Annotated in this window: 85 protein-coding genes and 2 tRNA genes (2 of these 87 cut by a window edge); 38 read left to right on the top strand and 49 right to left on the bottom strand. The window is 72.1% G+C overall.

The genetic code is table 11. From position 1 onward, the window contains the following. The 5 genes from WMF26_RS27360 to WMF26_RS27340 form a co-directional block, all read right to left on the bottom strand. A protein-coding gene (locus WMF26_RS27360) for a c-type cytochrome (protein ID WP_437995064.1) crosses the window boundary here: on the bottom strand, positions 1–434 show its 5' portion. The gene continues 199 nt to the left of window position 1, outside the view; 434 of the gene's 633 nt are visible here — the first part of the coding sequence; the start codon lies at positions 432–434; the stop codon falls past the left edge of the window. Further along, entirely contained in the window at positions 431–964 is a 534-nt protein-coding gene (locus WMF26_RS27355; RefSeq protein WP_437995063.1) for a DUF3341 domain-containing protein, read from the bottom strand. Before WMF26_RS27355 ends, WMF26_RS27360 begins: the two co-directional genes overlap by 4 nt. Then, positions 964–2,307, bottom strand: a complete 1,344-nt coding sequence (gene nrfD, locus WMF26_RS27350) for an NrfD/PsrC family molybdoenzyme membrane anchor subunit (RefSeq protein ID WP_437331375.1) — start codon at positions 2,305–2,307, stop codon at positions 964–966. The genes WMF26_RS27355 and nrfD overlap by 1 nt, the downstream gene beginning before the upstream one ends. Next, a complete protein-coding gene (locus tag WMF26_RS27345) occupies positions 2,304–5,330 on the bottom strand; it encodes a TAT-variant-translocated molybdopterin oxidoreductase (protein ID WP_437995062.1) in 3,027 nt (1,008 codons plus the stop codon). Before WMF26_RS27345 ends, nrfD begins: the two co-directional genes overlap by 4 nt. A 98-nt stretch (positions 5,331–5,428) precedes the next feature. After that, entirely contained in the window at positions 5,429–6,079 is a 651-nt protein-coding gene (locus tag WMF26_RS27340; protein ID WP_061628056.1) for a cytochrome c3 family protein, read from the bottom strand. A gap of 258 nt (positions 6,080–6,337) precedes the next feature. Here WMF26_RS27340 and WMF26_RS27335 point away from each other — a divergent pair, with 258 nt between their 5' ends. Next, positions 6,338–7,768, top strand: a complete 1,431-nt coding sequence (locus WMF26_RS27335) for a PQQ-dependent sugar dehydrogenase (RefSeq protein ID WP_437995061.1) — start codon at positions 6,338–6,340, stop codon at positions 7,766–7,768. Positions 7,769–7,774: 6 nt separating this feature from the next. Here WMF26_RS27335 and WMF26_RS27330 read toward each other — a convergent pair whose 3' ends face one another. Together WMF26_RS27330 and WMF26_RS27325 are read right to left on the bottom strand one after the other, a co-directional pair. Further along, positions 7,775–8,857 (bottom strand): hypothetical protein, encoded by a 1,083-nt coding sequence (locus tag WMF26_RS27330; RefSeq protein ID WP_437995060.1) that lies wholly within the window; start codon positions 8,855–8,857, stop codon positions 7,775–7,777. 10 nt (positions 8,858–8,867) lie between these two features. Continuing rightward, positions 8,868–10,391, bottom strand: coding sequence for a serine/threonine-protein kinase (locus tag WMF26_RS27325; protein WP_437995059.1), 1,524 nt, complete (start codon positions 10,389–10,391; stop codon positions 8,868–8,870). A gap of 320 nt (positions 10,392–10,711) precedes the next feature. Between WMF26_RS27325 and WMF26_RS27320 the strand changes: the two genes are divergently transcribed. From WMF26_RS27320 to WMF26_RS27310, 3 genes are all read left to right on the top strand, one after another. Next, a complete protein-coding gene (locus tag WMF26_RS27320) occupies positions 10,712–11,335 on the top strand; it encodes a TetR/AcrR family transcriptional regulator (RefSeq protein WP_437995058.1) in 624 nt (207 codons plus the stop codon). Between the two features lie 434 nt (positions 11,336–11,769). Beyond that, positions 11,770–17,070: a trifunctional serine/threonine-protein kinase/ATP-binding protein/sensor histidine kinase gene (locus WMF26_RS27315; protein WP_437995057.1), complete on the top strand. Its 5,301-nt coding sequence runs from the start codon at positions 11,770–11,772 to the stop codon at positions 17,068–17,070. Between the two features lie 91 nt (positions 17,071–17,161). Further along, positions 17,162–18,163, top strand: coding sequence for a response regulator (locus tag WMF26_RS27310; RefSeq protein ID WP_437995056.1), 1,002 nt, complete (start codon positions 17,162–17,164; stop codon positions 18,161–18,163). Positions 18,164–18,258: 95 nt separating this feature from the next. Here WMF26_RS27310 and WMF26_RS27305 read toward each other — a convergent pair whose 3' ends face one another. Continuing rightward, a complete protein-coding gene (locus tag WMF26_RS27305; RefSeq protein ID WP_437995055.1) occupies positions 18,259–19,260 on the bottom strand; it encodes a hypothetical protein in 1,002 nt (333 codons plus the stop codon). Positions 19,261–20,101: 841 nt separating this feature from the next. On the opposite strand from WMF26_RS27305, the gene WMF26_RS27300 reads away from it, so the two are divergent. Further along, entirely contained in the window at positions 20,102–21,316 is a 1,215-nt protein-coding gene (locus tag WMF26_RS27300) for a S1 family peptidase (RefSeq protein WP_437995054.1), read from the top strand. 169 nt (positions 21,317–21,485) lie between these two features. Here WMF26_RS27300 and WMF26_RS27295 read toward each other — a convergent pair whose 3' ends face one another. Then, on the bottom strand, positions 21,486–22,013 hold the full coding sequence (locus tag WMF26_RS27295; RefSeq protein WP_437995053.1) for a hypothetical protein: 528 nt from the start codon (positions 22,011–22,013) through the stop codon (positions 21,486–21,488). A 493-nt stretch (positions 22,014–22,506) separates the two neighbouring features. Here WMF26_RS27295 and WMF26_RS27290 point away from each other — a divergent pair, with 493 nt between their 5' ends. The 4 genes from WMF26_RS27290 (at position 22,507) to lon (ending at position 28,482) form a co-directional block, all read left to right on the top strand. Further along, complete coding sequence (locus tag WMF26_RS27290) at positions 22,507–23,109, top strand: RNA polymerase sigma factor (RefSeq protein ID WP_061623474.1); 603 nt, start codon at positions 22,507–22,509, stop codon at positions 23,107–23,109. After that, the gene (locus WMF26_RS27285) at positions 23,106–23,984 is read left to right on the top strand and encodes a tetratricopeptide repeat protein (RefSeq protein ID WP_437995052.1); all 879 of its coding nucleotides are present in this window, start codon (positions 23,106–23,108) and stop codon (positions 23,982–23,984) included. Before WMF26_RS27290 ends, WMF26_RS27285 begins: the two co-directional genes overlap by 4 nt. Before the next feature lie 54 nt (positions 23,985–24,038). Then, on the top strand, positions 24,039–25,847 hold the full coding sequence (locus WMF26_RS27280; protein ID WP_437995051.1) for an LA_2272 family surface repeat-containing protein: 1,809 nt from the start codon (positions 24,039–24,041) through the stop codon (positions 25,845–25,847). Positions 25,848–26,082: 235 nt separating this feature from the next. Next, complete coding sequence (gene lon / locus WMF26_RS27275) at positions 26,083–28,482, top strand: endopeptidase La (protein WP_437995050.1); 2,400 nt, start codon at positions 26,083–26,085, stop codon at positions 28,480–28,482. Between the two features lie 345 nt (positions 28,483–28,827). Here the strand turns inward: lon and WMF26_RS27270 are convergent, their stop codons facing one another. The 5 genes from WMF26_RS27270 to WMF26_RS27250 all read right to left on the bottom strand — a co-directional run bounded on the left by WMF26_RS27270 (position 28,828) and on the right by WMF26_RS27250 (position 34,353). Then, positions 28,828–31,557 (bottom strand): PAS domain S-box protein, encoded by a 2,730-nt coding sequence (locus WMF26_RS27270; RefSeq protein ID WP_437995049.1) that lies wholly within the window; start codon positions 31,555–31,557, stop codon positions 28,828–28,830. 294 nt (positions 31,558–31,851) lie between these two features. Next, entirely contained in the window at positions 31,852–32,019 is a 168-nt protein-coding gene (locus tag WMF26_RS27265; RefSeq protein WP_438002450.1) for a hypothetical protein, read from the bottom strand. A gap of 159 nt (positions 32,020–32,178) precedes the next feature. Further along, a complete protein-coding gene (locus WMF26_RS27260) occupies positions 32,179–32,412 on the bottom strand; it encodes a hypothetical protein (protein WP_020737398.1) in 234 nt (77 codons plus the stop codon). Beyond that, complete coding sequence (locus WMF26_RS27255) at positions 32,409–32,609, bottom strand: hypothetical protein (RefSeq protein ID WP_437604752.1); 201 nt, start codon at positions 32,607–32,609, stop codon at positions 32,409–32,411. The genes WMF26_RS27260 and WMF26_RS27255 overlap by 4 nt, the downstream gene beginning before the upstream one ends. Before the next feature lie 163 nt (positions 32,610–32,772). Beyond that, a complete protein-coding gene (locus WMF26_RS27250; protein WP_437995048.1) occupies positions 32,773–34,353 on the bottom strand; it encodes an aldehyde dehydrogenase family protein in 1,581 nt (526 codons plus the stop codon). A 372-nt stretch (positions 34,354–34,725) separates the two neighbouring features. Between WMF26_RS27250 and glgB the strand changes: the two genes are divergently transcribed. Together glgB and WMF26_RS27240 are read left to right on the top strand one after the other, a co-directional pair. Then, on the top strand, positions 34,726–36,966 hold the full coding sequence (glgB, locus tag WMF26_RS27245; protein WP_437995047.1) for a 1,4-alpha-glucan branching protein GlgB: 2,241 nt from the start codon (positions 34,726–34,728) through the stop codon (positions 36,964–36,966). 598 nt (positions 36,967–37,564) lie between these two features. After that, a complete protein-coding gene (locus tag WMF26_RS27240) occupies positions 37,565–38,176 on the top strand; it encodes a response regulator transcription factor (RefSeq protein ID WP_061622626.1) in 612 nt (203 codons plus the stop codon). 654 nt (positions 38,177–38,830) lie between these two features. Here the strand turns inward: WMF26_RS27240 and WMF26_RS27235 are convergent. The 6 genes from WMF26_RS27235 to WMF26_RS27210 form a co-directional block, all read right to left on the bottom strand. Next, positions 38,831–39,454: a hypothetical protein gene (locus WMF26_RS27235; RefSeq protein WP_437995046.1), complete on the bottom strand. Its 624-nt coding sequence runs from the start codon at positions 39,452–39,454 to the stop codon at positions 38,831–38,833. Then, the gene (locus tag WMF26_RS27230; RefSeq protein WP_437995045.1) at positions 39,451–40,014 is read right to left on the bottom strand and encodes an FMN-binding protein; all 564 of its coding nucleotides are present in this window, start codon (positions 40,012–40,014) and stop codon (positions 39,451–39,453) included. The genes WMF26_RS27235 and WMF26_RS27230 overlap by 4 nt, the downstream gene beginning before the upstream one ends. An 87-nt stretch (positions 40,015–40,101) precedes the next feature. Further along, positions 40,102–41,475 (bottom strand): protoporphyrinogen/coproporphyrinogen oxidase, encoded by a 1,374-nt coding sequence (locus WMF26_RS27225; protein ID WP_437995044.1) that lies wholly within the window; start codon positions 41,473–41,475, stop codon positions 40,102–40,104. 23 nt (positions 41,476–41,498) lie between these two features. Then, the gene (locus WMF26_RS27220) at positions 41,499–42,962 is read right to left on the bottom strand and encodes a hypothetical protein (protein WP_437995043.1); all 1,464 of its coding nucleotides are present in this window, start codon (positions 42,960–42,962) and stop codon (positions 41,499–41,501) included. Positions 42,963–43,041: 79 nt separating this feature from the next. After that, the gene (locus WMF26_RS27215; protein WP_437995042.1) at positions 43,042–44,649 is read right to left on the bottom strand and encodes a hypothetical protein; all 1,608 of its coding nucleotides are present in this window, start codon (positions 44,647–44,649) and stop codon (positions 43,042–43,044) included. Continuing rightward, a complete protein-coding gene (locus tag WMF26_RS27210; protein WP_437995041.1) occupies positions 44,646–44,918 on the bottom strand; it encodes a hypothetical protein in 273 nt (90 codons plus the stop codon). The genes WMF26_RS27215 and WMF26_RS27210 overlap by 4 nt, the downstream gene beginning before the upstream one ends. Positions 44,919–45,045: 127 nt before the next feature. Between WMF26_RS27210 and WMF26_RS27205 the strand changes: the two genes are divergently transcribed. Then, positions 45,046–45,732, top strand: coding sequence for an SMI1/KNR4 family protein (locus WMF26_RS27205; RefSeq protein ID WP_437331346.1), 687 nt, complete (start codon positions 45,046–45,048; stop codon positions 45,730–45,732). A 172-nt stretch (positions 45,733–45,904) separates the two neighbouring features. Further along, positions 45,905–47,452: a serine/threonine protein kinase gene (locus tag WMF26_RS27200; RefSeq protein WP_437995040.1), complete on the top strand. Its 1,548-nt coding sequence runs from the start codon at positions 45,905–45,907 to the stop codon at positions 47,450–47,452. A gap of 174 nt (positions 47,453–47,626) precedes the next feature. Here WMF26_RS27200 and infC read toward each other — a convergent pair whose 3' ends face one another. The 3 genes from infC to WMF26_RS27185 all read right to left on the bottom strand — a co-directional run bounded on the left by infC (position 47,627) and on the right by WMF26_RS27185 (position 50,765). Further along, positions 47,627–48,349, bottom strand: a complete 723-nt coding sequence (gene infC, locus WMF26_RS27195; RefSeq protein WP_437949080.1) for a translation initiation factor IF-3 — start codon at positions 48,347–48,349, stop codon at positions 47,627–47,629. Between the two features lie 244 nt (positions 48,350–48,593). Next, complete coding sequence (thrS, locus tag WMF26_RS27190; RefSeq protein WP_437995039.1) at positions 48,594–50,660, bottom strand: threonine--tRNA ligase; 2,067 nt, start codon at positions 50,658–50,660, stop codon at positions 48,594–48,596. Between the two features lie 33 nt (positions 50,661–50,693). Continuing rightward, positions 50,694–50,765: transfer RNA gene (locus WMF26_RS27185), tRNA-Val, on the bottom strand. A gap of 619 nt (positions 50,766–51,384) precedes the next feature. Here WMF26_RS27185 and WMF26_RS27180 point away from each other — a divergent pair. The 9 genes from WMF26_RS27180 (at position 51,385) to WMF26_RS27140 (ending at position 62,380) form a co-directional block, all read left to right on the top strand. After that, positions 51,385–52,527 (top strand): transketolase, encoded by a 1,143-nt coding sequence (locus WMF26_RS27180; RefSeq protein ID WP_437995038.1) that lies wholly within the window; start codon positions 51,385–51,387, stop codon positions 52,525–52,527. Between the two features lie 218 nt (positions 52,528–52,745). Next, positions 52,746–53,180, top strand: a complete 435-nt coding sequence (gene yajC / locus WMF26_RS27175; RefSeq protein ID WP_020737383.1) for a preprotein translocase subunit YajC — start codon at positions 52,746–52,748, stop codon at positions 53,178–53,180. A gap of 55 nt (positions 53,181–53,235) precedes the next feature. Continuing rightward, positions 53,236–55,389, top strand: coding sequence for a protein translocase subunit SecD (gene secD / locus WMF26_RS27170; protein WP_437995037.1), 2,154 nt, complete (start codon positions 53,236–53,238; stop codon positions 55,387–55,389). A 77-nt stretch (positions 55,390–55,466) separates the two neighbouring features. Next, positions 55,467–56,708: a protein translocase subunit SecF gene (gene secF / locus WMF26_RS27165; protein WP_437995036.1), complete on the top strand. Its 1,242-nt coding sequence runs from the start codon at positions 55,467–55,469 to the stop codon at positions 56,706–56,708. An 85-nt stretch (positions 56,709–56,793) separates the two neighbouring features. Beyond that, positions 56,794–58,566: a single-stranded-DNA-specific exonuclease RecJ gene (recJ, locus tag WMF26_RS27160; RefSeq protein WP_437995035.1), complete on the top strand. Its 1,773-nt coding sequence runs from the start codon at positions 56,794–56,796 to the stop codon at positions 58,564–58,566. Positions 58,567–58,606: 40 nt separating this feature from the next. Next, entirely contained in the window at positions 58,607–59,386 is a 780-nt protein-coding gene (locus WMF26_RS27155) for an ABC transporter ATP-binding protein (RefSeq protein ID WP_437995034.1), read from the top strand. A 35-nt stretch (positions 59,387–59,421) separates the two neighbouring features. Further along, positions 59,422–60,537, top strand: a complete 1,116-nt coding sequence (locus WMF26_RS27150; RefSeq protein WP_437331339.1) for an MlaD family protein — start codon at positions 59,422–59,424, stop codon at positions 60,535–60,537. Positions 60,538–60,831: 294 nt separating this feature from the next. Beyond that, a complete protein-coding gene (locus WMF26_RS27145; RefSeq protein ID WP_437995033.1) occupies positions 60,832–61,974 on the top strand; it encodes a pyridoxal phosphate-dependent aminotransferase in 1,143 nt (380 codons plus the stop codon). Between the two features lie 334 nt (positions 61,975–62,308). Beyond that, positions 62,309–62,380: transfer RNA gene (locus WMF26_RS27140), tRNA-Val, on the top strand. Between the two features lie 272 nt (positions 62,381–62,652). Here the strand turns inward: WMF26_RS27140 and WMF26_RS27135 are convergent. Further along, positions 62,653–63,612, bottom strand: a complete 960-nt coding sequence (locus WMF26_RS27135; RefSeq protein WP_437995032.1) for a hypothetical protein — start codon at positions 63,610–63,612, stop codon at positions 62,653–62,655. Positions 63,613–63,651: 39 nt separating this feature from the next. Further along, complete coding sequence (locus WMF26_RS27130; protein ID WP_437995031.1) at positions 63,652–65,247, bottom strand: TIGR02266 family protein; 1,596 nt, start codon at positions 65,245–65,247, stop codon at positions 63,652–63,654. Between the two features lie 254 nt (positions 65,248–65,501). On the opposite strand from WMF26_RS27130, the gene WMF26_RS27125 reads away from it, so the two are divergent. Then, positions 65,502–65,867: a PilZ domain-containing protein gene (locus WMF26_RS27125; RefSeq protein ID WP_061627742.1), complete on the top strand. Its 366-nt coding sequence runs from the start codon at positions 65,502–65,504 to the stop codon at positions 65,865–65,867. Positions 65,868–66,382: 515 nt separating this feature from the next. On the opposite strand, the gene WMF26_RS27120 is transcribed toward WMF26_RS27125, so the two are convergent. The 6 genes from WMF26_RS27120 to pilB form a co-directional block, all read right to left on the bottom strand. Then, positions 66,383–68,128, bottom strand: coding sequence for a tetratricopeptide repeat protein (locus WMF26_RS27120; protein WP_437995030.1), 1,746 nt, complete (start codon positions 68,126–68,128; stop codon positions 66,383–66,385). 132 nt (positions 68,129–68,260) lie between these two features. Continuing rightward, on the bottom strand, positions 68,261–69,424 hold the full coding sequence (locus WMF26_RS27115) for an OmpA family protein (protein ID WP_061627744.1): 1,164 nt from the start codon (positions 69,422–69,424) through the stop codon (positions 68,261–68,263). Then, the gene (locus tag WMF26_RS27110) at positions 69,421–69,747 is read right to left on the bottom strand and encodes a DUF4398 domain-containing protein (RefSeq protein WP_437995029.1); all 327 of its coding nucleotides are present in this window, start codon (positions 69,745–69,747) and stop codon (positions 69,421–69,423) included. Before WMF26_RS27110 ends, WMF26_RS27115 begins: the two co-directional genes overlap by 4 nt. Before the next feature lie 127 nt (positions 69,748–69,874). Next, a complete protein-coding gene (gene lexA / locus WMF26_RS27105; protein ID WP_061627745.1) occupies positions 69,875–70,567 on the bottom strand; it encodes a transcriptional repressor LexA in 693 nt (230 codons plus the stop codon). A 205-nt stretch (positions 70,568–70,772) separates the two neighbouring features. Next, positions 70,773–71,912: a type IV pilus twitching motility protein PilT gene (locus WMF26_RS27100; RefSeq protein ID WP_437995028.1), complete on the bottom strand. Its 1,140-nt coding sequence runs from the start codon at positions 71,910–71,912 to the stop codon at positions 70,773–70,775. A 4-nt stretch (positions 71,913–71,916) separates the two neighbouring features. Then, entirely contained in the window at positions 71,917–73,617 is a 1,701-nt protein-coding gene (gene pilB / locus WMF26_RS27095; protein WP_437331332.1) for a type IV-A pilus assembly ATPase PilB, read from the bottom strand. A gap of 105 nt (positions 73,618–73,722) precedes the next feature. Between pilB and WMF26_RS27090 the strand changes: the two genes are divergently transcribed. Together WMF26_RS27090 and WMF26_RS27085 are read left to right on the top strand one after the other, a co-directional pair. Then, positions 73,723–74,949, top strand: a complete 1,227-nt coding sequence (locus WMF26_RS27090; RefSeq protein WP_437949066.1) for an FHA domain-containing protein — start codon at positions 73,723–73,725, stop codon at positions 74,947–74,949. Next, positions 74,946–76,295, top strand: coding sequence for a serine/threonine-protein kinase (locus WMF26_RS27085; RefSeq protein ID WP_437995027.1), 1,350 nt, complete (start codon positions 74,946–74,948; stop codon positions 76,293–76,295). Before WMF26_RS27090 ends, WMF26_RS27085 begins: the two co-directional genes overlap by 4 nt. Before the next feature lie 13 nt (positions 76,296–76,308). On the opposite strand, the gene WMF26_RS27080 is transcribed toward WMF26_RS27085, so the two are convergent. After that, the gene (locus WMF26_RS27080; protein ID WP_061623652.1) at positions 76,309–76,605 is read right to left on the bottom strand and encodes a hypothetical protein; all 297 of its coding nucleotides are present in this window, start codon (positions 76,603–76,605) and stop codon (positions 76,309–76,311) included. Between the two features lie 149 nt (positions 76,606–76,754). Between WMF26_RS27080 and WMF26_RS27075 the strand changes: the two genes are divergently transcribed. After that, positions 76,755–79,547, top strand: a complete 2,793-nt coding sequence (locus WMF26_RS27075) for a tetratricopeptide repeat protein (protein WP_437995026.1) — start codon at positions 76,755–76,757, stop codon at positions 79,545–79,547. A 54-nt stretch (positions 79,548–79,601) separates the two neighbouring features. Here WMF26_RS27075 and WMF26_RS27070 read toward each other — a convergent pair whose 3' ends face one another. Together WMF26_RS27070 and WMF26_RS27065 are read right to left on the bottom strand one after the other, a co-directional pair. Continuing rightward, positions 79,602–81,749 carry a M3 family metallopeptidase gene (locus tag WMF26_RS27070; RefSeq protein WP_437995025.1) on the bottom strand — a complete coding sequence of 716 codons (2,148 nt, stop codon included), beginning with the start codon at positions 81,747–81,749 and terminating at the stop codon, positions 79,602–79,604. A gap of 99 nt (positions 81,750–81,848) precedes the next feature. Continuing rightward, the gene (locus WMF26_RS27065) at positions 81,849–83,366 is read right to left on the bottom strand and encodes a hypothetical protein (protein WP_437995024.1); all 1,518 of its coding nucleotides are present in this window, start codon (positions 83,364–83,366) and stop codon (positions 81,849–81,851) included. Positions 83,367–83,621: 255 nt separating this feature from the next. On the opposite strand from WMF26_RS27065, the gene WMF26_RS27060 reads away from it, so the two are divergent. Beyond that, positions 83,622–83,900, top strand: coding sequence for a hypothetical protein (locus WMF26_RS27060; RefSeq protein WP_437331325.1), 279 nt, complete (start codon positions 83,622–83,624; stop codon positions 83,898–83,900). A gap of 33 nt (positions 83,901–83,933) precedes the next feature. On the opposite strand, the gene pruA is transcribed toward WMF26_RS27060, so the two are convergent. After that, complete coding sequence (gene pruA / locus WMF26_RS27055) at positions 83,934–85,574, bottom strand: L-glutamate gamma-semialdehyde dehydrogenase (RefSeq protein ID WP_437995023.1); 1,641 nt, start codon at positions 85,572–85,574, stop codon at positions 83,934–83,936. A 170-nt stretch (positions 85,575–85,744) separates the two neighbouring features. Here pruA and WMF26_RS27050 point away from each other — a divergent pair, with 170 nt between their 5' ends. Continuing rightward, entirely contained in the window at positions 85,745–86,740 is a 996-nt protein-coding gene (locus WMF26_RS27050; protein WP_437995022.1) for a DUF2804 domain-containing protein, read from the top strand. Between the two features lie 19 nt (positions 86,741–86,759). Here WMF26_RS27050 and ligA read toward each other — a convergent pair whose 3' ends face one another. Beyond that, on the bottom strand, positions 86,760–88,784 hold the full coding sequence (gene ligA, locus WMF26_RS27045) for an NAD-dependent DNA ligase LigA (protein WP_437995021.1): 2,025 nt from the start codon (positions 88,782–88,784) through the stop codon (positions 86,760–86,762). A gap of 13 nt (positions 88,785–88,797) precedes the next feature. Next, positions 88,798–89,283, bottom strand: coding sequence for an NUDIX hydrolase (locus tag WMF26_RS27040; protein ID WP_437949057.1), 486 nt, complete (start codon positions 89,281–89,283; stop codon positions 88,798–88,800). Positions 89,284–89,434: 151 nt separating this feature from the next. Between WMF26_RS27040 and WMF26_RS27035 the strand changes: the two genes are divergently transcribed. Then, entirely contained in the window at positions 89,435–90,193 is a 759-nt protein-coding gene (locus tag WMF26_RS27035) for a hypothetical protein (protein ID WP_437995020.1), read from the top strand. A 59-nt stretch (positions 90,194–90,252) separates the two neighbouring features. Further along, the gene (locus tag WMF26_RS27030; RefSeq protein WP_061625149.1) at positions 90,253–91,071 is read left to right on the top strand and encodes a carbon-nitrogen hydrolase family protein; all 819 of its coding nucleotides are present in this window, start codon (positions 90,253–90,255) and stop codon (positions 91,069–91,071) included. Between the two features lie 85 nt (positions 91,072–91,156). Here the strand turns inward: WMF26_RS27030 and WMF26_RS27025 are convergent, their stop codons facing one another. The 3 genes from WMF26_RS27025 to WMF26_RS27015 form a co-directional block, all read right to left on the bottom strand. Beyond that, positions 91,157–91,738 (bottom strand): helix-turn-helix domain-containing protein, encoded by a 582-nt coding sequence (locus WMF26_RS27025; protein ID WP_437995019.1) that lies wholly within the window; start codon positions 91,736–91,738, stop codon positions 91,157–91,159. A gap of 405 nt (positions 91,739–92,143) precedes the next feature. Next, complete coding sequence (locus WMF26_RS27020; protein ID WP_437995018.1) at positions 92,144–94,081, bottom strand: DNA gyrase/topoisomerase IV subunit B; 1,938 nt, start codon at positions 94,079–94,081, stop codon at positions 92,144–92,146. 2 nt (positions 94,082–94,083) lie between these two features. After that, a complete protein-coding gene (locus WMF26_RS27015) occupies positions 94,084–96,486 on the bottom strand; it encodes a DNA gyrase/topoisomerase IV subunit A (protein ID WP_437995017.1) in 2,403 nt (800 codons plus the stop codon). Positions 96,487–96,796: 310 nt separating this feature from the next. Here WMF26_RS27015 and bamA point away from each other — a divergent pair, with 310 nt between their 5' ends. After that, the gene (gene bamA / locus WMF26_RS27010; protein WP_437995016.1) at positions 96,797–99,460 is read left to right on the top strand and encodes an outer membrane protein assembly factor BamA; all 2,664 of its coding nucleotides are present in this window, start codon (positions 96,797–96,799) and stop codon (positions 99,458–99,460) included. Between the two features lie 295 nt (positions 99,461–99,755). Further along, the gene (locus tag WMF26_RS27005) at positions 99,756–100,517 is read left to right on the top strand and encodes a rhomboid family intramembrane serine protease (RefSeq protein WP_020737351.1); all 762 of its coding nucleotides are present in this window, start codon (positions 99,756–99,758) and stop codon (positions 100,515–100,517) included. Positions 100,518–100,590: 73 nt separating this feature from the next. Here WMF26_RS27005 and WMF26_RS27000 read toward each other — a convergent pair whose 3' ends face one another. The 9 genes from WMF26_RS27000 to WMF26_RS26960 form a co-directional block, all read right to left on the bottom strand. Continuing rightward, positions 100,591–100,893 (bottom strand): hypothetical protein, encoded by a 303-nt coding sequence (locus WMF26_RS27000; RefSeq protein WP_061625145.1) that lies wholly within the window; start codon positions 100,891–100,893, stop codon positions 100,591–100,593. Between the two features lie 135 nt (positions 100,894–101,028). After that, positions 101,029–102,948, bottom strand: a complete 1,920-nt coding sequence (gene rpoD / locus WMF26_RS26995; protein ID WP_020737349.1) for an RNA polymerase sigma factor RpoD — start codon at positions 102,946–102,948, stop codon at positions 101,029–101,031. 120 nt (positions 102,949–103,068) lie between these two features. Further along, positions 103,069–105,018: a DNA primase gene (gene dnaG / locus WMF26_RS26990; RefSeq protein ID WP_437995015.1), complete on the bottom strand. Its 1,950-nt coding sequence runs from the start codon at positions 105,016–105,018 to the stop codon at positions 103,069–103,071. Positions 105,019–105,217: 199 nt separating this feature from the next. Beyond that, positions 105,218–105,775: an ATP synthase F1 subunit epsilon gene (gene atpC / locus WMF26_RS26985; RefSeq protein ID WP_437331313.1), complete on the bottom strand. Its 558-nt coding sequence runs from the start codon at positions 105,773–105,775 to the stop codon at positions 105,218–105,220. A 7-nt stretch (positions 105,776–105,782) separates the two neighbouring features. Continuing rightward, the gene (gene atpD, locus WMF26_RS26980) at positions 105,783–107,207 is read right to left on the bottom strand and encodes a F0F1 ATP synthase subunit beta (RefSeq protein ID WP_437331312.1); all 1,425 of its coding nucleotides are present in this window, start codon (positions 107,205–107,207) and stop codon (positions 105,783–105,785) included. Between the two features lie 227 nt (positions 107,208–107,434). Then, positions 107,435–108,265, bottom strand: a complete 831-nt coding sequence (rsmA, locus tag WMF26_RS26975) for a 16S rRNA (adenine(1518)-N(6)/adenine(1519)-N(6))-dimethyltransferase RsmA (protein ID WP_061625143.1) — start codon at positions 108,263–108,265, stop codon at positions 107,435–107,437. 9 nt (positions 108,266–108,274) lie between these two features. Continuing rightward, positions 108,275–109,951, bottom strand: coding sequence for a DUF58 domain-containing protein (locus WMF26_RS26970; protein WP_437995014.1), 1,677 nt, complete (start codon positions 109,949–109,951; stop codon positions 108,275–108,277). 6 nt (positions 109,952–109,957) lie between these two features. Continuing rightward, positions 109,958–110,935, bottom strand: coding sequence for an AAA family ATPase (locus WMF26_RS26965; RefSeq protein ID WP_129577008.1), 978 nt, complete (start codon positions 110,933–110,935; stop codon positions 109,958–109,960). Further along, complete coding sequence (locus WMF26_RS26960) at positions 110,932–112,395, bottom strand: DUF4350 domain-containing protein (RefSeq protein WP_437995013.1); 1,464 nt, start codon at positions 112,393–112,395, stop codon at positions 110,932–110,934. Before WMF26_RS26960 ends, WMF26_RS26965 begins: the two co-directional genes overlap by 4 nt. A gap of 219 nt (positions 112,396–112,614) precedes the next feature. Between WMF26_RS26960 and WMF26_RS26955 the strand changes: the two genes are divergently transcribed. The 6 genes from WMF26_RS26955 to WMF26_RS26930 form a co-directional block, all read left to right on the top strand. After that, entirely contained in the window at positions 112,615–112,797 is a 183-nt protein-coding gene (locus WMF26_RS26955) for a hypothetical protein (protein WP_080682315.1), read from the top strand. Between the two features lie 458 nt (positions 112,798–113,255). Further along, positions 113,256–113,522 (top strand): 30S ribosomal protein S16, encoded by a 267-nt coding sequence (gene rpsP, locus WMF26_RS26950; RefSeq protein WP_012237071.1) that lies wholly within the window; start codon positions 113,256–113,258, stop codon positions 113,520–113,522. Position 113,523: 1 nt separating this feature from the next. Beyond that, the gene (locus WMF26_RS26945) at positions 113,524–113,775 is read left to right on the top strand and encodes a KH domain-containing protein (RefSeq protein ID WP_012237070.1); all 252 of its coding nucleotides are present in this window, start codon (positions 113,524–113,526) and stop codon (positions 113,773–113,775) included. 12 nt (positions 113,776–113,787) lie between these two features. Then, positions 113,788–114,300 (top strand): ribosome maturation factor RimM, encoded by a 513-nt coding sequence (rimM, locus tag WMF26_RS26940; protein ID WP_061625140.1) that lies wholly within the window; start codon positions 113,788–113,790, stop codon positions 114,298–114,300. 40 nt (positions 114,301–114,340) lie between these two features. Continuing rightward, a complete protein-coding gene (gene trmD, locus WMF26_RS26935; RefSeq protein ID WP_437995012.1) occupies positions 114,341–115,144 on the top strand; it encodes a tRNA (guanosine(37)-N1)-methyltransferase TrmD in 804 nt (267 codons plus the stop codon). Further along, positions 115,141–115,343: the beginning of an RNA methyltransferase gene (locus tag WMF26_RS26930; protein WP_437995011.1), read on the top strand. The gene runs 373 nt beyond the window's last position; only the first 203 of its 576 coding nucleotides appear in the window; the start codon lies at positions 115,141–115,143; its stop codon lies beyond the right edge, outside the window. Before trmD ends, WMF26_RS26930 begins: the two co-directional genes overlap by 4 nt.

Below are 115,343 nucleotides of genomic sequence, written 5' to 3'. Positions count from 1 at the left end.
ACGCGCGCGTCGACGAGCGACGGCGGGCGGCGCTGGGTCATGTTGCGCGCGACCTCCGACGCGCCGTCTCCCGCGATCCCGTGGCAGGTGGCGCAGAAGATCTCGAAGCGTTCCTTGCCGTGCCGGAGCAGATCGAGCGTCACCGGGACCGGGATGCGCGTGACGTACGCGCCGCCGGCGATCCCGCGGGTCAGCCCGGGATCGCCGGTCACGCGGTCGTTCGGCACGGTGCCCTCGGGCGGGCGGCGCATGACCGCGCCGTCGAGGAAGAGGTCCGATGGCCGGTAGGGGGCGTAGCGCGCCTGGCGGAGCATGCGCTCGAGGTCCAGCGCGTCGGCATCCCCGGGCTCGGGATCGGCCGGGGTCGACGGGGTGCACGAGAGGCAGAGCGCCGCGGCCAGGCAGGCGAGCGGGAGGGGGCGGCCGCGCTTCATGTGCGCTCCTTCCCGGCCCAGGCGACGGCGAGCGCGCCGAGATCGGTGAGATCGCGCTCGGCGAGGGGGCTGATGAGCGCCGGGTCGCGGGCGTCGATGCCTATCCAGAATCGATCGATGGTGGCGCGCTCGAACCCCGGGACGTCGAAGATCGGGCTCCAGAGCTCGGGCAGCCGCGTGAGGACGAGCATCACGACGAACCCCGCCAGGGCGGCGGCGAGCACCGTCATCTCGAAGGTGATCGGCACGAACGCCGGGGGTGCGTGCCCCGGCCGCCCGCCCACGTTGAGGGGATAGTCGTACGCGTTGTTGTGCCACTGGACGAGGTAGCCCCCCGCGGCGCCCGCCAGCGCGAACGGCAGGACGATCCAGTTGAGCGGCGAGCGGCGCAGGCCGAGCGCCTCGTCGAGGCCGTGCACCGGGTACGGCGTGAACGCGTCGAGGCGCCGGTAACCGCGGCTCCTGAGCTCCGCGATCGCCCGGAGCATCGCCTCCGGCGTCTCGAACTCGGCGAGCAGACCTCTCCGCATCAGTGCTCCTCCTTGCCGAGCTCGCGGTTCAGCTCCTTGACCTCGGCCACCGGGATGAACGGCAACAGGCGCAGGAAGATGAGGAAGAGGAACAGGAAGAAGCAGAACGTCCCCGCGAACATCGAGATATCGACCCACGTCGGGCCGTAGGCGTGCCACCCGGACGGGATGAACTCGCGCTGGAGCCCCATGACGATGATCACGAACCGCTCCGACCACATCCCGACGTTCACGAGAATCGAGATGATCCAGAGCAGGATCAGGTTGCTGCGGACGCGCGTGGACCAGAGCAGCTGCGGGACGACGACGTTGCAGAACATCTGCGCCCAGAAGACGGCGGCGTTCGGCCCGCTGGGGCGCGCGACGAAGAACTGATACATCTCGTACTCCGAGCCGCTGTACCAGGCCGCGAAGAGCTCGATGATGTACGAGTAGATGACGATCCAGCCCGTGACGAGCGTCAGCTTGCTGAGGTTGTCGAGGTGCCGCTGGGTGACGACGCGCTCCAGGTGGAAGATCCGGCGCGCCGGGATGAGGAGCGTGAGCACCATCGCGAAGCCGGAGAAGATGGCGCCCGCCACGAAGAACGGGGGGAAGATGGTCGAGTGCCACCCCGGGACGAGCGATATCGCGAAGTCGCTGCTCACGATCGAGTGCACCGAGAGGACGAGCGGCGTCGCGAGGCCGGCGAGCAGGCCGTAGAGGAGGCGGTAATGGCGGTAGTCTTGCGCGGAGCCGCGCCAGCCGAGCGACAGGATGCCGTAGATCACCCGGCGGCGGCGATCGGGCGCCCGATCGCGCAGGGACGCGAAGTCGGGGACGAGCCCGAGGTACCAGAACACGAGAGAGACCGTGAAGTACGTGAAGATCGCCGCCGCGTCCCAGGGCAGCGCGCTCTTGAACTGAGGCCACACCCTCAGCGTGGAAGGGTAGGGGATGAGCCAGTACGCGAACCACGGCCGGCCGAGGTGCAGGAGCGGGTAGAGGCCCGCCTGGACGACGGCGAAGAGGGTCATCGCCTCGGCGAACCGGTTGATGCTCGTGCGCCAGCGCTGCTCGAGCAGGAGCAGGATCGCCGAGATGAACGTCCCGGCGTGCCCGATGCCGATCCAGAACACGAAGTTGATGATCCCGAACGCCCAGCCCACCGGGATGTTGTTGCCCCAGACGCCGATGCCGCTCACGATGGTGTAGGCGACGAGCGTCAAGAGCACGATCGTCCCTGCGCCGGTGAGCGCGAGCGCCGCCCACCAGAGCCGCGACCGCGGCTTCCAGACGACCGACAGCAGCTCTTCCGAGAGGGCCTCGTCGGTGGGCCTCCCGAGGATGAGGGGTTGTGTCACGGCTCGCCGAGCTCCGGGTTCTCGTTGTCGACGCGCGCGAGGTACATCGTCCTCGGCCGGGTCCCCTGGTCGTGCAGCACCGCGTAGCTCCGCGGCTCGTTCCGCCACGCGACCATCGGCGTCTCTGCGTGCTCGAGCGCCCCGAACTGGATCGCCCGCGTCGGACAGGCCTGCTGGCAGGCCGTGACGACCTCGCCCGGGCGGATCCCGCGCTGCTCGACGCGCGCCGCGATCTCCGCGCGGCGGATCCGCTGGACGCAGTACGTGCACTTCTCCATGACGCCGCGCTCCCGCACGGTGACGTCGGGGTTGCGCTGGAGCCGCGCGAGCCCCGTGTTGTAGGCGTGGAGCTCGTGGTAATCGAACCAGTTGAAGCGGCGGACCTTGTAGGGGCAGTTGTTCGAGCAGAACCGCGTCCCGACGCAGCGGTTGTAGGTCATCTCGTTGAGCCCGTCGGGGCTGTGCGTGGTCGCGTTGACCGGGCACACGTACTCGCACGGCGCCTTCTCGCAGTGCTGGCACAGCATGGGCTGGTGGACGACGCGCGGGTCGCGCGGGTCGCCGGAGTAATACGTGTCGATGCGGAGCCAGTGCATCTCGCGGCTGTTCAGGACCTCGTCCCTGCCCACCACGAGGACGTTGTTCTCGGCCTGGCACGCGACGACGCACGCGCTGCACCCGGTGCAGATCGAGAGATCGATCGTCATGGCCCATTGCGCGAGCGCCACCCCGGGGGCAGGCACCGCGGGCATGAGGGACGGCTGCGGCCCCCTGAACGCCTCCGTGAAGTCGGGGTGCTCGCGGTAGACGGCGAGGGGGACAGAGAGAGCGATGGGCCGCCCGCGCACGCTGAAGTGCGTCTGCGTCAGGGCGAGCCGGTGCTTCTCCCCCGGCCGCTTGCGCACCGAGAGGCCCGCCGCGAAGAACGGCGCGTCCGCGGTGCGGAGCCGGTACGCGTCCGCCCCCACGCCGGCGGCGATCGACTCGGCGCCGCTCCGCCCGTAGCCGAGCGCGAGCGACACCATGCCGTCGGCGTGCCCCGGCGCGACGAGGACCGGTATCGAGATCGTCCGCCCTCGGAGCTCGAGATCGACGACATCCTCGCTCTCGACGCCGAGCGCTCTGGCCGTGTCCGGGCTGAGCAGCGCGGCGTTGTCCCAGGTCAGCTTGGTCATCGGATCGGGCAGCTCGAGCAGCCACGGGTTGTTGGCGAACCGGCCGTCATAGACGTTGGCGTCCACCGAGAAGGCGACCTCCAGGACCGCCGCCGGCGCCGGGACCGCCGCCGCGAGCTGCCCGAGCGCCGCGAGCGCCCCGTCGGGCCGCAGCGCGGCGCCCTCGCGCGGGGCCGCGCTGCCCTCGACGAGACCGCGCCGGAGCGCCTCCTCCCAGAACGCCTCGAAGTCGGCGCCGCCCCGCCGCGCCGACCAGGCGTCGCGCAGGAGCTGGCGGGCGCTCCGGCGCGGCTCGCCCGCGAACACGGCGAGCACCTCGGAGGCGGTCCTGCCACCGAAGAGCGGCTCGATGAGCGGCTGGACCATCGAGATCGTGCCGTCGTAGGCGCGGGCGTCGCCCCAGGCCTCGAGCTCGTGCGCGGCGGGCACGAACCAGCTGCAGGCGGCCGCGGTCTCGTCCTCGTAGAGCCCGAGGTAGACGCGGTTCGGGACGGAGCGGAGGAGCGCCGCGAGCTCGAGATCCGCGGGCGCCGTATAAACCACGTTGTCCTCGAGGATCACGAGCGTATCGACGCCGCCGCGCCGGATCTCGTCGGCGAGCGCGGCGAGCTCCTGCTCCGCGGCGCCGGCCGAGATCAGGGTCGGCCCGGTGACCCACGCGGCGCGGTCGCTGCCGAGCGCCGCGTTCATGAGGTGCGCGAGCGCGTGGACCGGCGGGGGCTGCCGCTCCCCCGCGACGACGACGCTCGCCGCGGCGCCGCGCGCGAGGTCGCGCGCGAGCGCCCTGACGAACGGCTGCTCCTCGGCGCGCACGTGCGCCCGGAGCGGCTCGAGCGCGCCGAGCGCCTGGAGCGGGATGGCCCCGGGGCGCGGGCCGATTGCGAGGAAGAGCTCCGCCGCGATCGCCGCGGCGAGCGCCGGCACCTCGCTCGGGCGCTTGCGCAGCCGGTGGTCGGCCATGCTCCCGGTCGGGCTCAGCCCGGGCTCGACGACGTAGAGGCGGTTCATGGTGCCCGTCGGCGAGCCGACCCGCCTGCGCTCGGCGAACTGGCGCGCATACGGCACGCTGAACGGCATCGAAGCGAGGAAGTCGGCGTCGAGCGCGAGGATGACGTCCGCCGCCCGGAAGTCGTACTGGGCCTGGAGCGGCGCGCCGAAGGCGAGCGCGGCCCCGCGCGCCGGATGGGCCGACCGGGCGGGCGCGTAGAACGTGAACCGCGCGGCCGGATGGCGCGCCTGGACGCGGCCGATGAGGTCGAGGATGAGCGGCGAGCCCGTCGGCCGGAGGACGAACCGGAGCCCGGCGCCGCGGTCGCTCCGCGCCGCGCCGAACTGCTCGACGAACGCCTGCCACGCCGCCGGCGCGGCGCCGCGCCGCGCGGCGCGCGCCCGGTGCTGATCGTAGAGACCGAGCACCGACGCTTGCTCGTGAACGCCGGTCGCGCCGAGGCTCGCCGGGTGCTCCGGGTTGCCCTCGACCTTCGTCGGCCGCCCCTCGTGGTTCTCGACGAGGATGCCCGTGGCGAACCCGTCGAGCTCCAGGCTGGTGGCGTAGTACCGGAGGATCCCCGGCGTCACCTCCGGCGGGGTCGTCACATAGGGCACGATCTTGTCCGCGGGCCTCGATCGGCACCCGGAGACGCCCGCGAGCGCCATGCTCGCGCCGAGGAGCTTGAGCCAGCCCCGCCGGCTCACCGCGCCCGGGTCGCCCTCGCCGCCGGGGAGCTCTCGCGCCGCGGCCTCGCGGAGCTCCGGCGACTCGAGGAGGTCCGCGAGGCTGCGCCAGTATGCCTTGCCCGTCTTGCCGTCGAGCGCCGCGCTCCAGGGGGTCTGTCTCTGATCAGCCATCATCCCTCTTCAGGTCCTCGGCGGCCGGCGCCGCCGACTCGAGTGCTCACCGCTGTTCGCCGCATGCCGTCTCCTCGCCTCCGCCTGCTCCCGCGCGCTCACCTGTGGCACGCCGAGCAGTGCTCGAGGCGCCTCACGCCGAGCTCCCGCGCGACTTGGCGGCCGATCCGCTCCGCGTCGGGGCCGGCGTCCCACTCCATGTCCGTGACGGCGGAGGGCGGGCGGAGGTGCCGCTCCGGCGCCCTGTGGCAGTCGAGGCACCAGCCCATCGTCATCGGAGACACCTTCCGGACGTCGGGCATCTGGTCCACGCGGCCGTGGCACGTCACGCAGCCCACCCCCTTGTTCACGTGGATCGCGTGGTTGAAGTAGACGAAGTCGGGGATGTTGGTGACGCGGTTCCAGGCGATGGGCGTGTTCGAAAAAAAGCTGTTCCGGACGACCTCGAGCTTGGGGCTCTGATTCCAGATCTGGCTGTGGCACCCCATGCAGAGCGTGGTCGACGGCATCCCCGCCGTGCCGGCGCGCTCGACCGTGGAATGGCAGAACCGGCAATCGATGGCGTCGTCCTGCACATGGTGCCTGTGGTCGAACTGCACCGGCTGCTGCACGGGCTGGTTCCGCCCGGTGTTCCAGTCCGTGCGCACGTAGATCATCGGCGCTGCCACGGCCGCCGCGCCGCCGAGGAGGACGACGGCGATGGCGATTCGGAAGGCGGTGTTGCTCCAGCGCGGAAAGACGGATGCCATGATCTCGTGTAGCCGGCCTCGCTCGATGGGCGGCGTGGCGGCCATCTCCATCGATGCGGAGATCGCCGGGGTCGTTTCGCGATCTCGTCTCGCGCGCGCGCCGGGAGCTCGCCTCGCGCGCGCCCCGGGAGCCGCGCGCTCAGGCGATCCCGGAGCAGCGCCGTCCGGCGTGCGCTCGATCGCGCCATGCGCGGGAGCGCCGTCCGCGAACACCAGATCTTCGCCTCGTGGGACGGAGATCTGCGATATCTTGCCGTGATGAGGCCATCGAACGCTGCCCTATCGCCCCTCCTGGTCATCGCGCTTCCGGTGGCGGCCGGGCTCGCCTTCTTCGCGTGCTCGCGCGACGAATCGATCTCCCCGCTGCCCCTCGGCACCGGCGGCGCGGCCTCCTCGGCCTCCTCGACCGGCGGGCCGGGCGGGAGCGGCGTCGGCGGTGACGGCGGCGCCGGCGGAAGCGGCGATGCCGGGGGCAGCTCCGGCGGGGGCGGCGCCGGCGAGGGCGGGGCCGGCGGTGACGGCGGCGATGGCGCGACCGGCGGGGGCGGCGCGCGGCTGAGCTGCGCGCCGCCGTCCGAGGACGAGGGCGCGCTGAAGCTCACCCCGCTCGTCACCGGCCTCGCATCCCCGATCCTCGTGAAGTCCGCGCCGGGCGACCCGACGCGGCTCTTCATCGTGACGCAGCCCGGTCAGATCCTCGTCCTCGACGAGGGGGCGACCGAGCCGACGGTCTTCCTCGACATCCGGGACCTCACCGTCTTCGCGGACGAGCGCGGCCTCCTCGGGCTCGCGTTCCACCCGGAGTACGAGAGCAACGGCCGCTTCTTCGTCCACTACTCCGACAAGGCGACGGGCGGCGATACGCGCGTCGTCGAGTTCGCGCGGGGCGAGCGCCCGGACGTGGCCAATCCGATGCCGGTGGCCACCTACCTCGAGCAGGCGCAGCCGGCGCGCAACCACAACGGCGGCTCGCTCGAGTTCAGCCCCGTCGACGGCTTTCTCTATCTCGGGCTCGGCGACGGCGGCAACAGCAACGATTCCGGCCCCGGCCACTCGCCCATCGGCAATGGCCAGGATCTCACGACGTGGCTCGGGAAGATCCTTCGCCTCGACGTCTCGACGCACCCGTACCGCATCCCGGAAGGCAACATGACCGGCGAGGGCGTCCTGCCCGAGATCTGGGACTATGGCCTGCGCAACCCGTACCGCTTCAGCTTCGACGCGTGCACGGGCGATCTCTACATCGCCGACGTCGGACAGCGGCTCTGGGAGGAGATCAACATCGAGCCGGCGGGGCAGGGCCGGAAGAACTACGGCTGGCGCGTCATGGAGGGCGCGCACTGCTTCTCGCCGGCGGAAAACTGCGATCCCGAGGGCACCACCACGCTCCCCGCCGCCGAATACGGCCATGCGGGGCAAGTGATCGAGGATTGCTCGGTCACCGGCGGCTACGTCTACCGGGGCAGCAAGATCCCCTGGCTCCGGGGCAGCTACCTGTTCGGCGACTACTGCAGCGGCCGGATCTGGACGCTGAGGTACGAGGGCGGGGTGGCGTCGGCGCCCGTCGACCGGACGGACGATCTCGGGTCGTTCCGCTTCAAGCTCGCCAGCTTCGGGCAGGACGGCACGGGCGAGGTCTACGTCACGGATTTCGGCGGCGGCGCCGTGTACCGCATCGATCCGGAGTGAGGGCGCTCACATGGACCAGCGGAGCCCGGCGTAACGCGGGCCGAGGACGAGCTCGGGCGGCGGCGCGGAGGCGGCCTTCTTCTCCGGCTGGACCGGCACCTTGCGGCCGCCGACGATGGCGAGCGGGATGCCGACGCCGGCGAAGACGACCCCGCCGACGATGAGCGCGACCCCGGCGTCCGCCGCGCTGGCATCTTCCTCGTAGGTGAAATCTTCCTCGAACGGGTCGGTGGGATCCCCGGTGTAATCCGGGTCCGTGGCCGAGCTCGCGGCGATCGCCAGGCCCCCGCCGAGGAGGGCCACGGCGCCGATGCTCGTCAGGACGATGCCCGTGACCATCATCCCCTTGCTGCGGCGCCGGGTCAGCGGCTGCGGCGGGGGGGCTGGCGCGCGCCCGGCCACAGGGGCGAGCGCGGCGCCGCTCGCCGGCGGGGCGGCGGCGCGCGCCGGCGGCGGCGCGGCGGGGCCGCTCACCGGCGGGGCGGCGGCGCGGGCCGGCGCGCCCGCGAGCTGCGGGACGGCCACCGTCTCCGAGGCGCCGGCCTTGTTGAGCTCGACGGTCTTCACGAACGGCGATCGGCCTGCGGCGGAGGCCTCGATCGTGTGCTTTCCGGGATCCACGGGCACCGGCGTGCCCCACTGCGCGCGCCCCACGAGGGCGCCGTCGCGCTTCACCTGGAGGTCGACCGGGGCGTCCGCGGGCGCCGTGATCGTCAGCCGGATGAGCTTCGGCTCCAGCGCCGTGGCGCGCTGCCGCGCGACCTTCTCGCGCTCCAGCTGGCCGGCGGCCTTGGCCGCGCCCGCCACGTCGAGGAACGTCGACCAGGCGCTCGCCGTCCGGCCGACCTGCTCGTAGCAGGCCGCGAGGTTGAACTGCGTGCCGATGCCGGGATCGAGCCGCTGGCTCTCCTCGAGCTTGGGGCACGCCTCGGCGTGCTTGCCCTGGGCCATCAGCTGCCGGGCCGCGTCGAACAGCGCCTGCGCCGCCGCCGTGTCGGCCCTGGCGTCGCGGCCGCCCCCCACGAGGGCGGCAAGGAACATCGCGAGCGCCAGCAGGCGCCCGAGGTGCTGCATGGGCAGGCTCGTCATGGTCGTGTCCTCACTTGCGATCGTCGAACAGGTTGCCGCTCGCCGGCGCGGCGGAAGGAGCGGCGGCCGGCCGGGCGGTCCGGGGCTGCGGCGCGGCCGCGGCGCCCACGGGTGCGGGTGCGGGGGCGGGTCGAGGAGCGGCGCTCGCCGGGCGCGCCGCCGCGGGCTTGCCGCCGGCCGGCGCCGCGGAGGCGGCCGCGGCCGGGCCCGGCGCGGCGCGCTCCTCCGTCGGCGAGGGCGCCTCGACGCCGCCGGGCGTGACGGCCGGCGAGAGCGCCGCGGGCGCGTCCGGCGACGCCGCGGAGCCCGCCGGCGACGGCGCCGCGGGCGCGTCCGGCGACGCCGCGGAGCCCGCCGGCGACGGCGCCGCCGCGGCGCTCGCGGAGGGCTCGGCCGGGGCGCCGTCGCGGCCCGCGCGGGCGCTCAGGAAGCCGAAGATCCCGAGCGCGACGGCGAGCGACAGGCCGATGCCGGCCAGCGCGACGAGCCCCACGGGCCGCTTCCGCCGCACGACCGTCCCCGTCCACGGCGCGGAGGTGCTCGCCATCGTCGGCGAGATCGCCCCGCTCCGCGCCGCGGCGTCCGGCCGCGACGGCGCCGAGCTCCTCGAGATCCCGCTGATCCGGTCGATGGAGACCCGCGCGCGCCCGCTCGCGAACGGCGCGAGCGCCTCGGCCAGCGCCCCGACGTCGCGGAACCGCCGCTCCGGCATCTTCTCCAGGCACCGCTGGATCACCGCCTCGAGCGCCGGGGGTACGTCGGGGCGGAACGAGGCGAGCGGGCGGGGGATCCCCTGCATGATCGCCACGCAGAGCTGCGGCATGGTCGCGCCGTCGAACGGCGGCGCGCCCGCGAGCAGCTCGAACAGGATGACGCCGAGCGACCAGATGTCGGTGCGCGCGTCGACGTCGCGCGCGGACTTGAGCTGCTCCGGCGACATGTAGAGCGGCGAGCCCATCACCGCCGTGGTGTCGGTGATCCGCGGATCGGCGCCGCCGGTCGCCACCTTCGAGATCCCGAAGTCGAGCACCTTCACGCACGGCGAGCCGTCGGCGCGCCGCGTCAGGAACAGGTTCGCCGGCTTGAGGTCGCGGTGGACGATGCCCGCGGCGTGCGCCTCGGCGAGCGCTTCGCAAGCCTGGAGCACGTATTCCACGGCGATCTGCGGCGGCATGGGCCCGCCGGCGCGGAGCGCGTCGGCGAGGTCGCTGCCCGACAGGTACTCCATCACCATGTACGGCGTGCCCGACTCGAGCGTCCCGACGTCGGTCACGCGGGCGACGTGCTCGCTCTTGACCTTCACCGCGGCGCGCGCCTCGCGCACGAAGCGCTCGGCCAGCGTGCGCGAGTGGGCGGCCGAGGGCAGGAGCAGCTTGATCGCGACCTGCTCCTCCAGCTGGAGGTGGGTGGCGGCGACGACGACGCCCATCCCGCCGACGCCGATCACCCGCTCGACGCGGTACTTGCCGGCGATCACCTGCCCCTGTCGAACCAGCCCTTCGGCTTCGTCGTGTGTCGGCGCGGTGCTCGTCATCGATCGGTCCCTTCGGCCCGCCGGATCGCGGATCGCGTGAAACGCGCGATCTTCGCGGAGAATCCGGCGCAAAGCCAGCCCACGATAGCCGCCGGGCGGACGGCAATCAACGTCATGGCTCGGCTCCGTCGCGCGCCTCCCCCGGCCCCGCGCCCGCGCCCGCGCGCCGTCCGCGCCTCCTCCGGCGCCCGCGCGCCGTCCACGCGGCTCGCGCCTCCCCCGGCGCCGCGCGGGGCCCGCGCCGCCCCCGGGGTGTTCCCGCCGACGCCTCGCCGGGACGCTTCCCCCGGGCGTGAATCCGAGAGAACATCGCTCACGCCATGGAGCACGGTCACCCCGGCGGCGCGAGCGAGCGGCGTCAGCGGATCCTCGAGGCGACAGAGCGGCTCCTCCGCCGGTACGGGCCTGCCAAGACCACCGTCGCCGACATCGCGCGCGAGGCCGAGATCGCGGTCGGCGCCGTGTACCTGGAGTTCGCCTCGAAGGACGCCATCGTCGAGGAGCTCTCCCAGGGCCAGCACCGCGCCGTCATGGCCGCCATGCGCGCCGCCGCGGCCGTGGACGACCTGCCCTTCTGCGACCGGCTGCGCGCGGTGTTCGACGCCCGCGCGCGCTCCTTCCTGGAGCTCGCCGGCTCGGGCGCGCACGCCTGCGACCTCGTGCATTGCCAGAGCCGCGCCGTGAAGGCGGCCCACGCCCGCTTCCTCGACGAGGAGCGCGCCCTCCTCCGCGACCTCATCGCCCGCGGCGCCCGCGCGGGCGAGCTCGACGCCGAGGACCCGGAGCTCGCCGCGCGCGCGCTCCTCCGCGCCTACGCGAGCTTCTCCCCTCCGTGGCTGTTCCAGAGCTCCCGCGAGGAGGCGTTGGCGATGCTGTCCGCGGTCCACCGGATCGTCCTTTACGGCCTCGTCGGCCGCGCGCCCGCCCCCAAGCCGAAGCGCTGACGCGACGCGGGCGTATCCCCGCTCGCCGGCCCGGGCGGGCGCCGCGCGGCGGGCCCGAGATCCCGAGTCGCCGCCCCCGCGGCGCGGGCCAGCGAGGCTGTTTGACGAGCTGCGTAACGCGCCTGCGCGGCGCGAGCTCGCGTCTTCCGGGCACGAAATACCTCGATCCGCGCACCGCCAGGGCCAGTGTGCGCACTCCCTGGCTCGATGATCTCGAGCGCGCAGCGGCGCGCCAACACGCGCAAGCACGCGCCAACACGCGCAAGCACGCGCCAACGTCGATAGCCGCCGAGTTCTCCCTGGAGTTTCGACAATTTCTGTGACAGCCGCGGATCGGCGGCTTATTATCCGCCCCTTGCTGGAGGGCAGTCATCGCCTCGCCAGATCGGAGCAGAGCCTTGCAAGCAGCTGTGGGCTATCGAAGCGAAGAGGTTGTGCAGACGACAAATGAGCGGTGGAGCCTCGTGCGCGCCGTGCGCGAGAGCGACGAGCGCCGCGTGCTGCTCAAGGGGCACCTCGACTCACCTCGTCACACGGCTGCTGCGGCCGCTTCTGCGCTGCTCAACGAATTCGAGATCACCCGCTCTCTCGATGCCGCGCGCGCGCTCTGCCCCGCGCGGGTGGAGCTCTCCGGCGAGACACCGGTGCTCGTCTTCGAGGACGAGGGGCTCGTGCCCCTCGACGCGCTCCTCGCGCGCGCTCCGCTCCGGATCGCGCAGCTCCTCTCGTGGGCGGCGCGCATGGCCGACGCGCTCGCCGAGGTGCACGGCGGCGGCGTGATCCACAAGCACATCCAGCCGCAGAGCTTCCTCGTCGACCCCGAGACAGGCGCGGTCCGGCTCACCCATTTCATGTTCTCGACGCGGCTCCGCAAGGAGCACCCGCAGGCCCAGAGCACGGTCGAGGAGGGCAGGCTCCCCTACATGTCGCCGGAGCAGACGGGCCGGATGAACCGGACGCTCGACTGGCGCACAGACCTCTACTCGCTCGGGGTCGTGTTCTACGTGATGTTCGCCGGGCGCCTGCCGTTCGACGCCTCGGGGCCGCTCGAGTGGATGCACGCGCACCTCGCCCGGCCGCCCGCGCCGCTGCCCGAGGACTCCGTCCCTCCGGCCGTGTCGGCCATCGTGATGAAGCTCCTCGCGAAGGACGCGGAGGAGCGGTACCAGAGCGCAGAGGGGCTGTCGAAGGACCTGGAGCGGTGCCAGCGCGCGCTCCGCGAGGCCGGGCGGATCGACCCGTTCCCGCCCGGCGAGCACGACGTCTCCGGTCACTTCCGCATCCCGCAGCGCCTCTACGGCCGCGAGGCGGAGGCGCAGCAGTACCTGTCGATCTTCGAGCGGGCGCTCGCGGGCAGCCGCGAGATGATCATGATCACGGGCTATTCCGGGATCGGCAAGACGTCGCTCGTGCACGAGATCTACAAGCCGCTAACGCGGGAGCACGGCTATTTCATCTCGGGCAAGTTCGACCGTCTCCACCGCGGGATCCCGTATTCCGCGGTGATCCAGGCGCTCCGGAGCCTGCTCCAGCAGGTGCTGGCGGAGAGCGCGGAGCGCGTCGAGGCCGCGCGGCAGTCGCTGCTGAAGCGCCTCGGGAGGAACGCGTCGCTGCTCGTCGAGGTGCTGCCCGAGCTCGGGATCGTCCTTGGCGCCGGGAACGTCCCGCCCGCGCCGGCCGAGCTCGGCCCTGCCGAGGCGCAGCACCGCCTCCTGCTGGCGTTCCGCGGGGTCCTCAAGGCGTTCTGCGGCCGCGAGCAGCCGCTCGTGCTGTTCCTCGACGACCTGCAATGGGCCGACGCCGGCTCGCTCTGGCTGCTCGAGGGGCTCCACGGCGGCGAGGATCTCGGGCCCTTGCTCCTCGTCGGGGCGTACCGCGACAACGAGGTGAACGAGAGCCATCCGCTGTGCCTGACGCTGAGGTCCGTGCAGGCGACCTCGGTGACGGTGAACACGATCAAGCTGTTCCCGCTGTCGTTCGCGTCGCTGACCCGGCTCGTGGCCGACACCCTGCGGCAGGACGCGAGGGCGGTGGAGCCGCTCGCCTGGCTGGTCATGCACAAGACGGAGGGGAACCCGTTCTTCGCGCGGCAGTTCCTGCAGGCGCTCGACGCGGACGGGCTCGTGTACTTCTGCCCGGAGGAGCGGCGCTTCCGGTGGGACATCGAGAAGATCGAGGCGCGCGGGTTCACCGAGAACGTCGTCGAGCTGATGAGCGGGCGGGTGCGCGGCCTCGACGCCGGGACGGTCGAGCTCCTGAGGCTCGCCGCGTGCATCGGGAACACGTTCGACCTGGAGACGCTCGCGGTCATCGCCGGCCTCGACCGGGCGGAGGTCGCGCGCCGCCTCGCGCCGGCGATCCGCGACGAGTACATCCTCGCGGTCGGCGAGCCCTCGAGCGCGCCCGGCGAGGCCGCCGCGGGCCGCTACCGCTTCCTGCACGACCGGGTGCAGCAGGCCGTCTACGGGCTCATCGACAGGCCGCAACGCGAGGCGGTCCACCTCCGGATCGGCCGCCGGCTGCTTGCGGCCGCGGCGCCGGAGGAGCGCTCCGAGCGCATCTTCGAGATCGTCGAGCAGCTCGACGAGGGGCTCGGCCTTGTGCAGTCCGTCGAGGAGCGGCTCGCGATCGCGCAGCTGAACCTCGAGGCGGCCGTGCGCGCGAAGCAGGCGACCGCGTACGCCGCCGCCCGGCGGTACCTGGAGGCGGGCCGCGGGCTGCTGCCGGCCGGCGCGTTCGGGTCGCACTACGCGCTCGCGTTCGCCCTGCTGCGGCAGCTGGCCGAGGTGGAGTACCTGCTCGGGGCCATGGACGCGGCCGAGGCGCTCGTCACCGAGGCGCTCGGCTACGCCAGGACGCCGGTCGAGAAGGCGGACCTGCTGAAGCTGCGGATGGTGCAGTACACGATGCGCGGGCGCTTCACCGACACGGTGGAGGCCGGGCGGGAGGCGCTGGCGCTGGTGGGCGTGGCGCTGCCGTCGCGCGCGAGCGCGGCGGAGCTCGACGCGCTGGTCGAGGCCGAGGCGGCGCGGGTCGAGCAGCTGCTCGGCGGCCGGGCGCCGGCGTCGCTGATCGAGGCGGAGGAGATCGCGGACGAGAGCCAGCGGCTCGCGGTGGGCGTGCTCAACGAGCTGATGGCGCCGCTGTACATGCTCAAGCTCGAGAAGCTGAACTTCTTCGCGTGCTGCAGCATCGTGCGGATCTCGCTCGAGCACGGCCTTGCGCCCGAGGCGTCGTACGGCTTCGCCATGTACGGCGGGCTGATCGGGCACTTTTACGGCGACTACCACCAGGGCTACGCGTTCGGCCGGCTGGCGGCGGACATCGGCCTTCGGTTCCGGATGCAGGGCGACTTCTGCCGCGCCTGCTACATCCTCGGCAACAACATCCAGTCGTGGGTGCGTCCGCTGTCGGAGACGGACGCGCTGTTCCGGGACGGCTACCGGGCGGGCCTGGACGCGGGCGATCTCCAGTTCGCGGGCTACTTCCTCATCTACCTGCTGCTCAACCCGCTGTTCCGCGGCGCGAGCGCGCGCGGGCTGCTCGACGAGCTGCCCGCGTCGCTGCGCTTCGCCAAGCGCACCAAGCACACGGTGGCCACGCACAGCATCCTCGGCCTGCTGCTGGCGCTGCGGGACCTGACGGGCGACGCGGCCGCCGTCGCCGAGGAGGCGCTGACGGAGGAGCAGTACCTCAAGGACTGCGAGGCGCACCAGACGCGCTACGCGCTCTGCCACTACCAGATCCTCAAGGCGATGTGCCTGTACTTGCACGGCCTGCCCGCGGAGGCGCTGCGGCTGGCCGACGAGGCGGAGGAGAACCTCGGCTTCCTCGCGGGGAAGTTCCAGACCGCGGCGCTCCGGTTCTACCGGGCGCTGGCGCTGGCGGCGCTGTTGCCCGAGGCGGCGGAGGGGGACCGGGCGCGGCTCCGGGCCGATCTGGACGCGTGCCGCGAGCGGCTGCGCGGCTGGGCGGAGAGCTGCCCGGCGAACTTCGCCCACAAGCACGCGCTGGTCGAGGCGGAGGCGGCGCGGCTCGACGGCCGGGTGGACGAGGCCGCGCGGCTGTACGAGCAGGCGATCGCGCTGGGCCGGCAGCACGCGTTCGTCAACATCGAGGCGCTCGCGTGCGAGCTGGCCGGCCGCTTCTGGATGTCGCGCGGCAGGACGCGCGTGGCGCTCGACTTTTTGACCGACGCGCTGCAGGCCTACGGCCGCTGGGGCCTGGACCGCAAGATCGCGCTTTTGACCGAGGAATTCCCGCTGATCAAGCCCGGGCGCGAGCGGGGCGCGCGGGCGGACGTGTTCGACGCGGAGACGCTGCTCAAGGCGGCGCGCGTGCTCTCCGAGGAGCTCGTCGTCGAGCGGCTGCTCAGCAGCATGGTGCAGGTGCTCGTCGAGAACGCCGGCGCCGAGCGGGGGGCGCTGCTGCTCGTCCGCGGCGACGACCTCGCGCTGGTGGCGCTGGGCACGGCGCACCCGCCGGCGTCGAGGGCGCTGCCGTCGATCCCGCTCGAGGACCAGAGCGACGAGGTCTGCGCCTCGGCGGTGCGGCTCGCGGTGCGCACGCGGCAGAGCGTGATCTACGCCGACGCCTCGCAGGACCCGGCCGTGCGGGACGACCCGTACGTGAGCGCGCGCAAGGTCCGGTCGATGCTGTGCGCGCCGCTGCTGTTCAAGGGGCGGGCGCTCGGCGCGATCTACCTGGAGAACAACCTGTTCGAGGGGCTCTTCGGGCCCGAGCGGCTCGAGATCCTGCACCTGCTCGCCGCGCAGGCCGCCGTCTCGTTCAACAACGCGCTCGTCTACGAGAGCCTCGAGCGCATGGTGGAGGAGCGCACGCGCGAGCTCCGGAGCACGCAGCAGCAGCTCGTCGACGCCGCGCGCAAGGCCGGGATGGCCGAGGTCGCGGGCAGCGCCATGCACAACGTGGGCAACGCGCTGAACAGCGTCATGGTGCTGCGGATGCAGCTCTCGGAGAGGATCGCGGGCTCGCGCGTCCCGCGGCTCGGCCAGGTCGCGCAGCTCCTGAAGGCGCACCGGGACGACCTCGCCGGGTTCCTCTCGGACGACCCGCGCGGCCAGCGGCTGATCGAGTACGTCGACGAGCTGGCGCGCCACCTCGCGGCCGAGCAGGAGTCCGCGGCCGGCGAGCTCGCGGAGCTCGGCGAGTGCGTGGCCCGCATCCGCGACATCGTGTCCGATCAGCTGCGCAACGCCGGGATGAAGCTCATCGTCGAGCCGGTCATGGTCTCCTCGGTGGTCGAGGACGCCCTGCGCGTCGGGCTGAACCGCGCCGAGCGCGCGCACCACGGCATCGAGGTCGTCTGCGAGCTCTCGGACGAGGCGCGGGTCGAGACGGACCGGCACCGGCTGCTCCAGATCGTCACGAACCTCATCACGAACGCGCGGCGGGCGGTGTGCCACGCGGTGGGCCCGGATCGCCGGGTGCTCGTGCGGTGCGCGCCGCGGGAGGGGGGTGGCTGCTCGGTGGAGGTCGAGGACACCGGCGTGGGCATCGCGTCGGATCACCTGGCGCGGCTGTTCCAGCAGGGGTTCACCACGTGGCCCGAGGGCACGGGGCTCGGCCTGCACGCGAGCGTGCTGGAGGCCCGCCTGCTCGGCGCGGACCTCCGCGTGGAGAGCGACGGCCCCGGCCAGGGCGCGAAGTTCACGCTCGAGCTCCCGGCCACCGCGCCCCGGAGCGGGAAGCGGCGCGCCGAGGCGCTCGCTTGACGCGCGCCCGGGCGGTGCGTAGCGGCGATCTTCCGCGCACGGCACTGCCGGCTCGCTCGGATCGAGGGGGCCGGCGCGGGCCGAGGTACCGATGAACAAGGCGAGCGTGCTCCACAGAACGAGGATCCTGGTCGTCGACGACAACGCCGCGATCCACAGCGATTTCCAGCGGATCTTGAAGGTCGGGCCCCAGAGGTCGTCGCTCGAGGAGCACGAGGCCGAGCTCTTCGGCGACCTCGACGCGCCGATGACGCTCCCGGTGGTCGAGCTCGACGTCGAGCTCACGCTGGCGCACCAGGGGGAGGAGGGGGTCGAGCTCGTGCGCGAGGCGCGGGCGCGCGGGGAGCCCTACGCGGTGGCGTTCGTGGACTTCCGGATGCCTCCCGGGATCGACGGGGTCGAGACGATCCACCGGATCTTCGAGGAGGATCCGGACGTGCAGGCGGTGTTCTGCACGGCGTACACCGACCTGTCCTGGAAGGAGATAGCGAGCCGGCTCTCGCAGGTGGACCGGTACCTGGTCCTCAAGAAGCCGTTCGAGCCGGTGGAGGTGCGGCAGATGGCCGCGGCGCTGAGCGCGAAGTGGCGGCACCAGCGGGAGCGCGCGAGGGCGCACGCGGCGCTGCTCGAGCGCGAGGCGCACCTCACCGAGCTCCGGCAGCGCCAGGAGGAGGAGAGCCGGCTGCGCGAGCGGGAGATCGCGCTCCGCGCGCAGGTCGAGGCGCTCAGGGCGCTGTCGACGCCGATCGTGCCGATCTCCCGGCGCGCGGTCGTGGTCCCGCTCGTGGGGGAGTTCGACGCGCGGCGCGGCGAGGGCATGCGGTCGGCGCTGCTCGCGGGGATCGTCGCGCGGGGCACCCGGACGGCGATCATCGACGTGACGGGCGTGCCGAGGATGGATGAGGCGATGGCGATGGAGCTCGAGCGGACGGCCGGCGCGGTCCGGCTGCTCGGCGCGGAGCCGGTGCTGACCGGCCTCGGCCCGGAGGCGGCGCTGCAGCTGGTCGCGCTCGGCGTCTCGCTTTCGGGGTTAAGGACGTTCTTGACGCTCCAGGAGGGCGTCGCGTTCGCCCTCCGGCGGCACAAGGTTTAGGTGCCCTGCTCGCAGGGGGGTGGATGCGCTGTGTGCGCATCCACCCTCGAGAGCAGGGTTGCCCTCCAGCGCGCGTCGTGGGGAGAGATCCGCGATCAGTTACACGACCCGAGGCGGGCCCATTCGGCCGGGCACCAGGAGGCCGGGTTGCTGGGCGGGCAGTCCGGGTGCGACCACCAGATCTGCTGTTTCGCCTGCCAGAACTGTCCGCCCTGGCTGACCAGCGTGCCGGGCGTATACACCTGCCCCGACTGCCATGCGGCCAGGCTGCTGCACTGCAAGCAAGACTCCCAGGTCGACGGCGACGCGCTGAGGTTCTTGTTCTGGTAAACGTAAGGAGGCTCGTTGTAGAACGACCAGGTGCTCGAGCCCGACATGTTCTGCCAGGTGCCCGAGGTGGTCTTCAGCTGCTGGCGCAGCATCTTGATGGGCGTGTCGCAGGAGATCTGCGGCTCGGCGTACTGCGGGCCCACGTCGCGGAAATGCTCGATGTCGTGCGCGTACATCTCGACGGTCGTGCGCGTGTCCTGGGCGAGGAACTGCCAGCCGGCGCCGTCCTTCATGTCGACATAGAGGCAGAGCAGCGAGCCGTTCACGTCGGCGACGCGCGCGGACGTGCACCACTCGTACTTGAAGACGACCTGATCCCCGGGCTGCAGGCCGCTGAGCGAGCCGCCGCAGGTGCCCCCCGAGCCCCACTGGGTGTTGCAGCTCGAGTGATTCCCCGTGACCCCGTTGTCATCTCCGAAGTAGTAGACGAACCACCCGTCCGGGGTGTGGTAAATGCCGGACTCCAGGTTGTAGTACCACTGGCCCACCACGCCCCAGGCCTCGGACTCGTTAACGAACTCGGGGACCTCCCACTCGATGAGCCAGCCGCGGGTGTCTCCGACGTTGCCCGTATAGGTGCTCGTCAGATGGTAAGATCCGAGCAGGCTCGCCTCGCCGAGGCTCTCCTCCTCGACGGCGCCGCCGGCGGTGCACGCGGCGCCGCCGAGGGTTCCGAGGAGCAACAGCGCCGCGCCGACGCGCGGCCAGACGGCGCGCGACGGACGACGAGCATCGGTATCCATCGACAGGGTGCTCTTCTCGCTCATAAGGATTCTCCTGAGCCGGTGTTTTTCCCCCGCCGGGTGAGTACCGCAGACTCCGTCCGCTTGCTGTTAAGTTGTGTTAAGTCGGACGACTGGATTCCGGGATCAGATGTCGAACGCGCGGGTCGCCGTCCGCGAGGGAGGTCGATGCGCTGACGGCGAATTGGGCGGCGGCGCCGCGCGCCCGGGAGGCTGCCGGCGGCGCGAGGTGCCGGGATGAGGGCCGCGGCCTGGAGGCCGTGGCCTCCAGGCGTGGAGGCTCGCCCCTCCGGCGAGCCGCCCCAGGGTCGAGCTGCCGCGTCGGCTGCCGGGCGGGAGCGCACCGCAAGGTCGAACCGATTCCGTCGTGATCTCGTGGCTGTCGATGATGTCGACATGTCGACCGCGCTCTCCTCAGCCCCTGGATGCCCTCGTGATCGACGACCTCGGTCCCGACGCGCAGGCGCGAGAGCCACGCCGCGCGCATCGTGGTGATTTTGAAGCGTATCGGCGGCCGACGTCGGTTCGCGGCGAGCTCATCGGCACGCCCGTTGCTAACCAGCGGAGTGCGGCGCTACCTCGGACGGGCGCCGCAGGATCGCCGATGTCAGCAGGCGGTTGTTCCGCGGCGAACGCGCGTGTCGTGCGGCGGCCTGTGATTGGGATCCTTGGCTGGGCTCATCGGCGGAGTCACGCCGCGTCTCCCCGACAGAGCCTTTGATCGACAACGGAGATGATCATGTACGATTGCCATCGAAAGACCACGCTGTCCCTCCAGTGGCTCGCCATCCCTGTCGTGACGGCGCTGCTCTCGGGATGCTTGACGGCCGATCCGGACGCGGAGCCTTCCCACGAGGACTCCGCCTTGGAAGGACACCTGTCGCCCAACGGATTTTCCTCTCCGTCTTCCGCCACCCGGGCCGAGACGGACTGGGAAGTGGCGGGGTTTGCCCGCGAGCGTGGCATCTCGTACGCCGAAGCGCAGCAGCGGCTCGGCTGGCAGACGCTCGCGCCAGCGCTCGAAGAGCTGGTCAGCGCCGGTCTGGGCGACCAGTTCGGCGGCACCTGGATCGACGCCGCGCGCGGCGATCGGATCATCGTCGGCGTGGCGGGCAAGGCCGGCACTGACGCGGTGGCTTTCGTGCGGGAGGCGGCCCGGAAGATCGGTCTGACCGAAGGGTACGACATCGTCGATGTGCGCCACTCCATGGCGGAGCTCGAGCGCGCCAACGACCAGCTCGGCGATCGGATCGAGAAGGTCAACGACGGCGCGGACGCGACCTTGACCGCCGGTTTGCGCGCGGATCTCAATGCGGTCGAGCTGCAGGTACCAGCCGAGGGCCGGCTGACCGAAGCCCAGCGCGACCTGGTCGCCGCCGCGAGGGCGGAGCTCGGCGACGTGCTCGCGCTCGGCTCGTACGCCGGCCGCGCCACGGCGCGCGCCTGCGTCTATCCCCATTGTGACCCGCCGCTACGCGGCGGTATCCGGATCACCAACTCCGGAGCGGGTTGCACGGGGGCGTTCATCGCCAAGAGCAAAGTCGACGACGTGCTCTACCAGTTCACCGCCGGGCACTGCGCGCCCGGCAACACCGACGACTGGTCGACCCGCTTCACGGACAACTCCAGCCATGTGATCGGCTCCGTGTGGCACTGGGAGTGGCACAAGGGCGGTGACATGGCGATCCTGCGGATCAAGAACCCGGGCGGATGGGATCCGGAGCCGTGGGTCCATGTCACGAGCGGGCCGGACACGACGACCAACACGACGTATACGATCAAATCCGACAACACGAGCGTGCTGGGCATGCGCATCTGCACCACCGGCGCCTTCTACGGCCGCAGCGACTGCGGGTACGTCACCCAGCTCGGGGTGACGGCCACGTACGGCGGCGTGACCGTGCGCAAGCTGGGTCGGGGATCGTTCTGCGGGACCGGCGGCGACAGCGGCGCGCCGATGTACGCCTCGCACGTGGCCTACGGGCTCCAGGTGGCCGGATACAGCGAGTGCGACAGCCTCTATCAGGGCATCCGGGCCGCCGAGTCGGTGCTGAACGTCAATGTCTTGCACGCACCGTAGCCGTCGCGCCGCGTACGGCCGTTGCGTCGGAATCTTGCGCGGAGCCGGCCCCAGGCGCGCTTCGCTGGACGCCGACGTGCCCACCGCGAGCCTCGCGGCGACCCGACCCGCGAGCGCCGAGGCGACCCGGGTCACGGTGAGCTAAGGCCCCCGGGATACGCCGCGCGCCTCAGGTGCAGGCCCCCTCGACGCACTCGCTGCCGCTCGGACAGTCGCAGTCCGCCTCGCAGGAGATGGCCGGCTCGGGCGGCGGCTCGCAATAGCCGGCCTCGCAGGACTCGCCCTCGGGGCAATCGCACGACGCCGCGCAGGGCGTCTTGCAGGTCCCCTCGACGCACGCGCTGCCGCTCGGGCAGTCGCAGTCCGCCTCGCAGGCGCCCGGGTTCTCCGAGGAGCTCCCGCCCGCGCCGCCGGTGCTCGCGCCGCCCTCGCCGCCGGTGCCCGAGCCGCTCTGGCCGCCGGTGCTCACGCCGCCCTCGCCGCCGGCGCCCGAGGGGTCATCATCATCTTCTTCTTCCTCGTCGCGGTCCGGGCGCCCCGCGTGGGGTGCGTCGGGGCCTTCGTCCCAGAAGCACTCCTCCTCATCTTCATCCCAGTCGCAGCGATCGTTGGTGTTGATGTAACAACCCATCATCGTCGTCGAGACGAAGCACAAAGAGAGGCCGAGGCCCCACTCGAAGGCGGTGCGCATGCTCATACGTCATCACTCCTGATCAGCGATGGACCCAGGGCAGCGGCGCCGCACGTCCCGCGGCGCCCTCTGCCCACCCGACGCTGCGTGCCCGCCACCGCGCGCTCCGTTCAACGCTCCCGCGCCTCCGCACGATCTCGACGCTCACCCCGCCCCGAGCCCTCCGCGCGGTGAGGTGGAACACGCCCGGAGGTCGACCTCGCCGGCCGAGGTCGATTTCCCCCGCCGGGGTTGAACGTTCCGAGCCCCTCCGGGCACGAAACCGACGCCGCCCCATGAACGATCCCCGCCACGCCGGGCACGAAGCCCTGTGCCCCAGGTCGCCCCGACCCCCCCGACGCCCGTCGACGTCAAAAGGGCAGCGCCGCTGGGCCCGTTCGGATGTAACCATGACAACGCAGGGATGGACCGAGAAGGGACGGAGCGAGCGGCGGGCTTTCCGCCGGGAGAGGCGGCGGGCCCCGGTCACCCCGCGAGCGCCGCGGAGAGGTCGCGGCCGATGAGGGCCATCGCGCTCGTGATGCCGTTCCTCTTCTCCCGCGGCGCCGAGCGCGCGCAGGACGAGGAGGAGGCGCTCGTCGAGCGGCTGCGGCGCGGGGACGCCGCGGCGGTCGGCGAGGCGTACGACAAGCACTACGCGGCCGTGCGCGGGTTCGCCCGCCGCCTCACCGGCGACGACGCCGCCGCCGAGGACCTGGCGCACGACGTCTTCGTCAGCTTGCCGCAGGCCGCGCAGCGGTTCCGCGGCGGCTCGTCGCTGAAGACGTTCCTCATCGCGATCGCGGTCAACCACTCCCGCCACCACCTCCGCGCCGCCGCGCGCCGCCGCGCCGCCATGGAGCGGCTCGCCCTGGAGCCGGACGAGGACGACGCGCCGAGCCCCGAGCGGGAGGCCGGCCGCGCGGCGCTGGCCCAGGCCCTGAACCGCGCCCTCGACGCGCTGCCGGACGCGCAGCGCGCGACGTTCGTGCTCTGCGAGGTCGAGGAGCGCAGCGCGCGCGAGGTGTCCGAGATCCTCGGCGTGCCCGAGGCGACGGTGCGCACGCGGCTGTTCCACGCCAAGCAGAAGCTCCGGACGCTGCTGGAAGAGAGGACCCCATGAAGGACGACGTGCTCCGCGAGGCCGCGCGCGCGCTGCGCGAGGGGGCGGACGCGTCCGTCGCCCGCCGCGACGAGACGCGCGCCCGCGTGATGAGGAGCCTGAAGGCGCAGCGCGCCCGCCGGCTCACCGCGGTCCGCGTGGTCGTCCCGCTGGCCGCCGTGCTCGTCGGCTCGGCCGCGTGGGCCTCGGCCGCGCGCTGGTTCCCGGACGCCTTCCACGACATCGCGTCCCAGCTCGGCCTGAGCGCGGCCGAGCCGCCGAGGGATCCTCCCGCGCCGCCGCCGCGAGCGCGCTCCGGGCCGCGGCACGCGGCCGACGCGCCCGCGCCCGAGGCGCCCGAGATCGCGGCGCCCGCGCCGCCGGAGGCCGAGGCGAGCGCCGCGCCGGTCGCGCCCGCGCCGCCGCCGCCGTCTCTGCCCACCGCCGATCCCCCGGTCGCCCCCGCGCCGCAGCGCGCGCCGGAGCTCGCGGTCGCGCCGCGCGCGCGCCCGCCCGTCGCGCCGAGCGCCGCGCGGACCGCGCCGAGCGCCGCGCGCCCCGCGCCCGCGCGCGCGTCAGCGAGCGATCCCCAGGCCATCCAGCGCCCGCCGCCGGGTCCCGACGCGGACGCGCTCTATCAGGCGGCGCACCGCGCGCACTTCGTCGAGCGCGATCCCGCGTCCGCGCTCTCGGCCTGGGACGCTTACCTCGCGGCCGCCCCGCGCGGCCGCTTCGCCGTCGAGGCCCAGTACAACCGCGCCCTCTGCCTCGTTCGCCTCGGCCGCAAGGACGAGGCGCAGCGGGCGCTCGAGCCGTTTGCGCAGGGCTCTTTCGGCGGCTACCGCCAGGCCGAGTCGCGCTCGCTGCTCGAGGCGATGCGCAGCGCGGACGAGTGAGCGCGAGCGTCGCGCGCGTGAACGAACGCGCCGCGAGCGGGCACAGCACGGTCGATGAACACACCCCACATCGCTCCTCCGCCCGCGCCGCCGCGGGGCTCGCCGCGCCGCGATCGGAAGATGTCCGCGCGCGGCGCGGGCCTCCGCGCGGGCGTCGCCCTCCTGCGCGCCCTCGCGGCCGCGGGCGCCTTCGCCGCGGCCGCTGCGCCTCCCGCGCGCGCCCTCGCCGAGGAGCCGCGCGCCGCCGGCGTCGATCTCGTCGTCGACGGCGCGCCGTGGACGCTCGATCCCGACGCGGTGCGCGCCGCCGTCGAGCGCGAGCTCGGCGCCGGCGTGACGCTGGCCCGCGCGGCGGCCGCCGGGCGCCCCACGCTGGTGCTCCGCGGCGAGCCCGACGGCCGCGTCACGCTGAGCTACAGCGCCGCGGACGGCCGCCGCATCGAGCGCACCATCGACCTCCCCGGGGATCCCGATCGCGCCGCCGAGGCGATCGCCCTGCTCGCGGGCAACCTGGTCCGGGACGAGGCCGCGGAGCTCGCGGCGTCGTTCGGCAAGCGCGCCCCCGAGGCGCCGCCCGCGCAGCCGGAGCCCGCCGCGCCCCCGGCGCCTCCGCCCGCCGGCGGGCAGGCCGCGCCCGCGGGCGCCGCGCGCCCCGCGCAGGCCGCGCGCTCCTCGCGGCCCGCGCCCCCGGAGCCTCCCCGGTGCTCGCTCCCCGGCGCGAAGCACGTCTTCCTCGGCGCCGACTTCGCCCCGTTCGTCGGCACCTCGACGTTCGACGGCACGAACGTCGTCCGCCGCTACTCGCTCAACCTCGTCGGCGGGTACACGGCGGGCATCTCCGGCATCGAGGCCGGCGGCGGCGTCAACATCGCCTCGTCGTTCGTGTGCGGCACCCAGCTCGCGGCCGGCGCCAACCTCGCGCTCGGCCCGGCGCGCGGGGCGCAGATCGCCGCCGCATTCAACCTCGCGAGGTCGCTCTCGGGCGCGCAGGTCGGCTCGATCAACGTCGCCGCCGGCCCGGTCTCGGGCGCGCAGGGCGGCGTGCTCAACGTCGCCGCCGGCGCCGTGGACGGGGCGCAGCTCGGCGCGATCAACTTCGCCGCGGGCGCCGCGGCCGATCTGCAGCTCGGCGTGGTCAACGCCGCCGTGAGCGACGCGACCGGCGTGCAGCTCGGCGCCATCAACTTCGCCGTGGGCGCGGCGACCGACGTGCAGCTCGGCCTCGTCAACGTGGCCGCGGGCCAATGGACCGACACGCAGCTCAGCCTGATCAACGTGGCCGCGGGCGCGTCGACCGACGTGCAGCTCGGGCTCGTCAACGTGGCCACCGGCAAGGTGGAGGGGACGCAGATCGGCCTCGTCAACTACGCCGACGCATCGCAGTTCTCGCTCGGGCTGCTCAACTTCATCCGCAACGGCCGCACCCACGTCGACGTGTGGGGCACGGAGTCCGGCATCGTGATGGCCGGCCTCAAGCACGGGAGCGTCCACGTCCACAACATCTACGGGGTCGGCGTCCGCGTGGCCGGCGACCGCCCCCTGCTGGCGTTCTCGCTCGGCCTGGGCGGCCGCTTCCATCTCCGCGAGCGCGCCTTCATCGACCTGGACGTGCTCGGGTACTCCCTCCTCGAGCCCTCGACGGGCAACCTCTCGGCCTGGATGACGCAGGCGCGTGCGCTCCTCGGCTACCGCCTCTCCCCGGAGCTCGCGGTCTTCGGCGGCCCCAGCTACAACGTCGCCAACGGCGCCACCGTGGAGGAAAGCCAGCTCAGCCCGTACGGCAGCAAAGCCCTCGGCGAGGGCGACACCGTGAACCCCTGGCGCGGCTGGCCCGGCCTCGTGCTCGGCGTCGAGGCGTTCTGACCTGACCGCCGCGCTCGCTCGCAGGGCGGGTTGACGGACGCGTGAACGAATTTACTTTCCGTTCATCGATTCATGGAGCTCGCCCGAGCGGTCGCTCGCGGCGGTCTACGTGAGCGACCCATCCGCGCGCCGCGCGCCGCCCTGACCCGGCGGAGGCGCGGCGCTCCGCAACGACCCGTCCACCGATCCGATCCGGCAGGGATGGCGCGAGCCTTTCGCTGCCCCAGGAGTTCGCATGAGCCAGCTTCGCAGCGGCGCCAGCGCGCCTCGCTCTCCATTCCCCCTGCTCCCGCTCCGCACGGGCGTGCTCTTCCCGGGCACCGTGCTCACGCTCCCGGTGGGCCGCGCCCGCTCGGTGGCGCTGCTCGGCGCGGTCCACCCCGGCGACGTGATCGGCGTGATCGCGCAGCGCGACCCCAAGCGCGAGGATCCGCGCCGCGAGGATCTCCACGACATCGGCACGTTCGCCCGGGTCGTCGACGTCACGCGCGTCTCGAACGGCTACCGGCTGGTGATCGAGGGGCTCGATCGCTTCGCGCTCACGGCCCTTGTCGAGACCGAGCCGTACTGGCGCGCCGAGGGCGCGCTCGCGCCGGAGTTCCCCGGCGACGCCGAGGAGGCGCGCCTGCTCGCCGCGTCGCTGCGCGAGCGCGCCCGCGAGCTCGGCCCGAGGACCGCGACGAACCTCGCCGAGATCGCCGCCGCGAGCCGGGCCGAGCCGGGCCTGTTCGCGGATCAGGTCGCCGGCGCGCTCGGGCTCCCGACCGAGAAGGAGATGGAGGTGCTCGCCGAGCTGCGCGTCGTGCCGCGGCTCCAGCGGGTCGCCGGCCTGCTCGCCGAGGCGGCCGCGCTCGCGGACCTGAAGAAGAAGATCGACAACGACGTGCGGCGCGAGCTCGGCAAGGGCCAGCGCGAGGTGATCCTGCGCGAGCAGCTCCGGGCCATCCAGAAGGAGCTCGCGGGCGGCGAGGAGGGCGAGGACGAGCTGTCGCTTCTCCGCCGGCGCCTCGACGAGGCCGGCCTCTCCGAGGAGGCGCGCGCGGTCGCCGACCGGGAGCTCCGGCGGCTCGAGTCGGTCGGCCCGCAGAGCGCCGAGCACAACGTGATCCGCACCTACCTCGAGTGGATCGCCGATCTCCCGTGGAGCGCGCGGGCGACCGTCAAGGACGACCTCGACGCGGTCCAGGCGAAGCTCGACGAGGATCACCGCGGCCTCGACGACGTGAAGCGCCGCATCCTGGAGCACATGGCGGTGCTCAAGCTGACGGGCAAGGCGCGCGCGACCATCCTGTGCTTCGCGGGCCCGCCCGGCGTGGGCAAGACCTCGCTCGGCCAGTCGATCGCCGACGCCACCGGCCGGCCGTTCGTGCGGATCTCGCTCGGCGGCGTGCACGACGAGGCGGAGCTGCGCGGCCACCGGCGGACGTACGTCGGCGCGCTGCCCGGGCGCATCGTGCACGCGCTGAAGAAGGCCAAGGTGAAGAACCCGGTCGTGCTCCTCGACGAGGTCGACAAGCTCGGCGCGGGCTTCCGCGGCTCGCCCGAGGCGGCGCTCCTGGAGGTGCTCGATCCGGAGCAGAACCGGACGTTCGTCGACCATTACATGGAGCTGCCGTTCGATCTGTCGGAGGTCGTCTTCCTCTGCACGGTGAACGACCTCGGCGCGCTCTCCGCGCCGCTCCGGGACCGGCTCGAGGTCATCGAGCTGTCCGGCTACACGCCGGACGAGAAGATCGCGATCGCGCGGTCGCACCTCGTCCCGAAGCAGCTCAAGGAGCACGCGATCGATCCGGGATCGCTGTCGATCACGGACGAGGCGCTCGCGGCGATCGTGCGCGACTACACGCGCGAGGCCGGGGTGCGGCAGCTCGGCCGCGAGATCAAGAAGCTGTGCCGGGCGGTCGCGCTGGAGATCGCCCGCGCGGCGGACGGCAAGGCGCCGCGCGTGGTGATCGAGGCGAGCGATCTCGGCAAGTACCTGGGCAAGGTCCGGTTCTTCAGCGACGTCGCGGAGCGGACGAGCGTGCCCGGGGTCGCGACCGGGCTCGCCTGGACGCCGGTGGGCGGGGACATCCTGTTCATCGAGACGTCGCGGATGGCGGGGAAGGGGAGGGTCGAGATCACGGGCCAGCTGGGCGACGTGATGAAGGAGTCGGCGAAGGCGGCGCTCACCTACGTGCGCAGCCACGCCGGCGAGCTCGGCGTCGACGCGGCGAAGCTCGAGACGGAGGACCTGCACATCCACGTCCCGGCGGGCGGGGTGCCCAAGGACGGGCCGTCGGCGGGCGTGACGATGTTCACGGCGCTGACGTCGCTCCTCTCCGGGCGGCGCGTGCGCTCGGACACGGCGATGACGGGCGAGTGCACGCTGCGCGGGCGGGTGCTGCCGGTCGGCGGGATCAAGTCCAAGGTGCTCGCCGCGCACCGCGCCGGGATCACGAGGGTGATCCTCCCGCAGAAGAACGCGCGCGACGCGGAGGAGATCCCGGCGGAGGTGCGGGCTGGGCTGGAGATCATCTTCGTCGAGGACATGAGCCAGGTGATCGCGGCGGCGCTGGAGGAGGCGCCGATCGAGGCGGTGGGCGGCGGCGCGGCGGCGAACGCGGCGGCGGGTGAGCCGGCGGCGGCTGCGTAACGGAGGGGGGGAGGGCGAGCGCGCGCGGCTGTGCCGAGCCGCGCGCGCCGGCGGGGGGCTGTGCGCGGCGGCGCGCGGGTGGGCGCTCGGCCATCCGCCGAGGCGGGGACGAGGGAGCTTGCGCTGAGAACACCGCCCGGCATGTCTCACTTCGGGCCATGCCTCCTGGGACGTTTCGTCGCGCGCCACACAAGGCGCGCATGAGACGTAGAGCCCCCTGAGAGCTTATGGCACCTCGTTCGGTGCTCGCCGCGCCCACCCGCGCGCCGCCGCGCACAGCCCCCCGCCGGCGCTTACGTTGGTTTGGGGGGGCGTCGTTCGTACCGCCATGAGGCGCTCACGGGATCACGCGGGTGATGTCGTGAGCGACGCGAGGATCCGCTGGAGAGACGACAGATCGATCGGCTTGATGAAGTGCATGTCGAAGCCAGCCTCCCGGACCCGGCGCTGATCTTCCTCCTGACCATAGCCGGTCAGCGCGATCATCAGCGAGGGGGATGAGAGGCTTACGCTTCCCCTCAAGGCCCTGGCCACGCCATATCCATCCATCCCGCCAGGGAGGCCGATGTCGCACAGGATGACCTCCGGGCGGAACGAGCGCGCCGCTGTCACGCCGGCAGGCCCGGACAGCGCGACCTCGACGTGGTAGCCGTACAGGGTGAGGAGCGCCTGCAGGGTCTCCGCGGCGTCCACGTTGTCCTCGATGATCAGGATGCGCAGCGCCTGCGACGAGCCGCTCGAGGGCGGCGCGGAGCGCTCCGACGGCGGATCCGGGCTGCGCTCGATCGGCAGGCAGAGGACCATCTCCGTCCCGTGGCCGATTCCCCCGCTCTCGGCCGAGACCGCGCCGCCGTGGAGCCCGACGAGGCCCTTGACGAGCGCCAGGCCGAGCCCGAGCCCACCCCGGCTGCGGTCCAGGCTGCGATCGGCCTGGCTGAACGGCTCGAACATGCGCGCCAGCGTCGCCGGATCCATGCCGATGCCGGTGTCGCGGATGCGAACCACGGCGGAGCTCTCCGGCGTCGCCGACAGCGCGACCGTCACCTGGCCGCCTGGATCGGTGAACTTGTTGGCGTTGTGCAGCAGGTTGCTCACGGCCTGCGACAGCCGCGTCGGGTCGCCGAGCACCCAGACCGGCCCCGCCGGCAGCTCCAGATCGAGCCGCAAGCCGCTCGCCTCCAGCGTGCTGCGGTAATCCTCGGCCGTGTGCCGGAGGAGGCGCACGAGGTCGCAGCGCTCCTTGCGGAGCTGGATCCTGCCGCGCGCGACGCGGGAGACGTCGAGCAGGTCGTCCACCAGCCGGGCCATGTGAGAGACCTGCCGGTCGATCACGCCGCACGCCCGCACGAGCGCCGGCTGCTGCGCGGCCATGTGCCGCAGGAGCTCGACCGCGTTGCGAATGGGCCCGAGCGGATTGCGCAGCTCGTGCGCGAGCATCGCCAGGAAGTCGTCCTTGCGCTGGTCCGCCTCCTTCAGGGCCGCCTCTGCGAGCTTGGCGTCGTGGATGTCCGTGCAGGTGCCATACCACCGCACGATCTCGCCCGAGGCTCCCCGGATCGGCACGGCGCGGACCAGATACCACCGGGGCTCGCGGGCGACGGGGAACGCGGTGCGGTGCTCGATCTCGTAGGGAGTGCCGGTCGCCACCGAGCGAGACCAGGTGTCGAGGACCCGCTGGCGATCATCCTCGTGCAGGAACGATGTCCAGGTATCGCCGGCCACCTCCGACTGCTCCGCGCCGGCGAGCTCGAACCATCGACGGTTGTAGTAATCGATGCTGCCGTCCGGCTTCGCCGTCCAGACGATCTGCGGCATCGCGTCGGCGAGCTGCCTGAAGCGCGCCTCGCTCTCGCGGAGCGCCTCGTCGACGTGCCTCCGCTCGGTGACGTCGTGGGCAATGCTGATGGCGAGCCGCCGGCCGGCCGCGTCCTTCCCCAGCGGCGCGGCGCTGAACGCCCAGATTCGCTGCTCGCCGCTCGCCGTGGTGATCGGGAGCTCGCGCTCGGCCGCGCCGCCGTCGGCATCGTAGAGGGACTGGATCAGATCGCTCACGTCGCCTTTCTGCGCCCCGTACGCCCGCTCGATCCACGCCGCGAGGGTGGGGATCTGATCGCGGGCATACCCGCTCATCTCCGTCCACGCGCGGTTCAGGCTGATGACCTCGCCGTCGTCGGCGTGGATCATGATGGGGAACGGCGTCGCCATCACGGCGCGGCGGAACCGCTCCTCGCTCTCGCGCAGGAGCAGCTCCGCCTCCTTCCTCTCGGTGATGTCGATGACCGAGCCGACGTAGCCGAGGAGCTCGCCGTCCGGCCCGATCCACGGATGGGCCGCGTCGATGCACCAGCGGTACGCGCCGTCGCTGCGGCGGAACCGGTAATCCATCCTGAAGGCCTCGCGGCGCGCGGTGGACCGCCGGAACGTCTCCGCCGCCGTCTCGTGGTCCGAGGGGTGCACCGTCGCGAGCCAGCCGAAGCCGAGGGTGGTCGCCTCGGGCTGGCCTGTGAGCTCGCGCCACCGCGGGTTGGCGTAAATGCACGAGCCGTCAGGGGCCGTGACCCAGATCACCACGGGCGCGTGATCGGCGATGTTCCGGATGCGCGCCATGTCGAGGAGGGCCGCCTTCCAGCGCAGCTCGTCGTCGACCTGCCGCGGCGCCCCCGCCTCGGCGCGCCTGCGCTCGTCGACGTCGGTGGACGTCCCGAGCCAGCGGACTACCCGGCCGGTGCGGTCCCTGACGGGCTCTCCTCGGGCGAGGAACCAGCGGTATGCGCCGTCGTGGCGCCGCAAGCGGAGCTCCTCGGCGAACGGCGCGCCGCGCTCGACCGCGGCGCGCCACGCCGCCGCGCTGCGGGCCGCGTCGTCCGGATGGACCGCGGCGGCGAAGCCCGCGCGCGTCAGCTGCTCCGCCGTCAGCGCGGTGTACGTGCGCCATTGCTCGTTGACGTAATCCCATGCTCCGTCGCCGCGAGCGGCCCAGACCATCTGAGGGAGCATCTCGGCGAGCAGGCGGAACTGTGCGTCGACTTTACCCTCTTCGTCGTCGTGTCCTCGCGCCGACGCTGCCGCGTTCATGTTCCATCCAGAGTACCGCGAAGGAACCGGAGGGCCAGGCCGCGTCCTCCGGCGGGAGCGGGCCCCGGCAGCCGGGCGGAGGCGGCCCGGGAGTGGCGAGGGGCGCCGAGATCGCGTGGTAATCTGGTTCGATCCGTTTGTCCTCCGTCACCCATCCTTCTATTTTCTCTGTCGCCTGCCGGGGACCTCACCGGCCCTGCGCCGGCGGCCGCCGGTGTGACGGCCCATCGCGCGCGAGCTCTCGACGCCCTCGCACGCGTCGCTGCCCCGGCCGACGGCGTGCTCGCCACTCGCTTACCTTTCGACGGTGAGCGGCGCTCCCGGCGAACCGACATAGACGGTCACAATCACTGCTGGCTCGTCGCCGTCGTTCGGCGCGTGATGCCAGGAGTCGACGATCTCGAGGAATCCATCCCCTGCGCGCACCTTGAGCTCTTTGCCCGACTCCGCTACGACCGTGATGGCGCCCGAGATCCGATCGCGTGATCGACCGAGAGATGAACCGCCAAGGCGCCCAAGACGAGAAGGTCTTGTCCTCTTCTCGCCGTTCCTGGCGTCCTTGGCGGCTCGAGTTTCTGCTTTCTCGAGCGGTTTAAACTCGTTTGTCGCGCTAAGTAGCGCTCAGCGGACGCGATAGATGCGGAGCACGGTGATCGTCCGCGCTTCGCGATCGATCGCGAGCACCGCGTCGTGGAAGCCCGCGCTGAGGAGGTAGTGGGGCGCCTCCCATGCGAGCTCGCCCTCACCCGTCTCTGCGAAGCGAACGACCGCCCGGTCGATCATGAAGGCAGAGTGCATCGGCAGGCTGTAAAACGTCGCCAGGGCGGGGAAGTTCCAGACGACGCGGAAGCTCATCCGTCCCGCCCGCGAGCCAGCTCCTCCAGGGCCCGCGGCAGATCCTCGTGGGGGACGAGGCGCGCTCGGCCCGCCGCGATGTCGGCGAGGTCTTGCTCGAGCTCGGCGCGCTGCTCCGGCGTGAGCCTCTGCACACGCGGCGCGCGGTCGAGGGCCGCAAGGATGGGGTCGCTCGGCGAGACGTCGGGGCGAGGCATGCCTGCAGCGTGGATCGGAAGGGGGCAGGGGAGCAAGGGGCGCCGTCTGGCAGGTCGCCAAACGGCCGCCGTCCCCGCCCGGCGGCCGTCCTGCCTGGCACCTGGCCGCGGTCGGAAGGCACGACGCGGGCGCGGCGCAAGAGCCGGCGCCCGCGTCCCCGCCCTAGAACAGCTCCCCGATCCGCCGGAGCAGGCTGCCGCTCGAGTAGAGCGCGCGCATGCCGCGCTTGAACCAGCCGTACGACGACTCGGTGTAGGGGAACCACGTCGGGTCCTTCGACCCGAGCGCGACGCGGTCCGCGTTGATGTGCTTCACGTCGCACATCTGCCGGAGCCCGTCCTCGCCCATCACCCGGCCGAAGCCGCTCTGCTTGACGCCGCCGAACGGCGCGTCCGGGAGCGCGCCGTTCATGAGCACGTCGTTCACCAGCACGCTGCCGGCCTGCAGGCGCTCGGCGAGCCGGCGGGCGTGATCCGTGTCCTCCGAGAAGACGTACGCGTTCAGGCCGAGGTGCGACTCGTTCGCCAGCCGGATCGCCTCCTCCTCGGTCGCGACCTGCATGAACGGCACCACCGGCCCGAAGATCTCCTCGCTCATCACGTTCATCCCGTGATCGCAGCCGGCGAGGATCGTCGGCTCGAAGAACTGGCCCTGCCCCGGCGCGCGCTTGCCGCCCGCCCTCACGCTCGCGCCCTTCTCGACCGCGTCCTTGATGAGCCGCTCGGCCACCTCGATCTGCGGCCCGAAGATGATCGCGCCGACGTCGACGAACTCCTTGCCCGGATCGCCCTGGTTCAGCCCCCTCGTGATCTCGACCGTGCGCTCGAGCAGCCGGTCGTGGATCTCGCGGTGCGCGTAGACCCGCTCCACCGCCACGCAGACCTGCCCCGCGTTCGCGAAGCCGCCGAAGACGATCGCCTGCGCCGTGCGCTCGATGTCCGCGTCGGCGCACGCGATGAGCGGCGCCTTGCCGCCGAGCTCCATCACGCACGGGATGAGGCGCTCCCCGCACGCGGCCGCCACCCGCTTGCCCGTGCCGACGCTGCCCGTGAACACGAGCATCTGGATGCCGCTGTCGATGAGCGCCGCGCCGGTCGGCCCGTAGCCGGTCACCACCTGGAAGAGATCCTCCGGCATGCCCGCGCCGTCCCAGATCTCCTTCTGCTTGAGCGCGATGAGCGGCGTCACCTCGCTCGGCTTCAGCACCGCCGCGTTGCCCGTCACCACCGCCGCGAGCACGTCGCGCAGCGCCAGCTGGAACGGGAAGTTCCACGGCGAGATCACCCCGATCACGCCGCGCGGGGCGTAGTGGACGAAGCTGCGCCGGTGCTTGAAGAGGTGGAGCTTGATCTCGCGCGGCTCGAGCGCCTTCGGCGCGATCTCGGCGAAGTACGTCGCCATGTCGGCCGCGACCAGCACCTCGTGCAGGAGCGCCTCGTGGCGCGGCTTGCCGCACTCGCGCGAGAGCAGATCGACGATCTCGTCGGTCCGGTCGACGATGGCGTCGCGGAAGCGGAGGACGCGCTGGCAGCGCTCCTCGACCGGCAGCGCGCCCCAGGCCTCCTGCGCGCGCCGCGCCCTGGCCACCGCGGCCCGCACCTCCTCGGCGCTCGTGTTCGGCGCCTCCCCGAGGAGCTCCCCGGTCGCGGGCGCGTAGCTGCGGATCGTCGCGCCCCCGTGCCCGTTCATGCCAGGACCGCTGCCGTTGCCCCCGATCGAGCGTTCGCTCACCACCTGACCCATGTTCGATCCCTCCACCTGTCGAGCCCCGCGCAACCCGCCGGATGGCCCCCGTGGCCCGCTGCTCGCGCCCGGACCGTACCCTCCCAGCGAAGGTACAGCAAATGAGCATTTGCTCAATTTCCCGACGATTCCCGCCGATTCCCGGTGAGAGCGCGCGCGCGCCGCCCTCCGCGGCGCCCGCTGTTGCGCCGCGGACAAATGGTGAGCACACCGTGGTTGCGCCAGGGGCAGGCCGGACGGCGAGAGCCGCGCAGCATGTAGGGCGAGCCCTGGCTTTTGGCTCGGGCGTTCGTCGGGGCGACCCTGGCTCTCGTCTCGGGCGGACTCTCGGCATGACGTCGGCGAGAGGAGCCGGTATAGGCGGACCCCGACATGTTGGAACAACGAGAAGTCGATCTCATCGCGGCTGTGGAGCACCCGGATCCGCACCACGTGCTCGGCGCGCACGAGGACGAAGACGACCTGGTGGTCCGCGTCTTTCGCCCGGACGCCACCGAGATCGCGGTGCTCCCGGACGACCCCTCGCTCCCGAAGCAGCCCACGGAGCGCATCCACCCCGCGGGCCTCTTCGAGGCGCGCTTCCCCGGCGTCTCCTACCCGAAGGACGGCCGCTTCCTCTACCGGATCGAGCTGCGCTACCCGGACGGCAACGCCTCGGTCGAGCGCGATCCGTACGGCATGCCGCCCACGCTCGGCGACGTCGACCGCCATCTCCTCGCGGAGGGGAGGCACTGGGAGCTCTACCGCGTCCTCGGCGCGCACGTGCGCGAGGTGGACGGCGTCTCCGGGACGTCGTTCGCGGTCTGGGCGCCGAACGCGCGCCGCGTGAGCGTCGTCGGCGACTTCAACCACTGGGACGGCCGCCGGCACCCGATGCGCCGGATGGGCGAGGGCTTCTGGGAGCTCTTCATCCCCGGCGTCGGCGACGGCGCGCTCTACAAGTACGAGATCAAGACCCCGGAGGGGCACATCACCGTGAAGAGCGACCCGCTCGGCCAGGCGATGGAGCTCCGGCCGGCGACCGCCTCGCGGGTCACGACGAGCCGCTACGCGTTCCAGGACGGCGAGTGGATGCGGACGCGCGGCCAGCTCGACTCACGCAAGAAGCCGATCGCCATCTACGAGGTCCACCCCGGCTCCTGGCGGCGCGTGCACGAGGACGGCCCGCCGTACGAGCACGGGATGCGCTGGATGACCTACCGCGAGCTCGCCGACCACCTCGTCGACTACGTGGCCGAGCTCGGCTTCACGCACATCGAGCTCATGCCGATCATGGAGCACCCGTTCGACGGCTCGTGGGGCTACCAGGTGGCGGGCTACTACGCCCCGACCAGCCGCTACGGCGATCCCGACGACTTCCGCTACTTCGTCGACCGGTGCCACCAGAAGGGCATCGGCGTGATCCTCGACTGGACCCCGGCGCACTTCCCGAAGGACGCGTGGGCGCTCGGCCGGTTCGACGGCACGGCGCTCTACGAGCACCTCGACCCGCGCCTCGGCGAGCACCGCGAGTGGAACACGTACATCTTCAACTACGGCCGGCACGAGGTGCGGAACTTCCTCGTCGCCAACGCCCTTTACTGGCTCGACGAGTTCCACATCGACGGCCTGCGCGTCGACGCGGTCGCGTCGATGCTCTACCTCGACTACGCCGCGCAGGGCGGCGACTGGGTGCCGAACCGGTACGGCGGGCGCGAGAACATCGAGGCGATCGACTTCATCCGGGAGCTGTCGAACCGGGTGCACGAGCGCTTCCCGGGCGCGATCCTGTGCGCGGAGGAGTCCACCGCCTGGCCGTCGGTGACGCACGCGACGTACGTCGGCGGGCTCGGCTTCGACTTCAAGTGGAACATGGGGTGGATGCACGACACGCTCGACTTCTTCAAGCACGAGCCGGTCCACCGCGCGTTCCACTACCACCAGCTCACGTTCGGGCTCATCTACGCCTTCTCGGAGAAGTTCCTCCTGCCGCTGAGCCACGACGAGGTCGTCCACCTCAAGCGGTCGCTGCTCTCGAAGATGCCGGGCGACTACTGGCAGATGCTCGCGAACCTGCGCGCGCTCTACGGCTACATGTGGGCGCACCCGGGCAAGAAGCTGCTCTTCATGGGCGGCGAGATCGGCCAGTTCGCCGAGTGGAGCGAGAAGACGGAGCTCGACTGGGGCCTGCTCGCGGTGCCCGCCCACGCCGGGCTCAAGCGGCTTGTGACCGACATCAACGCGCTCTACAAGAAGTATCCGGCGATGTACGAGCTCGACGACGAGCACCACGGCTTCCGCTGGATCGACTGCACCGACAACCTGCAGACCGTGATCTCGTTCATCCGCTACGGGGACGGCGCGGGAGACCAGATGTCGCCGTCGGGCCTGCACGTCGTGTTCATCGGCAACTTCACGCCGGTCCCGCGCCGCCCGTACCGCATCGGCGTCCCGCGCCGCGGCGCCTACCTGGAGGTGCTCAACACCGACGCCACCGAGTACGGCGGCAGCGGCGTGGGCAACATGGGCCGCGTCGAGGTCGAGGACATCCCCTGCCACGGGTTTCCGCAGTCGATCGAGCTGACGCTCCCGCCGCTCGGGGTGCTCTGGCTCATCCCCGAGCGCGACGCGTAGCCCTGACGCCGCACCCGGCGCGCGGCGCGCGGCGCCGACGCCAACCGACGGCAACCGACAGCAACCGACGGCAGAGAAGCGACGGCCGGCATCCCGCCGCGCTCCTCCGCCGCCGGCCCTCGCGAGGCGGCCGGCTCATCTCGCCCTCTCCTTTTTTAACCGCGACCGAGATCGATTGTCCGTCCAGGTCGGAGCATTCTCCGCGCTTGGCTGCGCCGTTCTCTCTCGTTCCGTTGTCTGTGCTCCGAGGCAGGCGCACTGCACAGCGGCCCCGGGCGAGCAAGATGTCGTGCACGAAACCGGCTTGCACGAATTGACAAATTTCTTTACTAAGGAGTTTCCGCAACGGAAAGGGCTCCTCGACTCACCCGGGGCGAACGCGTCGAGGGGGCAGCCTTGTCCTGGCGGGGCCGCTTCTCCGGCGGCGAGCGGGGCAAGAGCGATTCGGTCGGTTGTCGGCGGGGGCCTCGCTGCTCGCTCGTCCTCACGCACCCGGCCAGCAGGGCCGATCTCGTAGACACGCTGTCTGCTGCTCGCCTGCTCCTCGAACGTACGCTGGGATGGACTGGCTCGCATCGAGCAGAGGTGGACCTTTTCAATGACGAGTCATCACGGCAAGCTCCTCGGTCACACGCTCGCGACGATGAGCCAAGGAGGTCCGCCGCGCTTCCTGACGCAGCCGCCGCCCGCGGCGTGGACGGGGCCTGACTCCGCGCGCGGGAACGAGGTCCGGAGGGTCCTCGTCATCGACGACAACCCCGCGATCCACCGCGATTTTCAGAAGCTCCTGTGCCCGGATGTGGGGACATCGGCGGACCTCGACGCCCTCGACGCGGCGATCTTCGGGGCGCCGGCGGCGGTCCCGAGGAGCACGTTCCAGGTGGACGGCGCCTGCCAGGGCCAGGAGGGGCTGGAGAGGGTCCGACGGATGCAGCGGGTCGGCCGCCCCTATGCGCTGATGTTCGTGGACATGCGGATGCCGCCGGGCTGGGACGGCATCGAGACGATCGAGCGGATCTGGGCCGAGTGTCCGGACATCGAGGCCGTGATCTGCAGCGCGTACTCGGACTACTCGTGGCACGACGTGATCCGGCGCCTGAAGCGGCCCGAGCTCCGGCTGCTGAGCAAGCCGTTCGAGAGCAAGGACGTGCTCGATCTCGCCTGGTCGCTCACGTCCCGGTGGCTGAAGCGGAGCGCGATCCGGCGCTGAGGCGGCGCGGGGGCGTTGACACCCCGCGAGCGGTGTTTCCACCTTGGAGTGGGTTCGGCAGGGGTCCTGAGCCAACGCCCCAACCTCGACACCGGTGAAGCGGTACAGAGGTGGTGAGCTCCCCCGTACCGGCTCTGTCCGACGGCCGCAGCGCGCCGGGCAGCGCCCGGCCTGGAGCTCCTCTGTCCGCCGGGCAGTGCTCAAGATTGAACATGAAGGCGGGAAGGCGGGAAGAAAAGATCAATGATCTTCCTGCCTTCCCGCCTTCATGTGAACTCTCTCCGGGCAAATTTGAGCACTACCGTCCGCCGGGTACTCCTGAACTGGCGCCCTCCGGCTCAGGCCCCCGCCGAACCGTTCGAGAGCGAGCGCTGTCGAGCCGCGGCGCCGCTCTGCGTTCCTCTCGCAACACTCTGTTTCATGGAAGGAACGGACTCGGCGGCGCGCTCCGCCGCCCGCGGCTCGGCGGTGGGGCGCGCTCTACGGGCGGAGATGGGATGAGCGTGGCGATCCCGCTTCCGCCGGACAGGGTGCAACGAGGCAAGGGGGAGAACACCCGTGTCGACGACGTACACTCACCGGCTCACGAAGGATCCCTGGGACACCGTCATGCCCGAGCGTCGGGCCGCGTCGCCGGCGGCGTGAGACGCCGCCTTACCGCGCGTCGTCGAGCGGCGCCGCCTCGCCCCGCCGCGATCGCCTCGGCAGCCACATGTCCACGGTCGAGACGACCGCCATGGCGCCGAGCGACAGCAGCATGGCCACGCCCGAGATCGGCATCAGCGCCGCGGCGCCGGGCGCGCTCCGGATGAGCCACGGCGCCGCGATGTGCAGCCCGCTCGTGACGACGGCCGCCGCCACGCCCCCGGTGTGCAGCCACGCCGGCAGCCGCGCGAGCAGCCAGAGGTGCGCGAGGATCAAGACGTAGACGGGCACCGAGAAGAGGTGGAAATGCGTCACCTCCAGCAGCTTCCGCTCGGAGATCTGCTCGACCAGGACCCGCGGCGGCTCCGTCGCGGCGGGGAGCTCGAGCTCCGGGCCGAGCTCGAGCGCCGGCCCGTCGGCCGCGGCGGGCGCCTGCGTCGGCGCGGGCGGCGGCGCGGAGGCCGGCGCGCCCGCGTAGTACGCGGCGGCGCCCGCGTCCTGCACCATCGCCCCGTAGAGGCGCCACGACACGAGCAGCCCGACGATCGAGGCGACCGCGAACGCCGTGTACAGGAGCTTCGCGCCGAGCGAGAGCGACCGCAGCCGCCCCGCCGCCGCGGTGAAATCCCTCACAGGGCGCCGCGCTTGAGCGCGAGCTGGAGGACGAGGGCGTCGCGCTTCACGCCGAGCGCGACGGAGCGCGACGAGATCGACGCGCCCGACACGATGTCGATGTCCTTGCCCGCCGTGATCGGGTCGCTCGCCGTCTTGCCCTGGAACTGGGCGCGGAAGCGGTCGCCGCGGACCTCGTCGCCGTACGCCTCGCGGTACTCGAGGATCTCGATCCGCTCCACCGCGCCGGCCGTCGAGAACTTCACGGCGAAGTCGATCGGCTCGTGCATCCCCTTCTCTTCGTCCTTGATCGCATAGCCGTCGGTCTTGCCGTCCGACTCCGCGACGTAGATCACCCACTCGCGCTTGACCGGCGCCCCGAGCTTCTTGCCGATCTCCTGCGCCTCGGCGTCGCCGAGGACGACCTTGCGGTAACCGACCTTCTTCGAGCTCGCGAAGAAGCTCTTCAGGACGGCAGGGACCGTCCAGTACGTCGCGCCGTGCGCGGGGAGCGCCGCCAGCGCGAACGCGAGGGCCGTGGCGGCGGCGAAGTGGGCGGTGCGGAGGCCGGAAGAACGCATCAAGACTCCGAGGAAACTGTCATTCGTGAAAGTCAAAGTCAACAGCGTTGGGCCGCGGGATCCGCTGGATCCCGCGGCGCGCGTGCCTCAGTCGCGCACCTGCACGTCGAGGTAGCGCTCGGCGCTCAGCACCCACGCCTCCGGGCTGCGGCCGGCCTCGACGTGGGCCACCGCGTCGGCCGCGATCGCGGCGCAGTGGTCCAGGTTGCAGTGCAGGAAGAGCGCCTGCCGCCCGAAGGGGAGCGCGCCGAGCGCGGCGGCGCGGCGCATCGCCGCGCGCCAGTCCTGGAGCCAGCCGCGCCGGTAGAGCGGGTAGACGCTGGGCACGAAGCGCTGCCGGGCCTCGATCGGCGCCACCCCGCGCGGGGCGATCCCCGCGCGGACGAGCTGGTCGAGCAGCGCCGCGAGCGGCCGGCCCGAGGCGAAGTCGCGCCCGCGGCCCCAGGCGCCCTCCGGGATCTCCACGCACAGCACCGTCTCGCCCGGGCGGCGGAGATCGGGCGCGTAGTTCTGCAGCTCGGAGACGCGGCCGAACCAGAAGCGCGGGTCGGGGCAGTAGTACGTCTCGGGCGCGCCGAGCCGCGCGCGCGGGTAGGCGAGGTAGACGAGGTACAGGCCGCGGTGCTCGAGGCGCGCGTCGGGCACGAGATCCGCGAGGTCGCCCGCGAACAGGACCGGCGCCGCGCCGGCGGCCGCGGCCACCCCGGCCGCGTCGAGGGCGGCGCCGCACTCGGCCCGGACGCCGGCCTCCGCGAGCCGGGCCTCGAGGTACGCGATGAGCGACGAGATGCCGGCCGGCGGGTAGACGAACCGCGCGAGGTCCGCGGCCGCGGCGCCGCGGCCGCGGGCGAGCCCCCGGAACAGCGCGAGCGGGCTGGTGGTGCTGATCCGCTTCTTCGCGACGGTCTGGGACAGCTCGGACGGCGGGATGCCCCAGACCTTCTCGGCGTAGGGCCGGTAGAACGACGCGTAGGCCGCGGCGCCGACGCGCTCGCGCACGAACCGCTCGAAGCCGACGTCCTCGCCGGCGATCGCGCGGTCGTGCTCCCAGCGGGCGAAGGCGGCGCGGCGGCCGCGCTGCGCGACGAAGCCGAGGCCCATCGCGGCGCCGGCGCGGAGGCCGAGCGCGCGCAGCATCGACGGGACGCTCGGGGGGTAGGGGACGTGCCGCTCGCCGAGCACGAGCACGCCGCGGCGCGGGCGCGACAGGAACGGGGAGCGCGCGTGCACCTCCCGGAAGAGCGGCTGCTCGAGGGCGGCGGGGTGGAGCCGGTGCGAGCCGAGGTCGCACGGCAGCCCGCGGAACAGCTCGGCGCCGGCGAGGCCGCCGGGGCGCGCCGCGCGCTCGAGGAGGCGCACGCGCCGGCCGGCCCGCGCGAGCAGCAGGGCAGCGTAGAGGCCGGAGATGCCGGCGCCGACGACGAGGCGCTCGGGCCCCGCGCGGTCTGGGCGGAGTGACATGGCGGTGCTCTCGGCCGGCGCGCTCAGTACATGAAGCCGAGCCCGAAGTTGAGCTGCGTCTGGTCGAACCCGAGGGTGCGGTCGCGCAGCTGGTAGTCGGCCTTGAGCACGAGCCCCTGGGTCGGCCGGTACGAGGCCCCGAGCGTGAGCTCGCGGACGCCGTACGAGGCGTTCTCGGCGTAGCCCTCGGGCACCGCGGACTGCGTGTCGTACGCCTCGAGGCGCGCGAACGGCAGGAGCTCGTGGCCCACGCCGAGCGGGCGGAGCACGTCGTAGGCGGCCTCGACGTAGCCGCCGCGGATGCGGGTGGCGACAGGGCTCGTGGGATCGATGAAGTTCGGCGCGCCGCTCTGGTTGAACGAGACCATGAGGGCGCGCGCCTCGGGCAGGTGCCACTGGGCGAACAGGATCCGGGTCTCCAGGCCGCTCCTGCGCCAGCGCGCGTCGAGCGACCAGCCGAGGACCGGGACCGAGAGATCGACCGGGGTGCCGTCGCGGAGGAAGAACTTGCCGTCGCCGTTCGGGCCGGCGTCGCTCGCGTACACCGACGCGCCGGCGACGACGCCGAGCAGCGGCTCGGCCTCGACGCGCGCGACGCCGGCCCACGCGTTGGCGCGGGCGAGCCCGCCGTTCTGCCGGCCGCCGGCGAGGCCGCCCGCGCGGAAGCCGAGCGGATCGAGGCCGGTCATCGCGTAGGCCTCGAAGCGCAGCCAGTCGAGCGGCTGCCCGAAGGCGCCGACGGCGATCTCGCGCCACGTCGAGGGGATGACGACGGTCTCCACCTTCGGCCGGACCACGCCGTGGAACACCGGGGGCTCGTGCCACTGGTTGATGATCCCCATCGGGACGAGCACGAGGCCAGCGCGCAGCCCGAGCGCGCGGCCGGCGGCGTTCCACTCGAGGTAGGCCTGCTCCAGCTCCGCGGCGCCGGGGCAGCTCGCGCAGGAGAGCGAGTGCTCCACCTCGAGCTCGACGTAGGACCGGATGTCGGTCGTGAACTCGTGCGCGACGAAGAGCACGAGCCGGGGGATGTCGGCGACCCACGCGCGCTCGTCCTCGCGGCCGGTCGTGGTGCCGCGGACGTGCACCTCGCCGTAGCCGCCGATCGAGGTGCTCGTCGCGCTCGCGCCGGCGCTCCGGAACCGCTGCTCGGTCAGGCCGCGGACGAGCTCGTGCTCCGGCGCCTGCCCGGCGCCGAGGCCGACGGCGGGCTTCGGGGGCTCCGGCGGCGGCCCGGCGTGCTCGGGCGGGAGGTCGAGGACCGGGCCGTCCGGCGCGGGCTGGGCGGCGGGTGCGGGCTGCGCGGGCGCGGGTTGGGCGGCGGGCGCGGGCTGGGCGGGCTGCGCGGCGGGCGCGGGTTGCGCGGCGGGCGCGGGTTGCGCGGCGGGCGCGGGCGCGGGCGCGGGCTGCGCGGCGGCGGCGAGGGGCAGCAGCGCGCTGAGGACGACGCCCGCAGAGCGAGGCCACAGGGACGAGATCGCTTTCATGACGAGGACCGGGAGCCCCGCGAGGCGCTCGGCAGGGCGGGAGTCTTCGCGCCCTTGAAAACGGAGGTCAACCTCGTTTTCAGCCGGCCGGCGCGCCGCGCGGCGAGCGCGGGGGCGCTCGGCCCGCCGGAGATCCGGCCGGCAGCGCCTCGAGCAGGGCGAGGTCGCTCCAGAGCGCGTCGACGTAGCGCGAGCGCGGGCGCGCGAAGCGGATCGAGATCGCGTAGCCGCGGCCGGCGAGCGCGTCGCGCGCCGCGGGCGAGAGCGCCTCGCTCGTGATCAGCGCGCCGCCCGGGCCAGCCTGCTCGACGGCGCGGACGAGCTCGTCATCGCCGCGGACGCGCACCGGCCGCCGGCCGGGCGCGCCCTCCTGGATCATCCGGTCGAGGTCGCGCGTGAGCACGGGGCGCTGCTCGGCGCCGGCGTCGCGGAGGAAGCCCACGATCGCGGCCGCGGGCGAGGGCGCCTGGTGCTGGCGCGCGAGGGCGATCGCGTCGGCGAGCCACTGCGCGGCGAGGGTCGTGACGAGGGCGGCGGGCGCGGCCGAGCGGAGCGCGCGGCCGCGCGCCGCGCCCGCCGGCCGGAACGCGGGCGAGAGCGCCGCCGCGCCGGCGGCCAAGGCGACGATCAGGAGCGGGACGAGCGGCAGCCAGTGACGCGGCTTGAAGGCGATGTTCTGTCCGAGGAGCGCCCAGACGAAGTAGGCGAGCGCCGAGGCGAACAGCTCGGGCTGGTCCCGCGCCGCGCGCGCGGCCCGCCGGAGCGGCGCGGCGCGGAGCGCGGCCGCGGCGAGGAGCGCGAGCAGGATCGGCGCGCCAAGCCAGCGCGCCGCGGGGGCGTCCGGCCACGCGCCGCCGAGGCCGTTGGCCCAGATCCCCCAGACGACGCCGTGGAGCCGATCGGCCGGCGACGAGACGGTGATCGCCGTCCCGCCCCAGCGGGTGAAGTGCCCGAGCCCCTGCACCCACGTCGTCGCGACGAGGTCGCGCGGCGTCGCGATCAGCACGAGCGGCACGAGCCACGCGAGCGCGCCGGTCGCGAGGTCGCGGCCGCGCGCGAGCCACGCGAGGCGGCCGCCCTCGCTGCGGGCGATGACGGCGAGGCAGGCGAGCGCGAACGGGAAGTACGAGAGCCGCACGCCGAGCCCGACGCCGAGCAGCACGAGCGCCGCCGTGCGCGCGCGCGCGGCGCTCGCCTCGCGCGCGGCGCTCCCGGCCTCCGCGTCCTCCGCCGCGCGGCGGAGGCGCTGGCCGCGGGCGCAGAGCCAGAGCGCCGCGGTCGTCTCCGCGGCGCCGGCCATGTCGCTGAGGAGCTTCTCGGACGACAGCCACAAGAACGGCGAGGCGAGGGCGAGGACGCCGGCGAACGCCGCGGCGCGCCGCCCGGCGACCTCGCGCGCCAGCAGGGCGGTGAAGGCGACCGCGGCCGCGCCCGACGCGGCGCTGACGAGGGCGAGCGCGGCGCGCGGCGCGGCGCCGAGCAGCGCGAGCCCCTTCGCCGCGGCGATGAACACGGGGTAGTACGGCGCGTGCGGGCGCAGCGAGGCCACGTCGAACCGCTCGACGCCGAGCGCGAACCGGAGCGCGTCGATGTCCTCGTCGTGGTCGATGCGGAACCAGAGGCGCGAGGCGAGCGCGGCGGCGGTGAGCGCGGCGAGCGCGGCGAGGTCGCGCCGCTCCTCGCTCACGAGCCCGAGCCGGAGCCCGATCCCGGCGCGTGCGTCGGCGCGCCGCAGTCCGGCGCGTCCGCGCCGGCCGCGCCAGCGCTGACGGTGCTGACGGTCGCGCCCGAGCCAGAGCCCGAGCCGGGCAGCGGCGCCGCCGGGGTGTCGCACTGGTCGAACAGCTCCTCGCCCGCGTAGTCGAGGCACGCGGTCGCGAGCGACACGAACACGAACGTGGCGCCCGCCATCACAAAGGCGGTGCGCAGCGATGCCCAGGAGCCCAAGCCGGCCACGCAAGCACCGTGCCGCCGACGCAAATGCATGTCAAGCGCGCGTGTTCCGAGATCGGGGCCGGGGCGGAGGCGCCGGGCGTCGCGCGTTTTTTGCTCCTCCCGGCGCCGCGCGCGTAGGGTCGCGCGCATGGAGTGGCTCGAGTCGATGCACCGCATCCGCGCGCTCAAGCTGGAGCTCGCGCGGATGGACCCGCGGCGGGGAATGCCGATCGCGCCGCCGGCCGGGGCGCCCGAGGCGGCGATCGCCGGCGTCGAGCGCCGCCTCGGCATGCCGCTGCCGCCGAGCTACCGCGAGCTGCTCGCGCGGCACGACGGCTGGCCGCAGCTGTTCGCCGGCGCCAGCTTGCTCGGGGTGCGCGCGCTCGCGCGCGGCTCGTACATGGACGTCGGGCGGATGGTGCTCGAGCTGTGCGAGGGCGAGGAGGCGCGCCGCGCCGGCGAGCGCGACGTCGCGCCGTCGAGCTTGCGCGGCCGGTACAGCGCGCGCAGCGCGCTCGTCCCGTTCGGCATCGACGCGGCGGCCGAGACGGTCTTCGCCTGGGACCCGGAGGCGAGGTCGCCGGACGGCGAGCTCGAGGTCATCCTCTGGACGAACGACGTCGGGATGCGCCTCTCGGGGTTCGCCGAGCTCCTCGACATGGTGAAGGAGATGCTCGCCGCGGAGCTCGACGATCGCCGGAAGCGCGCCGCCGAGCAGCTCGATCTGACGCCGCGGCTGCGCGCGGCGGTCGCGCCGCGGAGCCGCGCGCGCGCGGTGGCGGTGCCGCTCACACCTCAGCCTCGCCCGTTCGCGCGGAGCGCGCTCACGGGCTGACGCGGCGCTGCTCGCCGAGCCCGGCCGCGCCGCGCTCCGCGGGAGCTCGCGCCCGGAGGCCTGAAACGCGCTCGTCACACGGCGCGCCGCGCGCGGCGTGGCATGGCGCGGCGTGGAGAGACGAGCCGGTTGTTTCCGCGCGCAGCGTGGGACGTGATGTACTAGGCGGAGCATGACGGAAGCCCACCAGCAGCAGCGCTACCGGGTCGTCGAGCGGCTCGCTTCGGGCGGCATGGCCGAGGTCTTCCTCGCCGAGAGCGCGGGGATCGAGGGGTTCAAGAAGCAGGTCGCGATCAAGCGCGTGCTCCCGCACCTGAGCGAGAAGAAGCGCTTCATCGCGATGTTCCTCGACGAGGCGCGGCTGTCCGCGCACCTCTCGCACTCCAATGTCGCGCAGGTGTTCGACATCGGGGTCGGCGACAACGCCTACTTCATCGTGATGGAGTACGTGGACGGCGCCGACCTGAAGGCCGTCCTCGAGTCGATGCGCAAGGCCGGGCGCACCCTCCCGGTCGAGTCCGCCGTGTTCATCACGGCCAAGCTCTGCGAGGGGCTCACGTACGCCCACGAGCTCCGGGCGGCCGACGGGCACCCGCTCAAGATCGTGCACCGGGACATGTCGCCCCCGAACGTGCTCATCACCAAGTACGGCGAGGTGAAGATCGTCGACTTCGGCCTCGCCAAGGCGACGAGCCAGCTCGAGAAGAGCGAGGCGGGGATCATCAAGGGCAAGTTCAGCTACCTCTCGCCCGAGGCCGCGCAGGGCCTCGAGGTCGATCACCGCACCGACATCTTCGCGGTGGGCGCCATCCTCTGGGAGATGCTCTCGGGCAAGCGGCTCTTCCTCGGCGAGACCGACTACCAGACCGTCAAGCTCGTGCAGCAGGCGCAGATCCCGCTGCTCTCCGAGATCAACAGGGCGGTGCCCCCCGAGCTCGATCGCATCATCGCCCGCTCGCTGGCCCGCGAGCCCGGCGATCGCTACGGCTCCGCGCGCGAGTTCGGCCGGGATCTCACGAACTTCCTGTACAAGTTCGGCCGGCCGGTCAGCGCGTACGACATCGCCGAGCACGTCCGCAGCGCCATGGCGCTGAAGAAGCGCGCCCCCGCTTCGGACAAGGCGTCGTTCATCGACAGGCTGATCGAGGAGACGCTGCTCGAGTTCACGTCGCTCCCGGACGACAAGGCGGCGCCGAGCGCCGCTCGGCCGAGCGAGCCGCTCAAGATCTCGGCCTTCGAGGACATCGGCAAATGGGCCGACGAGATCAAGGTCTCGGCGCCCGGCGAGGACCTCATGCGGCGGTCGCTCGCCGAGGTCTCGGTCGAGGAGGGCAACCTCGCCGCGCTCGAGGAGACCGACGCGGGCATCTCGCCTGCGAAGCTGCTGGCGTACCCGCAGGCGAGGCCCGCGGAGCCGCCGCTCGCGCCGCCCCAGCCCGCGCGCCCGCCGCTCGCGCCGCCCCCGCCTCCGCCGCTCGAGCGGCGGGCCGAGCCGACGCTGGCCTCCCCGCAGGCGGCGCCGGCCCCGCCGCGCCCTGCGCCGCCCGCGCTGGCGCCGGTAGCCCCGCCCGCGCCGCTCGCCCCGTTCGCGCCGCACGACCTGGAGGCGGAGCTCCGTCCGATGAAGACGGGGGCCGGCGCCGTGAAGGCCGTGCTGCTCGTCGCCGCGCTCGCGGTCCTCGCCGCCGGGGCGTGGCTCGGCGGCCTGATCCCGCACTGACCCGGCGGCGCGCGTGCCCCTCGCCGCGCCCGCGGCGGTCCGGCTCGCGCTCAGCGCCCTCCGCGATGCGGGGGAGCGCGCCGCGCACGAGCCCGCATCGCAGAGGGCGCGACGCGATGCGCGCCCCGGAAGAGGCGCGGCCGTCGTCCTGAGGCGCGCGCTCTCCGGACGGGGCTACTCGTTCCCGCCCTCGCCCTCGTCGTCCTCGTCGTCGTCCTGCTCTTCGAGCTGCCTCTCGAGCTTCTCGATCTCCTCTTCCTCGGCGTCGGCCCCGGTCGGAGCGGCGCGCCCTTCCTGGATCGCCTTCTGGCGGGCCTTCTCCGCGGCGGCGCGGGCCTGGGCCACCTTCTGCAGGATGGCGGGCTTGGGCGCCATCATCAGCGTCATCGTGCGCTGCTCCATCATCGGGCGCACCTCGACGTTCGCGATCTCCTCGCAGTGCTGGACGATCCAGTCGAGCTGCTCCTGCGCCTTCTCCGGGTGCGTGATCTCGCGGCCGCGGAAGCGCACCGTGAACTTCACCTTGTGACCTGCGCCGAGGAACCGGTGCGCAGCCCTGGTCTTGAACTCGAGATCGTGATCGTCCGTCTTGGGACGGAGCTTGATCTCCTTGATCTCCACCACACTCTGCTTGCGCTTCGCCTCGCGGGCCTTCTTCTTCTCGTCGTACTTGTACTTGCCGAAGTCGAGGATCTTGCAAACCGGAGGATCCGCCTTCGGGTTGACCTCGACGAGGTCGAGCCCCTTCTCCTGAGCCCGGCGCAGCGCCTCGTGGGTCTGCATGATGCCGAGCATCTCGCCATCATCGCCGATGACGCGGATCTCCGGGACGCGGATGCGCTGGTTGATGCGGATCTGCGGCCCCCGCTGGGCCTGCCGAGGGTCGAAGCGTCTCATCGCCATGTGATATTTCGCTGCCTCCTTGTGTTCTGTGCTTCCGAAAGCGACGGACCGCCGCTTCGCGACCGAGTGTGGTCGCGGCGACCATCACCATGCCAATGTCGCCTGACTCCGCGCCGCAGGCAACGGCAGCAAGCACAGCGGCCGCCGCGGCCCAGGGGCGCTCGGGAGCCCTGGTCTGCCGGGCTCGACGGGGGTAGGGGAAGGCCTGCCGGCGAGAGGGGCCGGCCGGAACGACGGATCACGAACTGGGGGCGCTCGCAGCCAGGCGGGGGGGCTTCGACTCCGCGGCGAGCCGGTCGGCGAACTCCTCGAGCGGCATCGCCCCGAGGTCCTTGTTGAGATCGCGCGACCGGGGGGCGACCTTGCGGCCCTCGGCCTCCTTGTCGCCGACCACGACCACGTACGGGACGCGCGTCAGCCGCGCCGCCCGGATCTTGGCGCCGAGCTTGTCGGAGCTGAGGTCGGCCCGGGCGCGGAGCCCGCGGCCACGGAGGTGCGCCACCACCTCTTGCGCGTAGGCGGCCTGCTTCTCGCTGACCGTGACGATGATCGCCTGCTCCGGGGCCAGCCAGGCCGGGAAGGCCCCGCCGACGTGCTCCAGGTACACCGAGAAGAACCGCTCGAGCGAGCCGAGGATCGCCCGGTGCAACATCACGGGGCGGTGCACGCCGCCGTCGGCGCCGGTGTACTCGAGCTCGAAACGATCGGGCAGCGCGTAGTCCACCTGGATCGTGCCGAGCTGCCAGCTCCGCCGCAGGGCGTCGAGGACGTGGAACTCGAGCTTCGGGCCGTAGAACGCGCCTTCCTCGGGCGCGATCTCGAAGGGGAGGCCGGCCTGCTTCAGGGCGTCCGCGAGCGCGCCCTCCGCGGCGTCCCACTGCGCGTCGGTGCCGATGCGCTTCTTGGGCCGGGTCGCGAGCTTGATGTCGATCTTGGCGAACCGGAAGGCGGCGTACACCTCGAGCAGGAGGCGCAGGAACGCCTGGATCTCGCCGTGCATCTGCTCCGGGGCGCAGAAGATGTGGGCGTCGTCCTGGCAGAAGCTCCGCACCCGGGCGAGCCCATGGACGACGCCGCCGCGCTCGTACCGGTGGAGCCGGCCGAAGTCGGCGAGCCGCCACGGCAGCTCGCGGTAGCTGCGCCGCCGCTGGCCGAAGATGAGGCAGTGGCTCGGGCAGTTCATCGGCTTCTGGGCGAGCCGCTCGAGCTCGGCGAGCTGCTCCAGGACCGCGGCGTCGCGCTTCTTGTCCGCGTCCTTGTAGACCGCCGCGTCCGCCTCGCCGGGAGAGACCCCGAGCCGCAGCGCGAGCCGCGCCGCGTCGAGGTGCTCCGCCGTGACGGGCAGGTACATGTTCTCGCGGTAGTTCGGCAGGTGCCCGCTCGTGTCGAACAGCCGCTTGTCGAAGATCTGCGGCGTGATGACCTCGTCGTACCCGTAGTCGACGTAGAGGTCGCGCATGTACTGGACGAGCGAGTTGTACACGTGCGCGCCGCGCGGCAGGAGGAACGGCATGGCCGGCGCGTACTCGTGGAACATGAAGAGCTCGAGCTCTTTCCCGAGCTTCCGGTGGTCGCGCTCCTTGGCCTCCGCGAGGAGCTTCAGGTGCTCGTCGAGCGCCGCCTGGCTCGGGAACGCCGTGCCGTAGATGCGCTGGAGCATCGGGTTGCGCTCGTCGCCGCGCCAGTAGGCGCCGGCCACGCTCACCAGCTTGACGGCCTGGAGCAGCGAGGCGTCCGGCACGTGCGGGCCCTCGCAGAGGTCGACCCACTCGCGCTCGCCGTCGCTGTGCCGGTAGAGCGAGACCTCCTCGCCCGGCGGGATCGCGTCGATGAGCTCGCGCTTGTACGTCTCGCCCATCTGGGCGAAGAGCTCGTGCGCCGCCTCGCGGTTCACCACGTCGCGCCGGAACGGGCGGCCGGCGGCGATGATCTCGCGCATCTTCGCCTCGATCTTGGCGAGATCCTCGTCGGTGAAGGGGCCGGTCGGCTTGTCGAAGTCGTAGTAGAAGCCCGCCTCGATGGCGGGGCCGATCGTGACCTTCGTCCCCGGGAAGAGGCGCTGCACGGCGTCGGCCATGATGTGCGCCGTCGAGTGCCGGATGATGCGAAGGCCGTCCGGATCGCTCGTCCGGACGGGCTCGATCCGGGTCGCGCTGTCGCGAAGGAAGGGGGTCTGAAGATCGAGGAGGCGCCCGTTGACGCGGGCGCCGATGACGGTGCGGTCCTTGGCGAGTTCGTCGGCGAGAGCCTCGCGCACCGTGGTGCGGGCCGCCGAGGCGGCCTGGGCTGTCTGATCGAGGGCCATGAAACCTCGCAGGCTAGGTCTCCTGCTGATTTGTAGGCGCGGCCGGTTTCGAACCGGCGACCCCTACCGTGTCAAGGTAGTGCTCTACCACTGAGCTACGCGCCTATGTCCCGCTCGCTCGGCGTGACGCCGACGAAACGGAGAGCGCCTCCTATCAAGGGCCGGAGAGTCCGTCAAGCGATCAATTTTTCGGGTTCGCTTTTTTCTGCGGCGCGAGGGCCCGGCGTCCATCGCGCGCAGGTGCTTCCCGCGCGGGTATCCGCGTCGGCGCGTTGGCAGGCCAGCGCCGTGGCTCGTCGGCGCGCCGGCAGGCCAGCGCCCTAGCTCGTCGGCTCGCTGGCAGACGAGCGCCCTAGCTCGTCGGCTCGCTGGCAGACCAGCGCCCTGGTTCGTCGGCGCGCTGGCAGACCAGCGCCCTGGTTCGTCGGCGCGCTGGCAGGCCAGCGCGCCAGGCGACCCGCCCGAGCCGCGGGCGGGTCGTCCGTCTGCATCGGACACGAGCGCGACGCCGCCTGCGGCTGAGCTTGGTGACGGCGTCCGACCGCGCGACCACCGCAGAGCCGCGTGCGACAGGAGCATTACCTCGGGGCGAAAGCGTCGTTTCTCGGAGTTACGTCCAGGCATGGATGATCGCGATCGCGGCGCCGCTTCTGCCCGGTCGCTGCGCGGAATCCGATCGCGCTCGCGCTTGACCTCGCGTGCGGCTCGGGCGACGAACGGCTGGATGGCAGTGCCTGACGGTCTGGGCGCGCCGCCGGATCCGGCGGCGGTGATCGCACATGTCGAGGTGGCCGCGGGGAGCGCGCTCTTCGCCGCGCACGCGGCCGTGCCCGGCGATCTGCCGATCGAGCGCGCCGCGTCCGCCGCCGAGGCGATCCGCGGCGCCGCGGCGCGCTCGCGCGCCGGACAGCGCGCGAGCGTGGTGCTCGGCGCCCACGAGCTCGTCGGGGCCCTGGCCGCGCTCGGCGAGGCGGCGGCGGTGCGCACGCCGGTGACGGTGCACGTCATCGAGCGGCGCGGCGGGCCCGCCGTGGGGCGCGACGAGCTCGCGCCGGCGCTCGACGTCGGCGCGGGGGTGCTCGTCACCTGGAGCAGCCAGGAGGCGGCCGACGTGGCGCTCGTGGCGCGGCGCGCCGCCGAGGACAGCGAGACGCCGTTCCTGCACCTCGTCGACGCGCTGCCGTCGGACGTGTCCGCCCTCGGCGCGGCGCGCGATCTCGCCGCCCGCTTCCTCGGCTCGGAGCGGAGCGCGCCGACCTTCACCGACGCGGCGCCGGGCGAGAGCGACGGCGACGGGGGCCCTCGCCCGCAGGGGCGCGGCGTCGTCCGGAAGCGGGCCGAGCGGGGCTTCTGCGCGCGCGTGCCGTTCGCGCTCGCCAGCGCGATGCGGGAGCTCTGCGAGCTGACCGGCAGGCCGCTCGGCGCGATCGAGCGCGTCGACACCGCCGACGCCGAGGAGATCATGGTCGTCGTGGGCTGCGCGTTCCCCGCGGCCCGCGAGGTCGTGCGCAGCCTGCGCGCGCAGGGCCGGCGCGTCGGCCTCGTCGGCGTGCGCGCGCTGCGGCCGTTCTACGGCGCCGAGGTGGTGAAGACGCTCGGCCGCGCCAGGGCCGTCGTGGTGCTCGAGCCGCTCGACGTGCCCCTCGCGCCGCACGGGCCCGTCGCCGCCCTGGTCAAGGCCGCGTTCGCGGACGCGCTCACGTGGGCCCCCGGCTTCCCCGGCGTCGGGCGCATCCCGCCGATCATCTCCGCGACGTTCGCGACGATCGACGGCACGATCACCGAGCGCGACGTGCGCCTGTCGCTGGCGGAGATCGCGAGCGGCGAGCGGGCCCGCCGGCACATGGTGTTCGGCAGCGACGGCTGACGCCGCGGGGGCGGGCGGCCGCGGCGCGGGCCCGGACGGCCGGGTGGGGCGGATCCGGAAACGGCCGTAAGGCTGTATTCCCGTCGCATCCGGGTGAGGCTGCCCGCCTAGCTCCTTGCGCGACCCTTGGATCCTGGGTATGGAGGCGGGCCCCGGGGGGTTGGGAGAGGCCCGCAATTTGCGGGCGAGCCCGTCGGGGCCCGGAGACACGCGTCACCTTGGCAAGCTCAAACTGGTTCCAGCCGAACGCCGCCCCCGGGCGCGCGGGCAACGCGCCCGCGGCGCCGGTCGAAGGTCAATCGCCGCCGCCCTCTGGGGGGCAGGAGGCGCCGCCCGCGCCGTTCGGCGGAGGGGCCTTCTCGTTCCTCATCCTGGCGCTGCCGCTGCTGCTCATCTTCGTGATGACGCGGAGCCAGAACAAGAAGCAGAAGCAGCTCGAGTCGAACCTCAAGGTGGGCGATCGGGTGGTCACCCAGTCCGGGCTCATCGGCAAAATCACCGACATCAACCCGAACTCGCCCCGGGTCAAGCTGGAGATCGCCCCCGGCGTGAACGTGCAGATCCTGAAGAGCGCGATCCAGGGCCAGGACCCGGGCGAGGTCGCGGCGGCGGACGCCAAGGTCGCCGACGCGGCGAAGGACAAGAAGTCGTAGGCCGGCGCTCGGCCCAACAGGAAGCTCTTTACCGCCCCCCGCGGCGCCACACTCCATGCTCCTAAACATCTTTCAGTACGGGTTCGCCGGCGTCGCCGGCCTGTGCCTCATCGGCGCGTGGCTCAGCCGCCCGCGGCGCAGCGTCTTCGTCTGGGCGGCGCTCGCCGCCGGCGCGGCCGCCGTCGCGGCGCACTACCAGGTGTTCTGGGCCCTCGCGGTGTTCGGCCTGATGGTGCCGTGGGCGCTGTTCTGCGCCGGGCCGTGGATCGATTTCGCGTGGCGGGTGAAGACGGGCTTCGTGCTGTTCCTCGCGCTCGGCTCGGCCCTCTGCATCTACCCGACCTACCACGACGAGCGGTTCGGCCGGCCGGACCACACCGGCCTCTCGTCGGAGGAGGTGTCCGAGCAGGAGACCCAGGCGAGGCGCGGGGAGCTCGGGTTCAGCCGCTTCCTGACCTCGAACGTCCCGTTCCGGCTGGTGCGCGGGCTCGACCTGAAGGGCGGCCTCCGGCTCGTCTACACGGTCGACGTCGACGAGGCGATCAGCGACAAGCGCGACCGGTACTACGACGACCTGCGCGCGGCGCTCGCGACGGCGTTCGGGTTCCACGAGGGCGACAAGCCGCCGACGATCGAGGAGATGCAGAAGCTCCAGACGAAGCTCCGCATCGAGAAGTCGCGCGAGCACACCGACACGATCGCCATCACCTTCGACGACCCGGCGGACTCCGAGAAGATCAACGACGCGTTCCTCGCGAAGTTCCTCGGGGAGCTGCAGCTCCAGCGCTCGGCGGACCGCAAGGTCGTGAGGTTCCGGATCCGAGACGAGGTCTCGAGCAGCATCCGCGAGCGCGCGGTGTCGCAGGCCAAGGAGACGGTGCTCCGCCGCGTCGACGGCCTCGGCCTCAAGGAGGCGAGCGTCTCGACGCGCGACGAGGACGTCATCATCGAGGTCCCCGGCGACGACGAGGCCTCCTTCAACACGATCCGCGAGATCATCAGCCAGACGGCGCGGCTCGAGTTCAAGATGGTCGACGACGACCAGGACTTCTTCGAGCCGATCGCGAAGAGCGCCAAGGAGGAGGATCTCCCGAAGGGGCTGACGTTCTCGATCGAGAACGCGCCGGTCGGCCCCGGGAAGACCAAGCCGGTCCATTTCGCCCGGATGGTGCGCGCCGAGCACGAGGAGATGCGCGACACGCTCAAGCGGCTGCGCGAGTGGGTCGGGACGCTCCAGGTCCCGCCGGACAACGAGGTCGGCTACGGCAAGCTGTTCGAGTACAACGAGGAGAAGGACGTCATCGAGGAGATCGGCTGGCGGACGTACTTCCTCTTCAGCAAGGCCGAGATCACGGGCGACATGGTGCGCGACGCGCAGGCGCTCCCGGATCAGAGCGAGGGCGGCCTCGGCGGCTGGTACGTGTCGATGGAGTTCACCCCGACCGGCGCCGACCGGTTCGAGGACATCACGGGCAGGAACGTCAAGCGGCGGTTCGCCATCATCCTCGACGAGAAGGTCGAGAGCGCGCCGGTCATCCAGACGAAGATCGGCGGCGGCCGCGCGCAGATCACGATGGGCTCGCAGAACCCCGACCAGCAGCTCCAGGACGCGCGCAAGCTCGAGCTGGTGCTCCGGTCGGGCGCGCTGCCGGCCCCGATCTCCCCGTCGAACGAGCAGCGCATCGGCCCGTCGCTGGGCAAGGACGCGATCCAGCAGAGCATGAAGGGCGCGATCGCGAGCGGTGTGCTCGTGGTCGTGTTCATGGTGATCATCTACAGCCGCGCCGGGCTCATCGCGGACATCGCGGTCATCTTCAACCTCATCCTGCAGATCGCCGTCCTCGCGATGTTCGGCGCGTCGATGACGCTGCCCGGCATCGCCGGCCTCGTGCTCACGATGGGCATCGCGGTCGACGCCAACGTGCTGATCAACGAGCGCATCCGGGAGGAGCTCCGGGCGGGCAAGAGCCCGCGCGCCGCGGTCGACGTCGGCTACGACAAGGCGTTCAGCGCCATCCTCGACGGCCACGTGACCACGCTGATCTCGGGGCTCATCCTCGCGCAGTACGGCACCGGCCCCATCAAGGGCTTCGCGATCACGCTGATCGTCGGCATCGCGATCAGCCTGTTCACCGGGGTCGTATGCACCCGCCTGATGTTCGACTGGGCCGTCCGCGGACGGAAGATCAAGACGCTCTCGCTCGGCTGAGAACGGGGCCGCTGGAGCGGATCTCCGGCCTTTGAGGGAGAACGCGCGAGCGGTTCTCCGATGGTTGAGACACGACGATGGAACTCATCAAGCCTGGCCGTCAGTTCGACTTCATGAGCAAGCGCTGGCTCTTCATCGGGCTCAGCGGGATCTTGCTCATCCTGTCGATCATCTCGTTCATCGTGCCGGGGCCGACGCTCGGGACCGATTTCAAGGGGGGCACCGAGGTCGAGGTCGCCTTCAAGGCTCCGGTCTCGAGCGCCGAGGTGCGCGAGGCCGTCACGAAGTCGGGCTTCGACTCCCCGGACGTCGTATCCGTCGCGGACCAGGCCAACCCGCACCGCTACCTCATCCGGGTCCACGAGGTCTCGGCGCTCTCGGAGCAGCAGAAGGGGGCGGTGCGCGAGCACATGTGCCTGGCGCCCGAGGGCGGCTCCGTCCCCGAGGACCGCTGCCCCGAGGCGGTGCGCGCCACCGAGGTCAAGTTCAGCCCTGGCGGCGACAAGATCTCCACCCGCTACGAGGTCGCCCCCGACCTGGAGGGGATCAAGAAGCAGCTCGATGGCATCGAGGGCGTCGAGATCAGGCCCGGCGCGAACAACCCGCACATCGTGAGCGAGCGCGACCACAAGGTCGAGCTCTACCTGAAGTCGAAGGGCGACCAGCTGATGGACGGCCTCCGGCAGCACCTCGGCGCGGACAAGGTGCCCGACCAGGCGCTCCGTGTGGAGTGGATCGGGCCGAAGGCCGGCGCCCAGCTGCGCGACGCGGCCATCAAGAGCGTCCTCATCACGATCTTCTTCATCATGGCGTACATCGCGTTCCGGTTCGACATCCGGTTCGCGCCCGGCGGCATCCTCGCCCTCATCCACGACGTCGGCATCGCGCTCGGCGCCATGGTGATCACGCAACGCGAGATCACCCTCTCCACCGTCGCCGCGCTGCTCACGATCGTCGGCTACTCGATCACGGACACGGTCGTCGTCTACGACCGGATCCGCGAGAACCTGGGGAAGCACCGCGACATGAGCTTCGCCGCCGTCATCAACTTCTCGCTCTCCGAGATGCTCGGCCGCACCATCCTCGTGTCGGCGACGACGTTCCTGTCGCTCGTCATGTTCCTCTTCTACGGCACGGGCGTCATCCGGGACTTCGCGTTCACGCTGGTCGTCGGCATCGTCGTCGGCACGTACTCCTCCATCTACGTCGCGGCGCCGCTCACCGAGTGGATCGATCGCCGGTTCTTCGGCTCGGCCGCCGGCAAGCGCAGGAAGGTCAACCGCGTCCGCACGCAGAAGCGCGCCGACGCGGTCGTCTGAGCGCCCCGCCGCGGCCGCGGCCGCTCGCGCCGCCCCCGACCCAGACCATGGACGCCTCCGCCGCGCCGGTGTACCGGCTCTCGCGATGACGAGCACCGTCACGGAGGCCTGGAAGGAGCTCGCCGAGCGCGAGGCGCCGACCCCCGCCTCGCACGCGGCCCGCAGCGCGCCCTTCGTCGAGCGCATCGCCGATCCGGGCGAGGCGTCGCCCGAGGCGCTCGCGATGGCGCGCGAGCTCGGTCTGTCGATCACGGTGGCGGACATCCTGCACCGGGCCGGCCGAGCTCCGGACGAGGCGACGCGGCGCTTCCTCGACCCGCGGCTCTCGCACCTCACGTCGCCCGACGCCATGGCCGATCGCGAGGCGAGCGCCGAGCGGATCGCGCGCGCCGTGCGCGCCGGCGAGCGGATCGCCGTCTTCGGCGACTACGACTGCGACGGGATCACCGCGACCGCCATCATGACGGGCGCGCTGCGCGCCCTCTCGGGCCAGGTCGTGCCGCTGCTCGCGACGCGCGCCGAGGGCAGCTACGGCCTCTCGGCCCCCGCGCTCGAGCGCGTGATTCGCGCCTGCCCCACGCTGCTCATCACGTGCGACTGCGGCTCCAGCGATCACGAGCGGCTGGCCGCCGCGCGCGCGGCCGGCATCGACTGCGTCGTCATCGATCACCACCTCGTGCCGGCCGAGCCGCTCCCGGCGATCGCGTTCCTGAACCCGCACCGCGCCGACTGCGGCTTCCCGTACAAGGGGCTCGCGTCCTGCGGGCTCGCGCTCTCGCTCCTGGCCGCCGTGCGCAAGAAGCTCGGCTCGTCGCTCGACCTCCGCCCCTACCTCGACCTCGTGGCCATCGGCACCGTCGCCGACGTCGCGCCGCTGACCGGCGACAACCGCGCGCTCGTGCGGGCCGGCCTCACCGTGCTCCAGACCGGCCCCCGGCCCGGGCTGCGGGCGCTCGCGGCACTCGCCAACCTCGATCTCGGGCGCGGCGCCTCGGCGGAGGACGTCGCCTTCCGGATCGCGCCCCGCCTCAACGCGCCCGGTCGGCTCGGCGACCCCGACGTCTCGCTGGAGCTCCTGCTCGCGCACGACGGCGTGACCGCGTCCGCGCTCGCCGCCACGGTGGAGCAGGCGCAGATGAAGCGGCGCGCCATCCAGGACGAGATGCTGGCGTCGGCGCTCGCCGAGATCGAGCGCGCCGGCTTCGATCGGGATCCCGCGATCGTCATCGCGCGGCAAGGCTTCCACCCCGGCGTGGTCGGCATCGTCGCGGGCCGGCTCACCTCCCGCTTCGGCAAGCCCACGATCGTCATCGGCCTCGAGGGCGCCAAGGGGCGCGGCTCGGTGCGCGGCCCAGCGGGCGCGCGGCTCCACGACGCGCTCACCCGCTGCCGCGCCGAGCTCATCGGCTTCGGCGGCCACCAGGCGGCGGCCGGCGTCGAGGTGCGCGCCGATCGCGTCGAGGCGCTCCGGGCGGCGTGGTGCGACGCCTTCCGCGACCAGGAGCTCCCCGCCGCCGCGGCGCTCGCGGCCGCCCACGCCCGGCTCGACGATCGCGACGATCCGGCGGCCGTGGCGCGCGATCTCGAGCGGCTCGAGCCGTGCGGCGAGGGGAACCGCGCGGCGCACGTCCTCCTGTCGGGCGCGGCCGTGCGCTCGGCGAGGAACCTGAAGGGCCACCTCAAGCTGGAGCTCACCTTCGCCCGCCGCGAGATCTCGTGCTTCGGGTTCGAGCTGGGCGAGCTCGCGGCGCGGTTCGCCGGCGGGCGCGTCGACGTGGTGGGCCGCCTCCGGCGTGACGCCTGGCGCGGCGGGGACGCCGTCGAGATCCGGATCGAACACGTCGCCGCGGCCGACTGAGCGTTCGCGGCGGGCCTCGGCGGCGTGCTAGCGTGGGCGCGTGGCTGAGCCGCTGATCCGGTTCTCGCATGTGCGCAAGGCCTTCGGCCCGAAGGTCATCTACCGCGACCTGAACCTCGAGGTGTACCCGGGCGAGACGCTCACCGTCATGGGCGGGTCGGGCGTCGGCAAGAGCGTCATGCTCAAGCTGCTCATCCGCCTGCTCGACGCGGACGATGGATCTATCCAGTTCCACGGTGAAGAGATCACGAAGCTGAGCGAGGCGCGCATCGCCCGGGTGCGCCAGCGCATCGCGATGCTGTTCCAGGGGGGCGCCCTGTTCGACTCGATCTCGGTCGGCGAGAACGTCGCCTACGGGCTGCACGAGCACTACCGCAAGGAGATGACCGAGGCGCAGATCGCCGAGCGGGTGAACTGGGCGCTGTCGCTCGTCGGCCTGCCCGGCATCGAGCAGATGCGCCCGGGGGACCTGTCCGGCGGCATGAAGAAGCGCGTCGGCCTCGCGCGCGCCATCGCGGTGCAGCCCGAGGTGCTGCTCTACGACGAGCCGACGACCGGGCTCGACCCGATCAACACCGAGCGCATCAACCACCTCATCAAGGGCCTGAAGCAGGCCCTCAACGTGACCAGCATCGTCGTGACACACGACATGAAGAGCGCGTTCTCGATCTCGGATCGGATGGCGATGATCTACCGCGGCGAGGTCATCGCGACCGGCACGCCCGAGGAGTTCCGGGCGTCCAAAGATCCGCATGTCGCCGATTTCATTACCGGGACCGCGCCGGTGAACGAGGACGTCCAAACGCTTCTCGGGGCGTGACGATCCACCCAAGATCGCGCAAGATGCCCTTCTGCATGGGCAGAGCGCGCGATCTGAAGGTCGGACTCTTTGTGCTGGCGGGCCTCGTCCTTTCCGCCGTAGTCATTTTCCTGATAGGCGACGAGCGGCGGCTCTTCGACTCCTCGGTCGAGTTCTCGACGAGCTTCAGCGACGTGCAGGGGCTGAAGCCGGGCGCGCCCATCCGTATGGGCGGCATCGACATCGGCCACGTCGCCGAGGTCGGCTACGGCCCCGACCCGAAGGACACGAAGATCTACGTGAAGCTCGAGGTCGTCGAGAGCGAGGCGGGCCGGGTCAAGACCGACAGCGTCGCCCAGATCGCGAACAAGGGGCTGCTCGGCGACAAGATGCTGGAGCTCACGAAGGGGCAGAGCCCCGACGCGGTGCCGCCGGGCGGCCATATCCCTGGCGAGGTCCCGACCGACGTGATGGGGAAGGTGGCCGGGATGGCCGAGAAGGCCGAGGCCACGCTCGACAACATCCAGAAGGTCTCGGAGAACATCGCCGACGAGCGGTTGCACAAGGATCTCCGCGAGACGGTCGCCTCGGCGAACACGCTGATGAAGCAGGTGACCGAGGGCGAGGGCTACCCGCACCGCTTCCTGACCGATCCCGAGGAGGCCGAGCGCATCTCGCGCACCCTGGCGAGCCTCGACCGCGTGAGCACGGAGCTCGCGGGCACGCTGCGCGAGGTCAGGGGGGTCGTCTCGCGCGTCAAGGAGGGGCCGGGGTTCGCGCACGACGTCATCTACGGCGACGGCCCGCAGAAGCAGATCCAGCAGTTCGGGAACGCCGCGGACGAGGTCGCCATGACGCTGAAGGGCATCCGCGAGAGCGACAGCCTCGCGCACGACGCGCTGTACGGCGGCAAGGGCGACGGCGCCGAGGCGCTCGCCAACGTGACGGCGATGACCGGCGACCTGCGGGCGATCGTGCACGACATGAGGGCGGGCAAGGGGACGCTCGGGGCCCTCCTGGTCGATCCGTCGATCTACGAGGACATGAAGAGCCTCCTCGGCAACGTGCAGCGCAACGACGTGCTCCGCGCGCTCGTGCGCTACTCGATCAAGCAGGACGAGCAGAAGCCCGCAGTCCAGGTCGGCGGCGCGACGCCGTCACCCTCTCCGTAGCGCCGCACGCGATGCGTCCGACCGCGCGTGGTCGGGCTTACAGCGCTGCCTCGCGTCGGCTCGCTCGGCTCCGCCTGGCCTGCATTCGGCCGCTGCACGTGCGCGCGGGCGCTCGAGGCGCGGACGCAGGCGGGCCCTGCACGCGCGGCGCGAGGCACATCCGGGCCGCCGGCGCAATCGTCGGGAGGGCTAGCGCCTTGCGTCGTCCCGGGCCGCCCTTTATTCCTCTTTGTCCCGATGCCCAGGAAGCTCGCTGACCGTCTGTCGGCCGTCGCGCCCAGTGCAACGCTCGCCATGGCGGCGCGGGCCGCGCGCCTCCGCGCCGAGGGGCACACGGTCTACGCCTTCGGCGTGGGCGAGCCGGACTTCGACACGCCCGAGCACATCCGCACCGCGGCGAAGGCGGCGCTCGACGCCGGCGCCACGCACTACACGGCCGTGTCCGGCACGCCCGAGCTGAAGTCGGCGATCTGCGCCGCGACCGAGCAGCACCGCGGGTGGCGGCCTCTGCCGAGCCAGGTCACCGTGAGCGCTGGCGCGAAGCACGCGCTGTTCAACCTCGCCGCCGCGCTCTTCGAGCCGGGGGACGAGGTCGTCATCCCGGCGCCTTACTGGGTGAGCTATCCCGAGCAGGTGCGCCTGTTCGGCGCCGCGCCGGTCGTCGTCGAGACCACCGAGGCGACGGGCTTCCGCCTCACGGCGGACGCGCTCCAGGCCGCGCTGACGCCGCGGGTGAAGGCGCTCGTCCTGTGCACGCCCTCGAACCCGACCGGCTCGGCGTACGCGGAGGAGCACCTGCTCCCGCTCGCCTCGGTCCTGCGGCGCCACGACTGCTGGATCATCGTCGACGAGATCTACGCCGACCTCACCTACGACGGCTTCCGGCACGTGTCGCTCCCCGCGCTCGCGGAGGACCTCGCCCCGCGCGTGATCGTCGTCGACGGGGTCAGCAAGACCTTCGCGATGACCGGCTGGCGCATCGGCTGGAGCATCGCGCCGATCGAGGTCGCGAAGGCGCTCGACGTGGTCCAGGGCCAGAGCACCACGAACGCCGCCGCCGTGTCCCAGGCCGCCGCCGTCGCGGCCCTGAACGGCCCGCGCGACGCGGTGTTCGCGATGCGCGCGGCCTTCGCCCGGCGGCGCTCGCTCATGGTCGAGGGCCTCAACGCCGTGCCCGGGGTGCGCTGCCGGATGCCCGAGGGCGCCTTCTACGCGTTCGCCGACGTGCGGGGGCTGTGCGGGCGCTCTTTCCAGGGGAAGACGCTCGCGAGCGACGAGGACGTGGCGACGTGGATGCTGGAGCAGGCGCACGTGGCCGCGGTCGCCGGCACCCCCTTCGGCGCGCCCGGCTATCTTCGGTTCTCCTACGCCTGCGACGAGGACCACATCGAAGCGGGCCTCGCCGCGCTCCGGCGCGCGGTCGCGACGCTCGATTGACGGGGCGCGGCCCACCGCGGGTCGATGCGTGGCCCGCAGCATCGGGGCAGCGGCAGCGGCCCTGCTTGCGCCACGGCGTGACGGCCCTGGGGGCGTGGAGGCGGTTGCCTGCCTGGTCCACACCCCGCGCGGAGGCGCGCGAGAGCGCGCGACGACGCGCGACCGAGCCTCGGCCAGCGCCGGGAGGCGCGCCGAGAGGGGCCGCTGGCGCTTGGTTTCCCGAGCGCCGCGAAGAAGTTCGACATGGGCAGCGAGTTCTTCTTGTCGAACGCCGATCTCTGAGTTAAAAGCGCCACGTCTTTCCGAAACGGCCGGGTGACGACCGGCTGGCATCGGGCGCATAACTCAGCGGTAGAGTGCGTCCTTCACACGGACGAAGTCACAGGTTCAAATCCTGTTGCGCCCACCCCGATTCGTTCCCGTCGCGAGCTGGTCCAACGCATCGAGTCGCCTGCGCGACGGTGCCGCCAGCGGTAGGCGACGGAGCAGCTAGGCGAGAGATGCCCGCGCCGGTCGCGGTGCGGTCCGCGCCGTGGGCTCCTGTTCGCGGGGCGTGCCAGCGCGGCCAGGCGCGCGGGACGACGGCGACGACCCTGCCGCGGGCTAGACGAGGGCGCCCGCGGACCGCGTCGCGGTGGCAGCGGCGAGGCGGGGCTCACCCGACCTCGACGGGGCGGATCAGGGCGCGGCGCTCCCCGCGGGCGGGGTGGCCGCCGCCTTCTTGCGCTTCTCGATGACGCTGGCCGTCGCGCGCAGATCCTTGGCGACGGCGCCGCACTTCAGGCAGTTGCGCATCCGCAGGACGCCGCAGCGCTGCGGGGTGAGCAGCGACTTGATGTAATGCAGCGCGCGGACATCGCCCTCCTCGCGCGCCCTGGCGATCAGCGCCTTGGTGGGGCACCCGGTGAGCCGGCGCAGATCGTCGGCGATGAGCAGCGCGGGCGACGCCATCTGCCGCACGCTGGGGTCGAGCAGCTGCTTGCTCGCGTTGTCCCGGATCCAGTCGCCGAACCTCGGCGCGGTCACCACCTCGTAAAGCAGGTCGGGACCGCGGCTTCCCATCTGCTTGGCCATCACATCGAGCGCGGTGAGCGCGACCTCCGGGGGGCCGTTCGCGATCCTCAGGAGGAGCTGCTTGACCTCGTCGTTGCCGGTCTCCTCGGGGGCGATCTCGAACAGCCGCTTCGTCGTGGCCACCGCGGCCGCGTACGCCTTGTCGCGCCCCTGCGCGAGCGCGAGCGCCCGGAGGACCGGGGGGTCCTCCGGGTACCGCTGCGCGAGCGCGCCGAGCGCCGCGATCCCCTCGGCTTGGGCCTTCTCGAGCTCCGAGGCCTGCGCGCGGGCAGGCTCGGCCTTCGCCGGGGCGTCGGGCTCCGCGGGGGCGAGCGCGGACGCCGGCTCGGGCGACGGCGCGTCGGCGCGACCGCTGTTGCTGCTGCTGGGGGCGGCGGTGGGCGCAGGCCTCCGCGCCGAGCCGCTGGGGTCCTGCTCCAGCACCGCCACGGCCGTCGGATTGCGGAGCGCGACCGCGGCGCAGACGAGCCCGGTGGCCGCCAGCAAGCCGAGCGCGGCCAGGGGGGCGGCCGCCCTCGGGCGACCCAGACCCGGTTCACCGACCTGACTACCCGAGCCGCTCATTGCAGCTGCCTCTCCCGCGGATGGCCCACGGCCTCGCCCTCAACCGTAAGGATCGTCGTTCTTCGGCGCCTTCGGCCTCGGCCTGGGCGTCGGCTTGGGCGGCGTCGGCGTCGCCGTCGTCGTGGGGGCCGGGGGCTCCGCGGTCGCCTTGGGCGCTGCCGGTTCGGCCGTCGTCGTGGGGGCCGGGGGCTCCGCGGTCGCCTTGGCGGGGGCCTCGACGGTCGGCGCGGTGGTCGCCGCCGGCGCGGCCGACGCTTCCGGTGCCGCCGACGACCCAGGGGCGATCGGGGGCGCGGTGGTCGCCGCCGGGGGCGCGGCCGTCTCCGTCGCCGCGGGCGCGACCTCCGCCGGCTGGGGCTTCTCCTCCGGAGCCGCGGGCTTGGCCGCGGGCTGCTCCGGCGCGGGCGCGGCCGGCGTCGGCGCGGGCGCGGCCGGCTCCGGCTTGGGATCGCTCTGCCCGAACACGAGCCAGAGCGCGCCGCAGAGCGCAGCCGCGACCAGCAGGATCGTGAGCAGCCGCCCGGTGCCGCTGCTCTCTTCTTCCTGCGCGAGCGGGACCTTGCCGGTGGTCGCGGCCTTGGCGGCGACCGCCTTGTCCTCCTTCGGCTTGGCTGCCGCAGGCTTTGCCCTGGCCGCGTCGTCGGCCGCCTTGTCTTCCTGGCGCGCGGCCTTGCCGTGCAGCTCCTCGGAGGGCGTCCTGTCCGCCACCTCCGCCGGCTTCTTCGCCGCGGCGACCTTGGCGGGCCTCGCCTCGGCCGCGGGGAACTCGTCCCGCGCCTCCCGCTCGTTCGCCAGCTGCGCGACCGCCGCGACCGGGACCGCCGCCGGCTCGGCCAGCGGCTTCGCCCGCTCCTCCTTCGGCGCGGGCGCGGGCTCGGGCTCGGCCCTCTTCGGCGGGGTGGGGATGAGCGGCTCCTTGGATGCGCCGATCTCGTCCAGCGAGCCGCCGGCCTCGGCGAGCGCCTGCTTCAGCAGCTCGGCCGCCTGCTTCATCATCGTCCGCTCGTCGGGCGGCGGCATCTCCTTCTCGGGGTTCGTCTTGGGGAAGAAGCTGCCGGCCTCCGCGGGCTCGGCCTTCTTCGCGTCCCCCTTGCCGGCGTCGCCCTTCGAGGTCGCCCCGATCGCGCCGAGCCCCAGCATCGTCGACGCCCGCTTCACCTGCGCGGCCTGCGCGGCCTTCGCGGCCGCGGGCTCGGCCTGCGGCGCGGCCGCCGCTGCGGCCGCGGGCTCCGTCACCTCGTCGCCCAGGTCGGCGCGGTCGGTGATGCCGGCCTCGAACGCCGACCCGGCGCCCTGCTGCGCGTCGACGAGCCGGGTGATCACGGCCTTGGACTTCTCATCGATCTTGATGAACTTCACGCCCATGCCGGACGGGTGCGCGTCGCTCGCCTGCGCGGGCTCCCGCTTCCATACGACGCGGCCGACGCCGGCGATGACGGCTTGCTCGTCCTGCAGCCGGATCTCGAACTTGAGCAGCGTGCCAGCGGGGAAGGGCGACGGCGTCTTGATGAAGATGCCGCCACGGCTCACGTCATGCGAGTGGTGCTCGATGAACTCGTCGACCGTGGCGCTCTTGTAGCGCACGGTCATCTGCAGCACCCTCGCTCGCGGATCTTTGCGTGTGTCCTGGGCCATCAGGGTAGAACTCCGGTCTACTTCGCGACTCGCTCCTGCGGATGTGGTCCGCATGTTAACCCAAGGTTCGCCGCGAAGCCCAAAGGCTAACACGTGGCGGTCCGCTTTACCGAACGCGGCCATGGGCTACCGGGCGAGCACGCTGTTCGAGCGCGCGCGCTCGCGCCCGTGCCCCTGCGCTGCAGGGGTTGGTGAACCGCGCGTGAGCGCGCGCCGCTCGTGATATGTTCGCGCTGACTGGAGAATGCGCCGGGATGGCTGTCCGGGACCACTTTCGCGCTCACGCGAGGCGACGCGTCGATCTTGGAGCGACGCTGCGCGATCGGCAGTCGATCGAGGAGCACGGCGTCCGCATCCGCGATTTGGGGCTGGGCGGCGCCGGCATCGAGCTGTCCGAGGCTCAGCTCGCGTCGGAGCTGCTCGATCCCGAGACCGCGGTGACGCTCGAGGTCACGACCCCGAACCTGTGGGATCCGCTGAGCCTCCGCGGCCGGATCGCCTGGATCCGCCGTGGGCCGGCGGGGCGGCCGGCCCGCGCGGGCGTTCGCTTCGAGCATCACGATGCCGGGGCGCTCTATGCGCTCTACCAGCTGCTCGGCACCGAACGCTTCGACCTCTAGCGCGGGGGGCGCCCGCTGCGGATACGGGCCCACCTCGACGTTTTCGGTGCTCGGCGCACGTGAGTGCGCCTGCGCGCCGAAAACGCCGATCTGGGCCCGTCTCCTGTGCGGGCGCCCCCCGCGCTGCGACGGCGATAGAGAAGGGGGGCGAGGGTCGGATCGGCACGGCGGAGTGTGTGTGTGCCGGGAATGTCGCGGCGTGTGCGGGAATGGCGGCGCGCGGCTTGAGTCCGCTCCTGGTTCCAGGCTCGACGAGCCCCCGTCCGGTGTGCGGCGCGAAGCGCCGTTGATGGAGCGGGAATAGGTCGGGAACGGTAGGCCCCCAGCGAGGGAGCACGTCGCGCGGCACGGCGCGGGGGATGGGCCGATGTTTGAGCCTGGGACATCATCTCTCCGGCGCTCGCGCCGGAGGGATGATGTCCCAGGCGAGTTCGGCGGGGCCCCCGCGCCGTGCCGCGCGACGCGCTCCCTCGCTGGGGGCCGGGCAGCTCGGCAGGCAGCTGGCTGGAGAGGCCCTAGAGGGCGAACACCGGGCCGATCGTGGGAGCCAAGACGAGCCCGAGCGTCGGCCACATCAGCATGACCTTCAGCTCGGCGGACACACCGAGGTTCTCGGTGATGCCGTAGACCACGCCGGCCCCGGCCGCCGAGAAGTTCCGACCGGTGATCTGGTAGGCGTCGAGGTTCTCGACGAAACGGGTGTCCGCCGGGCACCTGTTGCTGGCGTTCCCATCCTGCAGCGAACCGTCGTCCCTCCGGCGATCGCACACATCCACGGGGACCGACGCGTTCACCTGGGCCAGGCCGATGGGCGACAGGAACCCGTAAGGGCGGAATCCGCCCTTCTCGACAATCCGATCTCCCAGGAAGAAGTACGTGGCGCGGAGCTCCCCGTGGAGCGGCAGGAAGCTGAGCGCCTGGAGATGCGGGTTTTGCTTGTCGTCTCCCACCCACGGCGTCGGCGGCTGCTCGGAGGTCGGCGAGCCGCCGAAAGCAAACCCGAGCCGCGCGCCCACGAGCAGCGGCAGATCCGCGAAGAGCTGCCGGTCGTACGACAACATCACGCGCCCCCCGGCAGGGCTCAGGCCACCCTTGACCCCGTTCGTTCCGGGGAGATCCGCCGGCTCGCCGTAGAACTGCTTGCCGTTGCTGCCCGGGTAAAAGCAGGCGTACGCGGCGTCGCTGCCCGAGCAGACGTAATCCGTGCCGCGCACGAGGAGCAGATCGAGCTCCCCCCAGAGGCCGAACACGTTGCGCTTGCCCTTGCGCCCAGCGGCCCCGCCGCCCCCGGCCCCTTGCTCGCACGTCCCGTTCAGGCAGACGAGCCCGGACTGGCACTCCACGGTCTCCTCGCAGGACGCGCCCCAGCCCTTGTCACCGCGCTCGCCTCCGACCTCGGGGCAGCCAGGCAGGCCAGGCGGGCAATCCTCCTTCGCCGCGCAGCGCTGCGGCGGCTCCTGGCCGGGGAGCGACGGCGCCGTGTCGATCTCGTTCTTGATCGGCACCCGGTGCGGCGCCTGCATCGAGCCGGCCGTGCCCACCGGGTCGCCCGCCTCGTCCCGCACGATCACGAAGTACCGGACATCGCCGGTCGTCGTGACATCCTCGCAGGGGATCTCCGCCCCGAAGCCGCTCCCCATGGGCGTCATCTCGACCGACTTCCACTTGGGCGAGCCGAACGGCTTGTACCGCAGCGTCGCCTTGGACGCGTCGATCTCCTCCGGGATCTCGATGTAGACGGGCACCGGCGTGTTCACCGCCTGCTCCGCCACCGGCGTGTGCGGGACGTCGCCCGCGGCGGCCTTCGCGGGCTTGCCGCCCTCGCCCGACGCATCCTCCGCCGGCTTCCCGGCGGCCTGCGCCTCCTTCTGCGCCTCCTTGAACGCCTGGGCCAGCTCGGGCGTCGTCAGCGCGTCGATGAGCGCCGCCTTCGGGTCGGCCTGGAGCGCCAGCACGAACTCCGCCCTGGCCTGCTCCAGCTTGTTGCCGCCGCCGTACACCGTGCCGAGCGCGATGTGCAGCTTGCCGATCACCGGCTTCGTGCAGGCGTTCCTCTCGCACTTCTTCAGCGCGTCTCGGAGCTTCTTCTCCGCCTTGTCGAACTCGACAGAGAGATAGTCATCGTCCATCGCCTGGTTGTGCAGCTTCATCGCCTCCGCGTCCTTCTCACCGGCGGCGCTGGCCGCCGCCGGCGCGCCGAGGACGAGCAGCGAAGTCAGAGCGAACGCGAGGCGAGCGCGGCGGGAACGACGGAAAAACACGGGTTCGGACCTCCAGGATAGGCTGGGGAGGGGCGCTTGCTTTTCAGGGTCGGAGCCACGGGGGCTCCCGGACGGCGCGGTCGAGATCGCACGTACCCCCGACACGTCGGGCGGCGCTCCAGCAGCTCTGGGCTACTGCGCGCCGCTCTCCGTGCGGACGAACTGCACGCGCCGGTTCAGGGCGCGGTTCTGATCGGACGTGTTCGGCACGATCGGCTGCTCCATGCCGTAGCCCTTCGACGTCAGCCGCGCCTCGTCGATCCCCTTGGCCACGAGGTACTTCTTCACCGAGGCCGCGCGCCGATCCGACAGCTTCTTGTTGTACGCCGCGGCGCCCTTGTTGTCGGTATGCCCCTGGATCTCGATCTTGATCTTCGGGTTCTGCTGGAGGACCTCCACCACGGCGTCGAGGATCGGGAAGCTCTCGGGCCGGATCTTGTCCTTGTCGAACTCGAAGTGGATCTGCTGCGTGATCTTGATCTCCTTCTCGGTGACGATGACAAGGCTCGGCTTCTTCGGGCAGCCCGGCTTGTCGCCGCCGACCACGCCCGGCTCGTTCGGGCACTGGTCCTCGAGATCGACCACGGTGTCCTGATCGTTGTCCGGCTCCGGGCAGCCGTCGGCGTCCTCGTAGCCGTCCGGATCCTCCGGGTCGTTCGCGCAGTTCTTGCCGGTGCTGTCCTTGTCGTTCAGGTCGGGGATCGTGTCGAGATCGTTGTCGAGCTCGGGGCAGCCGTCCTCGTCGAGGTAGCCGTCCTTGTCCTCGGGCAGGAGCACGCAGCTGTCCTTGCTGTCCGTGATGCCGTCGCCGTCGGTGTCCGGATCGTCCGGGCAGCCGTCGTCGTCCTGGAAGCCGTTCCACGTCTCGGCGTCGCAGGGGCACTTCTTGTCCTGCGGATCGAGCAGCCCGTCGCCGTCGCAGTCGCCGGGCGCGGGCGGCGGCGCGTCCTCGATGAACCCGCGCTCGGCGCACTTCTGCGGCGGCGAGAGATCGTACGCGGCGTGCGTGTTCGCCTTCGCGATGTCGAGGTGCTCCTTGGCGCGCGCGAAGAAGCCCTGATCGAGCTCGACCTTGGCGAACGACAGGTGCGACTTCGCCATTGCCAGCTCGCGCGGCGCGCAGCGGAGCGCGCCGTTGCGCTCCGCCTGGTTCGCGATGGTGGTCAGCGCCTCGATGTCGCCGCGCATGACCGGCACCTGCGCGCACGAGAGCGCGGAGACCGCGATCAGCGCGACGGCGGCGGTGCCGGCGCGGCGAGCGCGGCGGGAAGAGCGATGCCTCGTCCGAATGCTCATCGACCCGCGCCCTCGTGCGCCTGCTTCGCCAGGGTGATCGCCTTCTCCGCGTACTCCTCCGCGACGTCGGCGAAGTCGATCGCGTCGCCGTAGTCGGCGGCCGCGGCCTCTTCGCGCGCCTTCCAGAGGTGCTCTCGCGCGGTGTAGTACTCGTACGGCGCGTACTTCGCCGCGCCGAGCGCCTCGGCGGTCTCGAGCTTGCTCGAGGCCGAGTTCGCGGTGAACGCGTAGATGGCGCCGCCGCAGCCGCTCGTGAGAGCCGCCGCGAGCACCATGCCCGCGCCTGAAATCAAAATCCCGAATCGCCGCCCGTGCGTCGTCACGATCGCGTTCTTTCTGGAGCGGGGCCCTTAGGCCGTCTGCCCGGTGGTCGCGACGCTATCAAGGGCGCTCGGCGCGCGTCAACCGGCTCGGGGAAGGGAGGAGGAGGTTAGGAGGAGGAGGAGGAGGTTAGAGCTTCCGGTAGACGCCCACGACGACGCCGAGCAGCATCGCGGGCTTGAAGTCGCTCGCCCGGACCAGGATGGGCGCCATCGCCGCGTTGGCGGGCTGGAAGCGCACGTAGTCCTTCTCGGGGAAGAAGTACTTCACGGTCGCCTCGTCGCCGATCAGCGCCACCACGATGTCGCCGCGCTGCGCGGTGAGCTGGCGGCGGACGAAGATGTAGTCGCCGCTGAAGATGCCCGCCTCGATCATCGAGTCGCCCGTGACGCGCAGGCCGAACACCTCGCGCCCGCCGCGCACGAGCGTCCGCTCGATCCGGACCGTGTCGAGCACGTGCTCCTCGGCGAGGATCGGCAGGCCCGCGGCGATCCGGCCGACGACCGCGATCTCGACGAGGTCGTCCTCCTGGTCGTTCGCAGGGGCGTCGTTGCCGCCGCCGACGAGCGCGCCGCGGAGCTCGGCGCCGCCGCTCGAGCCGCCGCCGTCGAGGTCGCGCGGCCGCAGGGCGCGCGACTTCATGTCCTCGCGGGTGAGGTAGCCCTTGCGCTCGAGCGCCCGGAGGTGATCGTTCACCCCGTTCGTCGAGCGGATCCCCATATGCGCGCCGATCTCGCGCAGCGTCGGCGGGTACCCGCGCTCGCTGATCGACTGCCGGATATAGTGAAGCACCTGCTGTTGTCGCTCGGTGAGCCCCTGCATCGGGCGGAACCTACTGAACGGTTGGGTAGATGTCAAAAAAGTGTGGAGGTACCTCTCCACAGGCCCGAATTTGCCGCGATTTTGGGGGCGCCGGCGCGTTGGTCGGGCGCGGCGCGCGGGGCGGCGCGGCGCGCGGGGCGGATCGCGCGGTGAGCCGCGGGGCGCGTCGAGCGTGCAGGGTGAACCGAAGGGCAGGGGCCCGCGATCAGGGCTGCTTCGGGAGGTTGTTCCGCGAGCTCATGGCCTGGCGGGGCTCGAGCATCGCCCGGATCTCGTCGGGGTCGGCGGCGGCGGCGAACATCTCCTCCAGCGTGATCATCCGGCGCTGGTAGAGCGAGACGAGCGACTGCGCCATCGTCTGCATCCCGCTGCCGGCCTGGCCCACCTGCATCTGCGAGTAGATCTGGTGGAGCTTGTCCTCGCGGATGAGGTTCCGGATCGCGGCGTTCGGGATCATGACCTCCATCGACATGACGCGCCCCGGGCCGTTCGCGCGCGGCAGGAGGAGCTGGGTCATCACGGCGACGAGCGTGAACGACAGCTGCTGCCGCACCTGCGACTGCTGGTGCGGCGGGAAGACGTCGATGATGCGGTTGATCGTCGAGATCGCCGAGTTCGTGTGGAGCGTGGCGAACACGAGGTGGCCCGTCTCGGCGATCGTCAGCGCCGACTCGACGGTCTCCAGGTCGCGCATCTCGCCGACGAGCACGACGTCCGGATCCTGGCGCAGGGCGTAGCGCAGGGCGTCCTTGAACGACGCGGTGTCGGAGCCGATCTCGCGCTGGTTCACGAGCGAGAGCTTGTGCGGGTGCAGGTACTCGATCGGATCCTCGATCGTGAGGATGTGGAGGCGCTGCTCGGAGTTGATCTTGTCGATGATGCTCGCGAGCGTGGTCGTCTTGCCCGAGCCGGTCGGGCCCGTCACGAGCACGAGGCCGCGCGGCTTGGCGGCGATGTCGAGCACGACCGGCGGCAGGCCCAGCTCGTCGAAGTTCATGATCCGGAAGGGGATCTGCCGGAAGGCGGCCGCCACGGCGCCGCGCTGCATGTAGATGTTCGCGCGGAAGCGGGCGAGCCCCTTCATGCCGAACGACAGATCGAGCTCGTTCCGCTGCTCGAACGTCGCCACCTGCTCCTCGCTCAGCACCGAGTAGCAGAGCTGCCTCGTGTCGCTCGGCATGAGCGGCGGGAGCTTGAGCGGCACCACCGTGCCGTCGATGCGCAGGAGCGGCGGCGTGCCGCTCGTGATGTGCATGTCGCTCGCGCCCTTCTCCACCATCGCGCGGAGGAGCTGCTGGAGCGTGTACCTGAGGCCCTCCTGCTGTCCGACGAGCTCCGTGGTCATGCGCTCAGTCCCCCATCGTCACGCGGCCGACCTCCTCGGTCGTCGTGACGCCCGCCAGCACCTTCTCGATCCCGCTCATCCGGAGCGTCAGCATCCCGCCCTTGATGGCCGCGGCCTTGAGCTCGGCCGTGGACGCGCCCTGGAGGACCATCTCCTTCAGCGCGTCGGTGAAGCGCATGACCTCGTAGAGCGCGACGCGGCCCTTGTAGCCGGAGCCGTTGCACGTCTTGCAGCCCGCGCCGCGCACGAGGTCCGCGCGCGCGACCTGCTGCTCGGTGAAGCCGAAGTCGAGGAGCACCTTCGGGTCCACGCGCAGCGGGACGCGGCAGTCGGGGCAGATCTTGCGCGCGAGGCGCTGGGCGAGCACGAGGTTCACGCTGGCGGTGATGAGGAACGGCTCGACGCCCATGTTGAGGAGGCGCGAGATCGTCGACGGCGCGTCGTTCGTGTGCAGCGTCGAGAGCACGAGGTGTCCGGTGAGCGCCGCCTTGACGGCGATCTCGGCGGTCTCGAAGTCGCGGATCTCGCCGACCATGATGATGTCCGGGTCCTGCCGGAGGAACGAGCGCAGCGACATCGCGAAGTTCAGCCCGATCTCGTCGTGCATCTGCACCTGGTTGATGCCGTGCAGGTTGTACTCGACCGGATCCTCGGCGGTGCTGATGTTCGAGCCGATCTGGTTGAGCTCCGAGAGCGCCGAGTAGAGCGTCGTCGTCTTGCCGGAGCCGGTCGGGCCGGTGACGAGGACCATGCCCCACGGCTGGCCGATCGCCCACTTGAAGTCGGCGAGCGGCTTCGGGTCGAAGCCGAGCTTCGCCATGTCGAGCTGCAGGTTCGACTTGTCGAGGAGGCGGAGGACGATCTTCTCGCCCCAGATCGTCGGGAGCACGGAGACGCGGAAGTCCATCTCCCGGCCCCTGCCCATCTTCAGCTTGATGCGGCCGTCCTGCGGGAGCCGCCGCTCGGCGATGTCGAGCGAGCTCATGATCTTGAGGCGGCTCGCGATCGCGTTCTTCAGCTTGATCGGCGGCTGCATCTCCTCCATCAGCACGCCGTCGATGCGGTAGCGCACGCGGAGCTTCTTCTCGTACGGCTCGACGTGGATGTCGCTCGCGCCCTTCTTGATGGCGTTCAGGAGGATCGCGTTGACGAGCCGGACCACGGGCGCGCCCTCGGCGGCCTTCTCCAGCTCGAGGACGTTCACGTCGTCGGCCTCGACCTGGAAGCCGACCTCCTCCTCCCCGAACTCGCTCAGCACCTCGTCGTACGACGGCCCGACGTTGTAAGCGCGCTCGATCGCCTCGGTGATGCCCGTCTCGGACGCGACGACGGGCTCGACGTTGAAGCCCGTGAGGAACTTGATGTCGTCGATCGCGTGCAGGTTCGTCGGGTCGGCCATCGCGACGACGAGCGCCGTCCCCGACCGGGAGATCGGGATGATCTTGTGCTTCTCGCAGACCTCCCGCGACACGAGGCGCGAGACCTCCGCGTCGATCTCGTACTCGTCGAGGGCGACGGCCGGGACGCGGTACTGCGTCGAGAGGAAGCTCGTGATCTCGCCGTCGGAGATGTACCCGAGCTTGGCGAGGGCGTAGCCGAGGTTCTGCCCCGTCTTGCGCTGCTCCTCCTGCGCTTGCCGGAGCTGCTGGAGGCTGATGAGCTTTTCGCGGACGAGCAGTTCGCCGAGGCGGTGGTTGGTCGACATCGAGGGCGCAAATCCTGCGGGCGGCGAGGGAGGGAGTCAACGCTGGCGGTTGGGGCCGGCGCGCTTCAAGGGTAGGATGTCGGATGCTGGTGAGGATGGCGCTGCGTGAGTCTCTTTGAGTGGTTCGGGCTCAAGCGGGGGGACAGCCGTCGCAGGGCGGCCGAGGCCAGGGAGCTCGCCGGCGATCTCGCGGGGGCGGTCGAGCTGTACCTCGACGCAGGGATGCCGGACGACGCGGCCCGGGTCCTGCTCCTCCGCGCCGACGCGGAGCGGAGCGTCGAGAAGCGGATCGCCTTCTGCGCGTCCGCGTTCCGCACGGCCGAGAGCCCGGAGCTGAAGCGCGCGGCGCTCGGGCGCAAGGCGCTGCTCGCGTTCGACCTCGTGCGCGCGCGGGGCGCGAGCGCGATGCGGAGCGAGGTGCTGGCGGTCGCGCGCGAGCTCGAGGCGGCGGGCGAGCTCGAGCGCGCCGCGGACGCGTACGCCTTGGTCGGCGACACCGAGTCGGAGACGCGCGTCCTGGCCGCGGCCGGCGCGATCGACCGGCTGGAGGAGCGGCTCCGCGCCTCGATGACCGCCGAGCGGGACCAGCGCGAGCTCGCCGCGACGCTGCGGAGGATCGCGGATCTCGACCGGATGGCCGAGCGCCGCGAGGCGATCGCCGTCGCCGAGGCGTGGGCGGGCGGAGGCCGCGGCGGCGAGCAGGTGGCGGACGCGCTGCGCGCGATCCGGGCGCGGCTCCTGTCGGGGCCGGTCCTCTCGATCGAGCTCGGCGGCGCCGTCGTGCGGTGCGCGCTCGGCGACGAGGTCACGATCGGCCGCGGCGAGGCGACCATCGTCGTCGCGTCCCGCGCCGTCAGCAGGACGCACGCGCGGATCCGGCGCGGCCCGTCCGGAATCGAGGTCGAGGATCTCGGGACGCGCAACGGCACGACGCTGGCCGGCGCGCGGCTCACGGCGCCGCTGCCCGTCGGCCGCGGCGTGCAGATCCTGCTCGGCGGGGAGGTGCCGTGCGCGATCGCCCCCGGGATCGGGCAGGGCTGCGTGGTGGACGTCGCGGGCGAGCGCTTCACGGCGCCGCTCGGCGAGCTGCCGGTGGGCCCGTGGCGGATCCGCCTCGATCCGGCGGGCGCCTCGGCGTTCGTGGCGCTGAAGACGCCGCCGGGGGCGCCGCCTCCGTTCCTCGGCGACTACCAGCTCGCGCCGTCCGTCGAGCTCTGCGCGGGCGACGCGATCGCCGCGTCGCGCGGGGGGACGCCGGTGTTCCGGGTGCTCGCCGCCGGCCAGGCCTCGCCGACGCGGCGCGACGGCGGCGGGGAGGGCGGGCCGGCGTGAGCCTGTGGCGGCGGCTCAAGGAGCGGCTCGGCGGCGCCCCTGCGGACGGCGGCGCGCCGGCGCCGGGCGGGGGCGCCGCGTCGGGCGCGTCGGACGTCGCGCGCGGGGCGGACCCGGCGCGGGCGGCGCGCCCGGCGGCGGACGCGCGGGCGCGCGGGCGCGCTGCGCGCGAGGACGGCGGCGACGAGATCGCGCGCCTGCGGAGCTCCGGCGCGCGCGACGGGCCCTCGACGGACGAGGTCATCGCGATCCTGCGGCGCGCGCGGGGGACGCTGCGGGAGGCCGAGGCCGTGGCGCACCTCGTCGCCGCGATGGCGGAGCGGCCGCTGCCGGATCCGATCCGGGTGGCGTGCGCCGATCTGCTCGCGGCCCGGGGCGACGAGCTGGGCGCGCTCGCCGTGCTCGAGGGCGCCGCGGCGCGCGAGCGCGGCGGCGCGGGGCGCGCGCCGCCGGTGTCCTCGACCGAGGGGCTCGTCCTCGCGGCCGACCTCTACGCGTCGCTGGGCCAGCTCCCGCGGGCGGTCGGCGCGATCGAGCGGGTGCTCGTCCGGGAGATCGACGCGCCCGGCGCGCGCGAGCGCCACCAGCGCTGGCGGGCGGCGCTCGGCGCGGAGCGGCCCGCCGTAGCCCGCGTGGAGGACGTGACCGTGGTCGCGCCCGCGGCGGGCAGGACCCCGTTCCGCCTGCTCCGCGAGGTGGCGCGCGGCGGCGCCGGCGCCGTCTACGAGGCCGAGGACGAGGTGCTCGGCCGGCGGGTCGGGTTCAAGGTCTACCACGGGCGCGGCGGCGACCGGGCGCACCTCACCCGCGAGGTGCGGCTCGTCGCGGCGCTCTCCGGGCCCGGCGTGGTGCGGGTGTTCGACGCGGACCCCGACGAGGGGTGGATCGCGCTGGAGTGGATCGCGCGCGGCTCGGTGCGGGACGTGCTCCGCGCCGGCGACGCGGCGTCGCTCGCGCCGATCGCGCGGTGGGCGCGCCCGCTCGCGCGCGCGCTCGCCCGTATCCACGAGCGCGGTTACGTCCACGCCGACGTCAAGCCGGCCAACGTGCTCCTGCGCAGCCTCGCCGAGCCCGTGCTCAGCGACTTCGGGCTGGCCAGGCCCCGCGGCGCGCCCTCCGCCGGCGGCAGCCCCGGGTACGTCTCGCCGGAGCGGCTCGCCGGGCGGCCGAGCGACCCGCGCGACGACGTCTACGGCTACGGCCGCGTGCTCGAGGACGTCCTCGTGCGGCTCGAGCCGCTCGGGGGCGAGGGGCTGGCCCCCTGGAAGGAGCTGTCGCTGCGGTGCCTCGGCCCGGACGACGAGCGGCCGCCGGACGGCGCCGCGCTCGTCCGCGCGGTCTGTTGAGCCCCGCGGCGGCTCAGCAGGCGTCGAGGCAGCGCCTGTACCGGTCGAACGCGGCCGCGTCCGTCCCGTCGAACGCGCCGCAGGGGACCTCCGCGGCGCAGGCCGACGCGCAGTGGACGGCGCCCTCGCACGACGCCTCGCTGGACATGCCGCTGCCCTGGTAGCCGCACTCCTCCATGTGGTCCTCGGCCTCGTCGCACACGCTCTCGCAGCCCGACGCGAGGGCGACCGCGAGCGCGAATGACGCGGCGCGAGCTCTTCCGGAGCTGCCGGGCGCTTCCGTCCACCAACGACCCCTGCCTTTGCTCATGCGTGCTCTCTCCCGGAGTGATGTCTCGTACGGGGGACCTCGCGCTGCGTCGGAGTTGCGTGCCGGATGGCAACCTTCTTCGCTTCGGGCGCGGCCCTGGGTAGATTGCTCGCCTGCATGCGCGTACGCAACGAGGAGGGGGCGCCCTGATGCGCTTGGCGATCGTCGCCACGCCCAGCTTGCACCGCGACCAGCGGCCGGCGCCCGGCTCGCTGGACGGGGATCTCATCCGGGCCCGCCTCTCGCTGGACGACGCCGGCTTCCGGGTGGTCGACATCGATCCCGCGCGGGACCTCGCGGAGCAGCTCGACGCGCTGTTCGACGAGCTCACGGCGACCCGGCGGACCCTGGTCGACGCGGACGACGCCGCGCGCGACGAGGCCTCGACCCTGTTTTTGTTCTACGCCTCCACCGCCGTCGCGCTGTCGCCGGACGGGGAGCTCTTCCTCTGCCTCGACCCCGAGAACCCCGGCGTGGGCGACGCGCTGGGCGATGTGGCCGCGGTGTTCCGCGATCGCGCGCGCGGCGAGGTGCTCTTCGTCCTGGAGTGCCACCACGGCCCCGGGGCGACCTCGCGCGCCGTCGTCACCGCCGCCGAGCAGGCGGTGGCGTCCCCCGTGACGGGCGTCGAGCTCCTCGTGGCGGCCCACCCGATCGGCTCGCTCGACGCCGATCTGCCCTCGGTGCTCACCCGCGCCTTCGTCGAGCACCTCGACGAGGCCGACCCGGATCGAGGCCTCACCGCCGAGGAGATCTTCCGCCGCGTCGAGGGGAACCCCGGCCTCGCCCGCGCCATCCCGTGCTTCGCGCGGGCGAGCGGGCGGGGGGAGTTCTCGGTGCTCGTCCCGCGCGGCGGCGCGCCCGGCCGGCGCCCGGCCAGGGCCGAGGCGGCGCGGATCGAGGCCGCGGGCGGCGCCGCCACCACCCCCGCGTCCGCGCCGGACGACCCGGTCGCGCAGTACCTCGCGGCCGGCGACACGCTCGCCGCCGCGTCGGACCTCGACGGGGCGCTCACGGCGTACAAGAAGGCGCTCGCGCTCGTCGGGGTCGCGCAGCGGGACGCGCGCGCGGAGGTGCACCTGCGCATCGCCCAGGCGAGGTGGCGCCAGCAGCGGCACCGCGAGGCGATCGAGGGGTTCGAGAAGGCGCTGGCGCTCGCGCCCGAGCACCGCCCCGCGCTCGAGGCGCTGGTCGAGCTCCACCTCGCCGAGCAGGACTTCGCGAGGCTGCGCACCGCGGAGGAGCGGCTGCTCACGCGCGTCGAGGGGGACGCCGATCGCTTCGGGCTCCTCGTGCGCTTCGCCGAGCGCTGGGAGATCGTCGCCGGGGATCCGGCGCGAGCGCAGGAGCTCCTCGAGCGGGCGCGGGAGATCCGCACCGACGACGCCGCCGTCCTGCGCAGCCTGGGCCGGCTCTACGAGGCGACGGGCGATCTCGCGGCGTCGCTCGACGCCCGCCGCTGTCACGCCGAGCTCCTCCCGGACCCGCGGCAGCGGGCGGTCGCGCTCCTGGAGCTCGCGCGCGCCGCGATGCAGGGCGAGGCCCGCGCGACCTTGACCGAGGTCACGCGCGAGCAGGACGGGATCGAGCTGCTCGAGCGCGCGCTGGACGCCGACCCCACGTTCCTCGATCCGCTCGCGCTGACCGCGATCCTCCTCTCGGCGCGGCAGGAGTGGGGCGAGCTCGAGCTCGCGTACCGCCGTATGCTCGACCGGGCGCAGCGCATCGCCGACCCGCGCGTCCGGAGCGACGTCACCTGGGAGCTGTGCCGCCGCCTCGGCATGCTCTTCCGCGATCACCTCGAGGATCCGAGCTCCGCGCTGGAGGCGTTCGAGGGCGCGGTGGTCGAGCGGCCGGACGACGTCCCGGGGCGGCTCAGCGCCGCGTCGCTCGCGCGGGGCGCCGGCCGGCTCGAGCGCGCGGCCGCGCACCTCCAGGCCGCGGCGGTGCTCGATCCGGGCAACGTCCAGGTGTTTCACGACCTGTTCGACACCTTCCAGAAGCTCAGGCGCGTCGACCAGGCGTGGGCCGCGGCGAGCGTGGCGGTTTACCTGGGCGCGGCCGAGGCGCGGGAGCGCTTCATCTTCGAGGAGCACCGGCCCGCGGGCCTCGTGCAGCCCGCGCGCGGGCTCAGCCCGGGCAGCTGGGATCTCCTGCGCGCGGCCGATCGCGATCGCGCCCTCGAGGAGGTCCTCGCGTCGGTCGCCGACGCGGCGGTCCGCGCGCGGCTCGCCCAGCGCGCGCGGGACAAGCAGATCCCGCACGTCGATCCGGCGGCGCGCGCCGACGCGGAGCGGAACGCGGCGGGCGTGGTGCGCCTGTTCTCCTGGGCGAGCCGCTGCCTCGCGATCCCCACGCCGGCGGTCTACCTCCGCAAGGACGCGCCCATCGCGGTCGCGGCGGTGACGGTCGAGGAGCCGAGCGTCCTGGTCGGCGGCGAGGCGCTCCGCGGGCGGACGGCCGCCGAGCTCGCGTTCCTGGTGGGCAGCCACGTCGCCTACCACGTCGGCCCGCACCGCTTGCTCCTGCACTTCCCCTCGCTCGAGGAGCTCGGCGTCTGCCTCGCCGCGGCGGTCAAGGTGGCGCGGCCGTCGGAGCCTGTCCCCGCCGAGCTCGAGGGCGCGGTGCTCGCGCTGATGCCGCTGCTCGACGAGCGGCTGACGGAGCGCGAGCGGGACGCGCTGGAGGCCGCGGTGTTCGAGCTCTACGAGATCCGCGCGCCGCTGGATCTCGCCCACTGGGTGGGCTCGGTGGAGCGGTGCGCTGCGCGGGTCGGCTACCTGCTGACCGGCGAGCTCTCGGTCGCGGCGTCGTCGCTCTCGCGCGGGGACACGCCGGGCGTGCTCACGGCGGAGGAGAAGATCGGCGATCTCCTCTCGTTCACCGTCTCGGACGCCTACCACGCCCTGCGCGAGGAGCTCGGCGTCGCGATCGAGCCTTAGGTCCGGGCGTCAGAGTCTGCCTGAGCCCCGCGTCCGCTCTCGGCCGGCGCGCGTTCACTCCTTGCCCTGGAGGTAGGCGAGGTAAGCGTTGTGGCTCGGCGGCCTTCCGAGGAAGCGGGCGACGAGATCGCCTGCCTCGACGCCGCCCCCCTTGGCGAGCACCTCGTCGCGGAAGGCGCGCGCGACGGCCGGGTTGAGCAGGCCTTCCTGCTTGAAGCGGGTGAGCACGTCGCGCGAGAGCGACAGGGCCCACTGGTAGCCGTAATAGCCCGCGTCGTAGGTGATGAGGTGCCCGAAGCTCGACTGCAGGTGCGTGCCCTTCACGAAGACGAAGGACTCGTTCGCGCGCTGCGCCTGCTCCACGACCAGGGTCGTATCGAACCCTGGCTCGCGGGTGTGGAGCTCCAGGTCGATCGACGCGAGGGTGAGCTGCCGCTGCGTCGCGAGCGCTCGGCCGAAGCCCCGCGCGCGGGTCATCGCCAGGAAGAGATCGTCCGGGATCCGCTCGCCGGTCGCGTGGTGCTTCGCGAACAGATCGAGCACCTCGCGGGACCACGCCCACTCCTCGAACATCTGGCTCGGCGCCTCGACGAAGTCGCGCACGGTCGAGGTCCCCGAGTAGGAGGCCAGCTCCGAGCGCGTGAGGAGGTGGTGCAGCACGTGCCCGAACTCGTGGAAGAACGTCACCACGTCCTCGTGGGACATGAGCGCCGGCTGCGCCCCCGGCTTCGGGAAGTTGCACTCCAGCGCCGCGACGGGGGTCTGCCACGACCCGTCGGCGAGCCGCTTCGCCGTCCGCACGGCGAACATCGCCGCGTGCTTGTACTTGTCGGGCCTGCTGTAGAGGTCGAGGTAGAACCTCCCGATCGCCTTGCCGTCGGAGCGCACCTCGTACGCCGTCACGTCGGGGTGCCAGGCGTTCGCGGGGACCTCCTTGTACTCGAGCCCGTACATCCGCGCCGTGATGTCCATGAGCCCTTGCTTGACCGCGCCGATCTCGAGGTAGGCCGAGAGCGCCTGCGAGTCGAACTGGTACTTGGACGCGCGGACCCGATCTTCGAGGAAGTAGCGCTCGGAGGGGGGGAGCCTGTCGGTCGGCTTGCCGCCGAGCCGCACGTGCTCCTTCATCAGCTCGGCGAACTCGGCCTTCGCGGGCTCCTTCAGCGCGGCCTTGACCTGGTCGAGGAAGGCGCGCACGGCGCCGCTCGTCTTGGCCATGCGCGGCTCGATGGCGTAGTCGGCCCAGCTCTTGTAGCCGAGCATCCTCGCCTTCTCGGAGCGGAGCGCGAGCAGGCGCTCGAGCAGCTTCACGTTCTTCTCGCCGCCGCGGTTGGTGAACAGGACGTAGAGGTCGAGCGCGGCCTTGCGGTCCTTCGCGTAGGTGACGAACGGGAAGAAGTCGGGGTAGTCGGTGCTGATCTCGACCTTGCCGTTCGCCTTGGGCGGGTGCTTCGCCACGTACTCCTTGGGCAGCCCCTGGAGCGAGGCGGGCGCGATCTCGATCGACCCGGTCGACGCCGACAGGTTCGCCATGAACTCCTGTCCGATGCGGGTGATCTGCTCGTTCACGTCGCGGAGGCGCTGCTGCCGGTCGGGCGGCAGCGACAGCCCGTTGCGGCGGAAGTCGCGGAGGACATCGGCGAGGAGCCGCGCGCGCTCGCCCTTGAGCGCCTCGCGCGCCTCGCCCGTCTGGGCGTACGCCTGGAGGACGGCGGCGAGATCGGCGTCCAGCCACATCGCGGTCGTGAACCTGTCGACCTTCGGCTCGCAGAGCCTTGCGGCCTCGCGCACGGCCGCGTCCGGGTGCGCGACCCCCATCAGGTACGGGAAGTCGCCCGCGCTGTTCACCTCGAGCACGGCGTCGTCGAACCGCCCGAGGGTCGTGGCGTAGGTCAGCGTCTCCGGCGGCGCGCTGCGGAGCGCCCTGATCGCGGCGAGGTGCTCCTCGGCGGCGCGCAGGTGATCGTCGCAGAGCTGCTTCACCCCGCCCGCGGTGATCCCCTGCGGCACGGGGTCGAACTCGGCGCGCGCCGGCGCCTCCGGCGGCGGCGTCGTCGCCGGGCGCGAGGTCGTCGCCGGAGGGGCGGCGCCGCGAGGCCCATCCGGCGGGGCGACCGCGCCGGTCCGAGGGCCGGCGCTGCAGGCGACCAGCAGGACGAGGGAGAGGAGCCCGGAGCGCGCGGGCGTGTGGCCGACCTTCATGTCGGTCCGGCTATACCATGGGGGGGTCGGAGGGGCCGGGCCCCCGGGCGGCTCGAGCCCCGAGCGAGCGGGGCTCGAGCTGCGCGGTGCTTCATGCCGTCACTCGGCTGCCGGCGGCAGGTAGGCGAAGAGGCAGTTATAGCCTCGGCCCGTCACGTCGGCGGCCGGGGTGCCGGCCGACACCCGGACGAGCAGCCGGTTGCCTTCGGGGGCCTCCGGGATCGCTTGCGACGTGACGTACAGGTCCTCCGCTTCGGTCTCCGTGGCCGCGTAGTCGGCGCCGATCTCGGTCCCGTCGCCGTTCAGCACCTCGGCGCGGAGCTCGCGGACCCCGGAGCCGTGGCGCTGCGCTCCGCAGATGACCGAGATCGTCCAGCCCTCTCCCGTGTCGTCGAGGGGGAGCGCGTAGACATCGACGTCCGGCGCCTCCTCGGTGCCAGCGAGCTTGCCCTCGACGGCGAAGCTGACTCCGCCACCTTGGTTGGGGAAGCTGGCCAGGTCGCCTTCGGGCGTCGCCACGTCGCCGTTGGTCTCCTCCGCGGCTTCGAGCGGATCGGAGCTCGTCCGGCTGTGCAGCAGGATGTAGAAGTCGTTCTTCCCCACCTCACCTGCGGGGCGCTTGACGAAGACGAAGTACTCTTGCCCGGGCTCCACCGGAACGGCGATATCGCCGCCCTTCGACGGGTCGATCTTCGCATAGGCGCTCGTGAGATCGGTCGCGTTGAAGACGGCGACCTCGCTGACGTCGACCGTCGAGCCGTTGCCCTCGGGCCCGCTGGGCCCGGAGAAGTTGAACTGGGCGAGGAGGGCGTTCTCGAACTCGGGCGTCGCCGGCGGCGTGAACGAGTACACGTCGACGTCGGCCTCATCCGCGAAGCTGCCGAACACGAACGTGGTGTAGTAGGCCGACTCGTCCGCGGTCAGCTCGTACGGCATCTCCACGGCCTGCTCGGCGTCGTTGTTGGGCTCCGTCTCTCCGACGAGGCTGTCGGCCTCGTCGGCCGCCAGATCGAGCGGGAGGAACTTCAGCGTGTAGTCGAAGCTGACGACCTCGGACGGGTCGAAGCAGCCGTTCGGGAAGGCGGCCTCCGGGAAGGCGGCGTTGCAGTCCTGGACGACGACGAAATACTCGCCGTCCGCGGGCAGGACCGTGAGCAGCTCGCTGTCGTTCGTGATGCCGCCCTCGGGATCGTCGTTCTGCGCGAGCTGGTTCCCGTCGGCGTCGAGCAGCGTGATGACCGTGTCGGGGTAGGTCGGATCCCGCTCGTCGTCGGAAGGCTTCGCGTCGGTGACGAGGTAGACCGGCAGACCCTTGGTCCCGGTGAAGCTGTAGTAGTCCCCGTCCTCTTCGAGCGGCTCGAGCGTCCCCTCTAGCCCGTTGTTCCCGGCGGGGAGCTCCTCTGCTTCCTCGATGCTGTCGTTCCCGTCGTCCACGGGGCCCGAGCCCGAGGAGGTGCTGGTGGCGACGCCGGTCGTGGTCACGGTCGACGTCGTGGTGCTCCCGGCTCCCCCCTCGCCGCCGCTGCCACCGCTGCCGTCGTCATCGCCACCGCAGCCCGCGGCGGTCGCCGCCATCGTGCCGAGCACGAAAAAACCGAGAAAATACATCGACCTCATGGCACCTCCAAGAACGTTTGCGTACCACAGCAGCATTTCGTGTGGCTGCGTAGGAATAGTACACCTACACGGCTGCTCATCCTGCGCGCCATGGGAGCGCACGGTTTTGACGGTCCAAGATCTGGACTATCCGCGGCGGATGGTGGCTGCTCCACAGGGAGATCTTCAAGGCGCGCGGAGCGAGCTGTGGAGCTCGGTGCTCGCCCCTCGCCGCCGACGGCGCGGCGTGCTCCGATGGCTGGCGGAGCCTCCGCCATGCCCCGCCCCGCGCTCGCCATCGCCCTGTTGCTCTTCGCCCTCACCCCTGGCTGCTCGAGCAGCGGCAGCGATCCTTGCGAGGTCGTCTGCGCCAAGAGCGCCGAGTGTCAGCCCGACGGCCCCGGCGAAGACATCTGCATCGACCTCTGCCGCAGCGAGTCGGCCCGCGTGTCCTATCGAACGGCCATCGAGCGCCAGGCCGAGTGCTACGAAGAGAAGGGCTGGTCCTGCGCCGACCTCGCGATCGGCGCCTGCGACTACTCGCCGGAGGATTGAGCGGCGAGGCCCGCGGCCTCGTCGGCGCGCACCTTATTCGGCGGCCATGAACGGGTAGGCGACGGCGCGCGGCGGGGCGAGCGTCTCCTTCACGACCCTCGGCGAGACCCACCGGAGCAGGTTGAACAGGCTGCCCGCCTTGTCGTTCGTGCCGGAGGCGCGGCCGCCGCCGAACGGCTGCTGCCCGACGACGGCGCCGGTCGGCTTGTCGTTGATGTAGAAGTTGCCCGCCGCGAAGCGGAGCGCGTCGCTCGCCGCCTGGATGAACGCGCGGTCCCGCGCGAACACGGCGCCCGTGAGGCCGTACGGCGACGTCTCGTCGCAGAGCGCGAGCGCCTTGTCCTCCTCGCCGTCGGGATAGACCCAGACCGTCAGCACCGGGCCGAACAGCTCCTCGGTCATCAGGGGGTGGCGCGGATCCGTGGTCTCGATCAGCGTCGGCTCCACGAACCAGCCGTCGCTCCCGTCGTGCGCGCGCGCGCCGCCGCCGCACACGGGCGAGCACGCCGCGTCCGCCTTCGCCTCGGCGATGCGCCCGGTGAGCCGGGCGTGAGCGCGCCCGTCGATCACCGCGCCCATGAAGTTGCGGAAGTCGGCGACGTCCCCGATGCGGATCGCCTGGATGTGGCCCGCGAGCCGGTCCTTGAGGGCCGGCCAGAGCGAGCGGGGGATGTACGCGCGCGACGCGGCCGAGCACTTCTGCCCCTGGTACTCGTACGCCCCCCGGACGAGCGCCACGGCGAGCGCGTCGACGTCGGCGCTCGCGTGCGCGAACACGAAGTCCTTGCCGCCGGTCTCGCCCACGATGCGCGGGTAGCTCCGGTAGCGCCCGATGTTCTCCCCGATGCGGCGCCAGATCGACTGGAAGACCGCCGTCGATCCCGTGAAGTGGATGCCGGCGAAGTCCGGGTGATCGATGCACGCGTTCGACACGAGCTCGGGCGGACCCATGACGAGGTTGACGACGCCGCGAGGCAGGCCCGCCTCGATCAGGAGATCCATCACGAAGTGCGCGGCGTAGAGCGCGTTCGCCGACGGCTTCCAGACCACGGTGTTGCCCATCAGCGCCGGGGCCGCGCACAGGTTGCCCGCGATCGCGGTGAAGTTGAACGGCGTCGCCGCGAAGACGAAGCCCTCGAGCGGGCGAGGCTCGGCGAGGTTCCAGATGCCGGGCGCGCTCGCCGGCTGCTCCGCCGCGATCCGGTGCGCGAAGTGGACGTTGTAACGGAAGAAATCGATGAGCTCGCACGCCGAGTCGATCTCCGCCTGGTACGCCGTCTTGCTCTGACCGAGCATGGTCGCCGCGTTCAGCGCGGGGCGGTACCGGGTCGCGAGCAGCTCGGCCGCCTTGAGGAAGACGGCGGCGCGCTCTGTCCACGGCGTCCGCGACCACGCGCGGTGCGCTCGTTTGGCGGCCTCGATCGCGCGCGCGACGTGCTCGGCCCCGCCCTGGTGCGCGCGGGCGAGGAGGAGATCGCGCCGGTGCGGCGCGCGGACCTCGTCGAGCGCTCCGGTCCGGACCGCCTCGCCGTCGATGACCATCGGGATGTCGATCGTCTCCCGCGACCGGCGATCGAGCTCCGCCTTGAGGGCCGCGCGCTCGGGGCTGCCGGGGGCGTACGCGAGGACGGGCTCGTTCTGGGGGCTCGGTGGCGTGGCGATGGCGTCGATCATGACGCGAGTCTAGCGGGGGAGACGCGGGCGCGCAGCGCTCCGGCGCAGCCGATCCGGGCCTCGACGTGAGCAGGATGGCTGCGCAGGACAGCGCTCGCCGCATTTCGCGGATGCCATGTTCAGGCGCCGCCCGCCTTGGGCGCCGAGCGCGCCGTCGCTACGCTCGTGCGATGCGCGAGCTCGTCACGCCGCCCGACGCGATCCTCGATCCGATCACGGGAGCGGCGCGCGTCGGGTCCTACCGGGGCGAGCTCCCTCGCGTCGACCTGAGCCTGCTCGCGCTGCGCGGGCTCGATCGCCTGCTCAAGCACAAGCGGTGGACCTACGTCGCGATCGCGTCCGACGAGGTCTTCATCGCCGTGGCGGTCGTGCACCTCGGCTACCTCGCGATCACGTTCGGCGTCGCGTTCGACAAGGCGGGCCGGCGGCTGCTCGTGGATCGCTCGACGTTCTGCCCTCCCTTCTCGGCGAGCGTGGGCGACGCGGGCGGCTCCGCGCGCGCGTGGCTGCCCCCCGCGCAGGTGCGGATCGAGCGCCCGCGCGGGGAGGCGAGGGGCGCGGTGACCGCCGCGTTCCGCGGGCTCGAGCTCACGGCGCGGCTCTCCGCCCGCGCGGCCCCGCAGGCGCTCTCGGCGATCGCCGAGGCGCCGGGCGGCGTCCTGATCGCGACCGAGAAGCGGCTCCTCCTCGGCGTCGAGGGCGAGGCGTCGGTGCTCGGTCGCCGGATCTCGCTCGACGGCGCGCTCGCCAGCTACGACTACACGAGCGGCCTCCTGCCGCGCCGCACGACCTGGCGCTGGGCCCTCGCGCTGGGCCGCGCCGAGAGCGGCGAGCGCGTCGGTCTCAACGTGGGCGAGGGGTTCATCGGCGACGCCGAGTGCGCGATCTGGCTCGATGGCGAGCTCATCCCGCTCGCCGAGGGCCGGTTCACCTTCGACGCGGCGCGGCCGCTCGATCCGTGGCACGTGCGGACCGTGGACGGCGCCGTGGACCTCCGGTTCGTCCCCGGCGCGGCGCACTCGAACCACACGAACCTCGGCCTGGTCGCCTCGGAGTTCATGCAGCCGATCGGGCTCTACTCCGGCACGATCCGCCTCCCGGACGGGCGGCACCTCGAGCTCCGGGACGTGCTCGGCGTGACGGAGGCCCAGGACATCACCTGGTAGCTCCGGCGGCTCGCCCCGGTCAGCCGCCGCGGCGATCGGCGATGAGCTTGTCGAGGTCGTCCTCGGTGATGAGCTTGGTGCCGTACTTCCGCGCCTTGACCGCCTTGCTCGACGCGGACGCCACGTCGGCGAGGACGAGGTAGTTGAGCTCCTTCGTGACGCTGTTCAGCACCCGGCCGCCGTTCGACTCGACGAGGTGGGTGAGCTCGCCGCGGGAGCGCGTGGCCGCGCCGGTGAAGCAGAACGTGAGGCCGGCGAGCGGCCCCTCGGCCTCGGGGGCGACCGGCACGATGCCGCCGGCGAGCAGCCGCGCGATCTCGTCGCCGCGGGCGCGCAGCCCGCGGACGATGCTCGCGGCCTTGATCGCGCCGAGCCCCGGGATGCCGGCGAGCTCGTCCTCGCCGGCCGCGAGGAGCTTCTCGATCGTGGTGTACCCGGCGGACACGAGCAGCCGCGCGGTCTGGATCGCGAACCCCTCGATGCCGAGCGCCGCGAGGAAGATCGGCAGCGTGAGCGGCAGCCGGCTCCTCAGCTGGTCGAGGCACTTCGTGGCGCTCTTCTCGCCGCGCCGATCGAGCTCTGCGATGTCCTTGACCGTGAGCTTGTAGAGGTCGAGCGGCTCTCGCACGAGGCCCGCGGCCACCACCTGCTCGATCAGCTTGTCGCCCCACTCGAGCGCGCCGATGGCGTCGATCCAGTTGTGGATGCGCCCCTCGATGAGGGCGCGGCACGCGGCGTTCCGGCAGAGCAGGTACTCGCCCTCGACGACGAGCGGCGCGCTGCAGACCGGGCAGACCGACGGCGGGAGCGCGACGGGCCCGCGCTTCTCGACGACCTCCTCGACGTACGGGATCACGTCGTTGCGGCGCGAGACCAGCACCTCGTCGCCCACCCCGATGCCGAGGCTCCGCACGTTGGCCGCGTTGTGCAGCGACGCGCGCCGGACGTTGGCGCCGGCGAGCTCCACCGGCTCGACGATCGCCACCGGCGTGACGCGCCCGCTCGGCCCGGTGTCCCACTGGATCGCCACGACCGTCGTCACCTTCGCGGGCGACGCGAACTTGAAGGCGACGGCGCCGCGCGGCCGCCGGTTGACGTCGCCGAGCAACCCCTGGAGGTGGAGCGAGTCCACGTACACGACGAGCCCGTCGATCTCGTAGTCGAGGCCCGCGCGGAGCTCGCTCGAGTACCGCCGGTAGAGCTTCACGACGTCCTCGACGTCGCCGTGCGCGGTCTGCGGCGTCGCGAAGCCGAGCTCGCGCAGCCACGCGAAGCGCGCCCGGCACGTCGGGATCTCGAGGTGCTCGGCGACGTCGTAGAACAGCACCGTGCAGTGCTCCGCCCCCTGGCCGTCGAACCGCTTGGCCGCGCCCGCGGCCATGTTGCGCGGGCTGGTGACGCCGGGGAAGTAGCGCTTCATGTCCGAGAGGCGGAGGATGATCTCGCCGCGCACGGACAGCCGCCCCCGCTCCCGGATCCGCGAGGGGACGCCCTTCATCCTCGCGACGTTCGCGGTGATCCGCTCGCCCCACTCGCCGTCGCCGCGGGTGATGGCGTCGACGAGCTTGCCGCCCTTGTAGATGACCTCGATGGAGATGCCGTCGAGCTTCTCCGCGACGAACAGGTCGTCCGCCACGCTCGCGCGGGCGGAGCTCGCCGGCTGCGCCGCGCCGTCGCCGCCGTGCCCGTCCTTCTCGAGGATCTCGTCGCAGCGGGCGACCCAGGCCCGGAGCTCGTCCTCGGAGACGACCTTGTTGAGCGAGCCCATCGGGATCTCGTGCCGCGCCTTCTCCCACTCCGTGATGAGGGAGGCGGAGCCGACCCGGGCGAGCACCGGGTGCGTGGGATCCAGGGCGCGGAGCTCGTCCTCGAGGGCGTCGAACGCGGCGTCCGAGATCTCCGGGTGCCCTGCGTAGTAGCTCGCCCTGTATTTCTCGATGCGCTCGGCGAGCTCATCGATCCTGGCCTTGTGCTTCGGATCCGTGGCGAGCCCGCCCTGCAGCGGATTGCGCGCTCCGGCCTCGTCGTGGTGTGCCTGCGTCATCGCTTGCCTCGGCTCACTCGAGCTCCGCCTCGCCGGCGCGCCGGGCGGCGGCGAGGAGGTCCCCCATGCCCATCGCGAGCTCGGCCGGGAGCTCGTCGTCGCGGAACAACCGGACCTCGCGGATCTCGAGCGGGTTCTGCGGAGGGCGCGTGGGCGCGCCGATCCGGGCGGCGACGACGACCGTCACCGCGTGGAAACGGACGTCGCGATCGGGCCGCGAGTACACGCCCACGACCCGCCCGAGCTCGACCTCGGTGACGCCGGCCTCTTCGGCGAGCTCCCGCACGATGCTGTCGCGGAGCGTCTCGCCCCATTCCAGGGTTCCTCCTGGGAGTGCCCAGGTTCCGGTGTCGCTGCGGCGGATGAGCAGCCACCGGCCGTCGGGGGTCTGCGCGGCGGCGGCGATCCCGACGACGGGCCGCCGGAGCAACGCCCGCGCGACCTCCTTGGCCAGGGCGAGCACGGAGCGCGGCATCAACGAAAGGGGAGCGATTTCCATGAGAATTTTTGCGATGTGTCAGCAAAGCATAGAAGCGATCGGCGGCTACCGGGAGAGGGTTCCGTGCGACCTCGGCCGATCTCCTGGCACGGCCGTGAGCCGCGCGGCTCGGCTCGGCCCCGGGTGAGGGGCAGGCTACGCTCGCAGCATCATGTCGTTCGTGGAGAGGGCGCTGCGCGCTCCTGTCGGATCGTACGGCCGTGTTGTCCGCCGTGGCGCGATGGCGTGGGGCGCCGCGCTCGCGCTCGCGTCGCTTCCGAGCTGCACCGAAGAGCGGCTCCCTCCGCCGCGCCCTCCTGCCGGCGCGTCGAGCGGCGCGGGCGCAGCGGGCGGCGCGCCGCCGGATGCGGGCGTCGACGAGGGGCCTCGGCCGTCGAACCTCTGCGAGTGCGTCGCCGCGTACGGCGGCGAGGCCGGGCGCTGCGGCGATTGCTTCAACGAGCATGCCTCGCGCGGCGCGCGCTGCGAGGCGCAGCTCTCGGCGTGCGACGCCGAGCCCGGTTGCAGGCCGATCAGCGTGTGCCTCAAGGGCTGCGGTCACGACAAGGCCTGCCAGGCGGCGTGCGTGTTCCCGGACGACGCGGGCGCCGCGCACCAGGCGTTCCAGCAGGTGCTCGCGTGCGTGTGCGCCGCGTGCGCCGCGAGGTGCGCCTACTACGATGCGCCGCTGGAGTGCGCCGAGCCCGGCGCCGGGGGCGCGGGCGCCGGTGGAGCTGCGGGCGCCGGTGGAGCTGCGGGCGCCGGTGGAGCTGCGGGCGCCGGTGGAGCTGCGGGCGCCGGTGGAGCTGCGGGCGCCGGTGGCGCTGCGGGCGCCGGTGGAGCTGCGGGCGCCGGCGGGGAAGCGGGCGGTAGCGGAGCTGCGGGCGCCGGCGGGGGAGCGCGTGCGTTCCCGGGGCGAGGAACCCGGTGAGCTCCGCGCCCTCGCTCGCGCGCGGTCCGCTCCGGCGCCTCGTGCGGTAGGCTTGCCGCATGCAGAAACCGGTGATCTGGGCGGCCCTTCAGCTCTCCAGCCAGGAGAACGTGAGCGACAACCTGGCGCGGATCGAGGCGCGCATCGCGGAGGCGGCGAGCCGTGGCGCGACGACGGTCGTGCTGCCCGAGAACTTCGCGTACATGGGCAACGAGGAGGGAAAGCGCCACATCGCGGAGGACCTCGACGCCGGCGGCGGTCCCATCGCGCGCCGCCTCGCCGACGCGGCGCGGTCCGCTCGGGTGACCATCGTGGCCGGCGGCTTCCCCGAGCGCGCGCCCGACGCGGCGAGGCCGTACAACACCTGCGCGGTCTTCGGACCCGACGGCCGGCTCACCGCCCGCTACCGGAAGATCCACCTCTTCGACGTCGAGATCGCCGATGGCACGAAGTACCGCGAGTCGGCGTCGACGACCGCCGGCGATGCCCCCGTCGTCACCGAGATCGACGGCGTGAAGGTCGGGCTGTCGATCTGCTACGACGTCCGCTTCCCGGAGCTCTACCGCGCGCTCTCGTCGGCGGGCGCCGAGGCGATCGTCGTCCCCGCGGCGTTCACGCTGCTCACGGGCAAGGACCACTGGCTGGTCCTGCTCCGCGCGCGCGCCATCGAGGCCCAGGCGTACGTCGTGGCCGCAGCCCAGTGGGGCAAGCACCCCGGCGCGCGGGCGACGTTCGGAAAGTCGTGCGTGATCGATCCGTGGGGTGAGGTGATCGCTCAGGCGTCCGAGGGGGAGGGGATCGCGATGGCGATGCTCGATCCCGCCTATCTCGAGCGAGTCAGGGCGAATCTACCGTCGCTCAAGCACAGGCGACTCTGATCGCGATGTCATGGGGGTAAGCACTTTGTCTCGCGCCGGGGCGTGGTGGTTCCGGCGCTTCGCGTGGCCGACGTCTTGCGTCCGTTCACTCGGCCGAGGCGTCGCTCTCCTCCTCGCCGGCCGGGGGCAGCGCGCCGCCGCGCTTCGACAGGAGGGCCCGGAGCTCCGCCGGCCGGCGGAAGCCGATGCGGCGGGCGACCTCCCCCTCGGTGTGCCCCTCGCGTAACAGCGCGCGGGCGCGCTCCGCGCGCACCTCGTCGTAGTAGACGTGGGGCGATAGCCCGAAGGCGGCGCGGAAGAGCCGCGCGAAATGAAACTCGGACAGATCGAGATCCAGCGCGACCTCGTAGGAACGGATCCTCTGGCCGCCTTCGGCGGCGCTGCGGATGCGGTCACGGCCGAGCAGGAGGCGCTCCGAGGTGCTGCGCGGGAGGGGGCCCCCCGAGCGCGGCGGCGGGGTGGAGCGCGAGGCGACGGTGGCCGCAGCGCGCTCGCGCAGCGGGGGCGCGCTGTAGCTCTGCGCCGCGGCGACGGACGTCGGGAGCGCCGCCGACGCGCCGCTCGGGGTTGCGATGGGCGAGGCCGTGACCGACAGGGAGCGTGCGGCCGGCGTGCTGTGGGACGAGGAGGGTGCGATCGGAGTCGAGATGGGAAGCGCAGTCGTCACGAGTACCTCTCCAGCGGTGTAAGGGCGATGTGCCGCGGTCATCGCGGCCATCGGCGCGACGTATTGCAACCGGTAGGCCGCAAGCGGACGCAGCGCTGCTGGCTCAGGTGAATCGGCGCTCCACAGCGCAAAACGCCGTGTTTGCTCGTCAACCTGCACGCGATGTCATGGGGGGTGTGGCCCACCGTTCACGTGGCACAGTCGCCAGAGATCACCCGTGCCTGGCACAACGTGCCTGTGCGGCGCACGCCGCACGCACGCACGCCTCGTCGGTCGCACGCATCGCGACATCGTCGCGGCGATCTCGTGTCTGTCAGAGGATGAATACGAGCGCGCGTCCGTGCATCCAATGAGGTTCGCGCGCGCGCGCGAAGGCGCCGCGACCTCCGGGGCGCGGGGTCGACGTCACACGTCGATCTCGGCGTTCGGCGCGCGTTCCATGATGAAGCGGAAACGCGCCTGCGCGTCCTTGCCCATCAGCTCGTTCAGGATGCGATCGGTCTCGATCTCTCCCTCGATCACGACGCGGAGCGCGCGTCGGCGGCGGATGTCGAGCGTCGTCGCCTTGAGGTCCTCCGCGGGCATCTCGCCGAGTCCCTTGAAGCGAGAAATATCCGCCTTGGCTGTCTTGGGGAGCTTCGCGAGGACCCGGTCGCGCTCTGCGTCGTCGAGGGCCCAGTGCGTCTCCTTGCCGACGTCGATCCTGTAGAGCGGCGGCTGCGCGAGGAACACGTGCCCGCCGCGGAGCAGGCCGGGCAGGTGCCGGTAGAAGAACGTCAGCAGCAGCGTCGCGATGTGCTGGCCGTCGCTGTCGGCGTCCATCAGCAGAAAAATCCTGCCGTAGCGCAACTTGGACGCGTCGAAGTCCTTGCCGAACCCGCAGCCCAGCGCGCTCACGATGTCCTGGAGCTCCTTGTTGCCGAGCACCTTCGAGGTGGAGGCCTGCTCGGCGTTGAGCACCTTGCCGCGCAGCGGGAGGATCGCCTGCGTCCGGCGATCCCGGCCCTGCTTCGCGGAGCCGCCTGCGCTGTCGCCCTCGACGATGAAGAGCTCGCTCTCGCTGGGATCGGTCGAGGCGCAGTCGGCGAGCTTGCCCGGCAGGTTGAGCCGATGCGACACCGGTGTCTTGCGCAGGACCTGCTGGGTCGCCTCGCGCCGCGCCTCCCTGGCGCGCGCCGCCAGGATCGCCCGGGCCACGATCGACTCGCCGGCCGTGCCGTTGTGGAGCAGCCACTGCTCGAGCGCGGGCCGGACCATGCCCTCGACCGCCGGGCCTGCCTCGGGGTTGTTGAGCCGATCCTTCGTCTGCCCCTGGAACTGAGGTTCCTGGATGTAGATGGACAGGACGCCCACGATCCCCTCGCGGATGTCGTCGGCCGTCAGCGTCACGCCCTTCGGCTGGATCTTCTTCGCGTCCATGAAGGCGCGGACCGCCTTCACGATCGCGGTGCTGAAGCCGGACTCGTGCGCGCCGCCCGCGTGCGTGGGGATGCCGTTGACGTACGACTTCACGTAGTCGTCGGTCGACTCCGTCCACTGGAGCGCGGCCTCCAGCCGGATATCGCCCTCGCGCGCGACGTAGAAGATGGACGGGTGCGTCACCGCCTTGCCGCGCTGGGCGACCAGCTTCGGCAGGAAGTCCGCGATGCCGTTCGGGTGAAGGAGCTCGATCGACTCCCCGGACGAGAGATCGCGGAACGCGATCGCGAGCCCTCCGTGGAGGTACGCCTTGGCCTCCAAGCGCTCGCGGATGGTCTCGGGATCGAAGCGCCGGCCCTGCCCGAAGATCTCCGGATCCGGCCGGAAGTGGACGCTCGTGCCGTGCTTGCGGGTGGGCGCGCCCTTCTTCAGCTTGCTGATCGGCGCGCCGCGCGAGAACGTCTGCTGGTGCTCGAAGCCGTCGCGCAGCACCCGGATCTCGACGAGCTCCGACAGCGCATTGACGACGCTCGAGCCGACGCCGTGGAGGCCGCCCGAGACCTTGTAGTTGTCGCTCCCGAACTTCCCGCCGGCGTGCAGCGTGCAGAGGATGAGCTCGAGCGCGGGGCGCTTGTACCGGGGGTGCACGTCGACGGGCATGCCGCGGCCGTCGTCGGTCACGGTCACCCCCTGAAGATCGGCGTCGAGCGTCACCTCGATCCGCTTCGCGTGCCCGTTGATCGCCTCGTCGACGGCGTTGTCGACGATCTCCCAGAGCAGGTGGTGGTAGCCCCTGACGTCGGTGCCGCCGATGTACATGGCGGGGCGCTTGCGGACCGGCTCCAGCCCCTCGAGCACCTCGATGTCAGCGGCCGTGTAACGCGCGCCGGACGCGGCGCGGACGGGGGGATTCGTGGCGGCCATGTTCAGCTCACCTCCAGCGTCGGTACGACGACGGCCGGCGGCACCACGCGGACGAAGCGGTCGCGTCGCGCGACCGGCTCGCCCTGGGTGCCGCGCGGGCCGGCGATCTTGCTCGCGGCGATGTCGAGCGTCTTGCCCTTCTCCGTCTCGACCGTGAGCGCGTCGTTCGGCCCGAGGGCGAGCGCGGCGCCGACCAGGCGCTCGCCTTCGGCGACCCGCATGACGACCGAGCCCTTGCCCGGGCCGGAGAGCAGCGCGAGCTCCTCCACGGCGACGCTGAGCGCCCAGGCGTCGCTCGAGGCGCAGAGCACCCGATCGGCGCCGTCCACGGCGTGGACGAAGAGCACCTCGTCGCCCTCGTTCAGCTTGGCGAAGCGGCGCCCCGAGCGCGTCGACGGGTCGCGGTGCGGCCGCAGCGAGAACCGGAAGCCGAGGCCCCCGCGGGTGATCGCGAGCGCGAACGGCGGCTCCGGCTCGGCGGAGTCAGGCGTGGGCGCAGGGACGTCGAGCGCCCTCGGGTCGAAGGAGAGCATCGCGATCATCCGCTCGCCGTCCGCCAGCTTGAACAGCTTCTGCACGGGATCGCCGTAGCCGGTCGACTGCGGCACGTCGTGGATGCGGCACACGTAGCACGCGCCGAGGTTCGAGAAGAACGCGACCGTCGACCGCGTCGAGCCGGCGACCGCCGCGAGCACGCTGTCGCCCTCGCGGATGCGCGTCGAGGAGAGATCCTTCACCTCGCGCACCCGCTTCACCCAGCCCTGCGCCGAGAGGATGACGTTCGCGTCCTCGGCCACGATGAAATCTTCCGCCTGGTACTCGGGCTCGTCGATCGAGCCGACCACCTTCGTGCGGCGCTTCTCGCCGTAGGAGCCCTTGATCTCGACGAGCTCGTCGCGGACGATCGCCCAGCGCTTCGCGTCGCTCTTGAGCAGCCCCTCGATCCGCTTCGCCTCGGCGCGCTTCTCGGCGAGATCCTTCTGCACGAGCAGGATCTCGAGGCGCGCCAGCCGGTAGAGCTTGAGCTCGAGGATCGCGTCCGTCTGCTCCTCGCTCAGGGTGAAGCGCTTCATCAGCTTCTCGGCCGCGTCGGCCTTGCCCTCGCTCTTGCGGATGATCCGGATCACCTCGTCGAGCGCGTCGAAGATCTTCTCGAACCCCTCGAGGATCGTGATCCGCCGCCGCAGCTCGCCGAGCTCGAACTCGAGCCGCCGCGTCACCGTCGCGTAGCGGAAGTCGAGGAACTTCGTCAGGATCTCTTGCAGGCCGAGCCGCCGCGGCGCGGCGATGTCCGCGTTGTCGGTGGGCACGAGGCAGGTGAGGTTGACCTGCACGTTGATCGCGAGCGGCGTCTGTTTGTAGAGGTACGCCATCACGAGCTGCGCGTCGGCGCCGCGCTTGAGCTCCATCACGATGCGCACCTCGGCGGTCGACTCGTCGCGCACGTCCACGAGCGTCGGCAGCTTCTTCGAGAGGATGACCTCGGCGATCTTCTCGACGATGGCCTTCCGCTCGATCCCGTATGGGATCGAGGTGATCACGAGCTGCGGCGCGGCGCCGCGCTTGCCGTCGCCCTCTTCCAGCTGCCACTCGCCGCGGAGCTTCAGCGAGCCCTGGCCGGACGCGTAGACCGCCTCGAGCTCCTTCTTCGTCGCGTGCAGCTGGCCCCCCGTCGGGAAGTCGGGCCCCTTCACGTACGACAAGAGCCGCTGCGTGGTGAGCTCGCGGTTCTCGATCAGCGCGACGCACGCGTCGATGACCTCGCCCAGGTTGTGCGGCGGGATGCTCGTCGCCATCCCGACCGCGATCCCCTGCGAGCCGTTCACGAGCAGGTTCGGGAAGCGGGACGGGAGGACGATCGGCTCGAAGCGGGTGCCGTCGTAGTTCGGCCGGAAGTCCACGGTGCGCTGGCCGAGCTCGCTGAGCAGCTCCAGCGCGAGGGGGCGGAGCTTCGCCTCGGTGTAACGCATCGCCGCCGGCGCATCGCCGTCCACGGAGCCGAAGTTCCCGTGGCCGGCGATGAGCGGCGCCCGCATCACGAAGTCCTGCGCCAGCCGGACCATCGCGTCGTAGATCGCGACGTCGCCGTGCGGGTGGTACTTGCCCATCACGTCGCCGACGACCGCCGCGCTCTTCCGGTACTTCGCGTCCGGCCCGAGGTGCAGGTCGTGAAGCATCGCGTAGAGGATGCGGCGCTGCACCGGCTTCAGCCCGTCGCGCACGTCGGGGAGCGCGCGCGACGTGATGACGCTGAGCGCGTAGTTCAGGTACCGGCGCTGCGCCTCTTCGGCGAGCGAGGTGTCGGGCGCCGGGGGCGGCGGGGGCTCGCTGTCGCCGGGCCGGCCGCCACGGCGGCCCTTGCGAGGCGCCTCACCGTCGGACGGAAGGGAGGGGGTTCGAGACACGCGTTACTCCAGGGAGTGCGCGGGCACCGGGTTGAACAGGTGCTCCGATGTTCAGGTGAACGCTGGCGAGCCTCGGCAATTACCCAGGGGCTCGCGCTCGGTCAAGGCTGCCTCGCGGGAATTTCTGGCAGCGCGTGCTCGCCTGCGCTCGCGCGGCCCCTGGCATAGCGTCAGATCGCCGAGAGATCGACCCGCACGCAGGGGTCGCGGCGCGACCCGTCGGCGATGCCCTGTTTTCGGCGTCCGCCCTTGAGACTCACGTCGCGCTGGGCTACGGGGTGGCGCCTTGTACGCGACAGGCACCCGTTCAATGCTTCGCCTCCCCGGCCGCTGGCTGCGGCTCGTCTGGCTCGGCCTCTTCCTGGTGTTCGTGGCGGCAGCGACGATGCGGCCGCGGCTCGCGGCAGCTCAGGTGCCCGGAGGAGCTCCGGGCGCGCAGCCGCCCGCGGGCGGCGCCCCACCGTCTCCCGCCCCGGCCGGCGCCGCTCAGCCGTCCGCTCCGGCCAACGCGACCCCGGCCAACGCGACCGGGGGGGCCCAGCCTGGCGCCGGTACACCTGCGCAGGGGGCCGCTGACACGGCCGAGCCGACGCTCGACGTGGCCCCCACGGAGGCCGAGCTCGCCCGTGGTCAGCCGGTGGTCCAGGTCACGGTCGCTGGCAACCGGCGCGTCTCGACCGAGGACGTGCTCGTCTACCTGGGCCAGACGCGCGTCGGCAAGCCGTTCACCCCGGAGGGGCTGGCGCGCGACGTGCGCGAGCTCTGGGACTCCGGCCTGTTCGATGACGTCGAGGTCGACCTCACCCGCCGCGACGACGGGGTGAGCCTGCGGGTGCTCGTCCGCGAGCGTCCGAGCATCAAGGCCATCGAGTTCTCCGGCAACAACGAGATCGACAGCGAGGACCTCACCGAGGCGCTCTCGGTCGAGATCAAGACCGGCACGATCCTGAGCTACGCGGCGGTCCGCCGCGGCGTGCAGAAGCTCCGCGACAAGTACGCCGAGGAGGGCTACTTCCTCGCCGAGGTCAGCTACGAGGTCAAACCGGAGCGGGAGAACCAGGTCACCCTCAAGTTCACCATCAAGGAGCACGCGCCCGTCACCGTCCGGCGCATCACCTTCATCGGCAACCACAACATCCCGGACGAGGAGCTCCGGGAGGTCATGCTCACGGGGAACGGGGGCTTCTTCGCCTTCGGCACGGGCGGTCCGTTCCGCCAGGACGCGTTCGAGCGCGACGTCCTCGTCATCAACGCCCTCTACTACGATCGCGGCTTCCTCGCGGTGCAGGTCGCGACCCCCAGGGTGATGCTCACGCCCGATCGCACGGGCATCGAGGTCACGCTGACGATCAACGAGGGGCCGCGCTTCCGCATCCGCTCGCTCCGCGTGTACGAGCGGGACGCCGACGGCCGCGAGATCGAGCCGCTCGGCGGGCGCCGAGCGCTGCGCGAGATGGTGCGGGCCAAGCCGGGCGACTGGTTCAACCGCGCCGAGCTGGCGAAGGATCTCAGCGCGATCCAGACGCTGTACCGCGACGCAGGCTACGCCAACGTCGAGGCGGTGCCCGAGACCCAGCCCGATCCTGACCGGCGGGAGGTCGACATCTCCGTCGGCATCCGCAGGAACCAGCTCGTCTACTTCGGGCGCATCGAGATCCGCGGCAACACCAAGACGCGGGACAAGGTGATCCGCCGCGAGATGGAGGTGGAGGAGCGGCAGCTCTTCAGCGAGACGAAGCTCGAGCGGTCGAAGCAGCGGATCACGGCGCTCGGCTACTTCGAGCGGGTCGACATCTCCACCGAGCAGGGCGAGGACGACCAGCACATCAACGTCAACGTCGACATCGGCGAGAAGCCGACGGGCACCTTCCAGATCGGCGCCGGCTTCTCGAGCGTCGAGAGCTTCATCGCGACGGCGCAGGTCCAGCAGGCGAACCTGCTCGGGAGCGGCCAGTCGCTCTCGCTCCAGGCGCAGATCTCGGGCCTGCGGCGCCTCATCGACATCCGCTTCTTCGAGCCGTACCTGTTCGACAGCCCGTTCTCCGCGGCGGTGAGCGTCTACAACCAGCTGCGGGCCTACAAGGAGTTCTCGCAGACCTCCACGGGCGGCTCGATCACGATCGGCTACCCGCTCATCGAGCCGGAGCTCCGCGCGCAGCTGACGTACACGCTGGAGAACGACGAGATCTCGTCGTCCACGACGACCGGCCTCGGCACGGCGGATCCGCGGTCCACGTTCCAGCGGCTCCCGCTCTACAACCTCTTCAACGACGGGATCACGTCCAGCATCCGCCCGGCGCTCACCTACGACACGCGCAACAACCAGCTCTTCCCGACGTCGGGCATCTACCTGCAGGGCTCGGTGGAGCTCGCCCACAGCGCGCTCGGTAGCCAGAACGAGTTCCTGCGGTATCGCGCCACGGGGCGGTTCTACTACCCGATCACGGACAGCCTGGTCCTCAAGCTGAACACCGAGGCCGGCATGGTGACGAGCCCGAACCCGGAAGGCGTGCCGATCTTCGCCCGCTTCTTCCTGGGCGGCATCCTCGACGTGCGCGGCTTCGAGATCCGGGACATCGGCCCGCGCCTCCCGCTCCGCGAGTCGCTCGATCCGAACTCCGCGCCGATCGCGAACGGCGCGAACATCGGCGGCAACCTGATGTACTACCAGAACCTGGAGCTGGAGTTCCCGCTCATCGAGGCGGTGCAGATCAAGGGCGTGGTGTTCACCGATCTCGGCAACGCGTGGAACCTCGAGAAGCTCTACTGCAACGCCGCCCCCGCTTCGCCGCACGACGTCACGAACCCGTGCTTTTCGCTCGAGCGCCTGCTCGATGTCCGCACGTCGTGGGGGTTCGGCTTCCGGTGGTTCTCCCCGCTCGGACCGCTGCGCTTCGAGTGGGGCTTCCCGTTCAAGCGGTTGCCCTACGAGGAGACGTACAAGTTCGAGTTCAACATCGGCAACTTCTTCTGAGTCGCCGGTCGGCGGGCGCAGCAGGGACGTGCGTGCCTCCAGCGCGCACCGCCCGGCGGCGCGCCCGCTGGCACGGTGGCGCGCGCTGCCCGCGGCGCGCGCTGCGCGCCTTCTCGCGCGCTGCCAGGCGGACCCTGCCCGGGATCGTCCCGGATGGCGCGCTGCGTGCGGCGCGCCCGCGGCGCCCGCGCCGGCGCCGGACGCGGAGCGAATCGCGGTAAAGTACGGGGGCAGCGGGTTGCCCGGCGGGGGCGCGGCTGTTAGGTGGAAAGCTATGCGCCCGGAGCACAGCTCAATGGGGTTCCCCAAGCCAGGCAAGGCCTTGCTGGGGATGATGATCGCGGTCGGCTGTATCTGGGTGATGTTCACCCTGGGGCTGAACTGGGGAGGCGCCGGGGAAGGCGTGCTCGAGCCGTTCCTCGGCATCGGCGATCGCATCCTCCACGGCCAGGTGTGGCGGCTGCTCACCGCGCCGCTCATCCACAGCCCGAGCGACCCGTGGCACTTCATCACGACGCTGCTCGGCCTGTACTTCCTCGGCACCTCGCTCGAAGAGCGCTGGGGTCCCGGCCGCATGGTGGCGTTCCTGTTCGGCTCCGCGGCCTTCGCGTTCGCGCTCCAGGTGGCGATCGGCGCGCTCTTCCCGAGGGTGGCCTCGCCCGTGTTTTACGGCGGCCTCGGCATGATCGAGGCCGTCGCCGTCGCGTGGGCGCTCGCGCACCGGCACGCCACGGTCCGCCTCTTCTTCGTCCTCCCGGTGACGGGCACCATGCTGCTCGTCTTCATCTTCGGCCTCTCGGTGCTCAACGTCATCGCCATGCGCGCCCCCCCCGAGGGGCTGATCACGCCGTTCGGCGGCATGCTGGCGGGCTACCTCTTCGGCGATTTCTCCCCGCTCCGCCGCTTCTACCTGCGGATGCGCTTCCGGCAGCTGCAGGCGCAGTCCGCCGCGCTCCGCCGCGTCCCCGCGGCGCGCGGCCGCTCCGGCGGGGTCCCGCTCCGGGTCATCCCCGGCGGCCAGAAGGACCCGCCGAAGGACAAGCGCTACCTGAACTGAAGCGCGACGAGCGCTACGTGAGCTGAAGCCGCCGCGGCGCGCCCCTCACGCCCCTGAGCACGCTCGCGCGCGGTCAGGGCGCGGAGCACCGGCGGAGCTCGTCGAGCGTCTTCGCGCGCGTGAGGCAGTCGACCTCGCCCGGATCCACCTCGCTCCCGGCGAGCTCCCGTTTGCAATCGGACGTCCACTCCGACGAGAGCCGCTCGCCCTCGCTCGCGATCACCACCGCGGCCTTCCCCGAGCTCCCCGGCTCCGCCGGTCCCGATCGCTTCGCCTCCGCCGCCCACGCGGCGCGCATGGCTTCGCCGATCCTGCGGCAGTCGTCCTCGGAGAGGGTCTTGCCGCAGCCGCCGCCGAGGAGCGCGCCCGCGAGCACGAGGAGGGCCCGAGCGGCGCGCCGTGCGCCGAGGGGGCTCCCCCCCGCGCGGGCGCGAGGCTCGCCGGGGAGAGGCAGGCCGCGCGGCGAGCGCGCGGCGGCTACCTTCGGTTGCCGAGCAGGGCAGCCCACGGACTAGCTGTCGATGAAGCTCTTCAGCTGCTTCGACCGGCTGGGGTGCCGGAGCTTGCGGAGCGCCTTGGCCTCGATCTGCCGGATGCGCTCGCGGGTGACCTCGAAGTCCTGACCGACCTCTTCGAGGGTGTGATCGCTCTTCTCGCCGATGCCGAAGCGCATCCGGAGCACCTTCTCCTCGCGCGGCGTCAGCGTCTTCAGGACCTTACGGGTCTGCTCGGCGAGGTTCATGTTGATCACCGCCTCTGCCGGCGAGATCACGCTCTTGTCCTCGATGAAGTCGCCGAGGTGCGAGTCCTCCTCCTCGCCGATCGGGGTCTCGAGCGAGATCGGCTCCTTCGCGATCTTCAGGACCTTCCGGACCTTGTCGAGCGGGAGCTCCATCTTCTCGGCGATCTCCTCGGGGGTCGGCTCGCGGCCGTACTCCTGCACGAGGTAGCGCGAGGTGCGGATGAGCTTGTTGATCGTCTCGATCATGTGGACCGGGATGCGGATCGTCCGCGCCTGGTCCGCGATCGCGCGGGTGATCGCCTGCCGGATCCACCACGTCGCGTAGGTCGAGAACTTGTAGCCGCGCTTGTACTCGAACTTGTCGACGGCCTTCATGAGGCCGATGTTGCCTTCCTGGATGAGGTCCAGGAACTGGAGGCCGCGGTTCGTGTACTTCTTCGCGATGGAGACGACGAGGCGGAGGTTCGCCTCGACCAGCTCCGCCTTCGCGCGCTCCGCCATCCGCTCGCCCTCGCGGATGTTCTCGTAGGTCTCGCGGATCGCCGCGACGTCGATGTTGAGCTCCTCCTCGACCTTCTTCAGGCCCTTCTGGGCGTTCTTGATGGTCGACTCGAAGTCGTTGAGCTCCTCGCGGTTGACGTTGAGCTTCTTGGCGAGGCGGCCTTCGAGGGCGCGGTTGCCCTTCACCTTGATGAGCTCGCGCTTGAGCTCGCCCTTCGAGAGCCCCGTGCGGCGCTCCAGCTCGGTCGCGCCGGCCTCCGCCTTCTCGACCTTCGAGATGAGGCTCTTCAGCTTCTGGACGATCTTGTCGATCGTCCGCTTGTTGAGGCGCATCTCCTCGAGCGTCGTCACGAGCTCGGCCGTCGCCTGCGTCACCTCGACGTCGATCTGCTTGCGGCGGACCTCGGTCTTGACGTCTTTGCGCTCCTCGAGGAGCTCCGCCTTCTTCTTGTCGACGCGCTTCACCTTGTCGATGAGGCGGATGATGCGCCGGTCGGCCTCCTCCTCGTCGAACTCCTGGTCGTCGTTCTCGGCGTCCTTGATGAGCTCCTTCACCCGGATCTTGTGCTTCCGGAGCTTCTCGCCGAGATCGATGATCTCGCGGACGGCGATGGGGGAGTCGAGGATCGCGGCGTTGACCTTCTGCTCGCCGATCTCGATCCGCTTCGCGATCTCGACCTCGCCCTCGCGGGTGAGCAGCGAGACGCTGCCCATTTTGCGGAGGTACATCCGGACGGGATCGTTCGACTTCGAGTAGTAGTCGACGTCCTCTTCCTCGCGGTCGGGCGTGACGACGAGCTTCTTCTCGCCCGCCTCCTCGTCGGCGATGCGCTTCGGCGCGATCTTCACCTGGGTCGCGCCGTCGACGATCTCGATGTCCTCGTCGCCGAGGGCGCCCACCACGTCGTCCAGCTGATCGGGCGCGACGTCCGCGGGGAGCGCGTCGTTCACCTCGTCGTAGGTGAGAAAGCCTTTGCTCTTGCCGGTCTCGACGAGCTTCTCCAGGGTCTTCCGGTCCTTCTCGGACCGCTCGGCTCGGATGCCCGCGTCTCCTTTGTTGCTTGGGCGTGCCCCTCCCTCAGCGTGCCCGCGTGTCGAAGCGTGCCGCGCGCCGTTGAGCGCGCCGCCCCCCGCCGCCCTCGCGACCCCGCCTGCCCGACCGGAAGATTGCTTGGCCTTGCTCGCCATTACCTCATGCTCCACTTACGGCGACCAGCTCGCCGCGACCGACAAGACACACCAGATGATTCCGAGAAACTCTAGGGATCACGCACGTCGGGCCGCCACGTAGGGGCGACACGGAACGCATCAAGGAAGACCGAGCCCCCCCGCTCTTCGCTGGAATAGATCACGCAGCAACGCGTTTTCAGCATCGGCGTCGACCGCGCTCTTCTGGAGCTGGCTCATGACGGCCGCCTTCTGTCGCGCCAGGGCCTGCCTGCTCAACTTTTGTGAATTCTCCAAGAGCGTCGCCTTGGCCGTTGAGGCCGCTTCGAAGACAGGCGAGACCAGCCGTCCAGCCGCGAATGAATGGATCGGAGCCGGGACTTGCGCAAGAAATTCGCCGGCGGCAAGTCCCATTTCAAATGTGAAATTTTGACGCGCTGCGACAACAGCCAGGGCGACCTCGCCCTCGAGGCATTCCAGCGCGCTCTGCACCTCGTCGTCGGCCAGAAGCTCGGGAAAATCCAGGATCGAGCCGAGGATCTCGAGGCTGACCTCCTGGACCTGCGCGCGTGAGCGCGCGCGCTCCCACGTCTCGGTCGTCTGTCCGGAGGGGGTCACCTCGCGGGTGGGCTGGCTCCGCGGCCGGGAGAGCGACTCCTCGACGACGCGCTCGAGCTGCCGGAGGTCGTCGGGCGAGCGGCCGCCGATCACGAGCTTCGAGGAGACGCGATCGGCGTAGAGCTTCGCCATCATCCTGAGGTTCGGATCGTCCTCCTCGGCGAGCAGCGCGGCGACGGCGCGCACGCGGGCGAGCTGCTCGGGCAGCGACGAGCCGCCGAAGCTGTCGCCGTCGAGCGCCTCGTCGATGAGGTGCTCGAGCAGGCCGCGCGCTGCCTTGAGGATGCGGGCGACGGCGTCGGGGCCGTGCTTGCGCGCGAGGTCGTCGGGATCGACGCCCGCCGGCAGCACGGCGACGCGCGCGCTGAGGCCCGCCTCGCGGCACGGGGAGCGCGCCGCGCGCGTGGCCTTCTTGCCGGCCGCGTCGCCGTCGAAGAGAAGGGTGACCGCGGGCGCGAAGCGCTTGATGAGCTTCGCCTGCCCGGGCGTGAACGCGGTCCCGAGCGGGGCGATCGCGTGGCCGATGCCGCGCGCGTGGAGGGCGACGACGTCGAAGTTGCCCTCCACGAGCACCGCCTCGCCGCGCTGCCGGATCGCCTGGCGCGCCTGGTAGAGCCCGAAGAGGTGCTCTCCCTTCGTGTAGATCGGCGACTCGGGGCTGTTGATGTACTTCGCCGGGGCGCCGTCGGCCTGCGGCGCAGGGCCGCTGATGCCGAGCGACGAGAGCTCCGCGGGGCTCGGGTCGGGCAAGGCGCGCCCGCTGAACGCGATCACCCGGCCCATGACGTCGGTCACGGCGAACATGAGCCGGTGGCGGAAGCGGTCGTAATGGCCGCTCCCCGACGAGCGCGGCACGAGGAGCCCGACGCGCTCGGCGAGGACCGGGGAGACGCCTTGCTGCCGCAGGTAGGTGGCGAGCGCGTCCCAGCCGAACGGGGCGTAGCCGATCCGGAACGCCTGGAGGGCCTCGGAGATCGGGTCGACGCCGCCGTCGCCGTCGCGGAGGGGCAGACCGCGTCGCGCGAGCTCCTCGTGGGCGTGGCGCGCGAGCGGGTGGGGGCCGCTGCCCGGGCCGCCGCGGAGGCTGTGCTCGAAGAACGTCGCGGCGAGGTGGTTGACGGCGTAGAGGTCGTCCTTCGACCTGCGCGCCGCCTGCGCCTCGCGCCGCTCGGCCTCGGTCATCGATTCCGCCACCTCGATGCCGGCGCGCTCGGCGAGCGCGCGCACCGCCTCGGCGAACGTCCGGCCCTCGAGCTTCATCACGAAGTCGATGGCGCTGCCGGTCTCCTTGCAGCCGAAGCAGTGATAAAACCCGCGGTTCGGGTTCACGTGGAAGCTGGGCGTCTTCTCCTTGTGGAACGGGCAGAGCCCGGTGAAGGAGAGCCCGCGGCGCGTGAGGCGCACGCTTTCGCCGATGAGCGCTACGAGATCCGTGCGCTCTTTCACGAGCGCGATCGTCTCCGGAGAGATCATGGGCTGCCTTGAGGGCCCCGTGCGCGCGGGGCCCGCAGAACATCACGGGTGGACCCAGACAGCGTGGCGCGGTTCGCGCCACCGCCTCGGCGGTGCGGATAGCTCACGAAGCGGGAGATCCCCCAGCCCCTCGCGGCTTGTGTGAAGAACAGTGTCCTGTGCGGCGGCCGCACGCGCAAGGCGGTAGCCGCCAGGTACGTCACTTCGGATCGGGGAACGGAGAGCCGGGCCTCTTGTGGTCCGTGAGGCTCTCGTCGGGCTGGGAGGCCTCGACCATCTCCTCGACCGACGGCGCCTCGGCGTGATCGGCGAGGAATCGCGTGTCCTCGCGGACCATCGGAGGGGGCGGGTCGCCGATGAGCTCGAGCTCGGTGGCGAGCCACTGCTCCTCTTCGATGAGCTCACGACGGCGCGGATCAGTCAGGTCGCCTTGCCAGTGGTCGAGCTCTGCATCGACCTCCTTCAGCCGGCGGCGCACCCGCACGACGTCGACGTCGTCCTTCATGGCGAAGCGCTCGGTGAGCAGCAGCGCGGTGTCGTTGGCGACCTCGACGAATCCATGATGGACGGCCAGGCGGTGCTCCTGGCCGTTCTGGTGGTACGTCACGAGGCCGGTCCGGAGGGCGGCGAGCAGGGGCAGGTGGCCCGGGAGCACGCCGAACTCGCCGGCGACGCTCGGCGCGGTCACGTCGGTGACCTGCTCGCGCAGGGCGACGCCGGTCGGCGTCACGATCTCGAGGAGAATGGTGTCGGCCATGGCCGCGTCAGGCCGCCTTTCTCGAAGCCCGAGCCTTCACCTCGTCGATGCCGCCCACCAGATAGAAGTCCTGCTCGGCGACGTGGTCGAGCTTGCCATCGAGGATCTCCTCGAACCCCGCGATCGTGTCCTTGAGCGGGACGAGCTTGCCCTCGAGGCCGGTGAACTGGGCCGCGACGAAGAACGGCTGAGACAGGAACTTCTGGATCTTGCGGGCGCGCGACACGATGAGCTTGTCGTCTTCGCTGAGCTCGTCCATCCCGAGGATGGCGATGATGTCCTGGAGATCCTTGTAGCGCTGGAGCGTCTGCTGCACGCGCCGCGCGACGGAGTAGTGCTTCTCGCCGACGATCTGGGGATCGAGCATCGTCGAGTTGGAGTCGAGCGGGTCGACGGCCGGATAGATGCCGAGCTCCGAGATCGCGCGCGAGAGCACGGTGGTCGCGTCGAGGTGGGCGAAGGCCGTGGCCGGCGCGGGATCGGTCAGGTCGTCCGCGGGGACGTAGATCGCCTGCACGCTGGTGACCGAGCCCTTCGTGGTCGAGGTGATGCGCTCCTGGAAGGCGCCCATCTCGGTCGAGAGGGTTGGCTGGTAACCGACGGCGCTCGGGATGCGGCCGAGGAGCGCGCTCACCTCGGAGCCCGCCTGGGTGAACCGGAAGATGTTGTCGACGAACAGGAGCACGTCCTGGCCCTCCTCGTCGCGGAAGTGCTCGGCCACGGCGAGCGCCGAGAGCGCGACGCGGGCGCGAGCGCCCGGCGGCTCGTTCATCTGGCCGTAGATCAGCGCGGCCTTCGAGATGACGGGGCTGCCGTCGGCGAGCTTCGACTCGCTCATCTCGAGGAAGAGGTCGTTGCCCTCGCGCGTCCGCTCACCGACGCCGGCGAAGACCGACACGCCGCCGTGCGCCTTCGCGACGTTGTTGATGAGCTCCAGGATGAGCACCGTCTTGCCGACGCCGGCGCCGCCGAACAGGCCGATCTTACCGCCCTTGCGGTAGGGGGCGATGAGGTCGATGACCTTGATGCCCGTCTCGAAGACCTCGACCTTCGTCGACTGCTCGATGAACGGGGGCGGCTCCCTGTGGATGGGCGCCAGCTTCTTGGCGTGCACCGGGCCGGCCTCGTCGATCGGCACGCCGACGACGTTCAGGATGCGGCCGAGGCACTCGTTGCCGACCGGCACCATGATGGGCTTGCCGGTGTCGCGGACTTCCATGCCGCGCACGAGGCCGTCGGTGGAGTCCATCGCGATGGTGCGCACCGTCGACTCGCCGAGGTGCTGGGCGACCTCGAGCACGAGGTTGTCGGGCTCGGCCGAGATGCTCGGGTTGCTCAGCTTGAGCGCGTTCAAAATCTTGGGCAGCTGGCCCGACGGAAAATCGACGTCGACGACCGGTCCGATGACCTGGGTGATCTTTCCAACAACCATGGAGCGGGAGCCCTCCTCGTACGAGCTTTGACGAGTCGCGCGGCCCACTAGCACGGGCCTGCGCGTCCGACTAGTGGCCGCATACCAGAAATCCCGCGGCGCTTCTGCGGCGCTTCTCACGGATGTCTCGAGGCGAGGCGCGTGCGGCGCGAGGCCTTGTCTTCCCGGGGCGTGGCCCCATAGAGCGCGATCGCCCTCCGGCGAGCGGCGCCCGCGCGCGGACGCGGTCAGCGGCCCCGCTCGGCGGCGATCCGCGCGAACGCCTCGACGCTGAGCGTCTCGCCGCGCGCGTCGAGCGAGATGCCGGCGTCCTTCGCGTGGCGCGCGAGCTCCTCGGACGACCAGCCGTAGAGGTTCTTCCAGGCGTTCCGGAGCGTCTTGCGGCGGGCCGAGAAGGCGGCGCGCACGGCGGCGCGGAAGGCATCGGTCTCCTCGGCGCGCCTCGGGCGCCACGGCGTCAGGACCACGACGGCGGAGTCGACCTCGGGCCTCGGGTAGAACGCGCCGGCCCGCGCGACGAGGAGCCGGCGCACGTCGAACGCGGCCTGCACGAAGACCGAGAGCGCGCCGTAGTCGCCGCTGCCGGGGGCCGCGATGAGGCGCTCCGCCACCTCGAGCTGCACCATGAACACCGCGCGATCGATCTGGTCGGCGATCGTGGTCGCCTGCTCGAGGAGCCGGCCCGTGAGCTGGTACGGGAGGTTCCCGGCCACCGCGTGCGGGCGCGGACGGCCGGAGAGCGAGGCGACCCAGTCGACCTGCGCGGCGTCGGCCTCGAGCAGCGTCAGCCGGCCGCCCTCGATCGGATCGGCGAGCTGCTCGCGCAGGATCGGGACGAGGTCGCGATCGCGCTCGATCGCGACGACGTGCGCCGCGCGATCGAGGAGCGGCCGCGTGAGCGCGCCGAGCCCAGCGCCGATCTCGATCACCGCGCCGCCCGTGGGCGTCGTGGCGGCCTCGGCGATCCGGCGCGCCGCCTCGACGTCGACGAGGAAGTTCTGCCCGAACCCCTTCTTCGGGGCGAGGCCGCGCGCGCGGAGCAGCTCTGCGATCGACATCGTTCGTCCTCAGGTCTGCGGCGGGGGCGCCCCGCCGTGGGGCGCGGCCGCGGTTGGGCTCGGCGCGGCTGCGGTGGTCGGGCGAAGCCGCACCACGCGCACGCCGGCCTTTCGGAGCGCCGCCTCGCGGCGGGTCTGCGCCACCCGCGCGCGGACGAGCACGGCCTCGGCCGCGATCGGCGCGAGCTCCTGGAACGCCTTGTCTGTCGGCGTGGGGCGCCGCTGCTCGTCGTCCGCCTCGCTCTCCTGCGGCCGCGGAGGCTCCCAGGGAGGAGCGAGCCCCGGCTCGAGGTCGGGGAGCGTCCACATCACGTGGACCGCCCTGCGCGAGAGCCGTCGCACGGCCTCCGAGAGCCGGCCCAGCTGCGCGTCGGCGGGCGGCGGCGCGAGGACGTAGACCATGCTCGCGCGCGGCTTGGCGCGCGCGATGTGCGTGAGCGACTCCGCGACGCTCACGGCGGGATCGCGCCGGTCCGGCTCGGACCGCGCGGGCGACTCGATGCCGTAGCTCGCGAGGTAGCGGCGCAGCGTGCGCTCGCGCTGCGAGCGCCCGAGCGGCGCCGGCGCCGAGAACGGCGCGCGCGAGCGCATCGACTCGGCGCGGGCGGCCAGCCGATCGAGATCGCCGCGGCGGAGATCGTCGAGGCCTCGCGCGTCGAGCGGCCTGAGGTGCTCGAGGACGCGCGCCGCGACGTCCGTCTCGTCGAGCTCGCTGCGATCGGCGTCGTACGTGCCGCACCCGACGGTGAGCGCGTGCGCGATCTTCTGGCCGTGCCCGGGGCCGTGGTCGGGCGCGATGGTCACGCGAGGGCCGGGCGCGAGGATGATGAGCCCGACGCGGTCGCCGCGGCCGAGGTGCCGCGTGGCGATGGCCGAGGCCTCGTCGATCATGAGGTCGAGCGGCGCGCGGCCGAGCGGCCCGGCCCAGAGCTCCACGGCCGCGTCGACGAGGATCCAGACCACATCCCGCTCCTCGCGCTCGAACTCGCGCACGAGCAGCGTGCCCCGGCGCGCGCTCGCCTTCCACGCGATCTTCCGGAAGGGATCCCCCGGCTGGTGCTCTCGCAGCTCGCGGAGGTCGTCGCCCTCGCCGCGCACGCGCCCGGGCTTGCCGGAGGCCGCGAGCAGGTGGCTGCGCCCGCCGCGCGGCTGCGTCAGGTACGGCATGAAGGGGCGCGGCAGGACCTCGATCCCGTAGGGGTTCGCGAAGGTCAGGGGCACCTCGAAGAGGCCCGGAGCGCCGTGCACCTCGAGCGCGAGCCCGTGGAGCCCGTGCTGGCCGACGCGCGGCGTGCGCACGACGACCTTCACCTTGAGGCGCCCCGAGGCGGAGACCTCTCCGCGGCTCGGCTCGATGCGGACGTCCAGCTGCGACGAGGCGATCGCGCGCAGCTTGACGTAGCGGGCCGCGAGCGTGTCGCGGTTCCGCACCTCGGCCTCGATCTCCACGGTGCCTCCGCGCGCCGACCGGAGGACGCGCCGCGAGCCGCCCCAGAGCATCTCGAACCCGGCCGCGCGGATGCGGGCCACCGACACGAGCGTCACGCCGCGGGCGAGCGCGATGGCGACGAGGATCGCCCCGCCCCAGCCGACGATCGCGGGCTCGCGCGCGATGAGCCCTGCGCCCATGACCGCGACGCCGGCGATGGCCAGGTGGGCGGCGGTACGCGTGGGGTAGAGCTGCATGGGGAGCTACGCCGGCCGCGCCGCGCGGCGGTAGCCGACGCGCTGCACCGCCTCTTCGATGATCGCGTCGCGCGCCTTCGGATCCACGTCCGCGTCCGGCACGAGCACCAGGCGGTGCGCGAGCGTCGCGGGCGCCATGCCGCGCACGTCGTCCGGCGTCACGAACGGACGCCCGCCGATCACCGCCGCCGCCTTGGCCGCCTGGATCAGCGCGAGCGTGGCGCGCGGCGAAGCGCCGAGCAGCACGCGGGGGTGCGTCCGCGTGAACCCCGTGAGGTTGACCGCGTACTCGTACAGATCCTCCTCGACGTGGATCCGCCGCGCGACGCCCTGGAGCATGAGGAGGTCCTGGACGGCGAGCGTCGCCCGCGCCCGCGGCGGCTCGACGTTGTGCGCGCGGAGCATCGCCACCTCGTCCTTGTGCTGCGGGTAGCCGAGGCTCACGCGGATGAGGAACCGGTCGATCTGCGCCTCCGGAAGCGGGTAGGTCCCCTCGAGATCGATCGGGTTCTGCGTCGCCAGCACCATGAAGGGCGACGGCAGCTCGAAGCGATCGCCCTCGATCGTCACCTGCCGCTCCTGCATGGCCTCGAGGAGGGCCGACTGGGTCTTCGCCGGGGCGCGGTTGATCTCGTCGGCGAGCACGAGGTTCGCGAAGATCGGGCCGGGGCGCAGCGTGAAGGTCCCCTCCTTGGGCGACAGGACGTAGGTCCCGGTGATGTCGGCGGGCAGGAGGTCGGGCGTGAACTGGATCCGCCGGACGGACGCGCCCAGCGCGGCCGCGAACGCCTTGACCAGCGTGGTCTTCGCGACGCCGGGGACGCCCTCCAGCAGCACGTGCCCCTGCGCGAGCAGGGCGGTGAGCATCAGATCGATCGCGCGCGGCGATCCGATGTAAACGCGCGTGATCTCCCGCCGGACCGCCTCGATCCGCTCCCTGGCAGCGGAGATTTCGTCGACGGCGACGGCCTGAACCTGGTTCATCGAGCGCCTTTGTCAGAGGGTGGTGTTGCGGGCTTCGCTGCCGCGGGTGAGGGCCGCGCCTCGGGGGACGCGGTCAAAGGGGCGGAGGGCGCGCCGGGGTGAGGGTGAGGTCCCCGCGGCGGCTTTCGGCCGTCGGCGCCGCAGGCGGCGAGGACGCTCCGCACGACGTCGGCGGCGTGCAGGAGCGCGGGCCGGGACACGTTCGCCGGCTTCCCGGCGACGACGGACGCTTCGACTCGGTACATGGTGCCCAGTACCTCCTTGAATGCCGAGAGGGTCCGCTCGTCAAGAGCTCCCTCTCGGGCCACGAGCCGCGCGACCGCCTCCTGCGGCGGGTTCGTCTCGAGGCCGAACCGCACGGACAGGGCCTCGAACAGGGCGCTCTTCAGCTCGAGGAACGCGAGCCCGCGCGGGGACGAGGGGGCGGCGAGGACGGCGAAGCGCCCGGCGGCGCCTCCCTGCGCGACGAGCGGCGTGGGGCGGGCGTACCGGGGGAGCGGACCCCGGTAGGGCCGCGCCGAGGCGCGCGCGGTCCAGATCGCGAGGGCGAGGCCGGCGAGCGCGGCGAGGGCGAGGAGGGCGCCGCTGGGGAGCCCGTCGCGGCGGGCGTCCTCGACGGCGGACGCGAGCGCCTTGAGCTGCGCGTCGAAGTCCTTGCGGAGCGACGTCTCGCCGCCGAACGAGCTCTCCTCGTCGAACCGGTTCGCGACGATGTAGAGCCGACCCTTGTGCGGCTGAGCTCCATCCTCGTCGACCAGGTAGCGGGTCAGGCCCGAGGCGAAGGCGCGGTTGCCCGGGTACCGGAGCATCATGTTCATCAGCGCGGACGGGTCGCCCATCGCGAAGAGCCGGCCCTTGCCGACCTGCCCGGCGACGGCGACGATCACGTCCGGCTCGCTGAGCGCGCGGATCCGCAGCACGGGCGAGAGGTTCGGGTGCCGGAGGCCGGTCGCGTGGTTCGTGACGAGCCGATCGACGTGGCTGACGACCGGGTGCCGGCCGACCGAGTGGCCGCCGACGGTGTCGGCGACGGGCTCCGCGATGGCGAGGGCGGCGCGGTTCCGGAGCGCGGCGAGCGGCCGGGTCGGCGTCGGGATGCGCTCGATCTGGAACCGCCGGAGCGTGTCGTCGCCGCGGCCGAAGTCGTCGACGATCGCGAGCCGCCCGCCGGCCTTCATGAACGAGGTCGTCTCGTCCGCGTCGAGCGACTGCATCGGGTGGAGCACGAGGATGCCGTCCTCCGGGCCGATCTGGCTCCAGTCGAGCACAGCGACGGGGTGGACCCTGGCGACGCCGAGCTCCGCGCGCGCGATCTCGAGGAACTCCGAGCACCCCTCCCAGCTCGTGTCGTTCACGTCGAAGGCCGCGCTCGCTGTTCGAGCGGACGCGAGCAGCGCGATCAGGGCGACGAGCGCCGCGAGCGCGGCCTGGAGGGAGCAGGATGTCGCCCGCCGGCGCACCGGCAGACGCCGACGATCCCTGTGAAATTCGAAGGATGCGTGCGCAAGCCACGCGCCGTGCCGCGTCATGAGCGCCGCGAACATACCACTGTCGGCCCGAGCGATAACCTTGACCCGCCATCCCACATTGCTAGATTCGCTTCTAAGAGCGGGGTGCTTTCTCCCAGACCTCGTTCCACCAAATCGGCCGAGCACTCTACGAGGTGGAGGGGTTAGTCGATGCTTCCTCCGTTCATCATCGAGCAAATACGGCAGCGCGAAGAAGAGAAGGATCGGTCGCGAAGAGAAGAAATTCGACCGCGCCTCGAGCTGCCGATCGAACGCTACCCTGCACCTCGTCGTCTTCCCGACACGGAAGAGGACGATCCCAACCGGGGCGTCATCATCCTCGACCTGGGCTGACGCCACGTACGGCACGCCCCTCCGCGATCTCCGTGGAGACGCCGTTCCAACGGCCGAGCCCGCGGAACGTCCCCCCGAGCCCGCTCCGCTTTCCCCGCAAATCCCGAAACACCGGCGTCCACGCATCCTCCGATGCGCGCGCGTGACGCTCGGTTTCTCGTCTTACCCGAGCTCGTCCGGCGAGGACGGGATGACCGCAGGCCCGTGCCGCGTGCGGGGCATCCGCGTGCGCGGCACGCGTGCGCGGCACGCGGCACAGGGACGGGGTGGTGCGGGTCTGAAAAGTTGACCGATGTGGGGCTTGCCACGCGTGTGCGGGGTTGACCCGAGGCAGGATCTTCGCCTAGGTTGCGCCCCCACTTCTGGCGCCGGGCACTGAACGAGCTACGCTCCGGCGCCTCAGAGCAGGCCGTGCGCAACGTGAGCACGGGCTCTTCCATTCGATCGAGGTTCTACAGATGGCCGTTCATATTCGCCTCGCCCGCGCGGGCACCAAGAAGACGCCCTTCTACCGCATCGTCGTCGCCGATCAGCGCAGCCCGCGCGGCGGCAGGTTCATCGAGCGGCTGGGCACGTACGACCCGCGCAGGACCGAGATCCGCCTCGACGTGCCCCGCGTGAGGCACTGGATCTCGAACGGCGCCCAGCCGACGCACACGGTGGCGCTGCTCCTGAAGCACCCTGGGCTCGCCCAGGCAGCCGCCCCGGCGGACGCCGCCAAGTAGCATGGCCTCCTCGACGTCTCCGCTGGTCGATCTCGTGGCGCTCGTCGCCCGCGCGCTGGTCGATCAGCCGGACCGGGTCGTCGTGCGCGAGGTCGCGGGCGACCGCTTCCCCCGGATCGAGCTGACGGTCGCGCGCGAGGACATCGGCAAGGTGATCGGCAAGGACGGGCGCACCGCGCAGTCGATCCGGACGTTGCTGAGCGCCGCCGCGAGCAAGTCGGGGCGGCGCGCGCACCTCGACATCCTCGACTGAGACGAACCCAACGTGGAGCGACGTTACGTTCCCGTCGCGGAGGTCTCCCGGCCGCACGGCGTCCAGGGGGAGCTGCGGCTCCGTGTCTACAACGAGGGCTCCGACCTGCTCCTCTCGCGGCCTCCGATCCGGCTGCGCCTCCCGGACGGCTCCGAGCGGGACGCGAAGATCGTCGCCGCGCGCCCGAACGACAAGGCGCTGCTCGTGCGGATCGCCGGGACCGACGATCGAGACGCGGCCGAGGCGCTGCGCGGCGCCGCGGTGTGCGTGCCCCGGGATGCGTTCGCGCCGCTCGCCGAGGGCGAGTTCTACGCGTGCGACATCGAGGGGGCGCGCGTGCTGACCCCCGAGGGCGACCTGATCGGGCACGTGAGGTCGCTCCAGTCGTATCCGACCTGCGACGTGCTCGTCGTGGTGAGGAGCGGCGCAGATCCGCTCGAGATCCCGCTGACCGAGAGCTTCGTCGGCAGCGTGGACGCGGAGCGGCAGATCGTTCAGCTGGTGACGCTGGAAGGCCTCGTCTGAGCCGCCGTCCGGCTCGAGGCGGCCCGCCGCGGCAGGTTCGATGCGCATCGATGTAGTGACCCTGTTTCCCGAGCTCTTCGAGGGATTTCTGGCGATCGGCATGGTCGGGCGCGGGCTCGCCTCGGGCGCGCTCGCCGTCCGGACGCGCAGCCCGCGCGAGTTCGGCCTCGGCCGGCACCGGAGCGTGGACGACACGCCCTACGGCGGCGGCTCCGGCATGGTGATGCGCGTCGACTGCATCGTCCGCTGCCTGGAGGCGCTCGACGAGGCCGCCGCGGAGGGCGCCCCTCCCGGCGCGGAGGGCGCGCCCCCAGCCCCCGCGCCGCGGGCGCACCGCGTGCTGCTCACGCCGCAGGGGCAGCCGTTCCGCCAGGAGAAGGCGATCGAGCTCGCGGCGCGCCCGGCCGTCGCGCTCGTGTGCGGCCGGTACGAGGGGTTCGACGAGCGGGTGCGCGCGTTCGTCGACGAGGAGATCTCGCTCGGCGACTTCGTGATGACGGGCGGCGAGGTGGCGGCGATGGCGGTGATCGACGCGTGCGTGCGCTTGCTCCCCGGGGTGCTCGGCAACGCCGTGTCGGCGGAGCACGAGTCGCACAGCCCCGCGATGTCCGGGCTGCTGGAGTACCCGCAGTACACGCGCCCGGTGGAGTTCCGCGGGCACAAGGTCCCCGAGGTGCTGCAGCAGGGCAACCACGCGGCCATCGCGCGCTGGCGGCGCGTGCAGGCAGAGCAGCGCACCGCCGAGCGCCGGCCCGACCTGTGGCGCAAGGCGCGCGGAGGAGAGCCTCCGCCGAGCCCTTTGCCGAGCCCTCCACCGAACGATTGCGGCGAGGCGCGGCGATGAGGCTGTCGCTCGCGCTCGTCCACTACCCGGTGCTCGACCGCGCCGGCGAGGCGGTGACCACCGCGATCACGAACCTCGACCTGCACGACATGGCGCGGAGCGCGCGCACGTACGGGGCCGAGCGGCTGTTCGTCGTGCACCCGGTCGCCGCCCAGCGCGCGCTGGCGGAGCGGATCCGGGAGCACTGGGTGCTCGGGTC

Origin of the sequence: Sorangium sp. So ce185, from assembly GCF_051526825.1 — a bacterium.
Taxonomy (GTDB): domain Bacteria; phylum Myxococcota_A; class Polyangia; order Polyangiales; family Polyangiaceae; genus Sorangium; species Sorangium cellulosum_D.
Note: the sequence above shows the minus strand (reverse complement) of the source record. Positions and strands in the feature narration are given on the sequence as shown.

Excerpts from the sequence above, each read along its gene's own strand:
- WMF26_RS27355 (WP_437995063.1), bottom strand. The coding sequence starts at position 964 with ATGCGGAGAGGTCTGCTCGCCGAGTTCGAGACGCCGGAGGCGATGCTC.
- WMF26_RS27345 (WP_437995062.1), bottom strand. The coding sequence starts at position 5,330 with ATGGCTGATCAGAGACAGACCCCCTGGAGCGCGGCGCTCGACGGCAAG.
- WMF26_RS27340 (WP_061628056.1), bottom strand. The coding sequence starts at position 6,079 with ATGGCATCCGTCTTTCCGCGCTGGAGCAACACCGCCTTCCGAATCGCC.
- WMF26_RS27335 (WP_437995061.1), top strand. The coding sequence starts at position 6,338 with ATGAGGCCATCGAACGCTGCCCTATCGCCCCTCCTGGTCATCGCGCTT.
- WMF26_RS27330 (WP_437995060.1), bottom strand. The coding sequence starts at position 8,857 with ATGACGAGCCTGCCCATGCAGCACCTCGGGCGCCTGCTGGCGCTCGCG.
- WMF26_RS27325 (WP_437995059.1), bottom strand. The coding sequence starts at position 10,391 with ATGACGAGCACCGCGCCGACACACGACGAAGCCGAAGGGCTGGTTCGA.
- WMF26_RS27320 (WP_437995058.1), top strand. The coding sequence starts at position 10,712 with ATGGAGCACGGTCACCCCGGCGGCGCGAGCGAGCGGCGTCAGCGGATC.
- WMF26_RS27310 (WP_437995056.1), top strand. The coding sequence starts at position 17,162 with ATGAACAAGGCGAGCGTGCTCCACAGAACGAGGATCCTGGTCGTCGAC.
- WMF26_RS27305 (WP_437995055.1), bottom strand. The coding sequence starts at position 19,260 with ATGAGCGAGAAGAGCACCCTGTCGATGGATACCGATGCTCGTCGTCCG.
- WMF26_RS27295 (WP_437995053.1), bottom strand. The coding sequence starts at position 22,013 with ATGAGCATGCGCACCGCCTTCGAGTGGGGCCTCGGCCTCTCTTTGTGC.
- WMF26_RS27290 (WP_061623474.1), top strand. The coding sequence starts at position 22,507 with ATGAGGGCCATCGCGCTCGTGATGCCGTTCCTCTTCTCCCGCGGCGCC.
- WMF26_RS27285 (WP_437995052.1), top strand. The coding sequence starts at position 23,106 with ATGAAGGACGACGTGCTCCGCGAGGCCGCGCGCGCGCTGCGCGAGGGG.
- WMF26_RS27280 (WP_437995051.1), top strand. The coding sequence starts at position 24,039 with ATGAACACACCCCACATCGCTCCTCCGCCCGCGCCGCCGCGGGGCTCG.
- lon (WP_437995050.1), top strand. The coding sequence starts at position 26,083 with ATGAGCCAGCTTCGCAGCGGCGCCAGCGCGCCTCGCTCTCCATTCCCC.
- WMF26_RS27270 (WP_437995049.1), bottom strand. The coding sequence starts at position 31,557 with ATGAACGCGGCAGCGTCGGCGCGAGGACACGACGACGAAGAGGGTAAA.
- WMF26_RS27260 (WP_020737398.1), bottom strand. The coding sequence starts at position 32,412 with ATGAGCTTCCGCGTCGTCTGGAACTTCCCCGCCCTGGCGACGTTTTAC.
- WMF26_RS27255 (WP_437604752.1), bottom strand. The coding sequence starts at position 32,609 with ATGCCTCGCCCCGACGTCTCGCCGAGCGACCCCATCCTTGCGGCCCTC.
- WMF26_RS27250 (WP_437995048.1), bottom strand. The coding sequence starts at position 34,353 with ATGGGTCAGGTGGTGAGCGAACGCTCGATCGGGGGCAACGGCAGCGGT.
- glgB (WP_437995047.1), top strand. The coding sequence starts at position 34,726 with ATGTTGGAACAACGAGAAGTCGATCTCATCGCGGCTGTGGAGCACCCG.
- WMF26_RS27240 (WP_061622626.1), top strand. The coding sequence starts at position 37,565 with ATGACGAGTCATCACGGCAAGCTCCTCGGTCACACGCTCGCGACGATG.
- WMF26_RS27230 (WP_437995045.1), bottom strand. The coding sequence starts at position 40,014 with ATGCGTTCTTCCGGCCTCCGCACCGCCCACTTCGCCGCCGCCACGGCC.
- WMF26_RS27225 (WP_437995044.1), bottom strand. The coding sequence starts at position 41,475 with ATGTCACTCCGCCCAGACCGCGCGGGGCCCGAGCGCCTCGTCGTCGGC.
- WMF26_RS27220 (WP_437995043.1), bottom strand. The coding sequence starts at position 42,962 with ATGAAAGCGATCTCGTCCCTGTGGCCTCGCTCTGCGGGCGTCGTCCTC.
- WMF26_RS27205 (WP_437331346.1), top strand. The coding sequence starts at position 45,046 with ATGGAGTGGCTCGAGTCGATGCACCGCATCCGCGCGCTCAAGCTGGAG.
- WMF26_RS27200 (WP_437995040.1), top strand. The coding sequence starts at position 45,905 with ATGACGGAAGCCCACCAGCAGCAGCGCTACCGGGTCGTCGAGCGGCTC.
- infC (WP_437949080.1), bottom strand. The coding sequence starts at position 48,349 with ATGAGACGCTTCGACCCTCGGCAGGCCCAGCGGGGGCCGCAGATCCGC.
- thrS (WP_437995039.1), bottom strand. The coding sequence starts at position 50,660 with ATGGCCCTCGATCAGACAGCCCAGGCCGCCTCGGCGGCCCGCACCACG.
- WMF26_RS27180 (WP_437995038.1), top strand. The coding sequence starts at position 51,385 with ATGGCAGTGCCTGACGGTCTGGGCGCGCCGCCGGATCCGGCGGCGGTG.
- secD (WP_437995037.1), top strand. The coding sequence starts at position 53,236 with ATGCTCCTAAACATCTTTCAGTACGGGTTCGCCGGCGTCGCCGGCCTG.
- secF (WP_437995036.1), top strand. The coding sequence starts at position 55,467 with ATGGAACTCATCAAGCCTGGCCGTCAGTTCGACTTCATGAGCAAGCGC.
- recJ (WP_437995035.1), top strand. The coding sequence starts at position 56,794 with ATGACGAGCACCGTCACGGAGGCCTGGAAGGAGCTCGCCGAGCGCGAG.
- WMF26_RS27150 (WP_437331339.1), top strand. The coding sequence starts at position 59,422 with ATGGGCAGAGCGCGCGATCTGAAGGTCGGACTCTTTGTGCTGGCGGGC.
- WMF26_RS27145 (WP_437995033.1), top strand. The coding sequence starts at position 60,832 with ATGGCGGCGCGGGCCGCGCGCCTCCGCGCCGAGGGGCACACGGTCTAC.
- WMF26_RS27135 (WP_437995032.1), bottom strand. The coding sequence starts at position 63,612 with ATGAGCGGCTCGGGTAGTCAGGTCGGTGAACCGGGTCTGGGTCGCCCG.
- WMF26_RS27130 (WP_437995031.1), bottom strand. The coding sequence starts at position 65,247 with ATGGCCCAGGACACACGCAAAGATCCGCGAGCGAGGGTGCTGCAGATG.
- WMF26_RS27125 (WP_061627742.1), top strand. The coding sequence starts at position 65,502 with ATGGCTGTCCGGGACCACTTTCGCGCTCACGCGAGGCGACGCGTCGAT.
- WMF26_RS27115 (WP_061627744.1), bottom strand. The coding sequence starts at position 69,424 with ATGAGCATTCGGACGAGGCATCGCTCTTCCCGCCGCGCTCGCCGCGCC.
- lexA (WP_061627745.1), bottom strand. The coding sequence starts at position 70,567 with ATGCAGGGGCTCACCGAGCGACAACAGCAGGTGCTTCACTATATCCGG.
- WMF26_RS27100 (WP_437995028.1), bottom strand. The coding sequence starts at position 71,912 with ATGACCACGGAGCTCGTCGGACAGCAGGAGGGCCTCAGGTACACGCTC.
- pilB (WP_437331332.1), bottom strand. The coding sequence starts at position 73,617 with ATGTCGACCAACCACCGCCTCGGCGAACTGCTCGTCCGCGAAAAGCTC.
- WMF26_RS27080 (WP_061623652.1), bottom strand. The coding sequence starts at position 76,605 with ATGAGCAAAGGCAGGGGTCGTTGGTGGACGGAAGCGCCCGGCAGCTCC.
- WMF26_RS27075 (WP_437995026.1), top strand. The coding sequence starts at position 76,755 with ATGCGCTTGGCGATCGTCGCCACGCCCAGCTTGCACCGCGACCAGCGG.
- WMF26_RS27070 (WP_437995025.1), bottom strand. The coding sequence starts at position 81,749 with ATGAAGGTCGGCCACACGCCCGCGCGCTCCGGGCTCCTCTCCCTCGTC.
- WMF26_RS27065 (WP_437995024.1), bottom strand. The coding sequence starts at position 83,366 with ATGAGGTCGATGTATTTTCTCGGTTTTTTCGTGCTCGGCACGATGGCG.
- WMF26_RS27060 (WP_437331325.1), top strand. The coding sequence starts at position 83,622 with ATGCCCCGCCCCGCGCTCGCCATCGCCCTGTTGCTCTTCGCCCTCACC.
- pruA (WP_437995023.1), bottom strand. The coding sequence starts at position 85,574 with ATGATCGACGCCATCGCCACGCCACCGAGCCCCCAGAACGAGCCCGTC.
- WMF26_RS27050 (WP_437995022.1), top strand. The coding sequence starts at position 85,745 with ATGCGCGAGCTCGTCACGCCGCCCGACGCGATCCTCGATCCGATCACG.
- ligA (WP_437995021.1), bottom strand. The coding sequence starts at position 88,784 with ATGACGCAGGCACACCACGACGAGGCCGGAGCGCGCAATCCGCTGCAG.
- WMF26_RS27040 (WP_437949057.1), bottom strand. The coding sequence starts at position 89,283 with ATGGAAATCGCTCCCCTTTCGTTGATGCCGCGCTCCGTGCTCGCCCTG.
- WMF26_RS27035 (WP_437995020.1), top strand. The coding sequence starts at position 89,435 with ATGTCGTTCGTGGAGAGGGCGCTGCGCGCTCCTGTCGGATCGTACGGC.
- WMF26_RS27030 (WP_061625149.1), top strand. The coding sequence starts at position 90,253 with ATGCAGAAACCGGTGATCTGGGCGGCCCTTCAGCTCTCCAGCCAGGAG.
- WMF26_RS27020 (WP_437995018.1), bottom strand. The coding sequence starts at position 94,081 with ATGGCCGCCACGAATCCCCCCGTCCGCGCCGCGTCCGGCGCGCGTTAC.
- bamA (WP_437995016.1), top strand. The coding sequence starts at position 96,797 with ATGCTTCGCCTCCCCGGCCGCTGGCTGCGGCTCGTCTGGCTCGGCCTC.
- WMF26_RS27005 (WP_020737351.1), top strand. The coding sequence starts at position 99,756 with ATGGGGTTCCCCAAGCCAGGCAAGGCCTTGCTGGGGATGATGATCGCG.
- rpoD (WP_020737349.1), bottom strand. The coding sequence starts at position 102,948 with ATGGCGAGCAAGGCCAAGCAATCTTCCGGTCGGGCAGGCGGGGTCGCG.
- dnaG (WP_437995015.1), bottom strand. The coding sequence starts at position 105,018 with ATGATCTCTCCGGAGACGATCGCGCTCGTGAAAGAGCGCACGGATCTC.
- atpC (WP_437331313.1), bottom strand. The coding sequence starts at position 105,775 with ATGGCCGACACCATTCTCCTCGAGATCGTGACGCCGACCGGCGTCGCC.
- atpD (WP_437331312.1), bottom strand. The coding sequence starts at position 107,207 with ATGGTTGTTGGAAAGATCACCCAGGTCATCGGACCGGTCGTCGACGTC.
- rsmA (WP_061625143.1), bottom strand. The coding sequence starts at position 108,265 with ATGTCGATCGCAGAGCTGCTCCGCGCGCGCGGCCTCGCCCCGAAGAAG.
- WMF26_RS26970 (WP_437995014.1), bottom strand. The coding sequence starts at position 109,951 with ATGCAGCTCTACCCCACGCGTACCGCCGCCCACCTGGCCATCGCCGGC.
- WMF26_RS26965 (WP_129577008.1), bottom strand. The coding sequence starts at position 110,935 with ATGAACCAGGTTCAGGCCGTCGCCGTCGACGAAATCTCCGCTGCCAGG.
- WMF26_RS26955 (WP_080682315.1), top strand. The coding sequence starts at position 112,615 with ATGCTTCCTCCGTTCATCATCGAGCAAATACGGCAGCGCGAAGAAGAG.
- rpsP (WP_012237071.1), top strand. The coding sequence starts at position 113,256 with ATGGCCGTTCATATTCGCCTCGCCCGCGCGGGCACCAAGAAGACGCCC.
- WMF26_RS26945 (WP_012237070.1), top strand. The coding sequence starts at position 113,524 with ATGGCCTCCTCGACGTCTCCGCTGGTCGATCTCGTGGCGCTCGTCGCC.
- trmD (WP_437995012.1), top strand. The coding sequence starts at position 114,341 with ATGCGCATCGATGTAGTGACCCTGTTTCCCGAGCTCTTCGAGGGATTT.